Origin of the sequence: Bremerella alba, assembly GCF_013618625.1 — a bacterium.
Lineage (GTDB): Bacteria > Planctomycetota > Planctomycetia > Pirellulales > Pirellulaceae > Bremerella > Bremerella alba.
This window is the reverse complement of sequence record NZ_JABRWO010000011.1, coordinates 1-115343: the sequence shown is the minus strand read 5'-3', so window position 1 is coordinate 115343 and position 115343 is coordinate 1. Positions and strand designations below refer to the sequence as shown.

General features: G+C 53.4%; 88 protein-coding genes and 2 pseudogenes (1 of these 90 running past the window's edge). 36 read left to right on the top strand and 54 right to left on the bottom strand.

The window, feature by feature from the left end; translation table 11 throughout:
• The 5 genes in view from HOV93_RS18980 to HOV93_RS18960 are tightly spaced (at most 17 nt apart) and all read right to left on the bottom strand, a layout consistent with a single transcriptional unit that may run on beyond the window.
• Positions 1-1512, bottom strand: partial view of a DUF262 domain-containing protein gene (locus HOV93_RS18980; protein ID WP_207398111.1) — the 5' portion only. The gene continues 249 nt to the left of window position 1, outside the view; 1512 of the gene's 1761 nt are visible here — the first part of the coding sequence; it begins with the start codon at positions 1510-1512; the stop codon falls past the left edge of the window.
• A 15-nt stretch (positions 1513-1527) separates the two neighbouring features.
• A complete protein-coding gene (gene brxC, locus HOV93_RS18975; RefSeq protein ID WP_207398110.1) occupies positions 1528-5106 on the bottom strand; it encodes a BREX system P-loop protein BrxC in 3579 nt (1192 codons plus the stop codon).
• 11 nt (positions 5107-5117) lie between these two features.
• Positions 5118-5729 (bottom strand): DUF1788 domain-containing protein, encoded by a 612-nt coding sequence (locus HOV93_RS18970; protein WP_207398109.1) that lies wholly within the window; start codon positions 5727-5729, stop codon positions 5118-5120.
• Positions 5726-6316: a DUF1819 family protein gene (locus tag HOV93_RS18965; RefSeq protein ID WP_207398108.1), complete on the bottom strand. Its 591-nt coding sequence runs from the start codon at positions 6314-6316 to the stop codon at positions 5726-5728. The genes HOV93_RS18970 and HOV93_RS18965 overlap by 4 nt, the downstream gene beginning before the upstream one ends.
• Positions 6317-6333: 17 nt before the next feature.
• Positions 6334-6654, bottom strand: coding sequence for a MerR family transcriptional regulator (locus tag HOV93_RS18960; RefSeq protein ID WP_235990667.1), 321 nt, complete (start codon positions 6652-6654; stop codon positions 6334-6336).
• 39 nt (positions 6655-6693) lie between these two features.
• On the opposite strand from HOV93_RS18960, the gene HOV93_RS18955 reads away from it, so the two are divergent.
• The 7 genes from HOV93_RS18955 to HOV93_RS18925 all read left to right on the top strand — a co-directional run bounded on the left by HOV93_RS18955 (position 6694) and on the right by HOV93_RS18925 (position 13714).
• Positions 6694-8058 carry a DUF4365 domain-containing protein gene (locus tag HOV93_RS18955; protein WP_207398107.1) on the top strand — a complete coding sequence of 455 codons (1365 nt, stop codon included), beginning with the start codon at positions 6694-6696 and terminating at the stop codon, positions 8056-8058.
• Complete coding sequence (locus HOV93_RS18950) at positions 8048-9589, top strand: argonaute/piwi family protein (protein ID WP_207398106.1); 1542 nt, start codon at positions 8048-8050, stop codon at positions 9587-9589. The genes HOV93_RS18955 and HOV93_RS18950 overlap by 11 nt, the downstream gene beginning before the upstream one ends.
• A gap of 90 nt (positions 9590-9679) precedes the next feature.
• Entirely contained in the window at positions 9680-10078 is a 399-nt protein-coding gene (locus HOV93_RS18945) for a hypothetical protein (protein ID WP_207398105.1), read from the top strand.
• A 168-nt stretch (positions 10079-10246) separates the two neighbouring features.
• A complete protein-coding gene (locus HOV93_RS18940; protein ID WP_207398104.1) occupies positions 10247-11203 on the top strand; it encodes a Holliday junction DNA helicase RuvB C-terminal domain-containing protein in 957 nt (318 codons plus the stop codon).
• The gene (locus tag HOV93_RS18935; protein WP_207398103.1) at positions 11200-11673 is read left to right on the top strand and encodes a helix-turn-helix transcriptional regulator; all 474 of its coding nucleotides are present in this window, start codon (positions 11200-11202) and stop codon (positions 11671-11673) included. Before HOV93_RS18940 ends, HOV93_RS18935 begins: the two co-directional genes overlap by 4 nt.
• A gap of 54 nt (positions 11674-11727) precedes the next feature.
• A complete protein-coding gene (locus HOV93_RS18930; RefSeq protein ID WP_207398102.1) occupies positions 11728-12663 on the top strand; it encodes a tyrosine-type recombinase/integrase in 936 nt (311 codons plus the stop codon).
• Positions 12664-12694: 31 nt separating this feature from the next.
• Positions 12695-13714 carry a DUF429 domain-containing protein gene (locus tag HOV93_RS18925; protein ID WP_207398101.1) on the top strand — a complete coding sequence of 340 codons (1020 nt, stop codon included), beginning with the start codon at positions 12695-12697 and terminating at the stop codon, positions 13712-13714.
• Between the two features lie 45 nt (positions 13715-13759).
• Here the strand turns inward: HOV93_RS18925 and HOV93_RS18920 are convergent, their stop codons facing one another.
• A complete protein-coding gene (locus tag HOV93_RS18920; RefSeq protein ID WP_207398100.1) occupies positions 13760-14662 on the bottom strand; it encodes a hypothetical protein in 903 nt (300 codons plus the stop codon).
• A gap of 36 nt (positions 14663-14698) precedes the next feature.
• The gene (locus tag HOV93_RS18915; protein WP_207398099.1) at positions 14699-16510 is read right to left on the bottom strand and encodes a recombinase family protein; all 1812 of its coding nucleotides are present in this window, start codon (positions 16508-16510) and stop codon (positions 14699-14701) included.
• Positions 16511-16804: 294 nt separating this feature from the next.
• On the opposite strand from HOV93_RS18915, the gene HOV93_RS18910 reads away from it, so the two are divergent.
• Complete coding sequence (locus tag HOV93_RS18910; RefSeq protein ID WP_207398098.1) at positions 16805-17539, top strand: DNA-methyltransferase; 735 nt, start codon at positions 16805-16807, stop codon at positions 17537-17539.
• Between the two features lie 134 nt (positions 17540-17673).
• On the opposite strand, the gene HOV93_RS18905 is transcribed toward HOV93_RS18910, so the two are convergent.
• The 3 genes and pseudogenes from HOV93_RS18905 to HOV93_RS26650 all read right to left on the bottom strand — a co-directional run bounded on the left by HOV93_RS18905 (position 17674) and on the right by HOV93_RS26650 (position 19989).
• A complete protein-coding gene (locus HOV93_RS18905) occupies positions 17674-18327 on the bottom strand; it encodes a hypothetical protein (RefSeq protein WP_207398097.1) in 654 nt (217 codons plus the stop codon).
• 476 nt (positions 18328-18803) lie between these two features.
• Positions 18804-19703: pseudogene (locus HOV93_RS18900) on the bottom strand (IS3 family transposase); the annotation flags it as partial.
• Positions 19588-19989, bottom strand: coding sequence for a transposase (locus HOV93_RS26650; protein WP_207398095.1), 402 nt, complete (start codon positions 19987-19989; stop codon positions 19588-19590). The pseudogene HOV93_RS18900 and the gene HOV93_RS26650, both read right to left, overlap by 116 nt.
• Before the next feature lie 453 nt (positions 19990-20442).
• Between HOV93_RS26650 and HOV93_RS18890 the strand changes: the two genes are divergently transcribed.
• Complete coding sequence (locus tag HOV93_RS18890; RefSeq protein WP_207398094.1) at positions 20443-36363, top strand: choice-of-anchor D domain-containing protein; 15921 nt, start codon at positions 20443-20445, stop codon at positions 36361-36363.
• On the top strand, positions 36364-36738 hold the full coding sequence (locus HOV93_RS18885) for a hypothetical protein (RefSeq protein ID WP_207398093.1): 375 nt from the start codon (positions 36364-36366) through the stop codon (positions 36736-36738).
• A 358-nt stretch (positions 36739-37096) separates the two neighbouring features.
• Here HOV93_RS18885 and HOV93_RS26480 read toward each other — a convergent pair.
• The 12 genes and pseudogenes from HOV93_RS26480 to HOV93_RS18825 form a co-directional block, all read right to left on the bottom strand.
• Positions 37097-37377, bottom strand: a pseudogene (locus HOV93_RS26480) (transposase); the annotation flags it as partial.
• Between the two features lie 173 nt (positions 37378-37550).
• Positions 37551-38303: a polysaccharide pyruvyl transferase family protein gene (locus HOV93_RS18875; RefSeq protein WP_207398092.1), complete on the bottom strand. Its 753-nt coding sequence runs from the start codon at positions 38301-38303 to the stop codon at positions 37551-37553.
• Positions 38304-38324: 21 nt separating this feature from the next.
• Positions 38325-39527 carry a glycosyltransferase gene (locus HOV93_RS18870; RefSeq protein ID WP_207398091.1) on the bottom strand — a complete coding sequence of 401 codons (1203 nt, stop codon included), beginning with the start codon at positions 39525-39527 and terminating at the stop codon, positions 38325-38327.
• A 173-nt stretch (positions 39528-39700) separates the two neighbouring features.
• Complete coding sequence (gene drmC, locus HOV93_RS18865) at positions 39701-40492, bottom strand: DISARM system phospholipase D-like protein DrmC (protein WP_207398090.1); 792 nt, start codon at positions 40490-40492, stop codon at positions 39701-39703.
• On the bottom strand, positions 40489-42324 hold the full coding sequence (drmB, locus tag HOV93_RS18860; protein WP_207398089.1) for a DUF1998 domain-containing protein: 1836 nt from the start codon (positions 42322-42324) through the stop codon (positions 40489-40491). The genes drmC and drmB overlap by 4 nt, the downstream gene beginning before the upstream one ends.
• Positions 42321-45719, bottom strand: a complete 3399-nt coding sequence (gene drmA, locus HOV93_RS18855) for a DISARM system helicase DrmA (RefSeq protein WP_207398088.1) — start codon at positions 45717-45719, stop codon at positions 42321-42323. The genes drmB and drmA overlap by 4 nt, the downstream gene beginning before the upstream one ends.
• Before the next feature lie 122 nt (positions 45720-45841).
• A complete protein-coding gene (locus HOV93_RS18850; protein ID WP_207398087.1) occupies positions 45842-46495 on the bottom strand; it encodes a hypothetical protein in 654 nt (217 codons plus the stop codon).
• A gap of 327 nt (positions 46496-46822) precedes the next feature.
• Positions 46823-48763 carry a hypothetical protein gene (locus tag HOV93_RS18845; protein ID WP_207398086.1) on the bottom strand — a complete coding sequence of 647 codons (1941 nt, stop codon included), beginning with the start codon at positions 48761-48763 and terminating at the stop codon, positions 46823-46825.
• Entirely contained in the window at positions 48732-53285 is a 4554-nt protein-coding gene (locus HOV93_RS18840; protein WP_207398085.1) for a DNA methyltransferase, read from the bottom strand. Before HOV93_RS18840 ends, HOV93_RS18845 begins: the two co-directional genes overlap by 32 nt.
• Positions 53286-53291: 6 nt before the next feature.
• On the bottom strand, positions 53292-56555 hold the full coding sequence (gene drmD / locus HOV93_RS18835) for a DISARM system SNF2-like helicase DrmD (protein ID WP_207398084.1): 3264 nt from the start codon (positions 56553-56555) through the stop codon (positions 53292-53294).
• Positions 56556-57262: 707 nt separating this feature from the next.
• On the bottom strand, positions 57263-57466 hold the full coding sequence (locus HOV93_RS18830; RefSeq protein ID WP_207398083.1) for a hypothetical protein: 204 nt from the start codon (positions 57464-57466) through the stop codon (positions 57263-57265).
• Positions 57467-57583: 117 nt separating this feature from the next.
• Positions 57584-57745: a hypothetical protein gene (locus HOV93_RS18825; RefSeq protein ID WP_207398082.1), complete on the bottom strand. Its 162-nt coding sequence runs from the start codon at positions 57743-57745 to the stop codon at positions 57584-57586.
• Positions 57746-57997: 252 nt separating this feature from the next.
• Between HOV93_RS18825 and HOV93_RS18820 the strand changes: the two genes are divergently transcribed.
• The 3 genes from HOV93_RS18820 to HOV93_RS18810 all read left to right on the top strand — a co-directional run bounded on the left by HOV93_RS18820 (position 57998) and on the right by HOV93_RS18810 (position 60490).
• A complete protein-coding gene (locus tag HOV93_RS18820) occupies positions 57998-58969 on the top strand; it encodes a DUF932 domain-containing protein (RefSeq protein ID WP_207398081.1) in 972 nt (323 codons plus the stop codon).
• A gap of 945 nt (positions 58970-59914) precedes the next feature.
• Positions 59915-60124 (top strand): hypothetical protein, encoded by a 210-nt coding sequence (locus HOV93_RS18815; RefSeq protein ID WP_207398080.1) that lies wholly within the window; start codon positions 59915-59917, stop codon positions 60122-60124.
• A 72-nt stretch (positions 60125-60196) separates the two neighbouring features.
• A complete protein-coding gene (locus HOV93_RS18810; protein ID WP_207398079.1) occupies positions 60197-60490 on the top strand; it encodes a hypothetical protein in 294 nt (97 codons plus the stop codon).
• Positions 60491-60789: 299 nt separating this feature from the next.
• Here HOV93_RS18810 and HOV93_RS18805 read toward each other — a convergent pair whose 3' ends face one another.
• The 6 genes from HOV93_RS18805 to HOV93_RS18780 all read right to left on the bottom strand — a co-directional run bounded on the left by HOV93_RS18805 (position 60790) and on the right by HOV93_RS18780 (position 66185).
• Positions 60790-61152 carry a helix-turn-helix transcriptional regulator gene (locus HOV93_RS18805; protein ID WP_207398078.1) on the bottom strand — a complete coding sequence of 121 codons (363 nt, stop codon included), beginning with the start codon at positions 61150-61152 and terminating at the stop codon, positions 60790-60792.
• Between the two features lie 266 nt (positions 61153-61418).
• A complete protein-coding gene (locus HOV93_RS18800; protein ID WP_207398077.1) occupies positions 61419-62177 on the bottom strand; it encodes a hypothetical protein in 759 nt (252 codons plus the stop codon).
• Between the two features lie 817 nt (positions 62178-62994).
• Positions 62995-63696, bottom strand: coding sequence for a DUF4339 domain-containing protein (locus tag HOV93_RS18795; RefSeq protein WP_207398076.1), 702 nt, complete (start codon positions 63694-63696; stop codon positions 62995-62997).
• Complete coding sequence (locus tag HOV93_RS26220) at positions 63689-64636, bottom strand: ArdC-like ssDNA-binding domain-containing protein (RefSeq protein WP_207398075.1); 948 nt, start codon at positions 64634-64636, stop codon at positions 63689-63691. Before HOV93_RS26220 ends, HOV93_RS18795 begins: the two co-directional genes overlap by 8 nt.
• A 20-nt stretch (positions 64637-64656) precedes the next feature.
• The gene (locus HOV93_RS18785) at positions 64657-65226 is read right to left on the bottom strand and encodes a tetratricopeptide repeat protein (protein WP_207398074.1); all 570 of its coding nucleotides are present in this window, start codon (positions 65224-65226) and stop codon (positions 64657-64659) included.
• Positions 65223-66185 carry a hypothetical protein gene (locus HOV93_RS18780; protein WP_207398073.1) on the bottom strand — a complete coding sequence of 321 codons (963 nt, stop codon included), beginning with the start codon at positions 66183-66185 and terminating at the stop codon, positions 65223-65225. Before HOV93_RS18780 ends, HOV93_RS18785 begins: the two co-directional genes overlap by 4 nt.
• Positions 66186-66447: 262 nt before the next feature.
• Between HOV93_RS18780 and HOV93_RS26645 the strand changes: the two genes are divergently transcribed.
• Positions 66448-66840, top strand: coding sequence for a helix-turn-helix domain-containing protein (locus tag HOV93_RS26645; protein ID WP_390814348.1), 393 nt, complete (start codon positions 66448-66450; stop codon positions 66838-66840).
• Positions 66841-66887: 47 nt separating this feature from the next.
• Here HOV93_RS26645 and HOV93_RS18770 read toward each other — a convergent pair whose 3' ends face one another.
• Both HOV93_RS18770 and HOV93_RS18765 read right to left on the bottom strand, forming a co-directional pair.
• Positions 66888-67289: a DUF6508 domain-containing protein gene (locus HOV93_RS18770; protein ID WP_207398071.1), complete on the bottom strand. Its 402-nt coding sequence runs from the start codon at positions 67287-67289 to the stop codon at positions 66888-66890.
• Between the two features lie 602 nt (positions 67290-67891).
• Complete coding sequence (locus tag HOV93_RS18765) at positions 67892-68581, bottom strand: DUF4145 domain-containing protein (protein WP_207398070.1); 690 nt, start codon at positions 68579-68581, stop codon at positions 67892-67894.
• Positions 68582-68852: 271 nt separating this feature from the next.
• On the opposite strand from HOV93_RS18765, the gene HOV93_RS18760 reads away from it, so the two are divergent.
• Complete coding sequence (locus tag HOV93_RS18760) at positions 68853-69716, top strand: deoxyribonuclease IV (RefSeq protein ID WP_235990656.1); 864 nt, start codon at positions 68853-68855, stop codon at positions 69714-69716.
• A 298-nt stretch (positions 69717-70014) separates the two neighbouring features.
• Here the strand turns inward: HOV93_RS18760 and HOV93_RS18755 are convergent, their stop codons facing one another.
• On the bottom strand, positions 70015-70623 hold the full coding sequence (locus HOV93_RS18755) for a PH domain-containing protein (protein ID WP_207398069.1): 609 nt from the start codon (positions 70621-70623) through the stop codon (positions 70015-70017).
• A gap of 344 nt (positions 70624-70967) precedes the next feature.
• Here HOV93_RS18755 and nrdR point away from each other — a divergent pair, with 344 nt between their 5' ends.
• Both nrdR and HOV93_RS26640 read left to right on the top strand, forming a co-directional pair.
• On the top strand, positions 70968-71450 hold the full coding sequence (nrdR, locus tag HOV93_RS18750; protein ID WP_207398068.1) for a transcriptional regulator NrdR: 483 nt from the start codon (positions 70968-70970) through the stop codon (positions 71448-71450).
• A 157-nt stretch (positions 71451-71607) separates the two neighbouring features.
• A complete protein-coding gene (locus HOV93_RS26640) occupies positions 71608-71784 on the top strand; it encodes an addiction module protein (protein ID WP_390814347.1) in 177 nt (58 codons plus the stop codon).
• A 202-nt stretch (positions 71785-71986) separates the two neighbouring features.
• On the opposite strand, the gene HOV93_RS18740 is transcribed toward HOV93_RS26640, so the two are convergent.
• The 3 genes from HOV93_RS18740 to moaC all read right to left on the bottom strand — a co-directional run bounded on the left by HOV93_RS18740 (position 71987) and on the right by moaC (position 74648).
• Complete coding sequence (locus HOV93_RS18740) at positions 71987-73009, bottom strand: alpha/beta hydrolase (protein WP_207398067.1); 1023 nt, start codon at positions 73007-73009, stop codon at positions 71987-71989.
• Between the two features lie 109 nt (positions 73010-73118).
• Entirely contained in the window at positions 73119-74123 is a 1005-nt protein-coding gene (locus HOV93_RS18735) for a polyprenyl synthetase family protein (RefSeq protein ID WP_315853437.1), read from the bottom strand.
• Between the two features lie 33 nt (positions 74124-74156).
• Positions 74157-74648, bottom strand: a complete 492-nt coding sequence (gene moaC, locus HOV93_RS18730; protein WP_207398066.1) for a cyclic pyranopterin monophosphate synthase MoaC — start codon at positions 74646-74648, stop codon at positions 74157-74159.
• 507 nt (positions 74649-75155) lie between these two features.
• Here moaC and HOV93_RS18725 point away from each other — a divergent pair.
• Complete coding sequence (locus HOV93_RS18725) at positions 75156-75680, top strand: hypothetical protein (RefSeq protein WP_207398065.1); 525 nt, start codon at positions 75156-75158, stop codon at positions 75678-75680.
• A 78-nt stretch (positions 75681-75758) separates the two neighbouring features.
• Complete coding sequence (locus HOV93_RS18720) at positions 75759-76700, top strand: DUF1559 domain-containing protein (RefSeq protein ID WP_207398241.1); 942 nt, start codon at positions 75759-75761, stop codon at positions 76698-76700.
• Between the two features lie 261 nt (positions 76701-76961).
• Here HOV93_RS18720 and HOV93_RS18715 read toward each other — a convergent pair whose 3' ends face one another.
• Positions 76962-77534 carry a helix-turn-helix domain-containing protein gene (locus tag HOV93_RS18715; RefSeq protein ID WP_105353146.1) on the bottom strand — a complete coding sequence of 191 codons (573 nt, stop codon included), beginning with the start codon at positions 77532-77534 and terminating at the stop codon, positions 76962-76964.
• Positions 77535-78380: 846 nt separating this feature from the next.
• Here HOV93_RS18715 and HOV93_RS18710 point away from each other — a divergent pair.
• Positions 78381-79328: a hypothetical protein gene (locus HOV93_RS18710; RefSeq protein WP_207398064.1), complete on the top strand. Its 948-nt coding sequence runs from the start codon at positions 78381-78383 to the stop codon at positions 79326-79328.
• Positions 79329-79511: 183 nt separating this feature from the next.
• On the opposite strand, the gene HOV93_RS18705 is transcribed toward HOV93_RS18710, so the two are convergent.
• The 7 genes from HOV93_RS18705 to HOV93_RS18675 all read right to left on the bottom strand — a co-directional run bounded on the left by HOV93_RS18705 (position 79512) and on the right by HOV93_RS18675 (position 88433).
• The gene (locus HOV93_RS18705; protein WP_207398063.1) at positions 79512-80423 is read right to left on the bottom strand and encodes a DUF1559 domain-containing protein; all 912 of its coding nucleotides are present in this window, start codon (positions 80421-80423) and stop codon (positions 79512-79514) included.
• Positions 80424-80486: 63 nt separating this feature from the next.
• Positions 80487-80927, bottom strand: coding sequence for a hypothetical protein (locus tag HOV93_RS18700; RefSeq protein WP_207398062.1), 441 nt, complete (start codon positions 80925-80927; stop codon positions 80487-80489).
• 252 nt (positions 80928-81179) lie between these two features.
• On the bottom strand, positions 81180-84782 hold the full coding sequence (smc, locus tag HOV93_RS18695; protein ID WP_207398061.1) for a chromosome segregation protein SMC: 3603 nt from the start codon (positions 84780-84782) through the stop codon (positions 81180-81182).
• A 60-nt stretch (positions 84783-84842) separates the two neighbouring features.
• Positions 84843-86594: a flagellar basal body P-ring protein FlgI gene (locus HOV93_RS18690; protein WP_207398060.1), complete on the bottom strand. Its 1752-nt coding sequence runs from the start codon at positions 86592-86594 to the stop codon at positions 84843-84845.
• 192 nt (positions 86595-86786) lie between these two features.
• On the bottom strand, positions 86787-87035 hold the full coding sequence (gene yidD / locus HOV93_RS18685) for a membrane protein insertion efficiency factor YidD (RefSeq protein ID WP_207398059.1): 249 nt from the start codon (positions 87033-87035) through the stop codon (positions 86787-86789).
• Positions 87032-87439: a ribonuclease P protein component gene (gene rnpA, locus HOV93_RS18680; protein ID WP_207398058.1), complete on the bottom strand. Its 408-nt coding sequence runs from the start codon at positions 87437-87439 to the stop codon at positions 87032-87034. The genes yidD and rnpA overlap by 4 nt, the downstream gene beginning before the upstream one ends.
• 16 nt (positions 87440-87455) lie before the next feature.
• Positions 87456-88433, bottom strand: a complete 978-nt coding sequence (locus HOV93_RS18675; protein ID WP_207398057.1) for a DnaJ C-terminal domain-containing protein — start codon at positions 88431-88433, stop codon at positions 87456-87458.
• Between the two features lie 200 nt (positions 88434-88633).
• Here HOV93_RS18675 and HOV93_RS18670 point away from each other — a divergent pair, with 200 nt between their 5' ends.
• The 11 genes from HOV93_RS18670 (at position 88634) to tsaE (ending at position 100195) form a co-directional block, all read left to right on the top strand.
• Entirely contained in the window at positions 88634-90163 is a 1530-nt protein-coding gene (locus HOV93_RS18670) for a hypothetical protein (RefSeq protein ID WP_207398056.1), read from the top strand.
• Positions 90164-90237: 74 nt separating this feature from the next.
• Positions 90238-91143 (top strand): alpha/beta fold hydrolase, encoded by a 906-nt coding sequence (locus HOV93_RS18665; RefSeq protein WP_207398055.1) that lies wholly within the window; start codon positions 90238-90240, stop codon positions 91141-91143.
• Positions 91140-91997 (top strand): triphosphoribosyl-dephospho-CoA synthase, encoded by an 858-nt coding sequence (locus tag HOV93_RS18660; protein WP_207398054.1) that lies wholly within the window; start codon positions 91140-91142, stop codon positions 91995-91997. The genes HOV93_RS18665 and HOV93_RS18660 overlap by 4 nt, the downstream gene beginning before the upstream one ends.
• Before the next feature lie 24 nt (positions 91998-92021).
• Positions 92022-92507, top strand: a complete 486-nt coding sequence (locus HOV93_RS18655) for a 6-pyruvoyl trahydropterin synthase family protein (RefSeq protein ID WP_207398053.1) — start codon at positions 92022-92024, stop codon at positions 92505-92507.
• A gap of 268 nt (positions 92508-92775) precedes the next feature.
• Complete coding sequence (locus tag HOV93_RS18650; RefSeq protein WP_207398052.1) at positions 92776-93255, top strand: chemotaxis protein CheX; 480 nt, start codon at positions 92776-92778, stop codon at positions 93253-93255.
• A 387-nt stretch (positions 93256-93642) separates the two neighbouring features.
• The gene (gene fliG, locus HOV93_RS18645) at positions 93643-94668 is read left to right on the top strand and encodes a flagellar motor switch protein FliG (RefSeq protein WP_207398051.1); all 1026 of its coding nucleotides are present in this window, start codon (positions 93643-93645) and stop codon (positions 94666-94668) included.
• A 590-nt stretch (positions 94669-95258) separates the two neighbouring features.
• Positions 95259-96032 (top strand): 3-ketoacyl-ACP reductase, encoded by a 774-nt coding sequence (locus tag HOV93_RS18640; RefSeq protein WP_207398050.1) that lies wholly within the window; start codon positions 95259-95261, stop codon positions 96030-96032.
• A 187-nt stretch (positions 96033-96219) separates the two neighbouring features.
• Positions 96220-96786: a hypothetical protein gene (locus tag HOV93_RS18635; RefSeq protein WP_207398049.1), complete on the top strand. Its 567-nt coding sequence runs from the start codon at positions 96220-96222 to the stop codon at positions 96784-96786.
• 347 nt (positions 96787-97133) lie between these two features.
• Positions 97134-98501, top strand: coding sequence for a trypsin-like peptidase domain-containing protein (locus tag HOV93_RS18630; RefSeq protein WP_235990652.1), 1368 nt, complete (start codon positions 97134-97136; stop codon positions 98499-98501).
• Between the two features lie 283 nt (positions 98502-98784).
• Positions 98785-99702, top strand: coding sequence for a thiamine-phosphate kinase (locus HOV93_RS26475; protein ID WP_207398048.1), 918 nt, complete (start codon positions 98785-98787; stop codon positions 99700-99702).
• Between the two features lie 13 nt (positions 99703-99715).
• Positions 99716-100195: a tRNA (adenosine(37)-N6)-threonylcarbamoyltransferase complex ATPase subunit type 1 TsaE gene (gene tsaE, locus HOV93_RS18620; RefSeq protein ID WP_207398047.1), complete on the top strand. Its 480-nt coding sequence runs from the start codon at positions 99716-99718 to the stop codon at positions 100193-100195.
• A gap of 4 nt (positions 100196-100199) precedes the next feature.
• On the opposite strand, the gene HOV93_RS18615 is transcribed toward tsaE, so the two are convergent.
• The 7 genes from HOV93_RS18615 to hslV form a co-directional block, all read right to left on the bottom strand.
• Positions 100200-100514, bottom strand: coding sequence for a hypothetical protein (locus HOV93_RS18615; RefSeq protein WP_207398046.1), 315 nt, complete (start codon positions 100512-100514; stop codon positions 100200-100202).
• Between the two features lie 92 nt (positions 100515-100606).
• Positions 100607-101455: a DUF1559 domain-containing protein gene (locus HOV93_RS18610; RefSeq protein ID WP_207398045.1), complete on the bottom strand. Its 849-nt coding sequence runs from the start codon at positions 101453-101455 to the stop codon at positions 100607-100609.
• A 68-nt stretch (positions 101456-101523) separates the two neighbouring features.
• Entirely contained in the window at positions 101524-102717 is a 1194-nt protein-coding gene (locus HOV93_RS18605; protein WP_207398044.1) for a hypothetical protein, read from the bottom strand.
• A gap of 578 nt (positions 102718-103295) precedes the next feature.
• Positions 103296-104111, bottom strand: coding sequence for a S1 family peptidase (locus HOV93_RS18600; protein WP_207398043.1), 816 nt, complete (start codon positions 104109-104111; stop codon positions 103296-103298).
• A gap of 158 nt (positions 104112-104269) precedes the next feature.
• Positions 104270-104638, bottom strand: a complete 369-nt coding sequence (locus HOV93_RS18595) for a hypothetical protein (protein WP_207398042.1) — start codon at positions 104636-104638, stop codon at positions 104270-104272.
• A gap of 311 nt (positions 104639-104949) precedes the next feature.
• Complete coding sequence (gene hslU / locus HOV93_RS18590) at positions 104950-106293, bottom strand: ATP-dependent protease ATPase subunit HslU (protein ID WP_207398041.1); 1344 nt, start codon at positions 106291-106293, stop codon at positions 104950-104952.
• Entirely contained in the window at positions 106293-106832 is a 540-nt protein-coding gene (hslV, locus tag HOV93_RS18585; RefSeq protein WP_207398040.1) for an ATP-dependent protease subunit HslV, read from the bottom strand. Before hslV ends, hslU begins: the two co-directional genes overlap by 1 nt.
• A 157-nt stretch (positions 106833-106989) precedes the next feature.
• Here hslV and HOV93_RS18580 point away from each other — a divergent pair, with 157 nt between their 5' ends.
• Positions 106990-107556: a hydrolase gene (locus HOV93_RS18580; protein WP_207398039.1), complete on the top strand. Its 567-nt coding sequence runs from the start codon at positions 106990-106992 to the stop codon at positions 107554-107556.
• Here the strand turns inward: HOV93_RS18580 and HOV93_RS18575 are convergent.
• Both HOV93_RS18575 and HOV93_RS18570 read right to left on the bottom strand, forming a co-directional pair.
• Entirely contained in the window at positions 107553-108491 is a 939-nt protein-coding gene (locus HOV93_RS18575; RefSeq protein ID WP_207398038.1) for a CHAD domain-containing protein, read from the bottom strand. The genes HOV93_RS18580 and HOV93_RS18575 overlap by 4 nt on opposite strands.
• Before the next feature lie 14 nt (positions 108492-108505).
• Positions 108506-110146: a Ppx/GppA phosphatase family protein gene (locus tag HOV93_RS18570; RefSeq protein ID WP_207398037.1), complete on the bottom strand. Its 1641-nt coding sequence runs from the start codon at positions 110144-110146 to the stop codon at positions 108506-108508.
• Between the two features lie 161 nt (positions 110147-110307).
• Between HOV93_RS18570 and HOV93_RS18565 the strand changes: the two genes are divergently transcribed.
• The gene (locus HOV93_RS18565) at positions 110308-110802 is read left to right on the top strand and encodes a SixA phosphatase family protein (RefSeq protein ID WP_207398036.1); all 495 of its coding nucleotides are present in this window, start codon (positions 110308-110310) and stop codon (positions 110800-110802) included.
• Positions 110803-111099: 297 nt separating this feature from the next.
• The gene (locus HOV93_RS18560) at positions 111100-112113 is read left to right on the top strand and encodes an isocitrate/isopropylmalate dehydrogenase family protein (RefSeq protein ID WP_207398035.1); all 1014 of its coding nucleotides are present in this window, start codon (positions 111100-111102) and stop codon (positions 112111-112113) included.
• A gap of 36 nt (positions 112114-112149) precedes the next feature.
• Here HOV93_RS18560 and HOV93_RS18555 read toward each other — a convergent pair whose 3' ends face one another.
• Positions 112150-112479, bottom strand: a complete 330-nt coding sequence (locus tag HOV93_RS18555; protein WP_207398034.1) for a hypothetical protein — start codon at positions 112477-112479, stop codon at positions 112150-112152.
• A 592-nt stretch (positions 112480-113071) separates the two neighbouring features.
• On the opposite strand from HOV93_RS18555, the gene HOV93_RS18550 reads away from it, so the two are divergent.
• Entirely contained in the window at positions 113072-113473 is a 402-nt protein-coding gene (locus HOV93_RS18550; RefSeq protein ID WP_207398033.1) for a hypothetical protein, read from the top strand.
• Positions 113474-114042: 569 nt separating this feature from the next.
• On the opposite strand, the gene HOV93_RS18545 is transcribed toward HOV93_RS18550, so the two are convergent.
• A complete protein-coding gene (locus tag HOV93_RS18545; RefSeq protein WP_207398032.1) occupies positions 114043-114663 on the bottom strand; it encodes a hypothetical protein in 621 nt (206 codons plus the stop codon).
• A 95-nt stretch (positions 114664-114758) separates the two neighbouring features.
• Between HOV93_RS18545 and HOV93_RS26210 the strand changes: the two genes are divergently transcribed.
• Positions 114759-114881 (top strand): hypothetical protein, encoded by a 123-nt coding sequence (locus HOV93_RS26210; RefSeq protein ID WP_261358633.1) that lies wholly within the window; start codon positions 114759-114761, stop codon positions 114879-114881.
• A 29-nt stretch (positions 114882-114910) separates the two neighbouring features.
• Here the strand turns inward: HOV93_RS26210 and HOV93_RS18540 are convergent.
• Positions 114911-115343: transposase (locus tag HOV93_RS18540; protein ID WP_207398031.1), on the bottom strand; the 433-nt coding region annotated here is incomplete at its 5' end.

Below are 115343 nucleotides of genomic sequence, written 5' to 3'. Positions count from 1 at the left end.
CATCTCTTTCAATTCGTCCCATTCTTCTTTGGGAACTTCCGTCTTCTTTAATTTGGGTTTATTGAAGCGTGATTTAGGAAAGACATGATCAACGTGGAAATGATGATTCGTCACGTCCACAAATGGGAAGAGTAATGACAGCAGCGCAAACAATCGTTTGTCTCCATACTGCATCTCGACAAGTTCGTCGATTTCCTCGTCGGTGAACTGAAGCGACTTGCCCCGTTTGCCCATGACCTCTTGAAGCTTGCCGACAGGGAACTCCTCGTCACCATGAATCGAGATCGTTTCACGGAGGGCGGTGAGCAGCGTATCGAGGCCACTGCCCCAAATGCCGGAAGCCTTGAGCAGGCTACGGATTAGCCATTTGCGAATCGCCTGCCGATCTTCATTGTATTTACTTTTGGTAAGGTACTTGCTGTCGAGCTTACGGTGGCAGACGTAGTAAGCGATGGGGAGCAACGCACTGTCGGCACGGAGTGTCTTGTCATTGAAGCCAAAGCTCGCCAGCAGTTGGACGGCCACCTTGAGCGACTTCTTCACATCGGGCCATCGCTCTTCAAGAATCTCCATATTGTGACGGTTAAAATTCTCGACTTTGAAGCCAACACTTCCGATGTCGGCCAGCATCAATCCCGCTTTCAGCACAAGGTCTTTCGAGAAACCGAAGCCATCACCGGTGTCGTTCAACTCGTCGACAAGTGTGTGAATTTCTTTTCGGGCATCGTCTTTCCATTGGGCCACTGCAATCGACAACAATAAGTCCGAGTACGAAAGCACTGTGCCACCGCTATTCATCCGAATAAAGATATTGAGAACCTTCTCCAAGTCTTGGCTTGTTTCCTCGTAGTAGGAGAGAAGATTCTTGTTGTGAATAACTTGATAAAGTTGGTCGAGCGTGCCGAATGCCTGATTTGTCTTTTCCTGCGGCAGACGCTCGTTGAGCCAAGCGAGCATCGACGGCCCACTCTGCATCCCCAAGATTTCGCTTACTTTGAACCAGCATTCCTCGGGCTTTTCGGCATTCGCACGTTCCTCGGTGAGAAACTCGAAGCGATATTTCTCACCACCTTCATCACCGTCGCCATGCTCGGCGAGTAGATCGAGGTACAGATGACGAACGGGATAAGCATGGGGGTTGTTCTTCCACTTGCCGGGAAGCTTCCATGCCATCGATCCGCAGAGCCCAATGTTCAACGCCGTCAGCCGTTGCTGCCCATCGAGTACTGCCGTTAATTCGGTGTCGTGAAAGACAGAAAGCGGAGGACAGTGTGGAGCGTCTCTTTCATGGTAGTTACAGACAAAACTGTAGAACTTGTATTTACTGCTGTTGGACTTATCAACCTTCCAGTATAAGAAAGTGCCAAACGGATAGCCTTGCATCAGGCTGTCGAACAGGCGTGCAATCTGCTCGGGCTTCCACACAAATTCACGTTGAATCGCAGGCAGAACGAACTTGTTCTGCTGGATTGATTCCAGAGTCTCTCGTATTGTGCCACCGGGTTTGTACATGGTGTCAGTCGCTCGCTATCGTATTTCAATTCGTTCGTCGTTGTTGATTGCTGCTTCCAATTCCAGCCGCAGTGACTTCAAGAACTCCTCGATGTCATCCTGTGATTCCAAGTAGGTCTTGGTCGTCAATGCCTTCGGCTGGATCACCTTCGGCTTCTTGAACTTGGGCGTTGGCTCAGGATCGTCTTCATTCTTCTCCTCAGCCTTTTTGGCAAGGAAGTCGCCAATCTTGGTAATCGCCGAGTCCTTCATACTTACTGCATCAGTCTCGGCCTGAGTGATGTGTGCCAAGCTGGTTTGTCCGCTTACTTGGCTCTTGAGCGACTCCAGCGGCTTCAGGCAGAATGACGATAGTGTCGGATCGTCACCGACAGTCTTGAGTTCCTGCTTGACCGCATCGATCTGCAAATCAATTTGCTCCAGCGACGTGGCTCGCTGATCGCTGACCAGCTTTTCATTGACTTTCTGGATCGAGGTCACGAGCGGGTCAACTTCATGCACCATGCCGTAGGGTTCAGCCGCCGTGCGAATCACCTTAATACGATCCAGCGCCTTCTTAGCTTCTTCGTCCTGCTCCAATTGACGCTGATTGAGACTGAACTGTTGCTCGGCCTTGAGCATCTTGTCCCACGTCGGCTTTTGGCTTTCGTAGAAGTGTTCCAGATCGTGGAAGTCATCCGATAGCTGGAGCAGGTTGTCCTTGTTCTCGTTGAATCGCTCCAAAAACTTGTTGCTCTCGTCCACCATGAGAAGTGACTTTATGATCGAGAGCGAGTCGCCAATGGTCTCCTTGCCGGGGTATCGACCGTCTTGGGCAAGCTCGGCGTAGCGTCCCAGACACGACCGTTGATAATCCAGTTTCTTCCGCAGGAAGGCGTAGAGGCCATCTTCAGTTTCCGGCCCCATCTCGTGGAAGACATCCTTGCCGAGTTCCCGAGCCTTCTTCACATCTTCAACTTTAGCCGTAACTTTCTGAACAATGGTGATCTTTCGCCAGTTTTTGGTCTCCGACAGTGTAGAGGGCAGGTCGTCATGCTTGATGGCATCGCCGCCACGGACGAAGAGAATCTCGCCGGCTGCGTAGAGGCGTACAAGTAGGAGAGCCGTCTCTAATTCCGGCCAGCCATAGGGACGATCCGAGAATCGACCATAACACACGTCGTACATGACGATTTCTTTGTCACGACCCGAGGCCAGTTGGATATACCGCCGTACTTCCTCCAGAGCCTGTGGATTGTTTTCTGGCAAATCCATCTGAAGAGCCTGCTGAGCGGTGTCATCACTCTTCAGGATCGCCTGCATCTCCTTAACGGGGTTGTCGTTCAGATGCTTGAGGTAGCTGAGCTTGGTGAAGGTGTTCTCGATCAGGTATTCGAGGGCTTCCTCCATAGCGGTGAGCGGACCGTTGGCATTGATCTCTAGCTTCTCACCAGCAACGAAGTAGCTGGCATTGACGAGCATGTCACTCAGCATATTTGCCAACAGGTTGCGGCGTTGTTGGTTCTCCGCAGCCAAGTCCTTGTGAATGCGTCTGGTGGTCGGTGCGGATGTGCTATCGTCTTTAGTCTTTAAGTAGTTTCCCGTGCGGAGATAGGTCTTCAATTCCCGACCGAGAGCTTCTTTGTCGTCGAGTCGAACAATCGCTTTGCCACTGTCGCCGCTGCTAGAAAGGATGCACTTCTGATCGCTATACTGCCCATAGTCGTCATCCAGAGGACTGACGACCGCAAAGATCATCGCACCATCGGTGCTACGTCCGATGGGATGCTGATCACAGACTCGGTTGAACGGGATGTCTTTCTTCGTGGCCGAGTAGCGGTGTTTTTTTTGGTCCTTCAGGGCATCGAGGAAGATGATCTCGCCGAGAAGCTTCGCCTCGTCGGCGCTAGAGATAACTTCCTTCTTGATCTCTTGATTGATGTCCCGCTCTTCGTTGGTCAGAAAGTAGTACAGATCACCGCTACGGCTGACGAGTGAGTCTTTTTCCAACCGGGCAAGGCTCTCTTCGATCTTCTTCTTTAGAGCCAGTCTGTCAGCGTCAATTTCATCGAGGCACAGTGTAACGAGGTTATCGACGTTGCCCTTCATTTCATCGACGTAACGAATCAGGAATAGCACCTGCAACAAGCTGATGTCGAATGGCTCAAGGCTCTCGTTCTCCTTGGCATGATCGATGGTACGCTTCACCGTTGTGTCGAGGAAGCTCTCTATGGAAGGGTAGAACATGTATAGCGGCACAAGGACGCCCATGTCCTGATTGGCGACAGTCTTGGCAGCGTGTTGAAAGGCATCCAGCAGTGATCGTTCGCCCTGAGCCAAGTGCAAGCCGGTCGCACCAGCCTTGCGAATGGACTCGAAGATGCGTTGCAGTAATTTGAATTGGTAAGGGGCAAAAGGGTAGATGTTAATGAAGTCATCTGATTCCTTGAACTGCTTGTACGTCGTGCCGATTTCTCGGAACGAAAGCTGGTGCTTGAGGATGTCGCCCTTCTCGCTGTAGAGCTTCGCCAAGTCAGGGCGGACGGAATCATGCTTAAGAAGTAGACGCTCCTGAATCACCTCATCGACGTTCGCACTGGACAGGGAAAGTCGTGTCATGAACCGGCCCTGAATCTTGGAAAAGTCGTTCTCCCGGCTGGTTTTCATCTCACCGAGGACGGCGTCGATGTCTTCCTGAGAAGTGACAACAACCCACGCTCTACCATTGCACACCGTACCAAGCTGCTCCGTGATGGTTTGCAAATTGAGCATTAGGGCAGTTTCTGACCCGATGAACTGCCCTACTTCGTCCACAAGGAAGATGACCCGGTGGTTCGGGCCTTTTTTTTCGATGTATTCCTTGACCCATTTGGCGAGATTCTCGACGGTCAAGCTGAAGGTGCTATCTCCGGTATCCACCCATTTCTCGCATGATTCCCGACTTTGTCCCAGTGTCGTGGATAAAGCCTCGATCACCTCATCACGATTGAACTCATAGGCGTCTCGCTCATCCTTCCATTCGGTATTGGTGAGCATATTGTAGCTGTTCTGGAAATCATCGTATTTGCCTTTTTCATCGAGATAGCGCTCCATGTGGGCGATGTGAGCGTGATCCGGGCTATAGCCTAGCTTCTCGTTCAGCACCTTGAGGAACACAGCAAGGATAGCGTCTCGGCCAGAACTGCTATCGGCCTTACTATCGATGTTGAAAAGGATGACATCGGTGTCAGACGCAACCGCTCGCTTAATGTCGCCGAGAATCGTGGCGTCGGCAATCTTGTCGTCGAAGAAATCGACCGCCCTCTTAGTCTGGCCATTGTGGACATGCTCTTCGTTGTCAAGTAGGTGAGACAGAACTTTGATGAAGTGCGATTTACCAGAGCCAAAAAATCCCGAAACCCAAATACCGATCTTGCCCGAGATATTTGGATCATTCGGAGTATCGATGGCCTCGCAGTATCGCTCAAAGAACTTACGGAGATGACCGTCAAGTTCTTTGGTGACGACGAACTCGTCAAGTTCCTGCCAGACGGAGTCTTCGTCCATCTGGTCAGCTTTGACGACCCCGTTGATAGGGCGAGCGATATCTTTCTTGAAGAGGTCACTGATTTTCATGGTGGTATTTCTCAGTCAATCAATCGAAATGCTCGGTAGTATCGTGACTTCCGCTTTCGGTCGGCGGACGACGAATCGAAAGCCAAACTGGCCTTGCCGAACAGTTTGAGCGTAATCTTGTCGTACACACCGGGATAGAACATCACGAGAGGCGTCAGCCCCATGTGCTTATGCAGGTTGTTCAACAGTTCGTGTGTGCGGATGATCGGGTAGGATGAACCGACTCCCGACACAAGTACAAGGTCAGGCTTCTGATTCATGACCTCTTTGGCGAAGTGATCGGCGAGTTTCTCAGCGCTGGCTATGGACTTAATTGACTTCACTGCCTTGACGCTGCCGAGATTACGTTCCTTCTCCAAAGACTTCTCGAAGTAACCACGTCCCTTAATGTAGTCGATCAAAAAATCGAACAAATTGACGTGGACGAACGTGAGATTAGGGGCTTGCTTCGGCAGCTTGTCTTCCAAGAAAACGAGATGCTCTCGAACACGCAGTTCGTCCTCGGGGGAATAATCGAAGACGTAGAAAGGAATCTCGTTGCCGATCCCTTGGCCACTCAGAAAGTCTGGCGACGTGATTTTCGGCAAGATAGCGTTTAGTCGTTCTGTAAGTTGGTCACTCATGGTGCAATCTCGATGCAACGCAAGACGCTGTCTTCACTGTGCTTCTTTAGGTAATTCACGACCTCAGCGGAAATGTGAACAGTCTGAAGCCGCATCGACTTGGTGCTTTCGATGTATCCAGCCTGTTGCAAAATTTGGAATACCGAGGATCGCAATCTCTTGATCGTGGACTCACTCCACTCAGGTAACTCGGCATTTCTGCTCTGGCAGTCTGCCACGAAGTCGTCCCACATCTGGTGAGTGAGTCTTTCGGCAAAGATGCGGTACTGCTCTTTGACGACCTGTTCCAGAAAGTCGGCCAGAAGGCCGCTATGTTTGACGGCCCCGGCCAAACAAGCATGAGTTGCGACCGTAGCGTTTCCATCTCTAACCAACTTCCAAAGATCAGGAGTCATCATCTCTAGTCGATTGCGAATCAAACGACCCAAACGCCGTGCGGTGGCAGGGCTACGTGTCTGAAGCCGGTTCTCATGCCCGAGCGCAAGCTTCCACACGTTATCGTCGGTTTGCTGAAGCAATAAGTCGGCAATAACTCGACTCTCTGAAACTTTAAGTGAGCCAGCCGTTAAGTCTGCTTGGTATCGCAATCGGTTCTCGCAAATCACTACTTGCCTTGCTTTCTAGGTCGATTGTTCTCCTGTTTGTCAGGTTCTTGCACCTTACGCAAGATGGCATCAAGTTCGTTTTTCTTAAACAATCGGTATCGGTTCACCGGATGCCGATGTGCCTCGATTTTTCCCGCATTTTTCCAGTTACGAAGTGTGTTTGGAGACACGCCGAGATACTCCGCCGCTTCAGAAATTCGCAGGAAATCTCTTAGATTTTCCACTGCCGCTCTCCAAGGGAGGTTGCTGCCCCTCAAATTAACGCCACTACTTTGGTAAACCTTACCAAGGGGCGTTATGCTTGTCGATTGGTCAGGCATGGAGCATTCCCCTCAGTTGACTGCAAGGAGCGTTGGGCAATGGCAAAGAATGTCCCAAGGTCGAAGTTCACCGAGTTAAGGGGACTTGATCGAATTTCCCAAATCACACACGAGATGAATTGTCTATTTCGAGTTATCTCGCAAGATGATGTCGGTATAGATGGGGAAATTGAGGTCGTCACTCCTAAGCCCGAAGGGAGTGGGTTTCAAACGAGCGGCGGGATCATCAAGGTCCAAGCCAAATCAGGAGCCAGCTATGTAAAAAAGGATAATGAACATAGCTTTTCAACTGCTGTTCGTTTTGATGACTTGAAGTACTGGAACACCTGCACTTTTCCAGTTGTCTTCATTGTCTATCATCCCAAGGACGACGCTCTTTACTTCAAAGAGGTGAAGGCTTATATCCAAGCTACTGAGAATGTCTGGCAACCTCCCTTAGAAATTGTCTTCGACAAATCAAAGGATGAATTTACGGCTAACGCAAAGGACTCCATCTGCGACCACGCTGCGGTTAGCCCTCCTCGCCTATCGTTTGAAGAGAAGGAGCAGTTGTTTTCAAACTTGCTGGCGGTCAGCCAGCTACCCAAAACTCTTACATTTGCCAAGACTCGGCGCACATCTGATCGTCGCATCCGGGATGAAATCGAAGGTTACATTCCTCCGTTTTGCATTCATGAAAAGTTGCTATACACGCTTTCTGACCTTCGGAATGAACGTAATGTGCTGCGTAATTTTTGCGACGTGAAGAATATCTGGGACCTACCAACCTCAGATTGGTTTGAAGATACCGAGATGAGAGGGCACTTTGTTTTTTTGATAAATTCGCTTTTCGGCACTCACTGCCACAGACTTGGCTTGGCTTACAGTCGGGAATATCGTCGGACATACTTCCCACGGATGACCAAGTGCGATACCGACAAAAAGATAGAGCGGACTTGGACGAGTCCTCGAACAAGGCGATCAGATATCCGAACTGTTGTGCAGCGATATGAATACGGTAGCTATGTCTTTTGGAGACACCATGCGACCGAGTTTTCGTTCGTTCAGTTTGGAAACAAGTGGTTTCTTCAAGTCAGTCCGAAATACTTTTTTACTAAGGACGGTCGAACACCATGCGATCCTGCGATCGTCGGACCCTATACCACTCGGTTAAAGGCCTTGGAGCACAACCCTCAAGTGATGAACCATGTCCTTTTCTGGGCGGATACTCTTGCAGATGGACGACATAGGATAGAAATCAAGCTTTTTGGGGAGACACTTATCGTCATAGAGAAAGAACCCGCAAAGGCTATTTCACCATTTGCAATTCCGTTTGACCCGGCGACCTTCGAGGAAGCTCCATCGTCAGCGCAATTGATGTTGTTTGGATTAGACGAATCGGAGGAAGTTACCGATGAACTTTAAGATCGAGTATTTGAACGAACCAAAGCTACAATTTGGCAGCTACTTCGAGCATCAAGATACAAAGACGGGCCTGTCTGAATTTGGGCCATTTGGAAAGAATATTCCGGGCCTACATCCATCAGAAATTAAACTGGGATTCATTGGAACTCGGGAAACGATTGCAGGAGTTAAAGAGTGGATAGAACAATGTGGGAGTGAAATTGAAAGTGAGAATTCCAAAGTGGTTCGGCAACGAATTAAGGAAGTAGATGATCGTCCTAAGCTTTTTGGCGATGGAGTATTCGAGAACGAATACACCGACGAACCGCTAGTACGCCTTTATAAGATTCTGAATCGAGACTTCATCGGGTTTTCGAAGTCTTCCGAGTTCGATTCTTGCTTCCAAATGAACGACCGATGGGATCGAATAATTCGCCCAGACGAAATCTCAAAGACACTTGAGATAGAGGAGAAACAGAAGAGGATTTGGGAGCTTGTCCGTCTATTTAATGACCAAATCCGAAGTCTAGCGGAAACGAGTCCCGCTCCTGACATCATCATACTTGCATTAACGCCAGAGATGGTTGACGAGGCCTACACAGTTCAAGTAACCGGCAGTTTTTATCTCAACTTCAGGCGGGCCATCAAGGCCAAGTCCATGAAATGGGGAGTCCCCATACAACTTGTGCAGCGAAGTACTATCCTGGGAAAAAAGCCCAAAGGGCGTCGGTTGCCCTTGCAGGAGAAGGCTACTCGTGCATGGAACTTCTGTACGGCCTTGTACTACAAAGCTGAAGGAATTCCGTGGAGCCCCTTATCCGTCGAAAGGGACGCTTGCTTCATTGGAATAGATTTCTATATCGCCAGCGAGCGTGGCGATAAAGTGACGATGAGAACGAGTGTAGCCCAAGCATTCGATTATCTTGGTCAGGGTCTTATTTTGCGAGGTGATCCCTTCGAGTGGAATGCTGAACAACAAGGAAAGTCACCACATCTGACGAAAGTAGGCGCATTCCGACTCGTAGAAGCGACTCTCCGTGAATACATACGTGTCCGAGGCACTCCGCCTAAGAGGGTCGTTATCCATAAGCCTTCCCGTTTTTGGGGAAGTGATCATGGGGAGTACAACGAACGAGATGGATTCATTGAAGGCATTCAGTCGGTGTTTCCCGGTTGTGAGTATGACCTAGTTGCACTCTCAAGGTCACGGGTTCGTCTCTTTCGAGAAGGTCAATATCCTCCAGCCCGTGGCACGTACTTTTCTATTGAGGATGACGCACACTTTCTCTACACCATGGGATTCGTACCCTACCTAGAAACCTATCCGGGGAGTTACGTGCCAGAACCGTGGCAGATTGTTGAGCGTTTTGGAAGTAGCGCCCCTAAAGAACTCTTTCGTGACGTTCTCGAATTGACAAAGATGAACGTTAACAACTGTTCGTTCGCCGATGGCACTCCGATCACGCTCTCATTCTCTGGGAAAATTGGCGAGATTATGAAACATGTCACGGACGAGGATGTGGTTCAAGCGAGCTATCGATTCTACATGTGATTTTGCTTCGACCATTTTCAGAGATGCGGTAAGCTATGAGGCAGGTCTAAGTTCTCGTTAGGCAGGGAACGATTAGAGAATGTTCTGAACATGAATAACTCCGACCGTGAGCATATCGATCCAAATAATATTCAGGCAGGCCCGATTCGAAATGAATCGCTATCGCCTGAACTTCTCGAACGAATTCGAGCCGTTCATGACGTGATCGGGAGATACATCAGCAATTCGCTGGAACAGTTTGAAATCAGCTTTATGCGGGACGCCAATCCCGAAGATGAAGTTGTCGTTTGGTGCAGCATTACGGCAGCTTGGCTGGACTATCACAAAAAGCATCATGGAGACGAGCTTCTTTCCGATGAAGAGGAAAAGAAGCTGCTTGGTGCTTTGATTGCGATTTCTACGGGTGTTGAAGACGTGACCGTTCTTCCGGTTCATCCAGATGTGGGAAAGAAACTCCTCAATTGCTACGACGGGCTGTCTGGGCGGTAACATTTTCGTGCGTCTTGCCAAATGCTTAGATTTTGCCGCATCGTTCGGTAAGTCCAGCCGCATTTGTCTCGCTTTCTCCAAGCCCCACCGGGCGGCGGGGCAACGACGCACACAGAGCCGTCAGTGACTTTGTACCTTCCGTGGGAAACATTCCCATAGGAGATGCAAATGTCCGAAGGTAAAGAGTTTCGTCCCAATTCTCTCAGTCACCTGATCGGCCAAGATCATGTTCGAGAAGTCGTCTCGACTGCTCTCGACTACAGCTTTCAGGAAAGAGTACCGTTCCCGCATAGTTTAATGCTCGGACCACCGGGTGTCGGAAAGACGATCTTAGCGAGGGTAATCTCTGAAGAAACAGCATCAGGCTTTCACGAATTGCTTGGCTCTGCCGTGACATCTCCAGCAGAGTTCTTTGCTGTATTAATGCGTGCCACCGACCTCGACATTGTATTCATCGACGAAATACATCTCCTCGATCCAACGCATCAGCACACACTCCTTATCGCCATTGACGAACGGAAGATTTTTCTGCCGAACACTAACGGTGGCGTTCCTCAAGCGATAAATCTTTCAAATTTTACTTTGATAGGTGCGACCACCGACGAGCATCGATTGATTCGTCCTCTCGTGGATCGTTTTAAGCTGTTACTGCGATTTGACTATTACTCGATAGATCAACTTGCAGAGATTGTCCGCACGAGAGCCAAAGGATTGGGCTGGCAACTTCAAAGTGATGTGCCAGGGCCTATAGCCCAGCGAAGCAAAGGCGTGCCTCGCTTAGCTATCCGATTGCTTGAAAGTTGCTGGCGAGTCTGCCGTGCTTCGGGTGATCACGCCATCACCCAAAGGCATCTTGAGCGTGCTTGCATGCTCGGGCAAATCGATTGCCTCGGACTCGATGCCACGGAGCAATCGTATCTTCGGATTCTATCCGATGGTCCGTTACGACTGAACATGTTGGCATCCATGCTCGGCCTTCCAGCAAAAACGGTGTCGAGTGTGACGGAAACGTACTTGGTTCGGAGTGGCTTAATCACCAAAGACAAAAACGGTCTTCGTATGCTCACGGGCAAAGGGATGGAACATGTCGAGGTGTCAAAATCGAGGAAGGAAGGTGACCGATGACCGACGACAAGCCGTCGCAATCGTATCTCAGTTGTGCTGCTGTCGCTCGCCGTCTTGGACTCAGCCGTCAGCGATTCTGGCAACTACGCAAGGAAGGCGTGTTTCCAGGGCCACAGATTGATGAGGATACAGGCCGACCGTTCTATACAGAAGAACAACTTGAGCTTTGTATGGACCTGCGAAATCGAAACGTTGGAATCAATGGCAAGATCGTTTTGTTCTACTCGGCTCGAAGTACCGCCTCGCTGCCAGCGGCACCACGGAAGAAGAAGTCGAAAAGAAGAGAGGCGAAGAGTCGTCATCAAGAGTTAATCGACTCGCTCAAAGTCATCGGCATGACCGGTGTCACTGATGCCCAGATCGACTCGGCCATCTCGGAACTATTTCCAAATGGCAAAGATAGTGTGAACCCTGGAGAACTCGTTCGAGCGGTTTTCCTTTACATCCAGCGAAAGAATTCGTCCGCATAACTAGTGCGATAACAGACATTATCAGCCCAGTTCCACGTTAGGAGTGTAAACTTCATGTCAAATTCCCGTCCAGAAGACCGCAAGAATTGGGGCGATAATGTTTTTCCTGGTATCTCTATCGGTCGAGAAGTGGATTCTCTCTTCGACCAGTTTATGGACAACATTGACCTCGCCGACAACAGTCGGCGAGCGATCGAGAATGATCTACGAAAATTCGTCAAATGGTTCGTTGAGTCCAACAACGAACCTATGAATATTGATCGTGTAACTACACGGGACGTGGCCGATTTTCGTGATCATCTACGACGGGTTCAACATCAGTCCGTCGCCACTGTCAATCGAGCATTGGTGTCTGTTCGGCGGTTCTTCAGTTGGCTGTACCATAAACAGCACATCAAGAAAAACCCGGCCAATACCGTGAAAGAACTGCGAAGCGTTGAACTCGCTCCGAAGGGCTTAGATCGCACAGACGTGCGGAAGTTGCTCCGTGAGGTTGAACTTCGAGAGGATATTCGGGCGAATGCGATCTTTCATTTATTCTTGTACACAGGCTGCCGATGTGGCGACCTTGTGGCACTTGAACTCAGCGATGTGCTTATCGGTGAGCGAACCGGAAGCGTGACATTTCGGCAAGGTAAAGGGGGGAAACAGCGATCAGTGCCACTGCCAATACAGCTTCGACGAGCATTGTCGGATTATCTGTCATGTCGTCCGCCCGTGGAATTCTCGCACGTTGTTATCGGTGAGCGAGGACCTCTCGGCGAAAGGGGTATTCGAGCGATCTGTGACAAGTATTCCGCTTACATCGGTATTAAGATCCACCCTCACCTACTTAGGCATACGATGGCACATCAATACTTGGAGTCGAATCCAGGCGACTTGGTTGGCTTAGCCCAAATCTTGGGGCACTCAAACCTCAATACCACCGCACAATACACTAAGAAGACGGCAGAGGACTTGGGGAGGACTATTGGCAAGTTAGACTATTGATTTGACTTTCACATCAGAATTTAGGCACGCAATGGCTCGAAATCAAAGAACATATCCTGAGGCTTCCTCAGAGCTTGAGGAGACACTTATCGACCGAACGTTTGATCGAATCGATGAAGGCAATTACCAATATGCGGCGATCGGTATCGACATGGCAGCAAGTGAAAGCAGGTGGGGGTTTACCTTGATCACGCTAGATGAGAAGCTGACTTGCGGCACTGCCCAACTGCTGCTGCCTCATCGGTTCACAATTGATGGCTTTACGAAAACTCATCCGATCAAACCAAGTCGTCAGGTCCTAATTTCGGTATTAGCTGGGCTTCAAAAAAGGAAAATTACAACTGCTGTTGCAGTTGACGTGCCGTTCGGTTGGCCGGTCAAGCATGGCGACTTTGCTAAAGAGTGGAACGCCTCTGACGGGGTATCGCTCGAATTTTCTTTGCCCGAGCGAGATGACTTCGAGTATCGCAAAACCGATTTAATGTTTAAGGAACTACTAGGCTCTGAATTATTCTCGGTTGGAGCCGACAAGATTGCATCCGCCGCCTATGAATGGGCACAACTGCGCATAAAACTTGAGAGATATTTCAAGCATTGTGACGTTGGCTTTGCGAATGCGCCAGTGGACGGCATTGAAGTCTTTGAGACGTATCCGGCTGCATTCGTTCGGCTCAACTATCCAGGCTGTGAGAAATTCAAGAGCGGAGAGACTAAGCGGACCAAAACGCCAACCGATGCCAGAGATTCGGCACGCAACTCGGAAGAAGTACGCATTGCACTATTTGATCAAATACAGCAGCAATACCAATTTAACATTGGACACGACAAGTCCATTATTGATCTCGCTTGTTCGACGTCCGCATCGGATGCGTTTGATGGATTCCTATGTGCGGTCTGCGCCTGGGACTATTTAAAATATCGCCGATTTGGCACAGACTCACATCGAACTTCAACTCCAAACGAACTGATTGGGCAAAATCAGGCTCAGGCCCTTCGGAAGCTCATTGAAAAGGAAGGATGGATTCTCGTGCGAATCCCTAATTCGAAGTGATAAAGTTGCTTGAAGAATCAACCAGAACCATTTTCTACCGCATGGTCAAGTCTTTCCATCACAGTTAAATCGGCTCTGTAATTCCACCAGCAGAAGTTCTGCTTCTTCACGAGTTAGAAAAGGTGTCTTTTGTGTGCGTGCCCAAAAGAAATTCTTGCCCACAATCTTCTTTACATCTGCAAAGGTCAGCTTGCTTGGAAATGAGTCAAACTGCGTCAACAAAGGAGTTTCAAATCGCACGTCCCAGTACATCTCATCCTCGCCGGTATCTGGCACAGTATCGAACATGACTTGGCGGCCAGTGATCCGTGCTGCTGCGACTATGCCTTCCCACCGGTGTGAAAAAAACACCATGTCGCCTCGGTTAAAGCTTCGCACGGCTTCCTTTTTATCACCGAAAGCGGATATGCGCTTCTTCTGCATCATCCATTCAAGTGCTTTCGGGTAATACCTTCGACAAGTATCGAAGATTATTCCTTTAGTGTCGTTGGGATTCGAGTGAACATCGTATGGCTTTGAGAAGAACTCAAAATACATCTGGCCGCCAATTCGGAAGATCCTATAAGGAATGAAGTCAATCGCAAGTCCCTGACGTTTCCAGTAGTCTACCCCAGCGATCAGTTTCTGGTCGGCCGCACTTCCAACAACAAACATCCTCTGATTGCGATTAAAATCTTCTTCTCGCAATCGCTGGGGCAATCCCAGCGATTCCTGATGGGCTTCCGCAAGGTCAGTACCTCGAAGTTCGTTCTTCTCGTACTTCTGAAACATGTCATTGAGCTTCGAGTATGTCCACTGACCTGCCGTTTGTGTGTACCGCAGTAGTTGATCGAGGGCGTCTCCACCTGCTGTACTCCGTTTCAATTCAAATAACACTACATCTCCGCTTTCGTTCAAGGCATAGATGTCGCACTCTGGCTGCAATCGACGTTCTTGAAAGGCGATCAAGAGGCAGCAGAAAGAGAACAAGAGGATCTATCGAAGCTAAACGGCGATCCAACCCTTGTGGTGCCCGAGGTTGCGGACTTTGCCGCTGAGAACGGCCTGGGCGAGAGATCGAGAGACACAGGAACCTTTGAGCCCTAAGTGCTCACAGACTTCTTTGAAATAGACAACGTCACCACGCTCGCGAATGAAATTCGCGACTTCCCTCCAACGGCCGGGCGTGGGAATGTCATTGTCGGTGAGAGGAATGACTTCGTCGATCCCCAGACCGCCGCGCAATTCAATTACCCCATCCCACAATGTAATTCGATAATGAGATTGGACGCGTCGTTCCCGTCGCAGTGTAATCCGCTTGATGGTACTGCTTAGGGCCGTGCTAAGCTTTTCACGGTCCGCGTCGCCAATTCTGGTCAATAGCACATCCAAATGCTCAAGGACACGTAGGGCTTCGGGCGAAGGAGATTCAACAACATTGGCCTGTCGATGTTTCTCGTAGAGTGCCCGCTCTTCTTCTCGCCACTGAGAAAGCAATTTGGAGATGCCAGGGATATCCGCTGGATCTGCTAGGGCCAGATTCTCTGTCCCCCGCTCGATTTTGATCTTGATAGCATCGAGCCTCGCTTCGATCTGCGTGAGCGACTTCGCGGCGCGTTTCGATCGTCGCGAGATTTCATGTTTGATGGCCGCACGCGTTTTTCGGTCTGCGAGAAACTCCCTAAGCTTGGTCAACACGCCGGCTTCGATCGTGTCCGCATGAAAGGTCGGCCGATCACTTTCCTCTGGAAACTCCTCGAATGAATGGCTAGACAGGGAATAATATCTTCGACTGTCCAAGCGGTCAGCGTGGCTCATGGTACATCCCTGCAGCCGTCGACCGTCAGGCAAATACAACAGGCCGGTCAGAAGGTACTTCCCAGGCGTTGAGGATTTCGGGGAGGGCCTTTTCTGCGCGAGGATTCGTTGAGTTCGATCATAAACCTCTCGTGAAACCAGACCCTCATGGGCTCCAGTGCATCTAGCCTCTCCATCTTGGAAAAAACTGCGGAATCGACCTCGTCGACGTCGGCCTGAAACGATGTCTCCAGCATACACAGGATTCGAGATAATTCTCCGCACGCTTGAGCTATTGAACCGCTTACCGAATAGCGTACGAAAGCCTTCTCGATTGAGTTGGCGGGCTATCGCGCCACACCCTGAGCCATCGAGGGCTTCGTGGAACATCCTTTGAACAGCCTCGACCGCTTTCACGTCGCTGGAAGGGATCAGTTGCGATGTCCATTGAACGGGAAGGCGAAACTTCTCGAGCGTACCAACTCGGCGAACTTCCTTTCCCGTCTCATCCAGGATTCGGCGATCGTATCCAAACGGCGGGCCGCCTTGTTTCTGGCCTCGGCTGATTGCCAAACGCTTGCCACTGATCACCCGGTCCGCTAATCGCATCGATTCTTCGCGAGCCCCGTACTGATCGACAATCGCAGTAATAACGCCACCAAGATTGGAAAAGTCGAGTTCGCCACGTTGGCAGGTTAGAATTCGCACGCCCGCATCACGCAGTTGCTTCCAGTGCACCATCGCGTCGAAGACATCTTCCCGCGACATGCGGCTTTGCTCGGATAGCAGTACTGCGTCGAAGGAGCCGCTCTGGGCATCCGTCATCAACTTTTGAAAATCCTTGCGTTTGCTTGACTCGACGCCTGTGAGTCCATGGTCCTGGTACCAGCGAACGATTCGATACCCCAGACGTTCGGCGAGACCTTCGATATCCTTTCTCTGGCGAGTGGGACTGTCTTGCTGTTGGTCGGTACTCATTCGGACGTAACCGACCGCCGGTTTCGTCTGTTTTTTAATCATTTGACTTTCTCCTAAGTGCAGGTAGTTAACTCGGCTATAAGGCCCAAAGGCCAGAGAATAGCTCGGATGTGCGGCATGCATCCAGAGGTCTATCAAAATCATCCCCCAGTTCTATTTCGATAATGATGGAGTTCTTCCTTGATCCGCATTCGCCGTCGACTGCCAAGGAGTACCTTGGTTCCATATCTGGAACAAAACTACATCCTTTCTGGGATTCCTCTTGCGTACGTACGAGATATTGGATTTCTTCGTGCCTCCGAGCGAAAAGAAATCACGACACGAAAGGAATCGAAAGTGCGAACGATCTATAAGAGCAAAAACCAGAGTTTGATTCAGGGGGATGCGTTGGAGGTGTTGCCAAGGCTATGCCGCCGAGGTGAAAAGTTTCATGCCGTTATAACGGACCCTCCTTATTCGAGCGGAGGATTGCACATGTCGACTCGCGCGGCTGCGACAAGCAGTAAGTATCAATCCAGCGATGCGAAGAAGAAACACCCTGACTTCCTGGGCGATAATCGTGACCAAAGATCTTATCTTGCTTGGTCGACAATGTGGCTGTCGTATTGTCACGAACTTCTGGTTGATCGTGGCATAGTCTGCCTATTTAGCGACTGGCGGCAGTTACCAACGGTTAGCGACGCACTTCAGGGAGCCGGTTTCATCTGGCAGGGCATAGCAAGCTGGGACAAAGTGAATGCCCGTCCCAAACTTGGTGGATTCCGGCAGCAATGTGAATTCATCGTCTGGGGCTCGAAAGGAAAATCCCCCGGCGTCGGTACCAGCTTGCCCGGTTCCTTTCGCATCTCACTTGTGAGTGGAGCAAAGCGTGTCCATGCGGCGCAAAAGCCAGTTGAACTTATCAGCGAGGTCTGCCGCTGCACGATGCATCATGACGAACCGAAGATCCTTGATCCGTTCGCCGGAAGCGGCACAACATTATTGGCTGCTCGTTCCCATGGCATTCAGGCTGTGGGGGTCGAACAAAGTCCTGAAATTGCTGCTTTGGCGGTCAATCGTCTGAAAAACTAAACAGGAAGAAGTAAATTGGCAGTTCCCTTCACACGTCTGCAGATGTGTGAAGGGGACTTGAGTTCACACAGTTTTCGACTTGGGATTCAGTCTCTTCCCGCCAACGATTAATCGAATGGTCGCAGATTGATATTCTATCGAGTGTCTTCGTCAATCAACTCCCAAAGCTTGGGTCTCGACATGTAGTGGACGATACCGACGTGAGGATGGTCACGTCGGATATCTTGTAAGTAGCTCGCCCGCGAGTACCGCTTTCTTTCAGAGCGACGGCTGGCGTTAAATCCATGGGGAGGACAGTTCCAAGTTACATCCTGTCGAATCAAGTGGGTTCTCATCGTCTTATGCAAAGCCCAAAGCAGGGCACCTTGGTCGTGCCAGGAGATCAATTGACGAACTTCCAATCTTGTGGCGGCCTGTTCGATGCAATATTTCCACGAGGAGATCAAATCATCGTCCCGTCCGCATTGCAAGCCCAAGACCCCGGAGTTCACAAACTTGGCCGTAATCTTGGGAACCGGCAGGAGTTCATAGAGTTTCGGATGATTGGGTGATGAAGGAGGGTGATTGGCATCCGTATAGACAACTACGCCTTTTTCGATCTCTGGGAACAATTCGCTCAATGGCCGAATGACGATGGAATCGGCATCAATCCAAAGCGTCTTCTCAAACGGACTCGCGTCTACTAGCCATGGACGCGGCCAAAGTAGCTTGCTTTGCTGAAACGGTTGTAAGCAGTTTCTCTTCTCTGAGAACGTATTAAGGAGTTCGATCGGGACAACGTCCAGCATTTCAATGAGTTGAATGCCCCGGTAGCAGCACCAATCCCGTTGGAGCCTGCTTAGCCCAAGATCCACGCAGGCAAGTGAGTACGAATCGCCAAATTGCGAAATGGATTTTTAGAGGTGCTGAAGCCCTGGAAAATAACTCGCTCCAGAGGCAGTCATTACTCCACGCGAGACATTTTCGTTGACATTAAAGTTAGTCATTTGAAATCAGAAGAGCGAGCCCGGGCTTGAGTGGAGTTCGGGGGCGTCGACATAGATAAGGTTCGGGAGAGTTCCTTCGAATGGAACTTGATGCGCCGCCACATCGTAGCGCGTTGGGGATACAAGTACAACCTTAGGATCGCCATGTTCGCTTGGCAGGATATATCAGATATTTAGGTACGAAGGAGTTTACACACTGTCTTATGTCACGGATTTGAGAGACATCTTGCCGAGGTTGCGATAGCCCACGACTTTCGGACAGTGGCGGGCCAGTTTTTCTACGCCGCTAAGGCCGGGGCGTGTTCGGCTTCGTATTGATCAGGCGACTTGTAGCCCAGAGTCTGGTGGAGTCGCGTTCGATTGTAAAACGTTTCGATGTACGTGAATACGCTCAGCCGGGCATCTTCCAGCGTCTCGTACTCGTGGTGCTTCGTCCATTCGTGCTTGAGCGACCAGAAGAACCGCTCGGCGACCGCATTGTCGTAACAGTTGCCGCGGCGACTCATCGAACAGGTGATGCCCATCGTCCGTAGCGTACGCCGATAGGCGTCGCTCGTGTACTGGCAGCCGCGATCGCTGTGATGCAGAAGCTCTCCACACTTGGGCGAACGGCTCTCGATCGCGGACCGCAACGCATTGCTTACCAGGCGTGTTTCCAACGAATCACTCAGCGACCAGCCCACCACTTTACGGCTAAACAGGTCGATCACCACCGCCAAGTAAACCCAGCCGTTGGACGTGGGCACGTAGGTGATGTCGGTCACCCACTTCCGATTCGGAGCCTCGGCCGTGAAGTCGCGATCCAACACGTTCATCGCTGGCCGCTTCGACGGATCGACCTGAGTTGTCGTCGGCTTGAATCGCTTGCCAACCCTGCTATTCAGGCCCATATCACGCATCGCCTGGGCCACTGTGTTGCGACAGGCCGACTCCAGGTCGTCTCGCTTTGCAAGCTCTTGGGCGATCTTATACGAACCGTAATTCGCGTGACTTTCATCAAATGCCTGACGAACCGAAGCATGAATCTTCTGGCGACGAACGGCCCGCGGACTCAATGGCCGCTCAACCGACGCATAGAAGCCAGAGCGGCTCACCTTCAGCAGTCGACACATGGCAGCCACCGAAAAGGAGTCTCGGTGCCGAGCAATCCAGGCATACCTCATGTCGACTCCTTCGCGAAGTACGCCGTGGCTTTTTTAGGATTTCGCGTTCCATCTCGGTCTGCTTAAGCTGTCGGCGAAGTCGCTTCAATTCGGCCTGCATCTCTTCGACTGTTGCGTCCTCGCCACATGGCTCTGGCGGCGGAGCCAGTTTGGCATGCCAACTTCGTAGCGTGGCCTCACACACGCCAACTGCCTGGCAGGCTCTTTTAAACGAGTATCCTTCTTCAACCACCAACCGCACGGCGTCTTGCTTGAACTCATCGCTGTAGGTGGGGCGTTTTCTTTTCGCTTGTTCGTCCAATGTTCGGACCTCCTTCAGGAACCATTATTTCGGCTCCCGCCACTGTCCGAAAGTCGTGGGCTATCGCAGGTCAATCGCAATGCGCTAAGTATTCTCTGCTAACGTGACTAATCTCCGATAAGTCAAAGGAATCATGAACGCACCTAAAAGGTTTATGAAACATTGCATGGAAAAAAGAAAATTTCTGTTTTTCTCAATTAATCTAATTGCATTGATCACAGAGCCTCTTTAAATTTTAAGGCCATCAACGGAGTGGCTCGCCTGCCCCATTGGATGGCCCTTCTCTTGGGCTTAGCAAAGCCCCCTTACTTTTCATGCAACCTCGCACGAAGCGGTGAAAATATGTCTGCGCGCGGTCCACGAAAATCTTCTCTCAAGACCAGTGCTCAATCCAGTCGCAAGAAGGCTCAACGCCAAAATCGCCGGAAAAATCGGAACTGCTCGATCGAAACCTTGGAAGTACGAAAGCTGCTCGCCGCAGACATCCTCTCCCAAGAGAACAACGATACGATAAGTTCCGCACAGGCAGCGAACATTGCTACAAGCACGGAGTTTGTCATCGAAGGCTATATCGGTGACGGCGCCTACGGCACGGCCGATGTGGACATGTTCCAGATCACCTTGGCACCAGGCGAGACCTTGTCCGCCGATATCGACAGCTACGTCCTGGACGATGGTACGAACTGGAGTTACGGGGGCTACTCCCACCTGCGACTGTTCGATAGCTACGGCGGCGAAGTGGCCGACTCGTACTACTACGAGACGAACGATCCCGACTCCGGCTACGGTGGTGATCCCGTTCTGGAGTACACCTCGGCCTACGGTGGTACGTACTACCTGGGTGTCTCCTCCGATGGCAACGATGCGTACGATTCGTCCTACGGCGGGTCCGGCTATGGCGGATCCGCCTTCGACTACCAGCTGGAACTCAACGTTGACGATGGGTACGGCGGCGCTCCGGAGATCGACGTTTACAACGACCAGTATGGCGGCAGCATCATTCTCGATGACTATGGTAGCTACGCCTTTGGGACGACCGACCTGGGGACCGATCTTACCCGCACCTTCCGTGTTACCAACAGCGGAACTGACACACTGACCCTCGGTTCGATCAGTACGACCTCTTCGTTCAGCGTCGATTCGTCCTTCAGCTCTACTTCCCTGGGACCCGGTGACGAAGCAACTTTCACGATCCGCTTCGATGCTGACAGCGTGGGAACGTTCAACGGAACGATCAGCTTCAGCACCAACGACAGTGACGAGAACCCGTTCAACTTCGACCTGAGTGGTACGGTCACATCCTCGGATATCGGCGACACGCGTGGCACGGCCCAGTCGGTTGGCCTGACGCCTGGCACGCAGACTCAGATCGATTCGAAGATTGGCGACGGTGCCTATGGTACGGCCGATGTGGACATGTTCCAGGTCACGCTTAACGCTGGCGAGACCCTTTCGGCCGACATCGACAGCTACGTGCTGGACGACGGGACAAACTGGAGTTACGGGGGCTACTCCCATCTCCGACTGTTCGATAGCTACGGCGGAGAGGTGGCTGACTCGTACTACTACGAGACCAACGACCCCGACTCGGGCTACGGTGGTGATCCATTCATGGAGTACACCTCAGCCTACGGCGGGACGTATTACCTGGGCGTCTCCACCGATGGCAACGACTTCTATGACCCTGATTACGGTGGTTCCGGCTATAGCGGGTCGTCCTTCGACTACCAGTTGGAATTGAACATCGAAGATGCTTTCACCGGATCTCCCGAGATCGACGTCAATAACGACCAGTATGGTGGTAGTGTCATCTTAGATGACTACGGCAGCTATGCCTTTGGAACAACCGACCTGGGCACTGATCTAACTCGTACTTTCCGCGTGAAGAACAGTGGAACTGACACGCTAACGCTTGGTTCAATCACCACCACATCGTCGTTCAGCGTTGATTCGTCTTTCGGCTCCACGTCGTTGGCACCCGGTGCGTACACGACCTTTACGATCCGCTTCGATGCCGACAGCGCGGGTGCGTTCAATGGCAGTGTCGCCTTTAGCACCAATGACTCCGACGAGAACCCGTTCAATTTCGACTTGAGCGGGAGCGTGACATCGTCCTCCGATATCGGCGATACGCGCAGTACGGCCCAGTCGGTCAGCCTGACTCCAGGCGTTCAGACCCAGATCGATTCGAAGATTGGCGATGGCTCCTACGGCACGGCCGACGTGGACATGTTCCAGATCACACTGGCCGCCGGCGAGACCCTTTCGGCCGACATCGATAGCTACGTGTTGGACGATGGGACAAACTGGAGTTACGGCGGCTACTCTCATCTCCGACTATTCGACAGCTATGGCGGCGAAGTGGCGGATTCCTACTACTACGAGGCGAATGATCCCGACTCTGGTTATGGTGGCGACCCGGTTCTGGAGTACACGTCGGCCTACGGCGGTATCTACTATTTGGGTATCTCTTCGGACGGGAATGACTCGTACGATTCGGGCTACGGTGGTTCCGGCTACGGGGGATCTTCGTTCGATTACCAACTGGAACTCAACATCGACGATGGGTACGGAGGGTCACCGGAAATCACGGTGTACGATGATGAATACGGTGGCAACTCAATCGTCGATGGATCTGGAAGTTTCGCGTTTGGTACAACAGATGTAGGAAATCCCGTCACGCAGACCTTTCGTGTAACAAATGATGGAGACGCCCCGCTTACGTTGGGCAACATCATTCTTCCGATTGGCTTTGGTGTCTATTCCGGCTTCGGCACGACCACTTTGTCTCCCGGGCAAAGCACGACCTTTCAACTTCGGTTGGCGGCAGCCAATCCCGGTAACTACGGAGGATCTATAAGCTTTGAGACCAATGATAGTGACGAGGATCCATTTGATTTTATTGTCTCTGGTGTCGTTGATGAATATGGTGGTGAACCGGAAATTACGGTTCTGGATGAATTACAGGCGTCCGTTACCGACGATGTCTCAACGGTTGACTTTGGTTCGACCGATGTCGGTACGCCAATCGATCAAGTCTTCACCATTCACAACGATGGGGACGATGATTTAACACTGAACTCTTCGAGCATGGCGGTCCCATCAGGATGGCAGGTCACCCAGAACTTCTCAACCACTGTGACTCCTGGCAACTCGACGAGCTTTACACTTCGCTTCCTGGCTACCGCTGCCGGGACCAGTTCCGGGACTGTCTCGTTCCTCAACAACGATATCGATGAAGGAACGTTCTCGTTCGATGTCACTGCCGTTGCCAATGTGGTCAGCGCACCTGAACTTACCGTGCTAGAGAGTGGTTCTTCGCTCCAATCTGGAAATTCCAAGGTTGATTTCGGCAACGTCTCGGAACATGAATTCGCAACGCGAACCATCGAAATCCGTAACGACGGCACACAGACGCTTACGCTGGATACGGGATCGATTCAAGTTCCGAGTGGGTACCAGGTCGTAACCCTGCCAGCCAGTTCGGTTGCATCGGGCAGTTCAACCACCCTGGTCTTGAAGCTCGCCTCGACTACTCTTGGCGATTTCAGCGGTGCCATCCAGTTCACGTCCAATGATTCGGACGAATCTCCCTTTAGCTTTGACGTAACTGGCGATGTCGTTGCTCACGTACCAGATATGAGCATCAATGATCAGTACACCCAGGAAGGGAATACAGCCACCTTCACGGTCACCCTCTCCGATACTTCCAGCGCCACAATCAGCGTCGATTACGCGACGATCGCGAACACCGCAACCGCAGGTGTGGACTATACCCACGTATCAGGTACGCTCACGTTCCTGCCCGGTGAAACGACCAAGACGATAGAAGTACCCATTCTTTCCGATACAGACTCTGAATCGGAAGAGCTCTTCTCCGTACAACTGTCCAATGTCAGCGGTGCCAATCTGCTGGGCGCAGTCGGGGAAGGTCACATCCTAGACTATTTGCCCCCGAACGAGGCTCCGACCGTTGCCTCCCCACTGGCAGACCTAACTATCGATGAGGATTCGGCGACAACCGTTGTTGAATTAGGTAATGTCTTCGACGATGCCAACCTAATCTATGGTGATGTACTTACTTATTCCGTCGTGTCGTCCGATACGGATTTGGCAAGCATAACCATTGTCGGCAGTGAGCTACGTATCGCGCCCAATCCTGATCAAAACGGCACTGCTACGGTCACCGTTACGGCCACCGACTCCGAAGGACTGCAAGTCAGCGATTCCTTCTTACTGAACGTCACACCGGTCAATGACTCCCCCGAGCGAAGTGGTTTGGTTCCAGACTTGTTCGCGACGATGAACGACGATCCTGTCGTCGTCGATTTATCTGAATTTCTAACCGATGTTGACGATAGCCTGACTTATTCCGCCACAACGCCTGACGGCGACCTCGTCGCAACGTCGGTTACTGGCAGCGAATTGACCGTCACACTATTAGCTGACCAATTCGGCACGGCCGAAATCACAGTGACGGGAACCGATTCTCAAGGGTTGACGACCGAAGATACCTTCCGAGTTGTGATCACCCGTACCAATGCAGTGCCGACGGTTGTCTCTCCAATCGCCAACATGAATGTCGACGAAGACTTCTCGACGATTTCAGTTGACCTTTCGACCGTCTTCGGCGATTCGGATCTTATCAATCTTTCAGACTCTCTCACTTATCAGCTACGCCAAAACGACAACGACTTGGAGGCAGATAAGCTCAGCATCATTGATGCTTATATCTCACAAGGCAATCTAATCCTAACGCCTGCCCCTGGGGTTGCAGGCCAGGCCACCCTGACAGTCCGTGCGACCGATGAATTTACGGAGTTCGTGGATGAGACGTTCACGATCATTGTGAATGCCATTAACGACGCGCCTGAGGTCGTTTCGCCAATCAGCGATCAAGCGAGCGTCATGAATGGTGACCCGCTCACGTTTGATCTTGGTACCGTCTTCACGGACAAGGATTTGGACACGACCGGCGATAGTCTTACCTATTCTGTCGCCGACAATACGAACGCTACGGTTGTCAGTGCGTCAGTTAGCGAAGGCGTCTTGACTCTGACACCTCTGACCGATCAATACGGTGATTCTACGCTCACGATTCGAGCCACGGATGCAGCAGGTGCGTATGTCGACCACGTCTTCGATATGAGCGTCGCCTATCAAGAGCAGGCACCCACCGTCGGAAATGCCATAAGCGATATGGCCTTCACCGAGGATGGCGTGCCTGTGCTCCTCGATCTGAGCTCCGTTTTCTCGGACGCAGACATCGCCATTACCGGTGACTCGCTCACGTATTCGTTTTCGTTGGCGGGCGACGAGATCGTCTCGGTCGAATTAATCGATGATCAGCTGACTTTGACCCCCATTTCTGATGCCTCCGGAGTTTCCTCAATTACCGTCACGGCGACGGATACTGCAGGCAACTTGATATCCGATACTTTCGACTTCACATTGACTCCGGTTGACGACTTACCGCAAGTCCTGGTCGATCCGCTTACGTTGACCTATTCCGAAGGCGTTCTCTATTCGCTCGTCGACCTGACGAATATCTTGCAGGACCCCGATGTCCCCTGGTCACAAGACACGGTTGCATATTCCGTTGAGGCGAACGACAACTCCGCACTCGCTGCCACAACAATCACCGGGGGTGAGTTGCGTCTGGACTTTACTGCAGATACGACAGGAACTGTCAACCTGACACTGCGAGCGACCGACGGCAACAGTCAGTACGTGGAAACGACTTTGAGTATTGTGATCGAAGCGGAAGCCACGTCATTCGTTGGTCAAATCCGCGACGTGGAACTGGTGAATGACACTGGAAGCTCTTCCGACAAGATCACTTCAAATGCGGGTGTCGTGGGCGAAGTCTATGGCGTGAACCAGGATTACCAGGTCGTCGTCGAATTTGATCACAACAATGATGGCATCGCCGAAGGCACGGAGATTCTTGAGCGACCGGAAACGATTCCCGTCGACTACTTTGTCTACGATCCTCGCACGACAGATGAAACGCTTGAAGACTACTACGGAGCACTAACGCTACGATACCGATCGGCCTTGATCGACGATCTGGACATTGTGACGACCTATCTAGCATGGGATTCGTTTGCCTACGACATCGTCGCTCCGAATGCCAGTTTCGTCACCTCGTCAATCGGGCTAGTTAACGATACCGGTACCAACACCTCGGACAAGGTCACCACTGATGCTGAACTGGAAGGAACCGTCGCCAACCATCCTTACGCCCAGGTAGAACTCGACCTGAACGGCGACGACGTCGCCGACGAAACGGTGTTCGCCGATGAAGAAGGAAACTGGTCGACCGTTCCGCTTCTGACCGCCTACGGTGCGATTACGATTGGCCACCGAACACGACACTGGGACTCGGAATCCGCGACGTTTGTCGCAGGTCCCTGGAATGATTTTGCCTTTACACTCGAACCTGATGCTGCACCAGAGATCGAGAACTTCTGGCTGCTGGAAGAGGCCTTGGACGATGAGCCGGACGGAAGCCCGTATGTCACCTCAAGTCCCGTCCTAGTGGGCAACCTGTTGGAACCAGTCGTTGAAGAAACTATTGAAGAAGGAACGGAAGAATCCGATCTCCCGATTGATTCCTTGCAAATCATCAGCGATCTGGCCTATCTGGAGATTGAGGTGGATCTAGATGGCGATGGAAACGCCGATGTTTCTGTCTTTACTGATGAAAATGGTGCGTTCACCTATGCCCCGAAGGGCTTGTCCGACGGCAGCAATACGATTCAAGCACGAAGCGTACGAATCGACTGGCGTACTGGCCAAAACGTCTACGGAACTTGGAAATCTTACACTTTCGAGTTCGCATCCGCTCCGATTCCCGAAGTAGAACAGCTTCGCCTGGCAAACGACACAGGCTCAAGCAACACGGACCAAGTCACTGAGGACACAACGCTGACCGGAAGGCTGTCCTTCATCGCAGGGCTACCCGTCGGAGGCGAATTCGTTGAGTTCGATCACGACGGCGACGATATCATCGATGGATTAGCCGAAATCCAGACCGATGGGACCTTCACGTATCTTCCTCCTGGCCTTGCAGCAGGCAATCATACTATCCGTGCCCGAGTAACTGTCTGGAGTGATAACGATCAAGATTTTGTGGGAGGAACCTGGACTTCGATCTCTATCGAAAAATTCATCCCCGTGAACACGCCCGCAACTATCGCCGAGTTTAGGCTCTTTAATGACAACGGCGTCGATCCCGCTGACGGCATTTCGACCGATCCAGCTGTCGCTGGCCTCATCTCGAACGATGAGGGTGTCAGCTACATGAGTGTCGAATTCGACCACGACGGCGACGGAGTCGTTGACGGTCGCACAACAGCTGAAGAGAACGGCGAGTTCGTCTACGTTCCGCTCGGAGTGGGCCAGGGAACGCACACCATCAATGCTCGCGTGCGAGAGTGGGACTACTACGCACAAGCATTCATCTATGGCACTTGGGAACCCACCACATTCACGATCGCGCAGCCTGTCAACGACGTTGCAGCTATCACGTCTTTAGGACTGTTAAGCGATACTGGTACATCCAGCAGCGACAACACGACCGCCAATGCTTCCTTGGTGGGCACTGTCGCAAATGTCGAAGGTGTTTCCGGCCTGGAAATTGAATTTGACCAAGATAACGATGGAACGGCAGACGATCGTGTATTCACGGATTCAGTTGGGAATTTCTATGTAGATCCTTATTTGCTTGACTTCGGCACGCATACGTTCCAGGCTCGGGTCAAAGAGTGGGACCACTATGCCGGCACGTACCTGACCAGTGGTTGGACCAGCATAACGATTGTTTATGAAGATCAGGTCAACTCGGCAGCCGAAATCATTGCCCTAGGCGTATCTGGTGCCGAAGACATAAATGGCACACTTACTTCAGCGAGTACCCTGATTCAGGGGCAAATCCGTAATGAAAGTCAACTGGCCGGGATCACCATCGAGATTGACACCGATGGCGATGGGACCACCGATGCCTATGCTCAAACGGATCAACGCGGTCGCTTCGAGTATCAATTGCCCACCCCGGCCGCAGGCTCCGTATCGCTAGATATGCGAACGCGTGAATTCGATTGGGAGACTGGCAGTGAGCTGATAGGAAGCTGGCAGTCTCTGACCTTTGACTTCGCCCCTGATCTGAATGAGGCCGCGGAACTTGTTGATGTGTCTCTGGTAAACGATACCGGCGAACTTTCCGACGACTTGATCACTACCGATTCATCCATTCGCGGTCGGATCACCAATGACGGTGCTCTCGATGGTCTTCAGGTCCAGGTCGATATCAACGGTGATGGCATCTTCGACCAGACTGCGACGACGAACGTGGATGGTGAATTTCAATTAGACGTTGTCGGCCTGACGCCTGGCGAGCACACTCTGAAGCTTCGCGTCAAAGAGTACAATGAACAAAACGTCGCTCTCTATAGCGACTGGACCGCGTTCAATTTTGAGCTGGAAGCAATCTCCCTGACCAATCAAAGCGGCGTCGATGCCTTGGGGCTGTTAAACGATACAGGCTTGAGCGATGGGGACTTGTCCACGGCAGATGCTACATTGAGCGGAATGCTTTCTGGCGGCCTGGGGACAGGCAATATCACGATTGAATTCGATCACGATGGCGACGGTATCATCGACGGAACCACCACGTCCCAGTCCGGCGGAATGTTCCAGTACCTGCCCTCGAATCTCGAATCCGGCTACCAGAGTATTCAAGCCCGAATCGCTGGCGGCGGGGAATGGAGAACGATGGAGTTCGTTGTCTCCGACATGCCTGATAGCACGGAAGCCCAAGACCTGGCTAGTTCAATCTTTAACTACCAATCCGCATTCGACCAAATCCAGGTCGATTACCAATCTGCCTTAGACAACATCTCGATCGACTATTCGTCACGTATCGCCGGTGCGGTTGACAGCTACGATTCGGCCATCGCAACAGCGACAGGCTCCTACGATGACGCCATCCAATCAGCCGACAGCCAGTTTGATTCAGTCTTATCGCAGGCCAAGGCACAACTACTCGCGGCTCAAGCGGCAGCCAACGCCCAGTTCCAGATCGACATGGCGAATTTTACTGGGGATAAGACCCAGTTTGAGTTCAACGGCTTCTCGGTGCCTGATGCGATTCAATTCGCCAGTGCGAATGTCCCAGCCAATTCCGAGATGCCGACAGCACCAACTTATGGCTCGGAACCGAAGCCGTACTACTACGAAGTCGACCAAGATCCCTTGGTCAAAGAGGCACTCGCAAATCAGAACACAAATCGCATCCTTGAGACAAAAGAGAGCTTCCGTGTTCTAAAACAGGCAGAGACCACTATCCAACAGCAAGCTGCCAACGGATTAGCTACGGTAATTACTTCTTCACGTGTTGCTCTCAACGAAGCCTTGAGAGACGGCAAGATTCAGCAAAAGGCCAATGAAAGTGAATCCAATCCGGAAAAGGCCGATGCGATCTCCGAATTCCAACACGAAAGTGCGGCCACAAATGCAATTGACGAATACGGCTATTTTTCACCCGATGAAGATTCTGCCTGGAACTACCAAAATACCCTTACAGAGTTTCCTCATTTAGTGGAAGACGATTCACTTTACGACAAGTTGTACTTCGTCGCACTTTACAACTTTGTGGATCCGATCTTCCAAGACGAGTGGAATGAAGCCTTGGCATCGTACAATGCCGTCGCCGGCTCCGAGACAGATCCAGATATCCTTAGTTCAATGCGAGTCACATTTTGGAAAGACCTAGACTCGCGAGCAAATCAGTTGCGGCTGTCATTTATCGACGAGCTGGAGGAGTTTCAAAATGAAATCGCTCGCAAACGACATGAGCTGAAGAAGGACTTAATTCGCCACAAGGCCAAACTTGATCAGAAGTTGATCAAGTCACAGGCCGAAGAAGAGATTCGCAAAGTTGAATCGGAATTTTCTGCTACGTCAGCACAGACAGATATGGAGAATGCCGTCGCACGTACTCAGCTTCAAAACGAGATTACAACTTCATCGGAGAAAATAGATGCGACGATTCAATATCAGTCAGCATTAAATGACGCCCAGCACGACGCGCAATCATCCGCTTCCAGCGCTAGAGTTAACGCTATCTTGATTCAAACGACAGCCGATGGCTCACTTCAAGCAAGTTACCAAGCAGGACAAGCTCAGCAAGAAGCAAGTTATAACACGCAATTACGAGCCGAAGTACAGCAGTACCAAAATGCATCCTCACTCTCAAAGGCGACAACAAATGCGGAAATCACGAACTTGCGTCAAGCAGGCCTAGCAGAACAGTCCGCTTCAAGAGATACGACGTCCAACGAGTCGAACGACGACATGAAGGACGCGATCATTGACCTCATCAATGCGAATGAGGAATTTCGAACCTCAGAGATTAAGCTCTATCGGGACTATGAACTCGCATTAGAGGATGCCAATCTAGACCATGTCCTCGATCGCATTTCTCTATATGCTCAGGAGCAGCGAGATCGCTCTCAATTCGATTCTGACCAAGCGCAAAACAGCTACCTTTGCGAAAACACATATGCCCCCGAGATCCCTGAATCTCCCGGCGGCAATGGTTACATGGGTTGCTCAACTTGGGATGGAATGGGTGAGTTTTACGCAATCTCTGTGAGGTACTTGGGGGGAATCGAATCGGCAAAGACCGATGCCGACGTCGCGGAGCTAGACGCCATGTTGGACTATTACAACGGAAGCAGCTCTTCCGGTGAAGGCGATTCCACACAGGGCTACTACGCCTTGCTGGCAAACTATCAAAACAAAGTCATCGACATCACATCCGATTACCAGAAAAGTGTTTTGTCAGCTCAAAACAATGAAGCTGAGTCAAATGAGGAAGTAGATTCAGAAACAGAAAAGTCAGTCCAGCAGCTGCAACTAAACCACAGATTGGCGGAAGTGAACGTTAAACATACGCTCTCAATCAATCAAGCCGGCCTAGATGTGTCTCATCAATCGGAGTTGATATCACTGCAAGAGAGCTTCCGATCGAATCGAATGACCGCGCATCGGTCAGACTTGGAGGCATTTAACCAGCAGCACAATAGTGCCTGGTCTCAGATGCAGCTCGATAACTTAGACTCATACGAAACCAACATCGCTGATAGCGTCGATTCCGCTATTGACGGCTTGATGAACCAACTGGCAGGCTTTGCTGAAACACTCTCCAATGCGATCGCCGATGCTGAAAAGACTCGCGCGGAAAGCTCTGAATCTGATGTTTCCAACGCAAACTCAGAAGCAAGGGAGGCAAGCCGAGAAAGCAATTCGGCAGCACGCAGGTTGGCCGCCAGCTTTGCGACGAAAATGATCGATCATCAAGCAACTCACGACAAGGCATTAAACGACGCCCAGGCAGCCCTAGATTCAGCTCAACAAGCCGCAAGCATTGAGTACCACAAGAGCGTCCTACAAAATGCATTATCACCGAAACTTTTAAATCTTGAATGGGTGTATCAAGTCCCTGGCAATCCACCCTCGGAAACCGTCGCTGATGCGGTTGCCACCCAGTTCGAGAACGATCTCGACGCCAAAGAGGACTACTCCATCACCGCGTCTTCGGCCACCAAGGACCACGTTCACGCCGTCGAGGATGCCAACGTTGCCCTGGCCAATAGCTACAAGACCGAGGCCACGCAGTATGCCTCCGATGGCAAGAGCAACTCCGATTCGCTCCGCGAGTCTATGGCAGGCATCATCAAATCGCTTGGCGGTAAGCTAATCGGGCATTCCAAGACGGCCGCCAATGCCGCGGCCAATGCCGAAAAGAACTACACCGTCGACAGTCAACAGGCCGAGACCGACCTGTACGATGACATCACCCCCGCTCAGAACACCCATAACCAAGATGTACTCGTCAACCAGAACAACTTTTCCCTCGGCTTCTTTACGGATTTCGTCAATCAGTTGACCAACGCCGGAGCATCCGCCGGGGCGATCCTCAACGCCCAGGCCGAACAGAACCTCGTCCAGGCCAGTAACGCCAGCAGCGAGGGCTACAGCACCGCCATGAACGCGGCGATCACGGCCCTCGTCTCGGGCATGGGCTCCACCGCCAACACCTACGTCAGCGGCCTGGCCAGCGCCGCCCAGTCGATGGCCCAGGGCCAAATCGCCTCCTCATCCGCCTACGCCACGGCGGCATCCGCCGCCAGCATCGATGCCGAAAAAGGGGCCGGCGACGCCGAGTCCGAATTCGCCCACGCCGAATACCTGGCCTACCTGGACGCCATGGTAGCGCAGGTCCAAGCAGAGGCCACCGCTGCAAAGTCCAACGCCGATGCTGACCACATCTGGGTGACGACGGTTGCTCCTTTTAAGAAGGCTCGTGATCTGGCCGTCCACAACGGCACCTCAGAGACAGACGCCGATCAACAGTTCAACTCAAGCAAGGAATCCGCCGACACTGCCCACGAAAATGCCTACAAGACGAATGGCCAGACACAGATCGAAGCGGTCGGTAATGCAGTTGTCAGCTATGCAACGGCATACCAGGGAGCATTGACCACACGTGCATCGGCGGTGGGGCAGGTCGAAACGGGTTTGGTTTCTGCCATGAACCAAGCAGCTTCGACTGCTTTACAGCGCGTTAACTCTGCCTCTTCTGCAACTTTGGGCAAAGTTAAATCTGCTGAATCCCAGCAGGCTTCTGGACTACAGAACACTTTAGAGACCTATTCTCTGGCTAGCAACAACGCAGAGATAGGCCGGCTAACCGCAAGACAGCCAGCCATTCTCGCCTACGCCGCCAACACCACCACTGCTCAGTTTACGGAACATATTGCGACGTCAAATACCCAGTTAGCCAAGAGCGACGCCTACCTATCAGCCAATCCAGGTGCCCGTGCAAGTATTGAGAACGCTTTAGCTCAAGGTAATGCGGCGTTTATTGCTGCCAATGAGTCAATTGCGCTCCAGCGAGTACAGGGCATTGTTACCGCTCAAACGAACAACGAACTAGCAAACGTTAACCTCAGTGCTTCTCTACAAACATCGGTATCGAACTTATCGGATTCGTACGATGGATCTGTACGATCAGCAAGTAGCCAACTTGAGTCAGCGGTCCAGGCAAAAAGTTCCAGCTATGTCGAAAGCTTGCTTTCTGCGCGAGGAACCTTTGAGAACGGTCGTGCCGAGGCGAACAGCAGCATCGGTACGACGATGGCTGAAGACTATGGGCAATACCTTATTGACGTTGCTACAGCATGGAAAACGTTCCAAGCCGAAACATTCGATGAGAATCCATCCGCGGAATCCAACTTTGATTCGGCATTGTTGAACGCCGATTTAGCTCAAATAACGAATACTGCAGAGGCTAGCCTAACATGGTCGACTACCGTCAGTGGTAAACTTGGCGATTTCAATTCAACAAGTGTGTCGGCAAAAACAGGCCTACTCAAGAGCAACGCGACTGCCAGTAAGATGTTTGCAACGAATGTCGCTGGTAAAAGGAAGGATTTGGAGATCGGTCTGTACTCTAACCTCAATTCATCTAATCTCGCCGCTATGACCGAAGAGATGAACTATGCTAGTGCTGAAGTTGCTTCGTTCGGAATATTCATCTCGCAGCAGGCCAGCAGCCAGCAAACGGCAGTCGCGGGAATCCATTCCGAATTGTCGTTGCCGTACACTCAGACTTTGGTTGACAGAGCGAATGCCCAAGTCAATGCGACAAACGCGTTGACATCTCTACAAAACCAACTCTACGCAGACGCGACAATTGCGGCGACATCTACCGCACAAGCGAATCAGTCGGCAGCCGGAGCGGCTTCCCAAACGACTTCACAAGCTGAGTATTCTTTCTCCATCGCTTTGGCGAATAGCGAGCATGCAAAACAGTCTGCAATCGCCGATAGCCTTGGTACTTCGGGCTCTCAGTTGGCACAAGCGATTGGCTCGTTTCAACAGTCCGCTGCTGAGGCCGAGAAGGACTTTCAAATTGCTGTTCAGACGGCGCAACGACAATTTGAAAATGATAACGATGAAACCGCACGCGATTCAGCGATTTCTGCCGCGTCTTCAGACCGCGAGGCAACCCTTGCTCAACTAAGTCAATCCTATATTTCCAGCGTCTTTTCCCTCGAGGGTAATCAAGCGACACAATTAGCTCGGGAACTCACGACCCATCAAAACAATGTTGGCCAGGCTTCCCAGCAAGCTGTTCAGAGTGTCTTTGGTGCGGCCACGACCCATGCCAATGTTACGTCAGGCAACGAGTCTCAACTGACGCAAGACATTGCTTCCTTAAGAAAAAGCTTTGCCCAGCAGCAAGCTTCCGCCAGCGAATCTGCGTTAATCGCTGAGCTTTCAAACAATACCGATCCATGGTCGGTTCGGCTCCTCGCTCAGGAAGCAGCCCGTCACGCAGCAGCCGATGCCATTTGGGCGGGCTACGAAGACTGGGCCAGTGCTCAAGCCGACGCGGATACCGAAAGTACGATCGACATGGCAGCCGCCGAAGCTGCTCAATTGCTCGCCCAATCGGAGGCGCAGATAAATCGCAACTTGCAAGAGATGCAGGCAAGAGAATTGGCCGTTGAAAGTACAGGTCAGGCCCGTGAACAAGAACAGCCTAGCGAGGCTGTCGCCGCCTCGGAAGGGGTCAGTCCTCCAACACCTGTCCAAGGCCCAGCCAATGCACCACAGATTCTCAACAAGAGTTCGCGAGAAGAGATCAAGACCTCAGAAGGAGTGTCCTCAGAGGTAGCAAGAAATATCGAACTTACTGGATTTGCAATAGAACTTCTGGGCCCTGAGTTGGGACGGACATTCGCTCAAAACCATGGACTCAGAAGCCTTGAACGTCTTAAGGCAATCGTAGACCACGGATGGTCAATCGAGGTTGGCGGTCCTCGCCAGTCAGTTGATTTGCAGATCGATTCTCATCCTCAAATAAAGACGATTCTTCTCGATACCTACATTGAGACAACGCATACTTCGCCTCAATTCCATAACACGACTAAAACCGCTACAGATATAAAGGAGCAAGCGAAACGGCTAAATCAACTGATCCGCGAAGACAAAGTTACCTACAATGGAAATGGGATTGGCAATGCTTTTGATGATCCAATAAAAGGGGCGGTTCATAGTTTCGGACAAAGTCCATTTGCGATCGCTGCTGTCGGCGTCGTGCCTGTCGTAGGCGAAGTCTCCGATATTTACGTAATGGCACACCCCGACTCCACCACATTTGAGCGTACGGTTGCTGCAGGAAGCCTTGGCGTAAACATCTTGACAGCAGGATTTCTGCCCAACTTTGGTGGTGTTGTCGGGAGAGTTGCAAGGTCTTCGGACGAGATCGCCGGTGCAGCGTCAGGTAGTACCCGTGCTGCTAATGAACTAGTGACAGACAGTATCGACACAGTGGGGGAGGTCGTAGAAACCCAGGCAAAACAAGTCCCCAATGCTGTAACGTCCACGGCAAAGTCTACGGAAAATGCCCTCGACGTCGTCGCTGGACAACTCCCAACTTGCTTTGTAGCTGGCACGCCAGTCTGTACTCCAAACGGTTCCAAGAACATCGAGAATCTGAAAGTTGGTGATGTAATTTGGACAAGACCTGAGGATGATCCATCTGCAAATATACGAGAAAGCTATATCGAAAGAGTATTTGAGCTCGCTGGCACAATCCTGGAACTAAGAGTAAACGGTCATTTGATCGAGACGACTTCTGAACACCCGTTTTATGTCGTCGGAGATGGCTGGAAACCCGGACATCAGTTGGAACCTGGCGATCGACTTGCTGGGTTAAGTGAGGATTCATCGCTTGTCGAATCAGTTACAGTTACGGAGCATCAGAAAAAGGTTTACAATTTACGAGTGGCAGAAGATCACACCTATTTCATTGGTGGCGACGACTGGGGCTTCGCCGTTTGGGTCCATAACAGTTATTCCGTAAAGCCGAATGCGAATGGAACGTTCGATATACTGGACGACGCCGGGAATGTTGTCAAAGACGGAATCTCTGACCTCCCTACGGCCAACAAATATATTCAAGCGTTTAACAATGGTGGAGTCAATTTTGCCGATGACTTCCATAGGAAGATTCACTCCGGGGATTATTACAGTGAGTTAGCCGGCAGGAAGATAACCAAAATTACCGCACTAAAAAACCAGTACCCAGACCTGGCGGAAATCCCTAATCAAATTGGCAGAAAGACGGACCCAAGCGTCCTTGCTCGAATCCAACAAAATGCAGAAGTTGCCTATGCAAATAAAGGGTTTGACATTATTCCAGACAACCGGTTTGGTGATGTAATACGCGTTCGAGATGGTTGGGTGACGTGGCTATATAGCCTGGATGGTACATTCAAGTCAGTAGTGGTGAATTAAGTGAATGTTTTTGACTCTTCTACCTGGAATACCCTTGATGACCATCCCGTTTTTCAGGCACTCAATGATCCCGATTGGCGGGAAAACTATCAAGAGGTAGGCGACTCACCGGATCTTGCACTTCGCGTTGTTCGAAATGCTACTGAACGAATTCGGACCTTATTTCCATTGGTTACCACCGAGTTAGTCGTCTTGGACAGCTTGGATTGGTTTGTAGAAATTGAGTCCCAAGAAATAGATGGTCAAATTGGACATTGCGATGATCAAACAGTTTACTTGCGACTACACATGAATGACAAAGATCCTCTCTACGAGGATAAAGTGCCATTAGAGTTGGTAACCAGCAGGATCATGGAGCATTTTGATCTAAAGTGATTTTCTGGCAAAGAAAAGTCGACGGGGCGGTTCTGTCGAATACTCAAGTCTACCAGTGAACCATAACATTTCGCGTCAGCACCACCAGGTGTATTTCTTTGTTGCGGATTTGTTCTGTTTTGACTCGGACGCAGATGCCTAGCCTACGTTTGATCATGCTCATGACGGTTTCAACTTGGCTTCGTTGGCGATCGATGTCGGCATCGAAGGTAGTGTCCGTCAGATGTGCACATTTGATTTAGCCTCCTGACGCTGGAATCTTTTTTGTCGCTCGCGACAAAAAAGATTTTCACGTTAAAGCTTCTCCCGCCTCCTGCGGTTCGTCGAGCCGGTCCATGTCCAGGTAACGTCGCGTGCCTCACTTGGTGCATGCGATGTGACGCAGCCGGGCCCAACATCGGGGAACGCTCCCACGACGCGTGTACGCCTGCGAATCTCTTTCATTATCCGCTCCAGCATGTTGTTGCTGCGTAGACGCGTCCAGTGCTCGCGGGGGAAGGCCATGTAGGCCAACGTTTCACTCACGTCTTCCCGGAAGCATTTGGCGGCCGCTCCGCGCCTCAGCGTGGTTAGCTTCTCGGTGACCAGTTCCGCCTTCTCTTTCGCCCCGGCCAGGTCTTCCTGGGCATGCACCGCTGGAATTGACCTGCAAACCGAACGCTCACAACGGTGGGCTAGGTTTTTGGGGCATTCCAGCGCAGCATCGAGCGAAACGCTTAGCTCATGCGTTCGACGGCTGAAGACGGCCTCTTCGAACGTGAGAGGGATACGAATCACAGCCCGCAACTTATTGTACAAAAAAGCACCTGGCTCTAAAACAACAATTCATCACCATCTGGAGCATCTGTCCAGCCGCATCCCAAATCCCTCAGCCAACACTCCCACATCCCACGATTCTTAGGCGTCTGATTCTCAAGCAAGACGGTCGGTACCTGATTCATCATGGCGGCGATCGCGAAATGCAGACGGTCGGTGACTACATGCTCAAATTGACCTGCAAATCGCACGTACTCGTTAGAAGACTTGGCGAATTGAATTGGATCGCCCAGGCTTCGGCTTTGATACTTTGAGCCGAGAAATCGCCCTTCGCCGTCCTTGCGCAGGAATAGCCCGCCTAGCTTGGTGGGCTTGTGTGGGATGTGCTGATAGCCGAGGGCCAAGTCAGGGGCGATACGAGCTTGGGGATAGAACTTCAGGCCGGATCGTTCCCGCAGGTAGACGGTGGCGCTACCAACCGGTTCGTGGGAGTACGCCGACTGAGGAAGAATGATCGCAGGCAACCCGGTGGCCAGTGCCGTCTGGCGTCGTCGCACTTCTCCATGATAATTGCTCCCCAGGTTACCTCCGCCGAATAGAAGCAGGGTATCGATTTCCGCGGATTCACCTGGTTCGACTGCTCGCCAGTTGATTTGGAAGTAGTCGAGCAACTGCCGCGTCGCTGCGTAGATCAGGCAGTCCCCCACATTCTGAGCGACGCCATCGACCAGCCCAACCCGCTTACCGGTCAGGGGGCCAAAGATCGGCTCAAAGCACATTGCTGGAATCAATCGCCGAGGAGAGCTCACGAGTCTATTACCACCAAAACGTTAGAGGAACTGCTTGATAATGCCTGTACATCGCTCCATTGCCTGTTCAGGCTCAAACTCCGCGTACTGCGCCGCGAATGTCTCGGCCTGATCACGAAACGAGCAGGACTTCATCATCGCCGATAACTGTTGAATGACTTGCTGAGTTTGATTGGGCACAGCATCGAGTGAAACGCCTAGTTCATGCGTTCGACGGCTGAAGACGGCCTGTTCAAATGTGAGAGGGATATGAAACACCGGCCGCCCGGCCAGGAGGAACTCACAGCAGGTTCCGTGATTTCCGTTCATGATCGCGAGGTCGCACGACTTGACTACGGTGGCCAGATCGAAATGGCGATCCGCCAGACGAACATTGGGTGGCAGCGACTGGCCTAGTTCCGCCGTATTCAGACCATCGCCAACAACAAGCGTCGAGCATCCCTGGCCCCCCAACCACCGCAGCAAATCCTTGATCGCCCGAAACGGTTTCAGATAGGCATAAACCTTCAGCCCTTCGCCGTCTGGCCAAAGAGTTTCAGCTGAGTCCCCCCCGCGAATCTGCTTCTTCGCTGACCAAGCCCCCAGGTACTCGCCGCCCTGGCGGTGCGGATAGTGATCGAGTTCCTGGAACGTAGTTAATAAGTTGGCCGTGACGTCGGAATAGATCTGGCCGATCCGGTCGATTTTGGGCTGTTGATTGCTTTGCAGAATGCCATTGATCCGGTTGACAAACTTTAGTTCGTTACTCGCTCGGTCTTCCTTCGGCAACGGCCGCCAGGGAGCCATTTCTCGCAGGGGGAATTCATCGACGGGACAGAAGAATCCGGTGCCGATGGTAAAGGAGGGAATCGAGAGCCCGCGTGAGGCGAGAATGCCCGTCGGAGCGTGATCGAGGACGAGGCAGTCGGGGCGAATCAAGTGATAAAGATTCCGCCAGGCCTGGACCATCGCTCTCAGTTCCTCTGGATCACCAAACCCCACATTCTGCAACAAATGCCCGAACGTGGCCGGGGAAGGGGTGTGGGGAATCGCTTTGCCAATCTTCACTGGTGCCTGATAAAGCTGAACGTCCAGATCGCCGAACGCCGCGCCCGCCCGAGCAAGGTCCTTCACGATCAACGTGATGCGATGCCCGGACGCCATCAAACGCTCGGCCACTGGACGAAACGGCCCCAAGTGCCCATAGCCTCCGCCCAACTCCCACCCAAAAACGATGTGCGCCACAACCTTGCTGCCTGATTATCGATTGTCAGTTTGCCTGCCAGTTGTTGATCAGACAGGGCGTTGAATTGATTACATTGAAGTTATCGAAAGGTATTAGCATACGAAACATGACCTGCCATCTCCAGGCAAAGGTTTGCGGTGTCGCCGTAGGCATGAAACCGAAGCCAGCACGTTTAGAACGCGCGTTTCGCGAATCCGTGGTTAAACAATTGCCGAAAGTGATTCGTAATTTGACCAGCAAGCCACTTACTATCAATCCGAAGTCCGACTTCAATATTTCGCTCTTGACCGGCCTCTGTGAAGTTTGCAGACGAGACAAATACTTTCCTTGAATCGACCACGATACATTTGGCGTGTAGCGAGGAGCGAACGGGGACATCGTCCGCAACTGATCTCGGGTCATAGTAGACTTCAGGAAGCCGGCAACCTGTAGGCCAGTGTTTATCCTTGAATCGCTGCTTAAACCTTGCAATTAGGATCTCTGAGGAAGTTGTATCTGCGTCAGTTCGCGGAACGTTTAGGAAGAATTGGACATGAAGTGAAGGAATCTGTTCCATACGACGAGCAAGTGCCTCGAAGACTTGCTGTCCCTGATAAACGGCATATCCAATGACGATTACAGAATCATTGGCATGGGAGAATAACTCGCGGACGACTACCGACGTATCGCGGTTCGTTATTCCGGGAGCCTCTGGGCCGGACGTTACCAGGTCGATCGGAGGTTTTGAACCTTGGCGTCCCAAGCGATCTTCCACGATCAATTCGATTGCCGTTGCGATTTGCTTTTCTGAGAAACCCTGTTCTACCAATTCCGCCAACGATGAGCGCGTCGAATCGACTACGGACGCCGGCACGAATCGGGCGACCTGTAGTGCCGTATACGGCGGAGCAAGTCGCTCCGATCGCAGTGCCGACACTAGGGTTTGCAGATCGCTATTGCTGAGTTTCTCCAGACAGCCGTTCATAGCCCTGCCGAACCAAAGAATTCGACTCCGAGATGATCTACGGTTGGAACAACCAGAGCCCGGTCGAGGAACTCATTGTGTTGTTCGCAAGAGGTCTCTGATATCAGTAGGCACCCGTGGCAAGCCGCGCCGTGCAAAAAACGGCGTTCATGTTGATTCGCAGGCTCGTGCTGCGCACAAACCGGGTCATTCGAGCAAAGCTCACCCATCTTCAACGCGTTGCGGATGTGTTCATGGATTCGCCGTCCAACTTGCACGAGACCGCCCAACGTCCCCTCTGCATCCGATGTACCAGTATATAGGAGGACGCCATATCCAACTTCAGGAATCGTATAGATGCGTTCGCGGATCGAACTAGCCGGGTATCCACATTCCAGCGAGACGGCGGTAACAAGCAGGTGCGAGAACGAGTGAAACAATATGTACGGAAGCATGCCACCTGCTTCCACGAATTTCTTGCTTGCTCCAGAGTGCTCTCCCTTCCATGCTTCGTATCCCGCCAGGAGTCGCTTCCCTCGGGCAATCACATCTTTGCGAGCCACCCATTGCTCAACCGCGTCCTTACGAAATTGAATAAAAACGCCTTCACCTCGGTTCTCAATGGCAGGTAGCCAGGAAATCTCCCTGGCCAGTGATGCACGGCGAACGCCCATCTCCAGTTCTCCGTCGATATCCGGTGACACAGCTTCAAATCGCGTGAAGCCAACCTGAGCCATGACCTCGCGTAGGCGGTGGACGAGTACGACGCGTTCCACTTGGTTCATCCAGGGCATATCCCACTCGTTTTGTGGGAGGTTGCGAGCAAAGAAATTGCCGTCCGGTTTATCATCACCGATCGCGTCCTTGCTCGCCATCAGTGTTTCCATCTCGGCTTGCTTAATGGACTTGCCGGCTCCCGCGGATTGACCTCTACGGACCTTTATCTCGGCAAACACTTCTTCATCCTTAAAGCCATCGAGCGCAGCACTGACCTTCGCCTTTTTGCGTTCGTATTTAACTTCGCCGGCATCCTCCACTTCACCGATGAAATCCCATACAGCCTCGACGGCTTCGCGCAACGTTTCATTGCGGTCGGGTAAGGAAATTACACTCATGAGTTGAGGGAAATACGCGTTACTGGCGGTGCGAATCAGTAACCGATTCGGTTCTCCGCACTGTTCGTTGTCGAAGGGACCGAGCCATGGTCTGTAGCCATCGCATCGTCCCAAGGTTTGCGGCGACTCAGCGGCCTGTGCCATGCTGCGTTCACCTCGCCCGCACTCGCATCGTACCCAGACTTCAGCCAGATCACCGCTAGTGCCCCGCTCCTCGATCCACATTTGGCGTCGACACTCCGTATGGCCACCATGTACAAAGCTGAACCAATCGATGTCGCCTATGTGCCCATTTCGGCACGCTCGTACGAAGCGAACCGGAACGACGCTACGTTTCTTTCGATTGTCGTCGATGAACTTGCCATTGGATAATCTTCGGCGATTTACCAGCATCCGCGAACGTACGACGCCACTGCGCGGTTCGCTATCAACATCCTGAGTTATGAACCACTCTGGGAACTGCCACGCCGTTATTCCAGTTTGAGGACCGGTCGGATCATCATTGTCAGGGGGAGGAGCGAAAAGCTTTAGATCCTGAAGCGGAGGATCGAAAAGGTCCTTTAGCTTATCCACGAGGCGTGGCTCGATAATCTCATCGCCACCGGACGTCCAAGAATCTAGGCCGCCAATCAGAACAGAATGGTTGGGCAGGTCCATCATGGAGCCTGGTCCGAATGATGTGATCAGCTGGCTTCGTCTGACTTGGCCATGCGGCCGGCTTCCTGGTCGACGACTCATGTGTCTTCCTCCTCACTGTCAATTTCTACGCCGTCGATCGTCTTGAGCCACAGATTGACGCTTGGTTCAACGTCCCGCATCGAACGATTGGCTCGAAACTTTTTGTGCCTAGGCGGAAGCGTCTTCAATTCAGGATTTAGAAACTCGTACAACAAACGTTGGGCATTTCCCGCTTCTGTTTGGTATTGCAAGGCACCTCCTGCGTCGTGTTGTTCCTTCGCAATCTTTTCCCATTCGTCGAGGAGGTCCTTGCAGCGTGCCTCGACTTTCATACGCAGTTCCCTGGCATCCGTTATTTGTTGGCTCGTGTCGCGCGACTGTGTCTCGAATGCACGTTCTGCGAGTAGCCTCACGGCAAATGCAAGTCGAGGAAGTTCGCTCAGTATCTCCGTGGCTCCCCGAGGTGGCGTCATCGGCAAGTGCCCTTGCCGAATCAGCGAGATCAACGTGCCTGCAAGGCCACGATCGAGCGCTCGTGGTGAGAATGGTGTCACGCTGGTCGCCTCTACGCTCCGATAGAAAGATTCGTGGAAGGCAGCATAACGCTCGTAGTGTGAACGATCCCGCGGCCGATGGATGTTTAGAATCGTAACGACGAGACCAGGTCGCTGGTCATCGCGTCCCACGCGGCTAGTTGCTTGGATGTACTCGGAACTGGTTTTAGGCTGGCCGAAGCAAACCATAAGGCCCAGCCGTGTAATATCGAGACCGACCGAAATCATGTTCGTGGCGATCGCCACGTCGACGTGTTCCTTTTCTTTGAATTGCTGTTCAAGGCGACGTTTGGCCTCGGAAACCTTGTCGGTCGTAACTCGGCTGGTAAGTTCAACCGGCTCGTAGGCGATTGTGCGGTCCTTGAACAGTCCGTCTACCTCACCGATACGCCTGCGAGAACCACGAGCTATCAGCTGGGTGCGGACTTCGTCCTCAATTAACCGACGTGCGCCACCTAGTTCTCGCAAGCTATTAAAGTAGCCAAGTAGGGTCATGTAGGGATCAGCCGGATTGCTTTCGACTTTGCGTCCACCGGCTTCGTCGTAAGCTTTCTGGGCGGTACCCAGCAGGGCCAGGTACACACGCAACATAATCACCTTGGGGCTTCGGCCTTGCGCCGCAATTCCCACGTACTGACGGGCATTGCTTTCCTGCGTGGTGTGCGTACGTGCAAAGAAGGAATCTCGAATGTCTGGTCCTGGCGGCGGGAACACATCGACGTCTCGCCGATTGAACAACGCACGGATCTGACTCTGGGCTCGTCGTACCGTGGCAGTCGAAGCAATTATCTTTGGACGAACGCTCTTACCATCTACATCCTTCGACGATAATTCATCCAATGCCGATTCATAAAGCCCAACCATCGTTCCCAGCGGTCCTGAAATCAAGTGCAACTCGTCTTGAATCACCAGGTCCATCGGTGGCAGTCGATCGACTGGCAAAGGGCGTCCGGCAGAAGGATTGCATGGTCCATAAAACCCTTCTGAGTCGACGCGATCGACGCGTCCAAAGAACCCGCCGACCTCGCCCGTCCAGGGCATGGCGGCAAACTTGTCGACCGTCGCAATTAGAAAGCAAGGTAGGCGGCGATAGATTGGCTCATCGACAGAGAGAATCGGCAGGCTATTGCCCCGTGAGAAGTCACAGTGTCGATTTGCGCACGTGACGCGAAGATCGGTCGGGTCATCGGTACTGGGTAACAGCTGAAATGAGTTGGCCTTGAATTTCTCGCCGCACCACGGGCATTCTTCCAGCGGAATTGGGGATGGCTTGCGATCATCGTTCTTGAAAGCGATCGTCTTGCGTCGAGCGGAATGGGAATCCGTGTCTCCCTTCCTGCCCATACGATTTGGAGTCGCTGCCATTCCAACCCACAACCCGATCTCGAATGGCCACTCACCAAGCTTTTGGACGTCTTGCTGACGCTCAAGCTCCAGGGCACATACTAGGGCTGCGGCTCTTCCCAGCTGATCCAGTGTCAAAAGACGCAGCGTATATCGCATCAACACGCTTAGGCCGGCCGACGTCAGGCCTGGATTCCGCAGCCTTCTCAAGACCAACGTAAACGCAGCCAGTCCGAGATACGCTTCCGTCTTACCACCACCGGTTGGAAAGAACAGCAGGTCGACCAGTTCTCGATCATTGCTCTTGGGATCAGCAATCCCCTTCAGGTTCATCAGAATGAATGCCAGCTGAAATGGCCGCCATGCTGGAACGATCTCTTCAGGCTTTTTGCCAAGTTGCAAGGCCAGGCGACGACGTCCCTGGGCGGCCATTGCCTTGTTGGCGAGCCGAAACGCATCCAGGCACTGGGGATCAGCCAGCAGGTCGATTCCAGACTGGATTCGATTGGCAGCGATATTCGCCCGATGCAAGAGTTCCTCAGCAGTATCTCGGCGGTGTTGCGATAAACCCGACAGTGATCCTCTTTGCTGGTCAATCCAAGTCTTGTAATTGCTGACGAACGTCCCGAGTTGATTCTGAGCGTCAGTTCCATCTTGCAGGGCGGCAAGTGACTCCATTTCTAGCGTCACCCCGGTAATCTTCGAGGGAGCGACTTTTTCTACTTCTGCCGTAGGGAGCCAACTCGTCCTGACAGTCCGACAGTGGCCCTCTTCGACAACGCTGTCAGTAGCTACGCTGTGCCCTACAGCAAATTCGTATGATTCTCGGTATTGCAGATCCGCAACCCGTTCGTCCCAGTCATCACTTTCCAGGCTGCGGAGGTTCGGTCGGGCGACAAACGATTCCGTGCTACCAAGTACGAGTTCGACCTGGAAGATAAATCCTTCATCACGAGTTTCATCGGGAGCCGCTTTTCGGCGATTGACGACAAATATCGACAGGCTCCTCGTCCCATTGGGGAGTCCACCATCAAGGTTGGAATCAGGGACTCCCCGAACTGACCAAACCAACTCGACCCCGCGGCTATTTGGAACAGGGATCACCCCATGGTCTGGCACCTTCGTGCCGATTTTGACAGGTACGATTTCTTCTTTGGGCACGCGTTGCCATTGCTGTGGCCCTGAGTAGCCTTCGTCATGCTCGACGCGTAAGTATTCCCCGTACCGTACGACAGCTCCCAGCTCAGTGACTGATTTGGAGACAAGAACGCTGATGCCCATGCTGCTTGGCAAATAGGATCGCCGCGCCGCAGGTTTTTCCGGCGAGTCACTGTCGTCTATCCCTGCTGGTTCAGCAGCCTGATCCAACTCATCATTGCTGGTTGGATCGCATCGCTGCTCTTCGTCCGCATCGGTCGGTACCAGAAAGCCGGTCAAATACCAACGGGAAGGTGACTGTGGGAGCAGTTCTTTATGATCGCCGAGCGGCCCGGTCGGCCCAATTAGGTCAAGCTGCAAGGAGTCGACCAGAGTGCGGCGAACTTCTAGAGGAGCCATGGTGTTACTTCCCTGAATCTTTTGGTCGAACGAGTTAATCGAGAATCTGAAGTCGTCAATCTCGCCAGTCCCAGTCGTGCAGCAAACATTCAGTTACACTTCAGTGGAACGCACTTATCCGACTATGAGTCGAATTGTAGCTTTCTTTTTCTTAGACAATCGAGGACACAAAATGCGGCATCTTGAATAGGATACAACAACGCACTGGCAGTCTCGATCATTTCGATGGTGATCGGTTCATTCCCGTGGGAAATGTTATTTCGTAGAGTGGTTGCCTCCTTGATGCGTGATTCATTGGCAAGCAGTTCCGGAATTCCATTGGTGCCGAAAAGGTCATCGGTAAGCTGAGCGATGGCGCGACGGACACCTCCTTCCTCTTTTTTCCACTGACTCTTGTTCGCGTATGAAGCTGCCAGCCGTTCGATTACCCTGAAGAAGCAACAGAACTGATCAAGGCAATCGTCACCCGTCAGCCCCTTGCGAAACCAGCTTGCCGCAGCGAGGTAGCGAGGGTGGTCGCGGCGAAGAGCGACCAGTGATCCTGTAATCCAGGACCATTCTTCCAGGTGAACCGTTCTGGCATTTCGCATTGGCTGGCGATGTTGGCGACCTCCTTCACCTCGTGCTTGTTCCTCGGTCTGAAAAAACTGTACCGGGCAATCGGTGACGGCACTCAGCAGGTCGCACAATTGAGACAGATAGACATACCCTACCTGCTCAGCTGATCGGCGCGAACGAGCTTTGACATAGTAATCTACAACGATTCCACCTTGCATTCTATTTTCACTAATGGTGATTTCCGTAAAGTGATCCCTGTCCTGGCTGTGTGATTTAATGACTCGATCCGTGCGTCGATTTAACTCGGGCGACAATTGAATTGGGCCGAAAAGTCGAACTGAAAGCTGATATTGATTAATCGACCGTTGATAGTCATGGGGGTGGTTGGCGTCAGGCAACTTGGTTTTCTCCTTTGTGGCACTATGCGAGGTTCGAGTAGATCTGACTGAGTTCCTATTGAAACAAGAGGAACAAGTCAGAAGTACCGTATCCCATGACCTTCTGGCTAGGTATCCAGCCTATCGGTCGACAACGATATTGCTTCGCTAAAACCGTTTCCGCATCAGCAGTCCATCGTCGGTCGTGGCATCCAGCGTCTCAATTACATAAGGCCCCTTCGGGCTGGCCAAGTGTTTAGGAGGTTCGGATGTAGTTGTCACGATATATTGGAAGGACACATTATGACTACTATCAAACTTGGATTCCAACTCCTCGACGATTTCAAAGAGTCGGCCGAATAGTGGACCTTCCATGTCTCCTTCTCGGGGGCTGTCGTGGAGCAGGAACCGAGGATGGTGGCCGATACCGTAGACGCTGGCGGCCAGGCAGCTCACGTCGAAAGCCAAGACAGTCGTCATCACGGACATGGCAGCGCCGGCTGGGGCGAGTCGCTTGTCTGGGGCTGGGTGCAGGCCATTTCCGTCGACCTGGATGTCCCCCGTCGCGGTCGGTCCGAAGATCTCCTTCAGCACCTGGTCATAGACGCTAGAGAACTTTCGGAGCTTTCGGTGATACTTCTTTCTCAACTCGTCCAGCGTCTTGAGCGAGTTCTCAACGTCGCTGTCTGCCTTCTTCAGCTTCTTGGCCGCTTGGCTGACTGACTTGGCCAGAGCATCGAGACGCAGAGCCTCTTTGGCCACGCCTTTCCACTGCCCGATTTTTTGGTTGATGCCCGAAAGTTCTTTCGCCAGACGTTTCTCTTCATCTGTCAGGGCGTCCCTGGCGGCGGCAGCGGACCTTTCCAGGGCCTTCTTCGACTGCCGTTCTACTTTGATTTGCTTCTCGACGGCTTCAAGCTTCTCTCGAAAATCATCTAGGTGGCTATCCCTGGCAGGGTCCTTGGCGGTCCGCTTGGCACGTTCCTTGATCCAACATGGATCGGCTTGGCAGCGAGCGAAGGGCTTGGTGGGGTCTGATTCGTACTCGGCAATCTGTTGGGTGATGAGCTTAATGCGGCCTTGGCAATCACCGACCGCAGCTGCCGCGTCCATTACGGCTTGTTGGGCGATCGCGTACTCCTCTTGGAGTTTAGCGATCTTAGACTCAGCGACTCGCTCCGATCGCAGGCCTGTGAGCGATCTCACTTTTTTGTTGGCGACGGTCACCGGGTTGACGCTGTCGAAGGAAGGCTGGTCGCCGTCCATTTCGGCTTCATCCCCCAATTCAAGCGTTTCCCGAAGCGGCTCCCAGAGCGTTTCCAGTCTTCGCTGAATCTGTTCTGCCGAAGTCTTCAAGTACCCTCGGTCCTTTAGAAGCTTGCCATGCTTCAGACGCAGTTCGACTTCGTCCGCGTTCATGAGCCCCATCACCCACTGCATGATCAGGCTGTTCTCGTCGCGATCGAGGGGGGACCCGGGGTTGGCGTCGTCGTGTCGCCATTCGTTGGCCTTGCGGTAGCCGCATTGGTAATCGCGAGAGAGCCAGGCCAGGATATCCAGCCAACGGGCTTCTCGGCCGCGGGGGAGTGAGAACTGGGGAAGCTCCGAAAGCATCGCATCCTGGACACGAAGAACAAAGTCTTTGTGAGGAATCTTCCCGTCATGGGTCGTGATGGCTGCCTGCCAGTCATCGCTGGGAACTGCGTAGGAATCGGCTGCATGGTCCGCACTCAGTGGCCTGATGACGGTCCAGTCTTCGCCTTGGACGTTCCACTGGGCGACGACGTGGGCATTCTCCAGCCCAAGCGTAGACGCCAAGTTATCCTGGGTATCCTGCGTCCCGAAGTGTTGCTCGCCAAGCGTGTAGCGGATCATCCGCATCAACAGCGTTTTACCGAGGCTGTGGCCGGCGACCGGGCCTCCGCGGGCCTTCATCTGTTTCGTCTTAATGATGTTCAGACCAAGACGAAATGAGATGTCGCGAATCACGGCCGTGGGATCGAGCTGTGAAAGGATGACCACACGTTGGAGCCACAGGACAGGTCCATGCCGGCCGGCTGCTGGAGCTAATGGTTCCTCACGAAGTGGGAATAAGGTCGACGTCGGCATCGACAACCTCCTCAGTCACGGTAACCTTACCGGCTTCCTGCTCCCTCCGTAAGAATTCCAGTACCTCGTCCAGTCGTTTCTGGTCATCCGCAGACATCTCGATGTTCTTAGGAGCGGACGAGGTGATACGCCATGCCTGCTGGTGGTCGGTTCCCGCTTGCTCGATAAATCCATCGATATCCAGATCGTTGAGAATCTGATTGACGCCGACCTCGTTCTGGCTTGAAGCGGAAATAATCTTCTTTCTAAGCAATGCCGTGCGAAGTGCGTCATCGAGCATCAGGATCATGCATTCGTTGAGAACACGTCGCGTAACGGTACGGCCCTCCCAGTGACGGAGTATTATCAGCAGATAGCGATGCTCTCGTTCCAGGGTGGAGGCGAATAGTTCTGCCGTTGGTGTCTGCTCCTTGCGTTTTGCTTTCTTTCTCTTCGCAGGTTTGGGCTTATCCTCGGCCTTGGATGGCTTTGTGGCCGGATTGCCCGTCAGCAATTCCTCTTTGTGCCGCTGTTCATTGAGTTCGAGAAGACGGGCGAGAACTTCATCACGGAACTCATCAGGCCAGCGAAGACGCCAGGGCTTTTTCTTTTTGGACTTCTTACCGCTGTCGTCTTCGTCTCCTTCCTCGTAGTCTAGTAGGAACTCGCAATGAACAGATTCTGCTAGATCTTGCCAGCCATAGGCTTCTAAAACTGTATTGTCCATTTTCGCATGCAGTTCGCGTAGTTTTTCGATTTCAGGCGACTTCTCTTGTGGATCGTGGAATCGATTGTAGGTCGCAGTCAAACCTTCTGTAGACTTCAACATTAATGAAGCTCGGTATGTTTCGTATAATTCTCCAGACGAACGGCACAGCGACGGATTGTTTGGGAATGGAAATGTTTCAAAACTGTCAGATGATGTATATCGAAGATCATCTTTCATTGAAGATGAAAAGAACCTTGCCCAGATCTCGTGCACGCGACTCTGCATAATGCAGAATTCAGAAAAGTCAGAGAATCGAAATACAACGAGAGAGTCTGCGAAGACGTAGCTAGATGGAGTAAATGCGAACGAAACATGATTGCCAACCCGAGATAAAACAAGAACTCTACTCTCCGAACTGAGGGCACTAAAAAATTCGGAACGCGGTCGCTCATATTGCCACCAGAGAGATCGGCAGCGACGATCCTTAACCTTGTCTCTCTGCGGCTTGACGTTTTGACGGACAATGGCGAGGACGTCTGGCCACTCCTCGGCTTTCTCAATCTCCATTTCACCGAAGTTGATTACAAAGCGATTGGGAAATTGTCGTGGGCTAGAGTTGAGCTCCTCGCCTCCAAGGTAAGGGAATATGCGGTCCCGATTTCGTGGCGACTTTGCGAATAATTCTTCCATTTTCAATATCGGTGATGCAAGACCGCTATTGTCCGAGTCGTCGAATGTGAAGCCTGTGCCATATATTTTGACTCCATTCGAGCAGAGCCCGGCATTCGCAATCAATACATGCGGATTGTCGTCCATGCCGAGTGGAAAAAGATAAGCGGATATCTCGTCCACTGGCTTTCCATTCAATGAATATGGTGGACGGATCATTCCTTTCGTCACTGCAACTACACTTACGACGACAGCGGCTTGTCCTGGCCAACGGAGGCGACGATTTGCGTAATAAATTGTCGCGCCATTCTTTCTAATCCAACTAAGTCCGGTTGTACGTGTGTCACCCTGGGAAATAGTATTGGTGGCAATAAGTCCAAATGACCCGTTTATGCGGAGATTTTGGTAAGTCCGACGAAAAAAGTGGGCGACTAGGTCAGAGTTGCCATGCGACTCTTTGTGTATAATCTTCAACCAGTCTAGGAAACCATCACGATTCCCATTTACAAGCGTGTTTTTGCCGGCAAATGGCGGATTACCGACAAACGAATCGAACCCGCCGTTCACTCGTGAAAACACCTCAGGGAATTCAATTTCCCAATGAAATGGGACAAGCGGGTGCTCACCAGTGCTAAGGCTTTTTGTGGCATGAATAAGTCGCTTATGGACGGTCATGTTTAGCTTGCCATGGTTGATATCGTTGAACAACCGTTCGACATCTGTGAAGTACTCTTGGCAAAGCCTTTCTCGCTCTCTCGTCTTGGATTCCGCAAAAAATGCACTCACACATGCATGTCCGGCCAAGCGAATTACGGATAACGCTTCCTCAGCATTTGCTAATCGTTGTTCCTGATCACGGTATCTGGTGTCTTCGGGTGCGTTGAGAATCCTCGCACGAGCCTCGGTCGCCTTGTCGAGTCGCTTTTGAATTAATTCCTCGCCAAACTGTTTTTGTTTTAGGGGTTCCCAGTGAAACCCAATGATCTGTTTACGCGTAAGACCGACCAACGAATCACCGTGCCGCAATGAATGGTCGAGGAACGTGAACGGGTGGTCTTTAGCCAGCGTAACCAACCAGAGCGACAACTTAGCAAGATCAACCGCCATGACGTTCTTGTCGACGCCGTACAGGCAACGTTGTGCAACCGTACGTCGGGCATAAAGAACCTCGTCTTCGTCCGGGGGAATATCGGCCGGTGTAAGGCCATGAGATGCCCAGGCATCGATTAAGTGATCACCAAGCTGTCGGCATGTCTCGACCAGAAACGCTCCAGAGCCCATCGCTGGATCGCAGATTTTCAAATCGAGAATCTGCGCCGGATGGGGCGTGCCAACTTCCCGTGCTAGTTTTGCATATTCGATCGCCTGTTTGGACTGCAACACCCGAGCTTGAATCTCGCCAGCCGTGTAACGTTTCTTATCCTCTTTTGAAGGCTGATAAATCTCGGGCAGTTCCACTTCCGGATCGCACAGCTGGTTCAGAATCGGTTCCAGTGTCGTACGAACGATTGGTTCGGTGAGCGACCTAGGCGTGTAGTGCGAGCCACTCCGCCGACGTTCATCCGAGGGTTGCAGAACGATCGCTCCCTCAGGTACGATCCGCGGAGTCACTTTCTTCTGAATCTTCTTGTCGAGGGCCTTTAGTAGATCCTCAACAGTTTCTGCATCTTTAAGGAGCTTGGTTGCATCCTTGCCAAGTGCCTGGTCGCTCTGCTCTTTGAGCCACTTAGCTCGGTCCTTTCCCTTCGTGGCGAGCAACTCTTCCAGGTTGATCGTCGCCGGCGCACCATGCGTCTTCACCGGCTTGATGGCGATCGATTTCCCTCGAGCCACCTCCAAGTTGAATCCCATCACCGTTTCGTAGACCGAACCAATCTGCTCGACATCCAGGCTACGGTAGCTAAGACGCTCGCCATCGAGGATGAGCAGGTTCTGCAGGACGTTATAGACGATCCCGTCACTCACGCGCGGAATCGGAGGCGCTTCGTCCGATGGATTCGACTTTCGTTGCCGACCCTCCAGGAAAGGATAACGCTCGGGATCGAACAGGTAGCCTTTGCGGCCGGGAAGTTTGAAGTCGCCGTGTTGCCCCCCTTCGTAGATGAGACGGAACAGCGTGATGAGCTGCGACCAGGCCCCGAACCTCTGATTCATCGTGTCGGGATGCCGCCCGGCATCTTCCCGCAGCCGATTAAACAGACCGGTCACGGAGTAGTAATTCGAGTAAACCGGATCACTGGAGAGCAGGTCGCGATCCTCGGCATACATCACAAACACCAATCGCATCAGGACGGTCAACAGGCCTGAATAGACGTGGTTGGGGGCGCTTCCGAGTACTTCGCGCAGGAGATCCCCCTGGCGAACATCGTCGGCAGCCTGGAAGCCTCGCATCATCTCGTACAGGGCAGCGAGAACCTGTTCGGCCAGTTTCGTGGATACCGTGTTCTGGTATTTACGGCTGTTCTCGAGGATGGCCGGCAGACGCTGCTTTTCCCCCAGCGTGAACATGCGGTCGGCACACAGCAACATGTGCAGGGCGGCGAACATCGGTCGGCCGGCAACCTGGGTCATTTCATCGACAATGAACGTCGCGTGACCGCTTGATTCCCCCTTCGGCGCGTAGACGAGGCGAAGCTGGCGGCGATTGGAGATCAGGCCGATCGGGACGCCTGATTCGCGGAGGAGACGCTCGAACTTGGCCTGGGGAGCCGCATTCCAGTGCCCGGCTGTGTCGTCATCGGAGGAATCATCGAAATCGGTGCCTGCGGGTAGTTCCTGGATCAGCATCATCCAAGGACTTTGCCCTTCTTCCGGCTTGAAGGCCGGAACGGCCTGGGTAGGACGCAGGGTTTCGTTGTACTGGGGTAGAATGACTTCGAGGGAGGCCATATTGCCTGGTAGCGGCCCGCGAGCGGGGATGTCGACAAGGTCTGCCGCTTCCCAGTCGAGTACTTTCTGGGTGAACTCGGCCAGATCGCGGATTTCCGGGATGGGCTGATCGTTATCACGTGGCAGGCAGCTCAGGAACTGGGCATGCTCGGCCATGATGTTTTTGTTGACGTAGCACTGAGCCTCCAGCATGGCTGGGACCGATACGACGAGACCGACCGGCTGAACGTAGCCGATCCACTCCTGATGAGCGAGTTCTTCTGGTGATTTTGCCATGGCTGCTTACCCCGTCACCGGCCAGAGATACACGAGTCCAACCGGTTCCACACGCGTCGCTTTGACCGTGTACAGATCTTCGATGCGGGCAGGTTCCGTTTTCAATTCTTCTCGTAGTTCCTCAAGACGCTTGGTCCAGTACCGCTTGTTGGCATTAAGTTGCTCCAGTTCGTTCTGCTCATCCCCAAAGTCGATGAGCAACTGAGCAGGACTGAACTTTGAAATACTCTTGATCGTTTCTGAAATGTGCTTGCGCTGGGTTTCCAGGATCTCTTTCATGGCCTTGGCTTCGGCGGCACCCCGGGCAGCGAGCTTCTTGATGGCATCTGCCGCATATTCTTCACCGCGCGTGGTGAGCTGAGGGAGGAGTTCATGGATGTCATTTGGAGCGGCGGCTTGCAGTTGGCTGACGACTTCCGGCGTGAGCTTGATACCACCAGCGGTGAGCAGCGAGTCTTCCAGCAAGGCAAGCGTCTTCGCCTCGGTGTCTTTCGCATAGGGAGCGAGAGGGCCTTTGCGAATCTCCGGATCGGTCCAGCGTGCCGTCACGGGAATCAGCTCCTCGTGAAGTCGGGCAGCGCCTTCGCCGTAAAGTGCCAGGCGGCCCAGCAGGATGACACGAGGGATGGAATCGGAGGCCTGGGCGAAGCAGGCACGTGAGAGGTCGTGATGGACGAACCCTTGGGCAGTGAACCTTCCCAACAGCCGCTGAACGGCCCGCTGTTCGAGATGGAGGTGGACGACGTCGTCGCCAACGACACCTGGGTCTTCAAATACGACTGGGCGAATCGGTGATGATCTGCGCCACTCCCAAAGCTTCTGGTCTCGTTTACGAGGGGCACGGAGGGTATCCATTGTTTCCGCCCACGTGGGGTCGGCACCGGATCTTTCGTCGAGGGCAGGGAACTCGAAGCAGTCGATGCCATTTTCGTCTTTGGCCGGCGATAGCTGTTTTGCACCCATGATTTGCAATGAACAGGAAATGGCCGACCGAAAATGGGTGTCGTCCAGTCCGATGCTTTTGCGAGAGTTTTCCAGCAGCGACCGCAGGCGGTCGATCTGTTGGCGGAGATCGTGCTGGCGTTCTCGTGCCGCTTCCAGTTCGTCCTCAATCGCGGCGCGCCGATAATCGTCCAGGTCAGCCGTTTCCAATTCGCTTTCAAGCGTATCGATGGAGCGGTGACGAATGCCTTGGCTCATGGACTTCGCTAGACGAGCATCAATGACCTGCGAAAGACTGCCGAGTTCGTCTTTGATGGTCTTGGTTTTGCGAACGAGGACCTGAAGAATTCGGTCTTCAGGGCGTTGGGTGTAAACAAAGTAGTGACAAAACACCTCGTCCTTGGGTTGGAGCTTCCGGTCAATTCGGCCGTTTCGCTGCTCCATACGGCTGGGGTTCCACGGCACATCGAAGTGAAACAGATTGTGGCAATGGGCTTGAAGGTTTAAACCTTCTCGGGCGGCATCGGTGGCAATCAGAATGCGGACAGGATGTCGGCGGGGGTCGGTGTTGAACGCCTGTTTGATTTCTTCGCGTTTGGGGGGCGGCGTCGGACCATGGAAAATTTGAATCCGCTGTTCAGCCCGATCGCTACCTTGGATCGCCGCTTCCAGACGTCCGACGAGATACCGTTTGGTGTCGTCGTACTCAGTGAAAATCAGGACTCGAGTGTCGTTCCACTGGGCACCTCGCTTCCCGAGGTTTGGGCACATTTTTTCGCGAATCCACTCAATGAGCTTTTCGGTCCGGGCATCGGAATGGCCGCGAGCCTGCTCGGCGACGTCAGTCATGTCATCGAGCAGTTTCTGTTCGTGTGCGAACAGCTGCTGGGCGTTCAGATCTTCGAGTGAACCGAGAGATGCCGCCGATGCGGCTTCAAACTGAGCGTCTTCTTCGGCACGCAGTTGATCTTCTTCGAGTGTGGCTCGGTCATCGTCGTAGTCGACGCTGCCGGTAAGCAGGTCCTGAGCTGACGACGATTCTTCCTCTTGGAGGGTTTCAGCCTGCATCTTCTCCCATTGCCGCTTGACTGTGTTGCGATGGACCTTCAGCGTACGGGCGAAGGCCTCAATCGACGATAAGAGTCGTTGCTGAAGACCCACGATCAGCAAGCTTGAAGCGGCCTGTTTGCGCTTGGTTTCGTTCTTAAGGCGTTCTTCCCGGGTTTGGCGGTACTCGTCCAGTAGTCGCGAAAGCTTTAGCTCGGGAGCGTCCTCAGGAAGGCCGTCGATTGTTACCTGGACGACTTCCCGCTTAGGGAAACCGCCTTGGATTTCTCGGATGTCTTCTTTGATTCGGCGGACAATCACCTCATCGCGATGCTTTGCGGTCACGGAAACCCCGCGACAAAATCGCTGGGGATCGAGAATCTCTAGCAGAGCTGAGAAACTGTTGGAGTGACCGTTGTGGGGTGTCGCTGACAGAAATAGACGGTGCTCGAACCGGGGAGCCAAGTCTCGGACGGCCCGGGTGATCTGCGAGTCGATCGCGTACTTCTGCCCGCTTGCGGGTGCAGCATGGTGGGCTTCATCGAGGATAAAGAGTGAACCACTGCTGAAGGTGCCCAGGTGATCGCGTAAGGGGCCGGCGTAGGCTTCGTCGATCAAAAGCCGATGCGAAATCAGGAACCGAGTGTGGGTACTCCAAGGATTGACGCTGAAACCACGCTCGCGTCGTACTCGCTTCATGTATTCCTTGTCGAGGATCTCAAACGTCAGGCCGAAACGAGCCTCCAACTCTTCCTTCCATTGCAAAAGCATCGAAGGCGGGCAAGAGACAATGATCTCCCGTACCTTTTTCCGGAGCAGGAGTTCACGAGCGATCAGGCCTGCCTCGATCGTTTTCCCTAAACCGACGTCGTCGGCAATAAAAAGGTTGACTCGGGGAAGACGCAAAGCTTTGCGAAGCGGCTCCAGCTGATAGGCATCGAGCCGAATGCCGGCGCGGAATGGTGACTGAAAGAGCTTTGGATCGGTCGAGGTGACGCAGTTCCACTTGAGCGTGTTGAGGTAGGCAGCAAAGAGTCGCGAGTCGTCGAAGCCCTTGGAGGCAATCGATTTCCACGCCTCTTCGGTGAGGACTTGAGGGTCGAGCTCTTTTTCCCAAAGAACTTCCAGAGGCTGACCTTGATTGTCGTCATCAACACACGACAGCTTCACGAGCGTACTGTCAGACTTCCGCTGCGGCTTGATGATTTGTTCGATCAGATAAGTGCGTTGCCGGATACGAGCGATCTGGCCCGGCTTCAATTCTTCAATAGCCTGATTCATTGGCCTGCGACTTTCATTTCTTTCAAGGGCTGAGAGGCTATTACGGAGTTTCTGACATCACTTACTACAACAGGACCGACCGTGCGGCATATCAGAGTTTATCAGAGCCAAATGGACTTCGGAACAAATCGGGGGGCGTGATCCCCCTGCATTTCCAGGTTCGAGGGCATGATTGAACGGTAGCGATCCGGATAACCGATAGATTCCACGCGAATCGCCAGTTGTTCCATCTTCATCGAAGCGCGGAGATAAGGCATTCTAAGGAGAAGATGTCAACCAATCTCGCCTCAGAGTCTACGATGGATAGTTGTCAAGGCGCGAATGGCAGTATCATGCGATAAGAAGTACAGGAGCAAAAACTTCTGCTGTTTGGATATGATCTAGTCCAAGGTCGAAACGCGGCAAAGCTTAGCTTTACGACGCGGCCAAGGGTATTGCAATAGAGTGACTCAACCAATCTATTTCGACTTTGGCGAACTTTGCGTAGTAGGGCACAGCCCTCCTGATCGTAACGTACATCCTTCGTTTCATGCTATCAAAGGTGACGATGCTATAGGGGCGAGGTAAGTAGAGCTACGCCCCCGGGGTTAGGTTCTTCCGGGGTCACGAATGAGTTGACCCCAACGGGAACAGTCGAAAAAGGGCACTTAGTTTCTTTCCGTGTCCGTCCGTTTTAACGCGATGATCTGACGACGATGATCGCCGTATTATCCAGCGTTTCTTCGGTTTTGAGTCGATGATCGCTTGGTGGCTTCGCCGTTGGAATTTCGGACACCGCGGTCGAACAAGTCCAGAATTACGTTCGCCCAGGCGGCCGCCACATCTTGCGGAAAATCGGAAACATCTGTTTCGTTGTTGCCATCATCGGAAGAAATGGCGCTCGACGGACGTATTCCTGAATTGTGGGTCATTGCACGATCTCCTTTTCATGCCTCACTTTGAATTGATTCGTTCGTCGCACCTAAGTAGGTGACCATCCTGTCTCGGCGGAATTGCGTTGTTCCACAAAAAATGCCTCTTGATCGCCATTATTGAAAGAAAGGCAGCAGTGGAGCATCCCAAAACAACTTCTCGCACAGACTGTCTGCGAGGAGGTCTTCAAGCTGCTTCTCCAGTTGAGAGGAGGCCCCAAAATCCTCAAATCCGACCGGCTCCAGTTTGGTAAAATTCTCGTCAAGGGTGAACAGCATCGGAGGTCTCTTTCGGTAATAACGTTGTTGGGAACTACGGCGATATTGTACTTGGTTTAGTACACAGTTGCTTTAAGTCACTGCTCAATCCTGCCATAAGCTGATCTAACTTGAACTCCTGAACGTACAGAGCAACTGTTTACATCAAAATGCGTCCGGTAAACTCGATATCCTTTTCAGTCACACCGTACCTTCCAGTTGCGAGGTCGCTCAACTCAGCGACAGACTGAACTCGCATCAGGGAGATACACGATGCCCGCAGAAATTTCTTTTATCAATGGTAAAGCGGAAGCCGCTTTCGCCCTCAAACCCGCATGGTGGGATGTCGGAGGTGAATATGTTCTCGATCACGTTCCCGACAGTGAGGCGATGATCGAAGCGGCGCACCTCGACTGGGAAGTCGAAACGCAGCCGATCTATGACAATGACGGCCGACACATCCCCGGCCACTCGACGACGGTTCGTGCCGACACGGGGCTCCACCTGGGCGTCATGAGCGATAGTTATCGTGTCGTTCAGAATCGGGATGCCTTCCAGTTTCTGGATAGCCTCTTGAAAGACGGCGTCATGAAGTACGAATCAGCCGGAGCCCTGCGGGGTGGTCGTACCGTGTGGGCATTGGCTCGAATGCCAAGCGTTGACGTTATCGCCGATGGCGATGAAGTAAATCGTTATATCCTTTGGCTGAATAGTCACGATGGAAAAGGGGCTTTGTATGCGATCCCAACGTCGGTGAGAGTTGTCTGTGCAAATACGGCCGCTCTGGCGATCCGTGGCCAGCAGGGTATTAAGCATATCGGCGACATGTCCGCCAAGCTTGATCAGGCTCATAAACTGCTCTCACAAGCTGATCGGCAGTTCAGCGATTACAGCGAAAAGGCGAAATTGCTTGCCAAGACCCGATTCGATCGAGAGCAGGCAAATCAGTATGTCGAAATTCTGGTTCCTAGGCCGGAACAAGAGGGACGATCGTCAACGATTCACGATCGCAAAGTTGAATCAATCCGGGAAGCGTTTCGCAGTGAGCGGAATCAACTTCCAGCCATTCGTGGTACTTACTGGAGTCTTTACAACTCGGTAACCGAGGCAATCGATCACGGACGATTCTTTACCTACAAAGGCAATCGTGCTGAAAGCCGGATGTCTTCCGTATTGATGGGGCCGGGAGCCAATCTCAAGCAGAAGGCGTTCGACTTGGCCGTTGAGATGGCAGTGGCCAACTAGTCTCCCTGGCTCGCCCCTCCGGCCCGCTTCGGCGGCGGGAGGGGCCTTCTTAAACCAAGTCAGTGGAATTGTACCTTCCTCAAAATGGATGGGGCGTACTTACTACCGCCGAGGAAACCTCGACTTTGAATTGCTTCCAGGGTGAACAAGTTTCCGGGCACCGTACTTGCTAACGCTGATGCAATTCAATTCGAGAAACAAATCCGTTTGTTCATATTCACTGCGTTGAATGGCTTGCGATAGGTCAATGTATGGGCCATAGCCATCTCGGCATTCATTCGGGAAACCTAGGCTTCTTAAATATCGAATGGCTTCTTCTCGTAGGAGGCAACCGGTATCAGCACAACAACCTACGTAGAACTTGTAGTATTGTTTCGTGACCTTGAGCGGCTCATTACCTCGAAAGCACTGAGGACATTGGTCGTTGAATGCACTCGACCAATTGCCACAATTGTCGCATCGGTATCGAAACGAGAGATTGGGATACAGGCTGCTAATCGCAATGTCGGGATTTTCCGCTGTGATGATGAATCCGTTTTGCTTTAGTTGGGCTGTTGTCATTGTTTTCAAATAGCTCATTTGTACACTCGTAGGCTTTGAGTTATGGAAAACGGTCTCACTAGGTAGTTCGCATCCCTTCGACAGTAATTAAAGACAATTGTCAGGGTGTGGTCTAGATTCGCTTCGACGATACCGTCAATCTGTTGACTTTTGTGTTGCGATCTTCTTTGCTTGTCAGCTTCCTGTGCAATAGGAATGTCGAGTGAATTCGCTACTCTGCTCTATTTGATTTCTTTCAGGCGACAACATCACCAATCGCTTAAAGTGTCTTGATCTTTGACAACACTTAGCAAGCCCTCCCCGCAAGGCGGGGAGGGCACGTCTAACCGATCAGTGACTTTGTACCTTCATCGGCGAACATCAATTTTCCAATTGGATTGTCCTATGAACGACAACTTGGCCAGAGCCCAAATGTTCGAGCTACTCGAACGATACACCGCAGGAAGCATTCTCCATCTCCTGTCTGAGATTTATGAGCAGGCAGCCAAGGAGGCGGAATCGGCTGGCGATGTCGCTGCTTACGAACGTTACAAGATGTTGGGACATGCTCTGTTCGTCGTGGGTCAGGGCATTGACTCGACTAACCCCTCGTAGTTGCTCGCCATCAATCAGTGGCACTGTACCTTGCTTTGTAGACTCGCAATTTCCGTCGAAGGGAGAAACAAATTGAGATCTGCAAAGTTTAGTCTTGGGCAGACTGTGGCCACCCCTGGGGCTTTGAAAGCATTGGAGAACGCTGGGCAAGAACCCGCCTACTTCCTCGCTCGCCACGCAGCATGCGACTGGGGTGAAGTCCCTGATGAAGACAAGCAGTCGAATGGCGAAGCACTGGCCATTGGAGCCAGACTGTTATCGGCTTACACATTGGCAAGCGGTATTCGGATCTGGGTCATCACCGAAGCTGCCGACGATGACGGTCAGCGTGAGGCAACGACGATCCTGCTTCCCGATGAGTATTGAATGGGTTCAGCAGGCCCACTCTCGCCGCAGGCGGGAGTGGGCGGGGTAGGGCGGTGGAAGTGTACCTTGGAGTGGACGGTCTAATCCAAATGGCAAAAACGCAAAGCTTGTTACAGAATTGATTATTCAGAAATTGCGTTCAAAAAAGTGAGAGTGCCGAGAATCCAATGACCCGTCTGGAGTGATATAGGTGAATTTACTCTTGGGACTCCAGAACCTATCGTTTTCGATTTGTGGCGTCTTCAAAAGCTTCGATCGGCTTGTCTGATACCATGAGGACTATAAACCCTGCCGAGAACTCATTGCGGGGGACAGCCTGCTAAAATCCATTCGATTAATGCTTGCCTACTCCAGCGAACGACTCTTCCAATCTTCGTTGGCTTAGGCATTAAACCACTATTCCACATCTGCCAAAGCTTTCGCTCGGAAATCTTGAGCAGCTTACACGCCTGCTTGCTGTCAACTAATAGCGATTCGTCTTCTGGAGGTGTCCCGCCGTAGTTAGCATGTCGAGAAGCCTCCTTCGAAGGCGTTCTTTCCGACGTCCCTATGCCGATTGTTGCCAGTTTCCTATGTAAAGATTTGACAATTTGTTCGGCAATTGCATCAATCGAGTCCTCCTCAATCGTGACTAAAAGCTTGACCTCGATTTTCGACATCATTGATTCCTACGGTCCATCGTTTTCAAAATAGGTGTAAATTGTGGCTACTTTTCCATGCCCATTATTTCTGGGGCCAAGAGGATAGGAGCGAATCACGCTAAAGGAAATAGGAGTCAACGAGTTAACTCGCCATCTATGCATTTGCCGGACGGAGTCGAAGATGCTCAGAAACTATGCCAGAAGGATATTTGAAAAGGCCAATTCAGTTATCTTGAGGTCGCCTCTACCTTGGAGTCGGTTGAAGACATGGCGTTTTTCGATTTCGGTTAATTCAAGAATGGGCTTCTCATTTCTGCGACAATGGTCAAGTTGCCAGATTGCTGATCCTGAAGGAAGTGTTCTACCTTGTTCCTAATATCGGAAACGTGTGCTGCTTCGTAGTCAATATTCAACACAAGAAAAATTACGAGTAGTTCTAATTCTCCCTGAACCGCAGCAAGCTGAGACTTAGCTTTTCGAACATGATCCGAAATCTTATTGTAGAAACCGTGTGATAGGATCGGCATTAGTCTTCTTACATTCGGCAGTTCCCCGGCCTCGATTTTCTTGGTGTTCGAATCGACAAATTCGTCTTCGTAATCCGAATTGAAAACCGTTTTGACTTCCATCGCAGCCACCACATTTCCGCCTCGAATTGCAAACCATTCAGGTTCTTTTTCTGTGCGGCGTTTCGTTGGGGGCTGTGGAGGTGGAACAATCTGGTCAAATCCGATGTGCTTTTCATCGAGAATCTCCAGAAATCGTTTGTATCCAGCAGCTTCATTTAGCAAGCTTAGTAGCTCTCGACGACTGCTGTTAGATTGCTTCCCTAGCTTAGATTTGAGAGAAAGCCATGCCACGTCTGAAAGTGAGCCAAGAGTATGTTCTAATTGTTCGAAGTAGCTCAAGCTAAGTTTTGTTGCAAAAATCTTGTGCGGCAAGATATTAAACCAGCCGTCAAATGCATCATTTCCCAAATCCTGATACAACTCACAAAGATGAGGGAAATTAAGCTCAAAGCTAGACTTCTTTTCATTGCTTGACATCGGGTAGCTCACTTTACGTCAAAAACGAGGGAAAATGGACTTGTGCCTTGGTGAGCGTGGTCTATTCCAACTCGAAAAGTCACTGACTCTGTTGCAAAATTATTAATCGAGATATTGCCGTTAAAAAAAGCCTGAGAACCGGGACTCCGGTACCCCATTTAGAGCGATATAGGCGATTACATTCTTGGGACTCCGGTCTACCTATCCATTCATCTGCTGCCATGCTAGTCTTTCGTCTCCACGGCAGGCTATTTCTTCGAGCAGTCCATCGATCTTACAAAAAGCTTCCCATTCTTCTAGATTAGTCTTCTTAGCGATCTTATGGATCACCTTCTTCTCAAGCGGTTCAAGTCTCTGCCCTTTCCAAATGGCATCAGCCAGTGCGACCAGGAGGTCTTCCTATGGCAGTTCTTCCCGATTCCACGATCCATGGGTCCGTGCGAACCTAGCAAGCTGTGGTTGAACTCCGATGCCTTCAAGGATCGTCGGCCCGTCGATCTCGTGTTGACGGCCTGGACCAGTTAGCTCATTGGTGTGCCTCGCTTTTCCTAAATCGTGGGTAGCCGCCCCAAAAGTGATTTCTTCAGATGAGAACTCTCGACCTGGAAATAGGTCGTGAAGCCCGTCCGTTAGGTCAATTGCCGCAGCGTGAACTACTCTCAAACGAGAGATCAATCGAGGCGGAGCTTCTAAACGGACACAAAGACGGAGTATGTCAGGAGGAAGCTGTCGGGGCGTATTTTGCATTTTTGATTTGTCTGGTAGTGGATTAGGCAGATCGTAAGATTCTGTTCATCCTCTAGCGCTGACTGCTTCATCAATCCTTAATCTCATCATACGCTTCCCACATCCTTTTGACGTTTTCGCCCGCATGCGAGTTGTAGTTACCGCTATCTTTCATCCTTTGGATATTTTCTTGAACCCCTGACCCATTGTTTTTGCTCGGAGGAGCAAAGAAGCCATCACCGGAGTTGGCGTGCTCAAAGCCCGAGGTAGGAATTCCTCGTGAATCTGCGTTACTCCTCGTTTGGTTTGTGGGATCGGTGTCCGGCAGCATCGCACCTAGAACCATCAATCCTAAGAGACCCCCAGTCCAAATTAGCTTTTGATTTCGAGACCATTCTGGGTGTCGCCAAACCAAAACAAGCCCGACTGGAAAACAGAACAGAAGGGAAAGTCCAACAACGACAGGATTGGTGATCAACTGGGAAATCCCCTCATCGCCTTGAGGGGACTTAATTGCTTTCGATCTCTTCGAAGTATGTGCCCCAGAACTCTTCTTCGATACTTCAAGGTTTGAAGGCGTAATCACTTCTGGATCAGGAAACACTTCCTCGGCAACCGGTACTGCGAAAGTGAGCCCTTTGAGACGAGAGGCCGGCTGCCATTGCTCCATGCCTTCCTTCCACACTTGGTCGATTGGCGACAATTGTCCAGAATTGGCAAGTTCTTTTAACTCGCCGCTAGAAACGGGGCCATGTTGTTCACCATTTCTGTGATAAAACCATGCATCAGGCATCAGTGTCTCCAATTCCAAGTGGGGCGAGTAAGAAGTCACAGGCACGATCGACCTGAGCCATCATCGAGAAGAAAAACTTTTCGTCTTCGTGACAAAGGATGGTCCAGTAGGGAAGCCATTTACGATGGTTGAATTCGCAAAAGGTGTGAGGAACGCCAAGTTCAAGTCCCAGAATGCACATACCAGCTTCCGCCACGAATTCCCTAGCAGGCATGCGGTCGATCCATCCCGTCCGAACTTCGGCCCAATGCATAATTTCATGAAGCAAGATTGAGTAATGATCGGCCCTGCTGTGAAAATACTGCTCGGACTGCATTAGGATGTAGTCACCTGACGTATGGTTCGGATGATCGAGCCAGGGATCTGGTGGAACATAGCCATTAAAATCGGGAGATTGATTTTCGTCCCCGACATCAAAGCGAATGTCAGGTGCATGGTATTCCAGAAGTCTTCCAATCGAACCAAAGTCGGCTTCGTCATTGACGACGAGAGCGTCTAGTTTGTCCAAGGACGCTCGGAAATATTCTGCTCCTTCAACTTGAGCAGCGTTGTAAACCAAAGCAGGGGCAAATTGGGAACCGACATCGTCATGACACATGGCAATAACAATTGGTTCCTGATCGTCGTTCACACAGCATCCAACCGAATGCCAGTCATCTTTAGTCCCCCACCATTTACTTCGAAAATTCTTTGTTCGAAACGTATCGCAAAGGAGAAGCGTGTTCACGCCACGGTATCGTGACTTAGTCCGCAAGTTGCAAGGCAATCCACAATTCGGATCGTAAGAAACTGGGATCTTCCAGGGGATTCGGGCCGATTGAAGTGCGATCTTAATTCGTTGATGAGCGAATCGAATGATGCAGGGAGGTTCCTCTCGCTCCCACGTTTCATCATAGAATTCCTCAGGAAATATCAGGCGAGGAGGTTTTCGGGGGTACATGCTCGACCTTGCTCCTCGTCCTAAGAATCGGCAAATTGGCGAAGCAGCATCTGGGCGTTTTCATTTCCGAGCGATGCCGCCTCGGTTAGCAACTGCCTTGCCTTTTCGGTATCTTCGGGGCTAGGTTTTTCACCTTGGGCGAGAACCGTCATTAGAAGTAAGGCAGCCTGAACCATTGCGACATCGTGACCATCTTCTGCTGCGATCAGACTTCGTTCGTAAATATCTCGGTAGAATGCATCGATTCGGTCTCGGCATATTCCTCTCGCCCAGACCTTTCTCAGGAGTTCTTCCGCTGGGTACATACCTTGGCCGTTCAAGTGTTGCTGTGCCAAGTGAATTAGCATTTCGACTGCGAGTTCATTGTTTTGCTCGACGCCATCGCCGTTGAGATGCATCTGTGCCAGATAATAAATTGCATCGGGATGCTCGAAGTTCGCTGCCGCTTGCAAATAGCATGCAGCCTGATCAAATTCCTGCTCGTTTAGGTAGTGCAGGCCAAGGTTGACCATTGCCGTGACACCTTCTGCTACCTTCTGGCGTAGCTCAGGAAGGTTGAGTTGTTCTTCTTCATTACTGCCAAAGCTCATAACTTTCCTCGCATGTCTTCTTCAGAAGCTGGAAATGGTTTTTCACGCTCGAAGATCACACTCGACCAAAGCACATGACCGGGATGGCCAGGAGGAGCATCACCACGATGCTCCTCAATTCGATAGTGGTAGAGGTCGTCTGCCTCATCGGCCAAGCTCAGAGGCATGCCAACATTGATCCGCCTGTCGAGAATTCTTTCCCAACGTTCTCGGAATTCATACACCGGTCCAAAAGAGTACCACTTCCAATCGGCAGCATAGAACAACGGCATTCTCGGTCGCCGATCAGGCCACCATTTCAGACGACACACTGGTTTGTCTGTGATCGGAGTTAGGCCAAGTATGTAGATCATAATGGCCATTTGTAATGCTCCCGCCTCACGTCCCTCTTGAGTTGGTCGATGTTTTAGGAGGTTATGCCAAACACTTTGAAAGAATTGATCGCCAAACCATTCTTGCAATTCTGGCGATGCAACACGCCGACCAAGGAGTCGATCGAAAAGTGCTTTTGGGGATTCGTTGGCCGACTCAATTCGGCCATTACGCCAATAGCCTTTCGCCTTCAAAGAATTCAGCAAGGACATCAGCGTCTCGAAGGCATCTGAGATCGTGTAGCCCTCGCTTGCCATTCGCCGAAAACAATAAACAGCATTTTGGCCGAAGTTCTGAGCCAGCCGGGATTCCATCTCTCGGATAGCTGCGTAGATCTCTGGCGTCCAGGTTGGATAAGAGAGAGGTTCTGGAGGTCTGTTTCCGTCCCCAGTGAATTGCATGTGAGGGTCGTTATGATTGGGTCCGCAATTATTAGCAATCGCTCCAGCGCCAAAGAGCCCTAAAGCGAGAGCAGCAGGACCAGCGGCGACCCCTCCCGCCAACCATGCAAGGCCAGTTCCAATGCTTGCCAAAGCATAAGCGTCGTTCGCTTGTCCCTGACTCATGAATGGTGGCCGAATCGCCATGTATCCCCTTCGAATTAGTAGAAAATGAACTGCTACTCAGCCAATTGGACAGATTTGCCCAAGACCTTGAGGGGATCATGCGACTTCGAACGACATCCGTCATAGAGATCGAAGAAAGGCATTTTTCCCCCGAAAGAATGCCAAGTGATACGAAGACAGTGCTCACGTCGTGATAAACACAAAAAGCATGATACGCATAATAGTGGTGTCCGACAACTATTATTAGACGTGCTTAGGGCATCTTCCGTTCGCCGATCGAACAATGGAGGTGCGCATGTCAAAGAAGAAGTCTCAGATCCAACACGATGCAATTGTCGGGCGTTTTGCCGCTCGTCTACGTGAATTGCGCCACACGAGAGGTCTGACTCAATCGCAATTGGGACAGCGTGCCAAGATCACGGCGAGTTATGTTGGACGACTTGAATCTGGAGGAGCCGCACCTGGAATCGACTTGGTTCGAAGGCTTGCGGAAGCTCTCGGGACGTCAGTTCATGACTTGCTTCCAGTCGATTCGGCTCCCGATACTGAGGCAGTTCTTCGAGATCGAGCCAAGAGACTCTTCGATGATCTTGTTAGTAGAGCCGATCGAGAAACGCTGTTGATGCTCGTGCCGCTTTTGGCACGACTGGGCGAATCGCCGACTAGACGGCGGTGAGGCAGGGCACTTTAGGGGAATTCGCAACAAGAATTGTGCTCTCACCTTCATTCATCCATCTCCTCACGAATTACACGAAGCCGGCGCAAGATCGCTAGGATGTGACCGCTCTCGAACATTGCGGCGAGGTGTCCGTCGCAGAAACGGTCTCCTCGGACGTGTGTTGTGAACAGCTTTAAGATTGTGATTGTATCGGCAGTTTGGATACTCTCCGGGTTGCTAATGTACATCTCGGATTCTCTCCAACCCGGCCAATCGAATTCTGGAGTCACCCACTCATTGTCATAGAGAGCTTGGACGAACTCTGCTACAGATTCGCTCTTCCTGAAATATGGATAGCCTGACCCAGCATCCGTTTCATGGGTTCCAGCTACAAAGTCGGGGTGCTCGAACAATTTCAGGAACGGCAAGATTGCGTCGATTTGCTCTAAAGTTGGTTCATCCAACATGGAACTCGAACCCCGAAGGCGAAGCACTCTATTGAGTGTGGCGGAAATGGTCTTCCAATATACATGGTAGATGAATCGACCAGCTACTCTTCGCACCAATCCAAACTGCTCCCCCACTGACTCTCAGGAATGTGCTGCTTGCAAGGAATCCTGTCCTTTCGCTTTGTGACCTCTGGGTGAATTGAAAATCTTTTTGACAAAGGGATAGTACCCATCGCTATGTAGTCGTTGAGCCACTCTTGAAGAAAGAGGTAGTCGCCAGCACGTCCACGTCCTCGTGTGCCTTCTCGGCGATGTTTGATCATGCGTTGGCTACAGCGATGCCTGAGTTGTCTCTCGGAAATTCCGAGATATGAAGCGGCCTCTTTCAGTGTGTACCATTTCATGGCTCTTCCCATTTTGGCGTTGATGGACTCCCAACTCGATCCAAGTTTGATCTTCTCATTTTTTCAGACCGACCGAGAGAGTTGAGGTTACCCTTGTCGGGAAAAGTGAAAGAAAAACCCCCTCGCCGTGAGGCGAGGGGGTTATGTGTGACTCAGGCCAGGGCAAGGCTTTGCGATAAGAGCCACACTATCGACGTCTAGTTTACCTCAGGCGGTCTACTTCATCTGGTCCGCAACGAAATTACGAATCCCCTGGATCATCACCTCGACTTGAGAGTCAGTAAATTCATCTGGCTTGCCGTGAGCAGCATTGTTTCGGATCTTGTACCACGCCTGAACTTGGTCCTTCATGGCGTCGTTGTAGACACCTTCCTTGGCAAGATCTGAGTTCATCTTGTTGACGCTGCCAAGATCCACGCCATGCTGTTGAGCTAATTCCCTGATAGTCGTTTCGAGAACAGTGCCAGCGATGACGGCTGCCGCTGTTGTATGCTTCTTCTTGATTAACTCTTCAGCCTGTTCGAGTTCATCAGAGAATACCTTGGCACTGACTAGGGAGCGGACATCAAAGATGTAGCCGTTTTCATAGTCGTCTTTAGCAGCGAGAAAAACGGGATAACGAACCTCAAAGTCTTGATACTCGTGATTGAGATTTGTCTTGTTGAAGTTAATTACATGTGGGGAGTTTTCACCAAACACCTGATTCAAGAGTAGTTCAACTGAAGCTGACCACTGACGATAACCTTTCCAATCCATGTTGTAGGAGGTACTTGTATAAGTACGAGGCTGCTGTCCCCTAATCCACGATTCACCACCCGTTCGTTGTTCGGTCTTTATTCTTCGAGAACTTTCTATCTGCTTAGCCATAGCGGCCAAGTTGTTGAACCGATTCTGAATCCGTTTCATTGCATGGTCTCTAATCAATAAACACTACGAGACGGATCAGCAAACATCCCTCTGCAACCACCACCAAGCTGAGCGTTCTTCCACGACATGCTCAAAGTCCTCCCTCTCAACTAAAATGCCGCCATCTCTGTCTGGTAGCGAGTGAAGACAGGTTTTGCTAGGCTACCTCGCCAAAGCGACCACGCCTCGCATTCAATCGCAGATTCCATTAAACCATTCTCGAAATCCGTCGCCAACAGATTAAGAAAGCGACAACAACAGGGACTGAACGATGACTCAATTGCCAGTTATTGGTGCCCACATGTCGATAGCAGGGGGCTATTACAAGGCCGTTGAAAGTGCCGCCGATCTTGCAATGTCTTCTGTGCAGCTTTTCTGCAAGAACAACAACCAGTGGCGGGCAAAAGAGATTACGGACAAGGACGTTTCGCTGTTTCAGGAAGCATTGGCGAAGCATAACGTGGGGTCGCCCCTTTGCCATGCTTCGTACTTGATTAACCTGGCGTCGCCTAAGCCAGAACTGTGGGAGAAGTCCGTCGAGGGGCTGAGAATCGAAATGCTGCGGTGCGAGCAACTGGGTATCCCGAACCTGGTGTTTCATCCGGGTGCTCATATGGAAGCGACGTTGGAGGAAGGGATTGCCCGGATCGTGAAGGCGATCGACGAGCTTCACCAGCAGCTGCCCGACTGCCCGGTGACGTTGCTGCTGGAAACGACCGCAGGGCAGGGGAGTTCGATCGGACACAAGTTCGAGCATCTACAGGCGATTCTGGAAGGGGTGCAAGAAGGGGAACGCGTGGCTGTCTGTTTAGATACGTGTCACATCTTCGCCGCCGGCTATCCGATTTCCGACGAGAAGGACTTCAAAGCGACGTTCAAAGACTTTCATAAGCTGATTGGTTTCGACAAACTGCGGGCCATTCACCTGAACGATAGCAAGAAGGATCTGGGTTCGCGGGTAGACCGCCACGATCATATTGGCGAGGGGAAAATCGGCCCCGAGGCCTTCGGGCACATGCTGAACGATCGCCGGTTCAAGAAGATCCCCATGTATTTGGAGACGCCCAAAGGGGAAGAGGATGGCGTGCTGAACGACGCTAAGAACCTGGCGAAGCTGCACTCGCTGATCAAGTAGCCGGTGAGTCGATGCCGTAGGGTGCTGAGCATCGCAGCGAATCGCACCATGAACAACGTTGTCGCGTTGCTATTTGATAGAGGCCGCATTTGGTGCGATACGTTCCGCTTCGCGTCACTCTTCGCACCCTACGAGGTTTCTGGTAGTTGGCGCGATTGCGATTGAACGAGAGGATCACTCCCATCAAGCCGCCGACCGCAATCAATTGGTCAGGCGACTGCCAAATTCCTTCCTTCGCGAGGACGAAGGATAACCGTTGCCAAAACAGGGACTGCTTTCGACGGTTCATCGTAAGAGCTTACACCGATTCGATATAAACGCCGCGACGATCGCGTTGCACCTGACGGGCGTCGTCAATCATCAGGGCAACCTTCTTGACGTCCTTGATGCCAGGAATGCGAAGTTCTGGGTGCGTGCGGTCACTGGAGGTGATCTTGATCGTACCGACATTGAACATCCGATCGAGAATGCCTTGCTCGACGGTGACGTCGTCGATATCAATCACTTCGATTCGGTCGGTCGTACGCTTGATGACGCCGTGCTCGTGCATGAAGCGGCGGGTGGTCAGTTCGTACGAAACACCGATCTTAACCCACCAAACACGAATCAATTGAGCTACCCACAAGACGGGGATGGCAATCAGGATGGGCCAGAAAAAGACCCCACCGACAATCAACCCGATTGTGATCAGGCTGAGAACCATGAAGCTTCCGCTTTGGTCAACGGCCGAGTACCCGCCGCTCCAGATTTGCTCGTCCGGCCCACCGCCAGAGTTGCGTTTGCCTGCGGTGAACTTGTCTTTCGGATCTTGTTCGTTGGCAGCGTCGACGGCGGCATTGTTCGGATTGTCGTGAGGCGGAACGCCGAAATTCGGGTTGCCAGCATCGTTGGGGTTGCTCGCGTCCATCGTTAAGTTCCTTCCAAAAATGGAAAAAGCAGGGGGGCCTGCGTGGTTGTTAAAAAGGGCGGTTCCCTCTGAGCGAATATTTATTCGCAAAAACGAGGCCAATCTTGATCCTTTTCACGGTCATTATAGAGTTTCTGAAGGCTCAAAAAAGCGTCCTTGTCCATGGTTTTTTCAGAACAGGGTCGCATAATTAGTTGGCGGAATTGCGAGTTATCTTGTTTGCTGAAGAAGACTTAGCTTGCTGAATTCGGAAGTTCAGGCCAAACTATGAAGATTGAAGCAGTTTCCCTGGCGGTGACGACGCACATTTTATGTCCGCGTCATCGTGATATCGAGTATGCCCTATGCGATGCCCGTTTTGTCGAGCCGACAACGACCGTGTGATTGACTCGCGCGCAAGTCAGGACAGTTTCTCGATTCGACGCCGACGCGAGTGCCTCGGCTGCAAGCGGCGGTACACCACGTACGAACGCGTGGAAGAACTCGACATCAAGATTGTCAAAAAAGACAACGTCCGCGAACCCTTCCACCCCGAAAAAATCAAACGGGGTTTATCGCTGGCCTGTTGGAAACGCCCCATCAGCGAGGCCCAGATCGAAGCGATTGTGGCAGCCGTCGAAAGCGAGATCTATTCCCAGTACGAAGGGGAAGTCGAAAGCCGCTTGATCGGCGAGATGGTCATGCAGCATCTGCACGCGATCGATCAGGTCGCTTACGTCCGCTTCGCCAGCGTCTACCGCGAGTTCAAAGACGTCCGGGACTTTGTCGACGAACTACAGCCAATGCTCCAGAAATATGCCCCGAGCGTGCCAAAGCCGTCTTCGTAAACGTTTGCTGGTACGGCTGAAGAAGTGAAGAATAGAAATAGGGCCCGCGTGTCGCGGGTCAGATACCGGGTACTAGCTACTTGACCCGCGACACGCGGGCCCTACCCAAGGCTGAACTATCAGGCCGATTCGCCCTGAGTCAATGGAAGGTTGAGCTGTGATTAGCATTTCGCAATTGACCAAAGAAGCATTGTCGCTGCCGCCCGAAGAGCGAGCCCGCCTGGCGCAAACGCTTTTGGAGAGTATTCAAGCCAGTTCTAAACGTCTACTTGGAAGTAATCGTCGACTATTACGAAAGTCAGAAGCCAGGGCTTGGCTCATAGTTTCTCGATGAATTCCAAGCAACACTGCTGAAAATCTGCGAGTCACCAACGCGATTCGAGTTCTTACTGGACCGCGTTCGTCATGTTTCTCTTAAGCGATTTCCCTACTTAGTTCTCTTTCGGGAATCAGGAGATCACGTTCGTATTTTAGTGGTTCGACATCATAGTCGAGATCCGAATTACGGACGGGATCGCACTTAGCGACTAGAAGCATTATTCCCCCTCGTACCCGTCCCACATCCATACCAGCGTGTCGGCCAAGGTCTGCTCGAAGACCTTCTTATCGCAGTGCCGTGTAGCTTTGCTGTAGATGAAGCGATAGTCGTATCCCTTCGCTTTCAGCGCGGCGGCCGTGCGGCGGTTGGCCATCACCCAGTTGTGGTAGGTCTGTTCGGGGTCATTGGCTCGATTGTCGTTCTCGGCGACGTGTGTGAAGATTCGCAGCGGCTTCTTTTCGCTGGTTTCGATCAGCTTCATGCTCGAATGGTATTCCCATGCGCCCAGTGGGTAGTCTTTCTCTTGCGGTGCGTCGTCGTCTTGTTGATCGACAAACGTGCCAGAATACGTGATCAGGCGGCGAAACAGATCGGGGCGAAACCAGCCCATCGTCAGCGCGGCGGCGCCACCAGAGCTGCACCCCATGACCCCTTTGCCCCATGGATCGCTGGTGAACGCGAGGTTGGGATAGGCCGCTTTGATCTGAGCATTACTTAAGACGGCTGGCAGGACTTCGTCGTTGATGAAGCGGGCATGGCGGTCGGACATCGTGTCGTATTCCAAGCCACGCTGGCTGCCTTTGCCGTCGTTGCCTCCGTTTTGCACGGCGATCGTGATGAAGGCCGGTAGCGTGCGTTTTGGATCTTTCGAGATCGTCAGGTTGTCCAGCGCGTTGCGAACCAGGTTCATCCGACTGGGGCCATCGAGCGTGACCAGAACTGGGGCCTTGGTTCCATCTTTATATTTGGCCGGAATATAGACGAGGACCTTCCGCTCGGCACGCACGTCCTTCTTCGGGTTCAGCGTGGTATCTTTGCCGTCGAATATCTTGCTATTGGCCAGCGGCATCGAGAACTCGAAGTACTTCCCCTGGGGATTGCCTTGGTCGGTCAGGTCGGGATCGATTTGGTAATCGGGGCCGATGACGAAATCGCCGCCGCCGGAAATCTCTTCGGCTTGGCCGAAACAGGAAAGGACCGTGATGAGGAAGGTCAGTGCCAAGAAAGGGAGTAATCGCATGATGAGCTATCGCAGGGAAGGGGAAGGGGCGTTCGATTAGATCCCCCTAGCATATTCGACAGAATAACGCCTCGATAGCTTTCCCACGCCCCGCTTTGTACGGTCGCTACTAATAGCAGCGTTTGAGTACGAACTCGGCAAGCTGACGTAGGGCCGTCGTCGCGTCGTTTTCGGGCCACTGAGCAATGCTAGCCAGGGCGGTCTCGACGTGACGAATGGCCGTTTCTCGAGCGTAGGCGGCGCTGTCAAACTCTTCTAACCAGGCGTTTATCTGGGCCGGATCAGGCGACTCGGCCTGCAGTGCGGATAGCATCTGGGCCTTTGTTTCGGGCGGAGCCACTTTCAATGCGTGGATGATCGGCAGCGTTGGTTTTCGTTGTGCCAGGTCGGTGCCCAAGGTCTTACCGGTGCGGTCGGTGTCTCCCTCGATATCGAGAAGATCATCTACAATCTGGAAAGCAACGCCCAAGCATCGTCCGTATTCGGCGGCTTGTTTGCTGGCTTCCGGTGGTGCGTCGGCATAAATCGCGCCCAGTTCACAGGCACACTGGCAAAGAACGGCGGTCTTGGCTTCGATGATCGACAGGTATTCTTCTTCGCTGAGGTCGAACCGCCCCTTTGTGGTGATCTGTCGGAGTTCTCCTTCACACACAACATTGGTTGCCTGACCGATCTTTTGCGCGGCCAAGGTGGTCGGCAGCGTACTGGCCAGATAGAACGCGTGGGTGAAGAGGAAATCGCCCACCAACACGCTCGATTCGGTTCCCCAGCGGTGATGGATCGTTTCGAGATGACGCCGTGTTTCGGCTCCGTCGAGCACATCGTCGTGGATCAACGTCGCCGTGTGAACCATTTCTAGAACGGCTCCCAACTTATGATGGGCAGGCGTAATGCCACTAAAGGCCTGGCCGCAAAGCAGAACCAACGCAGGCCGCAGCCGCTTTCCCCCTAGCAGATAGCCATACGAGACAATGTCGCTAACTTTGGGAAACTTCGACGACATTTCCCGCTTTAAGACCGCCTCGACTTCCGCCAGGTCATCACCGATTCCACCGTAACAACGCATCAATGCTTCGGCACTGGGAGCGGCAGGAGTCTGATTCGCAGGATTCACGATGGTCTCGATTCGCTTTCTACTAGGCTTTTTCTATTGGGCTTTAGGCTCGGAAGCTCGTTGGAAGGTTCCCGACTTGCCACCCGACTTCTTCATCAGGCGGACATGCTCGATTTCCATTGCTCGATCAATGGCTTTGCACATGTCGTAAATGGTTAATGCGGCGACCGAAGCGGCCGTCATCGCTTCCATCTCGACGCCTGTTTTCGCCGTGACCCGCGCGGTGGCAGTCACCATCAAGTGGGTCGCATCGGCAAACTCAAATGCCACTTCCACACTTTCCAGCGGCAGGCCGTGGCACAGGGGAATCAGCTCGTCGGTTCGCTTGGCGGCCATAATGCCGGCCAGACGCGCCACTTGCAGCACTTCCCCCTTCTTATTTCGGCTATCGCGGATTGCATCTGCGGTTGCGGCTTCCATTTTTACACAAGCCTCGGCTACTGCCTCACGAAGGGTGGTTTGTTTTTGCCCTACGTCGACCATTCTAGCCGCCCCAGACTGATCTAGGTGCGTGAAATCCGCCATTCAGCCCTCACACGTAAAATCACGAATGCCTCCATGTTAAGACGATTCGCCATTCTCCAGTAGGGGCGTTCCCCACGTTTTCTGCCAACGATCTTTTTCCCGGTCATCGACAAATTTTTGCAGCACGTAAATCACTTGATGCCGCTGTTAAAACCGCAGCTTTGGAAAGAGGATTAACCCGAACGACGAGGGAAATCCCCTTCAACAAAAGCCCTAGATCTGGCATCTCACCTATACCATCGGCCGACTGGAACGTATCTACCCGCCGATTATGCGCAATCTGAGATACCTATTGACTCATTTTTTTGATTTGAAGCCCAGCCAAAGATACCGAAAACATCAATGAACACCCATGCTATCGCGGGGAATCCAGCGTGCCATCTTGGGTGACACAATAACTTTACATTTTCCCTGCCATTTATGCCTTGAATGCATTTACGATACTAATTTAAACTTAAACAACGCAACCACTTTACTACGAGCAGTTAATTTCCCTTCGAAGGTGCCATGCTCCATTTGAAGTTCGCTGTTGGGTTTGAATTACTTGGCTACACCCACTCGATGTGGATTCATTATCCTTCCTTATTACTAGACTTTTGGAAGTTTGCATTCATGAAAGCTTATGCGTTTTCGTTGTCCTTCTTTTTGTTTTGTCTGCTGCTTGCCGGCTGCGGCGGCGACGGTATCCCACGAGCTGCCGTCCAGGGAGCCGTCACCTACGACGGTGAGCCCGTCGAGTCAGGCGTAATCATGTTTATTCCAGAGACCGTCGCTCCGGTGGCCTTAAAAATTACCGACGGCCAGTACGACTCTGACTCCGACGTCAATGATCGCCGTGGGGCGGTCATCGGTCATTGCTCGGTACAAATCTTTGCCAATCGTCCAACCGGCAAAATCTACACCGATGTCATGACGGGCGAAAAGATGGAAGAGACCAAGCAGTTTGTGCCAACGAAGTACAACGAACGAACCGATCTGACCGCGGAAGTCGAAGCCGGGCAGCAGACGATCGACTTTCATCTCGAGAAGTGATTCGAATTCATACGATCCCGTCTGATACTCACTAGTTACGAGACTTTTCTCATATCCATACTTCTAAGGACGTTACCGATGCTATCCCCCTCATCACGCAAGACAGGCTTTACGCTTGTCGAACTGTTAGTGGTTATTGCTATTATTGGCGTACTAGTCGCCTTGCTGTTGCCGGCCGTGCAACAAGCCCGCGAGGCCGCCCGGCGGATGTCTTGCAGCAACAACATGAAGCAGTTGGGCCTAGCCACGCATGTCTATCACGATTCGTTCGGTCAATTCCCGATTGGTTGCCTGTACTTCGATAAGGCAAGCCCCTGGACCAACAACCTGACAACCTGGATGGCTCGCATTCTGCCTCAGATCGAACAAACGGCTCTGCACGAGCAGATCAACTACGTGAGCGATAATTACACAACCAACAACACCGCCGCCGAAGTCGAGCTTGCGGCCTATCGATGCCCCAGCAATGCGGAAGACCCACGTTCGACCGCCTCGGTAACGACGGCGCCCACCGACTACGCCGCATGTGTCGGTAAATCATGGAACCTGGGTGGTAACGATACCAACAGCACCGGTTGGACCGCCGTGATTATCCACGGTAAAAGCAAGGGAATCTTCGCGGCCAACGGAACGGTCCGTTTCGCAGATGTTACCGACGGCCTCTCGAACACGATGGCCATTTCCGAGATCACCCACGGCGACTTTTATGCCAGCAGCAGCACCCGACCGACGTGCATTTCAGACCTTGGAACACAAAGCACCGAACCCAATGGCGACTCGTGGCTGATTGGACGTTATCAAGACTGGTGTTTCAACACGCAGTACACGCCCAACCCGCCGAGCCCTGATTGCCAACACAACGGGGTTTGGTTCAACGTCGCGGCTCGCAGCTTTCATCCCGGCGGCGTCCAAGTAACCATGGGTGACGGATCGGTCCGTTTCATCCCCGAAACGATCGCCCTCGCCACATGGCAAAACCTGAGCAATCGTGACGATGGCAACGTGCTCGGCCAGTACTAACGGTAGCCATTCTGTTTCATCTAGCTCTCTTCGCCCCAAGTAGAGGAGATGGGCCCGTAGGGTGCCGAGCAGCGCAGCGAATCGCACCGAATACGTCAACCACACCAAGCGACGGTGCGATACGTTCGGCTTCGCCTTACTTCTCGCAGCCTACGACTGCGAGGTTTGCTGAGGTGACAAGAACGAAAAAAAAGACGCCGCGATTTTCATCGTGGCGTCTTTTTTAAGCTCGGATAGTGGTATCCCCGAAGGTTCTGGTTGTTACACCAATTCCTTCTTAGCACCGATCAAAGTTCGTAGACGTTCGGCCAGCAAAGCCGCATCAAACGGCTTCTTGAACGTCTCATTGATCGTGGATCGATCGAAGCTCATAGAGCTTCCATCATCGGGCAGCAAGGCGATCAGAATCGTTTCCGCGAAGTCCGGATTCCGACGCAGATTCTGGCAAATCTGCAATGCCTCGATACGACCGATCGAGAAATCCACGATAATGCAGTCCGGGTGAAAACCCTCCGCTTGAATTCCCGCCTCAAAACCACTCGCGGCCACGCAGACCTTGAATGCTTTTTCGAGCGGAAGTTCGCGACGCAGATTTTCCACCAACACCTGGTCCTGAGCAACGATCAGCACCTTGGCCATGGCTTCATCTTCCAAGTCGCCAAGGGGCATCCCGTGTTCCTTCAGGAACTTGATCAAATATTCCCGCGGGATTCGCCGGTCCTGGGAACCAGGAATGCGATACCCTTTGAGGCGGCCCGAATCAAACCACTTGCTCACAGTGCGGGGGGCCACTTTGCAGATCTTAGCGACCTGTCCTGTTGTGAAGACCTTCATCACAGGCTCTCCATTACTCTTTCGTTGAGTTGACCTCCACTGTGTTTCCGGTTCTGGCGGAAACACGAAAATCGCCCCTCATCTTCTACTTAGACTCTTCTGGCGATCCCTCGCACTTGGCTTTGGGTAGAGTCTTCGTTTTCAATGTCTGGGTCAGGGCGCAACAAACGCTGCTTCTCTAGTGGCTCGTACTCAGATCCTTCTGAACCGCGCCGTTCAAGGCGGAAACCGGATCCACTACTAACGATTTGGTTTGAAAGAAATGTTCCGAAGAACAAACCTTACTCACCATCCTCGCAGCGGCTCGGCGATTCGGTGACCAACGGGAGAACCCCAAACAGAACAACTCACGCACCGACGAGGTCACGCCGGTAACGAAAGCTTCAGCTTGTTAAAGATTCCCCCCTTGGCCGGCTTCCTACTCACGCCGACTGCAACAAGTGCTGCAATCGGGAAGCGTGTAACAAACCTTCCGAAGGTTAATTTCGATGTTTTGGGGGGTGTTTCTTTAGCATCTTTCCGATCTGTTTGCTGCGATCTTCAAAATCGACACCAGCCGCACCGACAGATTATGCATCTTGTTCCGATTTTAACGGTGCGATGAGTGGCTAGCGGCTCTTCCCGGTGGTAAGCAATTATTCGCATGCGCTGATGAAAAGGCCACCGCCGATCGTCGGAATTGTAAGGCGGATGTCCGCAGACCAGAGGTCCTATGAGGTACGCTTAGGTGATTGTTATGGTCGTGCTTGCCCTGCATCAGTGCATACGGCCGCGCCAACATCGCAGTTCAAAAGTTCATCCCAGCAAACCATGGCAATTGCTAGCAGCCAGGGCTATCTTGGCAGGATGGATTTAGAACACCAAAATACGCAGTCACCCTCAGAACCAGATCGTCCTAGTCCATCGGTGCTGCTGATCGTTGTCTCAGTGGTTGTCGTGCTCGTCAGTGCGACGACCGTCAGCGTGGCGATGGTGGGAATCGAACTGCTGTGGCCAGATACTCTCATCTTTCCCATGCTACTAACACTGGGAATCGGCTTGGCCACCATGGTAGGGCAATACCTGGGAACCGTTCGCGGCCGTGCCGGGGGAGCACGCTACGCTACCATTGGTAGTCTTGGGTGCTTTGCAGTCCTGTATGTTTCTCTTTTGGTCATGCGAATTTACTCGGTCGATTGGACCCAGCCAAACGCATCGGTGACTTCGCCTGAGGAAAACTGGCTTGCGTGGCCGATTATTGCGATCGCTTCACTCACATGCGGTTGGTGCAACGGTCGCTGGACGTGGCAGCTTATGAAGTACGCCCAGGAGCATCCTCCGCGTCCGTTATCCATCACTCTGCGAGAGTTGATAACCTTCTGCGCGGTACTGGGGTTGCTGATGATTCCGGCCAGCTATCGCGCGAGCGTCAATCCATCTCTCTATCGTGCGAACGTCGCTGTAGAGGATGCCCCGATACCGGTCCCTGAAAGTGCCGAGGCAATTCAGTACGAGCGCGAGCGAGACGGACGGACCCTTGTTAGCTACGAGATCGACGAACCGTCCTTCCGAAAATGGCTTGCCCAGAGTGACTCGGTCGTTCTGCAGCACGGTGGCTTTTGGGAGGAGATTACCAGCCCTCTCAATGTTCACCGCCCTGATCCCAGTCTCATTCCCTTGCCCATCTCGGATGGTAACCACCACGTAACCAAAGGCCTGGCCGTGTACTGGAAAACCGACACGCTGCATCATGTCATTACATACGACCGCGCAACCGGCACGGCGTTCTACCAAGAGCGGGCGATCTCGGATTAAAGAATGAACGCTCCGACACGCCCCAAGCCATGGTGAGGGCTGCCATGAATCAACCGCATCCAACCCGATGGCATCATGCCTGGTCGATCAATCGCGTGAATTGGCTCGTTCTATAAAAGAAAAGAGCGGAACGCCGCTAGTTGCAGCGTTCCGCCGTAGAGGCTGGATTCAGATACCGAGAGACTAGAATTCCTTGAGCACTTCACCGCCCTGAGCCGTTGAAAGCCCGCGCCAGGTCGCCAAGTCGACTGTTTCAGGAACGAATCGGACCGAGCCGTCGCAGAGGAGCGACTGGACGCCGCCGGGGTGGCGGCTTCTCGAAGCGTGTCGATATGGGTTTGAAGTCGTCGCACTAGTACACGGAAGGCCTCGTTCTGGCGTATTCTTGCACACGCTCGAGCTTTCCATCACGTCTGGATCGCGTGCGTTGGGCGGAAGATATCCGCTAAAGCCGGACGCGGCACCCCACCACGTGAACCCACGCAGGTCACCGTCGACACCCTGCAGCACCTCGGAAACGAGCAGCGTATTGGTGGTGCCATCGGTGATGTCACGAAAACCAAACGCCTTCTCGAACGAAAATGGAGCCCCCATAAATTCGATGCCATTCAGGTCCGGCGGCATTTGGCCAGGTGCGGATCGATAGTGCCCCACGTTGCCATAGTTGGCCGCGTAATTGTGGGCTGTGTACTCGATGCCACCGCTGACGTACGGAGCATTTGGGGTATCGCTGGGACATGTCAGCGTGTCGATACGAAGCGTCGTCACATCCTGATTCGATGCATGCGAATAGCGTTCTGCCATGTTGTAGTTTTCCCACAGATTGCCTTGCTCGATTTGAGGCAAGATTGCGACCTGCCACGTTCCGTAGCAGCACGCGTAGGTTCCCCGTGGAAACTTCTGAAACGTATCGTGGTAGGTATGCAGTGCCAACCCAACTTGCTTCATATTATTGGAACACTGCATCCGGCGAGCGGCTTCGCGGGCTTGTTGCACGGCCGGCAACAACAGAGCGATCAGAACCCCAATGATGGCAATCACCACCAACAATTCCACCAGGGTGAAGCCGTGTTTTTTGTTTCTAATGTAGGACATCAAAAGAATTCCTTTGTCGATTTCGACATGAGTGCAGATGGAGAATAAAAAGAATGAAGTCGCTCAGGGGATGTTCAATTCAAACGTGTTGACGTCATCGTTCACAACGGTGATGGTTTCCCGGCTCTCGGTATTCCACTGACGAGGAATTCGTTCCCGTGGAGCCAACACCCCGTTTTGTTCCGCAACATTCACGGGGGCGGGTGCAGACGAGAGATCGGCACTATAGATTCGGACGATGTATTCACCCGGAGGAAGGCCTGCCGATCGATCCATTGCGAATTGGCCATCATGAATCTCAGTCCCCGCGCTCGTTCCCGCAGACAAATCCATAGGCTCGAAGCTGATCGCACCAGAATCTAACGCTTCGCCATGCAGCGTTACCATGCCGTCGACTGCCTGACGGTTCCAGCCGTCGTCGGCAGCGATACACCCGGTGGCCGTCGATAGACACCCAACCAAGAGTAATACCAGCCAGCCGTCAAATTCCTTCGTCGATCTCATAAAAACTCGGCCTTGTACATTGCCTGAATTGAAGGGGATGCCACGGTTTAAAGCTATCCGCCCTTGGACATGCTGGGTTCTTGAGCAGAACCGGGGCTAAAATAGCCAAAAACACCCTGGGTATCACGTGACATCATTATGCAACTGCAATGCCAACCTAGTCAATCAATAATTCCAAAAGAGAAGCAAAAGAACTAACTACCTGCCGACACAGGTCCGTGGCATCGAATGCGAGCCCAACCGCACTAAGACTTAAGCCACCGAGATATCGCCGTCACCCGTTTCGTTCACATCGTCGAAACGCACGCTCACGCGTTTCGAGATGCCGGACTCTTGCATGGTCACGCCGTGCAGGGTCGTGGCGGCGGCCATGGTGGCTTTCGAGTGGCTCACGATGACGAAGCGGGTCCAATCTAAGAATCCGTTCAGCACGTCGACGAAGCGGCCAATGTTGGCTTCGTCTAAAGGGCCGTCCACTTCGTCCAGAATACAGAACGGGCTAGGGCGGAACTGGAAGATGGCCAGCAGCAAGGTAACAGCCGTCAAAGCACGTTCGCCACCGGAAAGCAGCGAGATGTTGAGCGAGCTTTTGCCGGGGGGGGTGGCGATGACATCGATGCCGGCTTCCAGGATGTCGACTCCTTCTTCGATGATAATATCGGCCGAACCGCCACCGAACACGCGGCGGAACATCACCTGGAAGTTGCTACGAACCGTTTCCAGCGTCTCCTCGAATAGGCGGCGGCTGTCGATGTTGATCTTGCTGATGATCTTCTCGAGCGACTCCTTCGCCTCGGTCAGGTCTTTCAGTTGGCCATCGAGCTGTTCGAAGCGGGCCTGGAATTCGTCCAGCTCTTTCAAGGCCTCCATGTTGACCGAACCGATGTTGCTAATCTTGCGGCGCAGGTCGGCAATCTCTTCGTCGATTGCAGCCCGATCACCAGGCAGTTCGATTTCTTCAGTATCGAGATCGACCTCGGATATCTCGATTTGGTAGTCGTCTCGCAAACGCCGCTCGAGCGTGCTCCGTTCGTGCCGCAGATCGGTAAAGGACAGCTCCTTGCGGTGTAGCTGATCGTCGGCAGTACGCTGCTTTTGCCGGGCTTCGACCAGCTTGGCCGTATGTCCGGACTTCTCTTTTTCCAGGTCCTTACGAGCCGCACGCTCGGTTGTCAGCAGCTCTTGCGACTCGGTCAGCTGCAGCATCGCCGAAGCGTACTCGCTGGTGGCCCGGAGGATTTCCAGCTGCTGACCTTCAAGCTTCTTACGATTCAGGCCGATGGCCGTTTGAATCTCTTCGACCGCAGTCTTCCGTTCATCGAGGTTGGCTTGCAGCCGCTCGCTGCTGGCCTGATGGGCTTCGACCTGCTGCTCGGACCGGGCCAATTCCACCTTCAGGCCGGTAATCTGACTGCGGCTATCGCTCAGGCTCGCTTCTAGTTCCCCGAGGGCCTGGGTCAGCTCTTCGCTGTCGTGTTCTAACTGGGTGATTGTTTCCCGTGTCGAAGCAAGCTCTTGCTCTTGATCGTTCAGTTGCTTCTGATCGTTCTCGATACGAGCCGAAATCGTTTCCCGCTGCTCGATTCGCTTGGACAGCTCGGAGTCCGCATCGGCGATTCGCGACTCAAGCCGCTGCTTCACCAGACGATGTTCGGTGAGTACCGACGAGGCCTCTTGCTGCTGTCCGACCAGATCTTCCAAGGCCTGTTTTTGCTGGGCGACGGCGGACTGAATTTCTTCGAGACTCGCTTGCTTCTTCTCTAACGCTTGCTGGAGCTTCTCGACTTCATTGCGAAGAGCCCGCAATTCACTACGCCGCGAGATGATTCCACCCACGTTGGTCGTCGGTCCGGCATACACACGACCGTCGGCCTCGAGCATTTCACCGTCGCGTGTGACGAAGCGTAGCGGCTGCGAGTAACGTTTTTTGAGTTCCAACGCGCTGCGAGCATTGTCGACAAACCAAATGCCACCTAGCAGGAAGGACGCCACCGGCTGGAATTCGTCTTCCACTTCGGCAAAGTCGAGGGCATTCCCCATCACGCCTGGTTCGTGCCGCAGTCCCGAGGGTTCGTCGTGTTGGGGATCGGGCAGCGACTGCATGTCGAGCAAACCGACGCGGCCTGGGAAGATCACTTCTCGCTCCAGCACTTGCTGCAGCAGCTCGCCATTTTCCAAGATCACCAGTTGAGCCGAATCCCCGAGGGCAATTTCGATCAGCCGAGCATATTCGACATCAACCCGCACCACGTCGGCGACCAGGCCAATCACCGATTGAAACAAAGGAAGTCGCTCGACACGTGCCCGGGACAGGATTTCCTTGACGCCGGAGTTGACCCCTTCGCTGGTACGCTCCAGTTCATCGAGCACAGAGGCCCGTTCCGCGGCAACTGCCCGGCGGCGAGACAATGCGTCTAAGTCAGCCTGAATGTCAGCCGCTTCCTGCTCTTGCTTCCCGAGCGATCCTTTCGCGTCGGTCACTTCCGCCTTGGCAGTCGAAAGGTGCTCGATCAGGCCCCCTTCGTCTTGGGTCAACTGCTCGAGCTCGCTCCGGTGCTCACCCAGGCGGGTCTCGTCGCGTTCGATGTTCTTCTCGATCGCTTCCAGTTGGTTCTGGTCGCTCTCGATACGGGCCTTCACGGCGCCCAAGGCATTGTCAAGCGTCGAGACGTTCCGCAGCAGTTCTAGATGTTGCTGACGGTTGGTTTCGCCTTGCTCGCGTTTGGCTTCGATTTCAGCTTGCACTTCCTGGGTGGCAGCTTCGACGCTTTCCAGGTCAGCCGAGACCACATCACGCTGCGTTTTCGCCTTCGAGAGCAGTTGCTGCGATGCGGCCAGGTCGGCGGTGAGCGTTCGCAGCGAACCGAAATTGCGGACCAGACTCACCGAAAGGGAGGTCGACTCCTGCTCCAGGTCATTCAGCAAGCGGTACTGCATGCCGGATGAAGAATGCAAGGTCGCCAGACGCTGGGCCAGCTTCGCGTGCTGCTCTTCTTTTTGCGTGAGGATCGATTGCAGCTCGAACAGCTTTGCTTCCGCACCTTCCAGGCCGGCCTCCGCCGTGCTGATCACCTGCTGAGCGTTGGCCTGATCTAAGCGGAGTGCTTCCAGTTCGCTGGAATACTTCTCGACACGGACCGATAGGCTGTTCCAGTCTTCCATCCCCACGACGGTTCGTAGCAATTGAAGACGCTCGGTATATTCGCGGTACTTCTGGGCTTTGCCAGCCTGGGCTTTGATGCTGCGATAGCGCGAGCCAACTTCTTCGACAATGTCGGACAGCCGCACCAGGTTCAGATCGACACGGTCGAGACGTCGCTGCGTTTCCAGTTTCTTAGCCTTAAAGCGGCTAATCCCGGCGGCCTCTTCAAACACAGCGCGGCGATCGCGGGGCGATGCCTGAAGCAGCGTATCGACTTTGCCCTGCTCGATAATACTGTACGCGTCGGTTCCGATGCCGGTGCCGCGGCAGAGGTCTTTCACATCACGCAGGCGACAGGGATGCCGGTTGATGAGATATTCGCCTTCGCCGCTGCGAAAGACGCGTCGGGTGACGTGCACTTCCGGGGCGTCGATGGGCAGAGTGCCTTCGGCGTTATCGAACACGATGGTCGCCTCGGCGGCGTTCATCGGCTTGCGGCCATGGGCGCTGGAGCCTTTGAAGATGACGTCGGCCATCTCCTTGCCACGCAGGCTTTTGGCGCTCTGCTCCCCTAAGACCCACTTGATCGCGTCGACGATATTCGATTTGCCGGAACCGTTAGGGCCGACAACGACCGTTATTCCCTCAGGGAATTCCAGGCGAGTCTTGTCGGCAAAACTCTTAAAGCCGTGAAGCTCTAAGGCCTTCAGCATATTCGGCTCCGACGGAGTGACGGATTAAAGGAACACAGTGGATAAACACTTTAGAGTCCTCTAATCGAACGACGGGATCAAGGTGTCATCCCCTTCCGCGTAGGTGGTTACCTCGGAAGACTCTTCGGTTTTGGCAGGTTCTGACGACTGGGAGAAGTTATCCGTGAAATTTTCTTCCGATACCGACTCTTTGGCCATCAACTCTTCCGAGCGTACATAATTGCGATCGGGACGCGGCATTGCGTTCACTTCGACGCGAGCGGTCAGGAAACCCTCGTTTCGCAAGGCGAAGACATTCCGGATGATTTCGCCGTAGCCACATTCCACCTCGGTAAGCGATTTAATGACTTCTTTCAGCTCGCTAGAGCATTCTTTCTCCACTTCGCCGCCGCCAGGCTGGAATCGCGTGATCTTGACTTGGCGATGTCCTGACGAGCGGATCGTAAGACCATTCTGCCCCACGAAGGCCACTTCGCCGGTGAGACGTACGTCCGATCCGAAAATAACAATCTCGGGCCGATCCTTCTGTCGAAAGTGGATCATCGGCGACGAAGCCGAGCGAACCAGATGCAAGTGAACATGATTTTCCATCAGTTCGCCAGCAATGGACGGCAGTTGGCTCGATCGCTTCTTCAACTGATCGAACGCACCATAGCGGGTCTCAGCACTTTCCTCGTGCAGCAGACCTTCCATGCTATCGATCACGTCCAGGTCGTCAAAGGAACCGAGCGCCTGAAACGCCCGATAACGGAAACCGTTGTTCGTGCGGGCTGCTTCGGTCAGTGGCTCGACGCATGAAGAGTCGTTCAGGTAAGCCAGCGTTTCGGCAGAACAAAAGCGAACCAGTTCGTTCTGCGAATCTAGGCCTTTTTTCAGCGATGGGATCGCTTCCTTGCCAATCGCTTCTAACTTAAGCGCCCCTGCTTGAGCGGTTGGCTCGTCCAGCAATTCGGTTTCACACTCAGCAATGTATCGACGGCGAAATTCGGTCGATCGAGAGAGGGGAATAAAGCGAACAACGCGCATGTAACGCGAGATGCTCTCTTTGTAGCGTGGGTGGACATCCAACGTGATGAACTTATCGGTCATCGGCGTGGCAACCCCTTGCTTGGTTCCCTCGCGGTACATGTGGAAGCGGTTATTGATTGCGGCACCGACAGCGGCACTTGCGGCGATCGAAACCTCTCCTTCGAGCATTCCCAAGCCGAGCGGACGCTCTTCTTTCATCACGGCCCCACCCAGGATGCGACCACGTCGCATGTTGGACTTGCTGTTGTTCCCCTCGATCACACTGTCGAGAACAATCGGCCCCGAGGCCATGGCAATATCGTTCCCCTTACGAGCTCGCCCGCCGAGGAAGGCCATTTCTGACAGGCGAGTCGACGGCGAATACCCATTCTCTAGGCTGACGGTATCGGTTTCGGGTGGTGCAAAAACGGTGACGTCGATCGTATCCCCTTCGCGTGCCCCCGGAGGAATGATGGCTTCCATCATCACCAGCGCCGTATGAGGCGAAGCCAGCCACTGCTGGGGGTGATCGACCTGCAGAACACGCATCTCGTTGAGAAGTAAGTCGCGAGCAGGCGAGGGAGGAGGGTCGCTACCGGTGCCATGAAGCCCTGTGATAAGCGTGACCCCTTTGATTTTGGCACTGTTCATCCCGCCAGGCACGGTCAAGTCGCCCACCGTACGAACTTTCTCCCAGTCGTGCGAAGGCTCTTCTTCCTTTTCGTCACTGGACCATGGCGTGAGATAGCTCAGCGACGATCCATTGCCACTAGTCCACGGAGCAGTACACCCCGAAGTGATCACATGCCCGCCTACGAAAAGGCCAAGCATTACAAAATAAGCCGTATAAGAGCGTCCGTGCCGTGGCATTGGGTTGCTGGTCCGTCATAAACCTACGGTTTAGCCCGAAGAATTCCCTTTCCCCGGATCTAGTTGCGGCCAAGAGTAGGAGAACTTGATAGCACGATCAATAGCAATTTCTTACTTGGCTTAGGCTTACGGCGGATCAAAGCCGCTCTTACAAAACGGGTTACAGCGCAAGATCCGCCACCCGCCACGCAGGGCCCCCGAAACAGGGCCATGCTTTCGCACCGCTCCAATAAAGTAATTGCTGCATGTCGGCTGAAAGCGGCAAGCTTGCCCAACCCAAGGGCTCAGCGTGTATTGATAGCATCGCACGGCGAAGATCATCAGTTCAGCCAGCAGTGCCTGCGATGCATCGTAGAGAAACCGAAGAAAGATCATCCGCGCGGCTTTCCTTCCGGCGGCGGGGACTTTTCGCCGTGATTTCGTTTCCACTTCCTGGCAGCACGATGGGCTAGTTGTACCAGCCCGTTTTCAAGTTCTTCGAAGCTCGGGTGCCGCTTCGACTGCGGCAGCACCACAAAATCGAATCCGCTGGGCAGTTTCTCGCGGCTAAGTCGAAACGCCTCGCGGAGACGCCGCTTCCACCGATTGCGCTGCACGGCGTTGCCGATCTTCTTTTTCGAGACGACCAGCCCGACCCGGCAAACGCCCAACGAATTTCTAGCGGCATACACGACCAGCCAGCCGTTGCCGGCGGATGCTCGGCGTGTGAAGACGGCGTCGAAATCCGCAGGCGTCTTGAGACGTAGCTGCGGCGGAAACCGATGAGACTTCTCCGTCACGCGATTCCCCTTCCCGCTACCAGCGAAGGTCTTTACGGGGATCTTCCGCGTGGTCTTCGGCAAACTGCTCGACGGCCTGCTTTAGCTCTTCGGTCGGTTCTTCTGGCAGAGCGATCTGCAGAACAACGTACAAATCGCCCGCCTCGCCGGTGGTTGCCGGCACGCCTTGGCCGCGAACGCGAAGCCGTTTTCCGCTGGAACTACCGGCCGGGATCTTCATGGTGACGGTGCCCCCAGGCGTCGGAACATCGACCGAACCACCCAACAGGGCCTCGGCCAGCGACACGGGAACAGTCACTTCCAGATCTTTTCCATTGCGTTTGAAATACTTGTGAGACTCGACACGGATACGAATCAGCAAGTCGCCAGAAGGACCGCCGTTGGGGCTCGGATCGCCTTGGCCGCGGAGCCGGATCTTCTTGCCGTCTTCGATTCCCGGGGGAATTTTGGCGGTCAATCGTTCCATCTCGCCATTGGGTCGGCGGACATTCAGGTTGATCTCGCCCCCTTCCATGGCTTGCTTGAAAGGGACCGTCACGTCGTGCTGCAAATCGTTGCCGCGGACCGGCTGGACATGCCGCCGACGCCCACCGCCGCCCCCTAAACCGCCGAAAATGTCGGACAGATCAGGGCCAGCACCACCCGCACCGCCGCCAAAGATATCGCCCAGGTCGAACTCGTACTGAGCGCCGCCACCGGGGGCACCGCCGGCCGATCGCCATTGGTTAAACCCACCAGGACCACCCCCACCAGGACCGGGGCCGGCTCCCATGTTTTCGTAGTTGCTGCCGAACTGGTCGTATTTCTTACGTTTTTCGGCGTCGCCAATCACGTCGTACGCGTTTTGAATCTCGGTAAACTTACTGCGCGCCGCTTTGTCGTCGGGATTGAGGTCCGGGTGGTACTTCTGGGCCAACTTCTTGTAGGCCTTGCGGATCTCTTCTTGCGTCGCGGATCTCGAAATTCCCAGAATTTGATAGTAATCGTCAGCCATGAACTTCTTGGTTTTCGCCTAACTGGTTCTCTGTAAACAACTTCCAACATCATCCAGAAGCATATCCGCCGCGTTTTCTGTGCGGTAGCGGTGGCTTCTGCAAGCTATTCTATACTTGGAAGCCGCTCTGGGGAGAGCGGCCGATTATCCCAGATTTGCCCGGCAAACACACGCACCGGTTTCCGGAAACTTTCTTCGCTATGCATTTATCCCATATATTCGCCGTCGTTCGCACCAGCTTGCTAATCTTAATTGTGCTGGCTGCACCGGTCACCTTGCTGGGTGCCTATGCCGAATACGAGCTGCGCGTGATCGACGCTCAGACGCAGTTGCCGTGCTCGGCCAAGATTCGCATTACCAACTCGCGCGATCGTGCCCAACGCATCGATGGGGCGCTGATGATCGACGGTACGGCTTATTTCACCGGCGGCTTAAAAATGAAGCTGCGGCCCGGACAGTACGAATTTCGGATCGACGCCGGCCCCGAGTATCCCTTCATGGAAGGACACTTCATCCTCAATTCGGGCGATTCCGATAACCGCACCATCGAGCTGAAGCGGTTTATCGACATGAAAAGGGAAGGGTGGTACCCCGGCAATCTGGCACTATCAGGCCGAACCGTCGACCTGGAAACGATCATGCTCGCCGACGACCTGGTGCTGGGCAATCACATTACCTGGAACAACCAAATCAATCCCTGGGCTGGCAAGCCGATCCCCTCGCCCCGTGACGAATTCGGGGCCTTTCGCTCGTTGTGGGAACTAGGGGGCGAAGACAACCGGGCCGGAGGCAAAGTCTGGTTCGCCCGCATGAACGAGCCACTTCCCGTGCAGCGTCTTCAACCCGAGTACCCCGCGGCCACGTTCTTTCAGTCCGACCTCGGCTCGGCGCATGTAACGGCCGCTAGTCCTCTTGAGCCTGACCTGCCGATGTGGGTCGCACGAGATTTCCTCGACTCGATCAGCATTCTAGGCCCGGAAATCGAAGCCTATCAGTTCAGCGAAAAACACCCGCTGGCTACCCAAGCCGCCGAAATACGCAAAGGAGACGTCACCGGCAAGGCTCGCCTGGCGCTCGATACGTACTACAAACTGCTGGAAACAGGCGTTCGCTTGACTCCGGTTGCGGCGAATGGAACCAATGAAGAAGACGAATCGTCGCGACTCGACCGCGTTTACGCCCACGTCGATGGCAATTTCACACCAGATGCGTGGTGGAATGCGGTCGACGCCGGGAACGTTTTCGTGACGAATGGACCGCTGCTACGAGCCACCGTCGAAGGCTACCCGCCGGGACACGTTTTCCCGATCAATATTGGCGAAAAGCAAGAATTTCAGATTGCCCTGAGCCTGGCCACACGGCAGACGATCGCCTATTTAGAAGTGATCAAGAATGGCGAAAAGGATCTAGAGATTTCGCTCGATGAATATAAGGACCGGCGAGGAATCTTACCGCCGGTCAGCTTCACCGACTCTGGCTGGTTCCTCGTGCGCGTCGTCACGCAGGAATCTGGCTACTATCAATACGCCACGACCGCTCCGTTCTATGTCGAGGCCAACGGCCAGCCACGGATCAGCAAATCGGCCGCCGAATTCTTCCGCGATTGGGTCTTTCGTCGGGCCATGAACATCGACCTACCCGATGGTGCCCAGCGTAACGAAATCATCGATTTGCAGCGAGAAGCCCGTGATTTCTGGCAAAAACGAGCCAAGATGGCCAGCGCGCCGTAGGTCGCCGCTCTAGTTATGTAGCTCTGAACCGGTAAACTAGGAGTTTCGATCCTCGAGCGAGACTTCCTGAGACTATGTCATCGTCGGCTGACTGGCGCAAGTTGTACCCGTTTTCGTCGCATTTCCTGACGCTTCCCGAAGCGCGGCTGCATTATGTCGACGAAGGTTCTGGCGAGCCGGTTCTAATGGTCCACGGCAACCCGACCTGGTCGTTCTATTGGCGAAACATCATCACGCAGTTTCGCGATACGCATCGCATGGTGGCTGCCGACCATATCGGCTGCGGGCTGAGCGACAAACCGCAGCAATATAACTATTGCCTGCAGCAGCACATCGATAACATCGTCCAACTGATCGATGAACTGGACCTGCAAGACATCAATCTTTTGGTCCACGATTGGGGCGGAGCCGTTGGTTTGGGTGCGGCTCTTGCTCGGCCAGAGCGGTTTGCCCGGCTGGTGCTGTTCAACACGGCCGCCTTTCCGCCTCCTTATTGTCCCCTGCGAATCCGAGCTTGCCGCATTCCTATGCTTGGCCCTTGGATGGTCCGCTCGTTCAACGCGTTTGCCCGCCCGGCGCTGACCATGGCGACCGAAAAGCCAGAGCGTTTCACCCCAGACGTATGTGCCGGCTACCTGGCCCCGTACGACAACTACGCCAACCGCATCGCGACGGCTCGCTTCGTACAGGATATTCCCCTTTCCCAAAGCCACCCGACTTACGCGGTGCTCAAGCAAATCGAACAGCAACTGCCGACCCTATCGCATCTGCCCATCCAATTGATCTGGGGCGGAAAAGACTGGTGTTTTCGGCTGGAATGCTTAGAGCGTTTTCAAACGATTTGGCCTGCTGCCCGGGCCACCATCTTCAACGACGCCGGGCACTACGTCGTCGAAGACGCCAGCGAGCGGATCGAGCCGATCTTGCGAGACTTTCTGCAACCAGAGCCCCTTTCCCGGAAAACCGAGGCCCTGCCATGAGCGGGACGGCAGCCCTTTCCCTCGGTCAAATGGCATCGCTGGCCTGCACGCTGGAAGTATGTGCCCCCAAGCCTGGCAACGTACATCGCGGCGCCGACTTTGAAGACGTCACGCTGCAAGACTTTTTGGCCAGCGCCATCTCCATCAGTACAGTCTTCGATCAGGCCCACACGCTTCCACTCGGGCAGATCATCCTGAAAAGTGTCGAAGCGACCTCGCGTGTCACGCAGACCAACACCAACCTGGGGATGATCCTGCTGCTTGCTCCGCTGGCGATGGGCAACGATGCGGAAGCCCTGCAGCAGGAAGCGGTCGACGCGATCGTGAACTCTACGGCGCAAGATGCCGCCGACATTTACCAAGCCATTGCGATGGCCAAGCCAGGCGGCATGCAAGCTTCTACCGAGCACGACATCGCTGGCAGCGCTCCGCCGCACATCCTGGAAGCAATGAAACTGGCAGCCGATCGCGACACAATTGCCCGGCAATATACGACCGGCTTTGAGGACTTGTTTGCCAAGGTCGTGCCGCTGCTGACTGATGAGAGTCGGCTGGCAATGCCGCTGAGCCATCGGATTGTCCATGCTCATATCTCGCTGATGGCCCAGATGCCTGATACACTGATTGCCCGGAAAAATGGGGACGAAATGGCCCAACAAAGTGCCGTGATGGCACAGCGGGTCATCGACGCAGGCCCACCTATGCAAGAAGATTACATGCAGCAGTTGGCCAATCTAGATTTCTGGTTGCGCTGCGACGGCCACAAGCGAAACCCAGGCACAACGGCCGATATGATTGCCGCCGGACTGCTAGTTTGCTTGCGACAGAAAAAGCTGGTCGCCCCGTTTGTTTAATCGATATCCCCAGGAGCGCCGCTCATGCCCGTTCGTCATTGGGTCAAGCTAACCAAAGATCACCTGGTGTTCAGTGCCGGGCACTTCATCACCTTCGGCGGAAACATCTGCGAGCGAGTTCACGGGCACAATTACCGCGTCGAGGTCGAACTGCACGGCCCCCTCGACGAGAATCACTACGTCGTCGACTTCATCGCTTTACGCGACTCCCTGCAAGAGATCGTTACCGGTCTCGATCACCGAATGCTCCTTCCGACCAAGCATCCTGCAATCCACGTCGTTCGTGATGCGAAGGAAGTCACGGCCACGTTCGAGGACCGTCGGTGGGTCTTCCCCCAAGAGGAATGTATTCTGCTGGACATTCCCAACACGACGACCGAACTGTTAGCCCAGTGGATTGGCCAACAACTGCTCAACGCCCTCGAAGCAAAACTTCAGTGGAAACCTGAAGTCCTGCGTGTCGGTGTTGACGAAAATTACGGTCAGTGGGGTTACTGCGAATTCTCGTAAGCCCAGGTGCCGGCATAACCGCTCTACCCGTTACCATCCAGCCACCCCTAACGTGCTAGGCGGTTGTGCGTGCTGCGGGAATCGGACTGGAAACGCAACAAACGGCTAAAACCGTGCGTCAGGCAAGACTTTTGGTTTGACCGATCAAGTCCGTGTTCTATTTTTGGAAGTCTTCCGAGTCAGGAGGGCTTCACGCTTGGCGTCGAAGTCTTATCCACTTAAGACATCCCTGTCGCTCTAACGTCGTCACCTAGCAATCGGTGCTCAAATGCAGGTCGAATACATCAACCCGTTCATCCGCTCTACGATTGTCACCTTCGACACCATGTTGGGCTGTACCATCAAGCGTGACAAATTGTGCATGGCCGACCAGGTCGGCGACAAGTATGAAATCAGCGGCGTGATTGGGCTTTCGGGGCGTACCCAGGGCTCGGTTGTGGTAAGCCTTTCGCGAGAAGTCGCGATCCAAGGTGCCGCCGCCATGCTGATGATGGACCCCAAAGAGTTCGACGATCTGAACGAAGACGTTATTGATGCCGTCGGCGAAATTGCGAACATGGTCGCTGGCTCGGCCAAAGCTGAACTTGAAGAACTAAACCTCTCGATCAGCCTACCCAACGTAGTCTTGGGTCACCCTCCGGACATTCGCTTTCCTTCGCAAGTGAAGCCAATTGCCGTGACGTTTGCCTGCCCTTGGGGACCGATGGCCCTAAAAGTTGGCTTCACTCCCGTGCACGCAATGGTCTAAGCGATCGACAACCAAGTAGGTATTGCTTGGCCACGGCCTAAAATTGATCCAGGTTTTTAGCCTGGGGATGGGCGAAGCTGACAAGTTGCTCGCGGGCCGACACGTCTGAAGATTCAAACCGGCCATTCTTGATGAGGCCGTACGCATTCGCCGCATGTGGCCTGTGCCAATGCATTGGCTGGGTACTATCCCGGAATGCTTCGCTTGCATTTATTGACGACCCAAAACGCTAGCACGCAATGGACATGCAGATTTAGCTAATCGTCAAAGTCCAACATGTCGATGAAAGAGGATGACCGGTCGTTTTTCCTGGGCAATTGGATCCGCAGTGAATCACTGCGGCCCAGCCTACGTCGCCAAGTCTAGCCGTTAACGCTTTCCGCAGCCATGAGCAAACACGTCCCCAACCAGCACATCTCGAATCCTTCGCTCCGCAAGGCGGCGATTATTTTGATGTCGTTGCCTGAGGATGAAGCGGCTAGTTTGATGGGCAAGCTGGCACCTAAGCAGGTGGAAGCCGTCTGCATCGAGATCGCCCAGCTCGAAAATCTCGACGGAAAAGAACAAGAAACGGCCATTCTCGCTTTCGCCGAACAGAACCCCAATCAACTGGGCGGGGGCGGTGGTGGGATCAGCCTGGCCAAATCTCTGGTCACCAAGGCCCTGGGTAAAAACGCCTCGGAAACGCTCGACAACGTGCGTCAGTCGGTCGAGTCGGTTCCTTTCGGCTTCCTCCGCAAGGTCGATAGTCAAAACCTGCTGACATTTATAGTCGACGAGCACCCGCAGACAATCGCCCTGATCCTGTCGCACCTGCCGGCATCGTACGGGGCCGAGTTAATCTCAGGCCTGCCGGCGGAACGCCAACTGTCGGTCATCCGCCGTATCGCCAACATGGGGCAGACCAATCCCGAGGTGATCCGCGAAGTGGAACGAGGCCTGGAAGACCGGATGGCCAGCGTGATGAGCCAATCGTTTGAAAACGCCGGCGGCGTGCCAAGCGTGGCCGAGATTCTTAACGTAACCGATCGCAGCACCGGCAAGGCCTTGCTCGAGAATCTCTCGCAAGAAGATCCCGACCTGGTCGAAGAAATCCGCCGCTTGATGTTCGTCTTCGACGACATCCAAAAGCTGATGGACAAAGACATTCAAGCGGTGCTCAAGAACGTCGAAACCTCGCAGTGGGCCATGGCCCTCAAGGGTGCCAGCCAAGACCTACGCGACAAGGTCGTCGGCAATATGTCGAAACGAGCCGGCGAAATGCTGCTCGAAGAAATGGACTTCCTCGGTTCGGTCAAGCTCTCCGAAGTCGAAGGCGTGCAGCAGCAGATTGTCGACATTGTACGTCGCCTGGAAGACGCCGGCGAAATCCAACTAGCAGCCAGCGACGAAGAAGAAATGATGATCCAATAGTCGCTTGGAATTCTAGCGTTCTACTAATTCTTACGGGGCAACCGGTCTCTTCGTTTCCCACTTCAGGCTCCGTCCGACCAATCTGCCAAAGCTTAGCTACCAAAAAAATTTTCTAAATCGGTCGTGACACGGATCTTGGGATATCGTATTTACTCCCCCGTCGCTGGTAACAACCGGCGGCGAGATAACAGTTAAACGGACATCGGAAGTCTTTTGTTGAACGGTAGTTTGCGGGAACTGCCTGCCCCCCCTCCTGGGCTGAAGCTCATACTTGTCAAGGTACACGGCTACTGGGTCGGCCGTCTTGGCAAGTGCTTCACAGAGGGCTTCCGGTTAGACCTCTGGAGCTTGGGTCATTTGCTCCAGAGGTCGCCTCCACTGACGCGGCAAGCGATTCAATCATGGATCGCTCGCCGCGTTTTTTTATGCGCTGAACGCGCCTGCAGTGGCCCCATTTCTTGACTCACTTCTTCGTGTTCATCCGTGGAATCGCTGGTTAAATCTCTTTCCCCTCGCGTTGACAGCACTTGGCCGTCTACCTAGTTTGAGGTCTACTTCCACTGTTTCTTTCTTCCCTTTGAGTTAGCCCCATGTCGAAACGTGTTGCGATAGTGACTGGCAGTTCCCGAGGTATTGGCCGGGCCATTGCCGAGCAGCTGGCCGCCGATGGTTATTGTGTCACGGTGAATTACAACTCGAGCCCCGCTGCCGCCAATGAAGTCGTCGCTGGCATCGAAAAGGCCGGGGGCGAAGCGATCGCTGTTCAAGCCAACGTGGCATCAGAGCAAGGACGAACGCAACTCATTCGCGAAACACTGGCCCGTTGGAACCGCCTGGACGTGCTGGTTAACAATGCTGGCATTACGTCGCCAGGCCGGCTCGATATCTTGGAAGCCACCTCCGAAAACTGGGATTTGGTCCTGGGCACCAACTTGAAGGGCCCTTTTTTCCTGACGCAAGACACCGCCAAAGAGATGCTCACGCAAATCGAAAGCGGCCAAATCCCCTGCGGCAAGATCATTAACCTGTCGTCTCTTTCCTCGTATGCCAGTTCCCCCAATCGAGCCGACTACTGCGTTGCCAAAGCAGGGCTAGCGATGATGACGCAGCTTTTCGCCGATCGCCTGGGTAACGAAAACATCCAGGTCTTCGAGGTCTGTCCCGGCGTTATCGCCACGGATATGACAGGCCCAGTGAAAGAAAAATACGATAAGCAGATCGCCGAAGGCCTGACCCCAATTAAGCGTTGGGGTCAATCAGAAGACGTCGCCAAGGCCGTCTCGGCCATCTGCGCCGACTACTTCCCCTTCAGTACCGGCCAACGCATCAATGTCGATGGCGGCTTCCACCTACGACGGCTGTAAACCCAAGAAATCGCTCGCCCCTGCAACCACCCAGCCCCCAAGAGGGGCCAGCCGAGCCAAGAACGCTGCCTGGTAAACTTTGCCGATTACGCAAAAGATTCCACTCGTAAGCACCGATACATGAAAAGGGCTCCTCGCTGGCAGGAGCACCTTCGTCATCACTGTCTGCCACCAGGGTGCTTCGGCAATGCGGTTGGACTGGAAACTTGCTGTCGTTATGACCTTCGCGCTGCTGCTAAAAAGCGGCTGCGTCTCGGTACGCTACGACGATGGACAGTTCCCTGTCGAAACCACCCCCATTGCTTGCGATACCACATTCCCTGAAGCCCCCTTAACGCTTGCAGCTCCGACAACACAGCCGATGCCGATCGAAGCCGAAGCGTGTCCGCCAGACCCGCTCGCAGGCTTCAACTTTCACCATCACTGGAAAGGCTGGTGGCACGGCCAAGAGCGTACGCCATCGGTAGCGCCGGTGATTCCGCCCCATTCCAAGTTTCATCCGGTTCCCACTCGCCCCGTCTTCGCTCAGCCGGTCATCTACTACGACAACATCCCTCGTCCTTTGCCTACCAAGGTTGGCCGGCCGATGCCGATGCCAGTCCCGCCACCGGCGAATGTCGAGCCCAAGGCAATGGACCAGGAAGTCCGCGCCCCAAAGCAACTCGACGATGAGCTTCGCATCGCGCGGCCCCTCTCGCTTGAAGGGCCTGTTCGCCCGATCGCCGATGGCTGGAAAGCTGCTCGCAGCGACTAACGCTCGCGCCGACAGCATTGCCACTGCAATTGCCCAGGCCGAGTTTTCTTCTGAATCGCTCGATCTCACAGCGTACTCATAGACATCCGCCGATCTTACTTACGACATGCTTGCAATGCATCTTCGCCTAACCCGCATAGTTAGCGCTCGAAAGACTATCTCGCTGGCAATCTAGGTTGACTCTACGGCCAAACTCGGGAGGGATGAAGGGACCGAGCCGTGTGTTCCGATGACACCTTTCGGCCCGCTAATCCATCTCTCCGCCTGTCATAAGCAACGATCGGAGCTGCGGTGCTATCAATGTTAGGTATCGATGACGCTCCGGGTTGCCGAAAGACGAGAGATCTATGCGTTCACCCTCCTTGAATATGCTCGCCGTTCGTCTCTGCTCGCTTCTGTTTGCGACGATGGTTTGCTATTCACCGGTCTTCTCCGGCTCATCAGCACACGCCACCGAACTCCGCAAGTCACCGATCGTCAAAGCGGTTCAGTCGGCGAAAGACTCCATCGTCAACATCCATGGTCACAAGACTGTCTCGACAGTCAGTGCGGTGGGCGGCGACACACCACGTCAGGTTAACGGCATGGGCACCGGCGTGATCATTGATCGCCGAGGCTTCATCGTCACCAACCACCACGTGGTCGACGGTGTCCGACGCATTCAAGTCACGTTCAACAGTGGCGAAACGCTCATTGCCCGCTTGATCGCCCACGACCTGACGACCGACCTGGCCGTCATCAAGGTCGATGCCTCGGATGAACTACCTTGCATCAACATTGGCAAGTCGACCGACCTGATGCCCGGCGAAACGGTCATTGCAGTCGGCAACGCCTACGGATACGAAAACTCGGTCACTCGCGGCATCATCAGTGCACTGCACCGTAGCGTTCAAGTGACCGAGAACCAAAAGTACGACGATCTGATTCAAACCGATGCCAGCATCAACCCCGGCAATTCCGGTGGCCCGCTGCTGAACATCGACGGTCAGATGATCGGCATCAATGTGGCCGTTCGTGTGGGTGCCCAAGGCATTGGCTTTGCGATTCCGGTCGACAACGTTATGGAAATCTCTTCCCGCATGATGTCGACCGAACGCATGAGCGATCAATCGCACGGCATCCGCGGCAAGACCCTGTGGGAAGACGACACGCCCATCTTCAAGGTCACCGGCGTCGAGAAAGACAGCCCTGCCGATGCGGCTGGCCTGCGAATCGGCGACACGCTGACTAAGATTGGCGAACAACCCATCCAGCGTCAGCTCGACATCGAACTGGCTCTGCTCAACCGCACGCTCAACGAAGAAGTGACCCTAGAGGTCAACCGAGCTGGTGAAACGGGCAAACAGTTGGCCATCGTCACCAAGAGCGTTAGTGGTGCCACCAACGTCTCGGACCTGGCTTGGCGAACGATGGGCGTCCGGGTGAAGGCCATGCCTGAACCGGATTTCTCGCAACTGGCCAGCCGTTACCGAGGCGGACTGCAAGTGACCGCCGTGCGAGCTGGCAGCCCAGCCGAAGTCGAAGGCATCCAGACCGGCGACATCCTGGTCGGAATGCACGACTGGGAAACGATCTCGTACGAGAACCTCGACTACATCCTGAAGAACAAGTCGGTCACCACACGCGGTGCGATTCGCTTCTACATTCTGCGAGAACGCGACACCCTGTACGGCGACATCAGCCTGGCCGCCACTCAACAAGTCACGCAGCGATAGCACTTAATCGCTGCCACAACCGGGGCGTGGGGCGCACTTAGTCCCTCGCCCCCGGTGACCTTTGACCAATCGCTCCAGCGACGACTTAAGTCTCTAGTCCCCTCGCCCCTCCGGGGAGAAGGTTAGGGTGAGAGGCCAACCAGGGTCCCGCCTTCCACCCCAGCAAGCAGCAAAGCGTCTCCGTTCGTCTGACGTGGCCCAAATCAGCCCAACCTTCGAACCGAGCCGCGTCTCTTCTATAATTCACAGGCAACCCAAACGCACCCTGTGAAAGTCTCTCGCCGTGGAACAAGCGTTCCTCAAGTATCTTGCCGCTCAAAAGCAAACGATTTCGCCCGATAGCATTGGCATCGGTGACGACGCCGCCGTGCTATCGTGGCAGGCCGATCAGAAGCTGGTCGTCTGTACCGACCTGATCTCGGACGAGACCGACTTTCACCTGGCTGAGGTCACACCGCAGCAGATCGGCCGCAAGGCCTTGGCCATCAATCTCAGCGACATCGCCGCCATGGCCTGCGAGCCCGTAGGAGCGTTCCTGACGCTGCTTCTGCCCCAGGGAGCCCCGTCGCTCGAGCTGGCTAAACAGATCTACGAGGGAGCCGCTCAGCTAGGAGCAACGTTCAACTGTCCGATCTTGGGTGGCGACACGAACAGCTGGCCCGGTAAGCTGGCCGTCAGTGTTACGGTGCTGGGACGTTGTCCGCGGGATAAGCCGCTACTGCGTGAAGGAGCCCAACCTGGCGACGCGATCTATGTGACCGGGTCCCTTGGTGGTAGCATCCTCGGCGGGCACATCGACTTTCAACCGCGCATTAGCGAGGCGATCCGTCTTCGCGAGATTTGCGGTTTGACCGCAGGCATGGATATCAGCGACGGCATCTCGATCGACCTGCCGCGGCTGTGCGAGCAAAGCAGGGTCGGGGCCGAGATCGACGCTCGTCTGCTTCCCATTTCTGACGCGGCAAAACAAATGAGCCAATCCACCGGCAGGCCCCCATGGTGGCATGCCCTGAATGATGGCGAGGATTTCGAGCTTCTCTTCACCGTGCCGGGGGCCGAGGCCGCTCACCTGGAAGCCCAATGGACTGATTCAACCCCAGTGACAAAAATAGGAACCATTCAATCAGGCACTAAGCTGTTCTTGCTGGACGAAACCGGCCAGCGCCAGCCCTTGAAGCCAGAAGGTTTTTCGCACCAATAGCCAACAAGCCACCATGAGCAACATCACCTGGGAAGCGACCAGCGAAGACGATACCAACAAACTCGGGAGCATTCTCGCCGAGGCCATCCCGCCGGGCACCGTCGTCGCCCTGAACGGCACACTCGGAGCCGGCAAAACGCGGCTAGTCAAAGCGATGGCCAACCAACTGGGCATCCCGGCCGAAGACGTCGTCAGCCCGACGTTCGTCATCATGCAGCGTTACTACGGCAACAAAACGCTTTATCACTTCGACGTCTACCGCATTAAAGACGATGACGAATTCCTGGAACTCGGCCCCGAGGAGTATTTCGACTCCGACGGCATCACACTATTGGAATGGGCCGACCGAGTCGTCAACTGCCTGCCTCACGATTACCTGCGGATCGATATCGAAGTCCTAGGAGAGACGTCGCGGCAGTTCACAATCTCGTCAGTCGGAACCGATCTCGATAACGTGCCGCTGCAGGTAAAAGACGCATTGGAAGCGTCGTAAGCCGCTAGGGGGCACCACCCGCTGCGAGGCCCTTCTTAACGCTTGCCGACAGTCGTTTGGCATGTTGCTTAATCTGGCGATCATTGCCCAGCGAAGCAATCTGCTGGACCGAAGCCGCTTCTCCCATCAGGCCGGCTTCTTCGAGGCCAATAGTCAACTGCAACAACGTTTGTTCTTCAAACTGACCCGTTTTGGCCACTTCATCGAGCGTGGCAACAAACTGATCTCGCGAAAGTGCTTCCGGCGGCGGCGGCACTTCGCTCGACGAGCAACCGACGACCGCAACGACCAGGACAAACAATAGGAATCGAATGAGCATCTTGGGATTTTCCCGAGCAATGGTTGTGATGAAGAAAAAAGGCCCCACGCCAGCGCGTACGTTGCGCGACGTGGGGCTGTGGATCTCGCCGATTAATACTGGCCCAAAACGTTGCCGTCTCGAACGCGACCTAGATTCTTGTAGGTGTCGGTATCGATGGTCTCGCTAAGAAAGTGGACCGAGCCATCGCCGAACAAAAACAGTGCTCCGCCAGGATGGGCACTGGTAAAGTTATAGGAACCCGCCGCGCCGTTGATCCCGTAATAGCCGGTCGTCATGATGGCGTTGTTATGGTAGTACGTTCCACTGCTGGTTCCTCCAATCCAAAGGGTCGCCTTCTTTTGGGTCCAGTTCGTTTTCTTCAACGTGCTGCGTTCACCGACCGAAGCCACATTGCTTAACCCGTCGGTCATATCTCGGAACTTGACGAACGAGTTGTCGTAGAATGTGCCGTCGGCACCACTTCCCCCGAGATAGTGCGAAGCACCGACGCCGGTGTAGTTCGACTTGCCATAGCCACTCAAGTGAATGTTGAGCCCGCTAGAAGGATCGGAAGGACAAATGAACGCGTCCAAGGGCAATTTCGCCAGGTCTTCCATGTCGGTTATGTTGAACCAGGCCTCATCGTAGGCGCCAACCGCTTTCATCTCGTCGAGCAGTGCCGACTGTTCCACGTACGGCAAAAGGTAGGTTCCCCAGCCCATGAAATTATTGCTGCTGCCCACATCGATCCAGCCGGGAGGAAGCGAAGAGAACGTGTCGTGGTAGTTGTGCATCGCCAAACCCAATTGCTTCAGGTTGTTGTTGCACTGAATACGGCGGGCCGCCTCGCGAGCTTGTTGCACGGCCGGCAGAAGCAACGCAATCAGAACGCCGATGATCGCAATGACCACCAACAGTTCGACCAAGGTGAACGCAGATTTTTTGTGGGCAATTTTCATGGATCTCTTCTAAGCCGTAAAAGTGATAAACAGAAGTCAAAGTTCAAAACAAATCCGCCGAACGATCGTTACGCCAAAGGCAATGCCTGAGTGAACACTTGATCCTCGCCGTCGATTTCCGCTGCCTCGACGCGAAGGTAAACATGGTTTTGCAGCGCCGCCGAACCTTGCGGTAAACTCCAGCGGCAGGTTTCGCCTGTCTCTTCGTGAAGCGTTCCCTGGGCAGAAACAACACGAATCGTGCAGGGGGCAGAGAGCTCGACGTGAAGCTGGCCATCGGTCTGCTCCAGACGTTTCAACTTGATGCGTCCTTCCAAGCAAGCGTAGAAGTCGCCGTTGCGGTACGCTCTCAGACAGGCCGCCGATAAGTCTTCGGCCGGCGTATTGGCGTCAACCAACAGGACGTTTTGCCCCTGGAAAGCCGGGTCCGAGTTGTGAGCATGGTCGGAAACTGCAAACGCGTAACAGCGGCGACCCGTCGCCAAAACGGCGTCCCACTCGTTGAGCGACCATCCTTTGCCGTTAAGCATGTGGGCCGTGTTGTTCCAGATTTCCATTCCCAGAACACGCGGGTCGAAGTCGAGAAATTCAAGCAACTGCTTGTGCGACGCGCCGCTCCATACCGGGTGATTGATCGTTACGCCGCCCCCATCAGCCACCTGAAGCTCAGCGAACATCCGCGAAAAGGCATCCTTCCACGGCAAGCCGGTCCCCATCGTATAGCCATGCTTGTTGAGCATGTACTTGCTCCGGGCATCGAACGTGCCGCTCCGAAACTCGGAACCGACCGCGTTGAAATGCCCGTTGTGATCGGTCATCGAGTGATGCTCGGCATTCGGACAAATGATGACGTCCGACGGAATTTGCGTGAAGCAAGGTCCACCGACCTCGAAGGGCATCCTTTCCTGCAATCCGGCCGGCAGTTTGTCGTACCAGCCTGACTTCGGATCTTGAATGATTTCGTTCCAGCGGAACTGGCGATGAACATAGCCTTCGCCGGGGACCGTGCCGAAATCTTGGCCCACGTTGTATTGCCCAATCCGCTCGTCCGGTTTGCACGGAGCCGAGGGATAGTAATTCGAGATCGCCAAGTGCCGCAGCCCTCGTCGGCACAGCAAATCTAGTGAACGTTGCGACCGGCAATGGGCGTGCGTTACCGAGCCGATGGCTTGAACGCTATCCCAATTCAAATTGGCATACGGCGGACGAGTTTGCGTCGCCGAGTCACTCCCCCAAGCATATCCACCCGATAGAAGAGCCATACCCGAAAGGGGAGCTGCCGAGAGAAAAGTCCGACGCGATACCGCGTTAAAAGGTGAACGATTCGTCATTACCTTGCTTGCCATTAAGGGGATGCGATGTGAATGAATTTCGCATGTTTTTGCCAGAGAACTCAGGCCCTAAATACGCTGCCAACGAACGCCGTACACCGCTGTCGACGCAACAGAGCCCAGCTTGCCACGACCATTTTTCCTGTCGGGCTGCCCGCATGCCTGGATACTTTATCCATCTCAATCCAGAACGTCTACCTGCTTGGCTCGCATTCACTAAACCTTAACCACACGACAACCAAAGGGTCGACTTTAGCACCAAAATGCGGGTATCAGCCGAGTGAATGAAAAGTCCAACACCTCTTAATGGATATTAAATCCCACGATGATACGCACCTTCGAGTTTACGAGAACCTTCGCCGAATCCGGGCGATAAAACGCTAAGAATCGCGACCTTCGATCAATCGCAGAGTGGCCTACTGGTACCTAACTCGCACTGGGTGAACACCTCAAAGAGAAGGTGCGAGTTGAAGAGATGATCTATGCCCCAGTCGGCGCAAGAACGAAGCTCACTTCATCAGGCGGATCGTCTCGATGATAAGCGAGGAGTGAATGACGTTTGCGAGCCCGAACTGGTGTCGTGTCTTCACGGTAATGTAGCTTCCTTCCAGTGTATCGTTCAGTAAGCGTTGCCCTTGCATGAGTCCCAGAATTCGTGGCACACGCTCTGTAGGACCGTCGGCTTCGCCTGATCGCGTCACAAAGACTGGGCCGCCGCTGTCACCACTAAACGAATTGGTGCTTAAGTAGAATGTCTTCGTCTTCTTCGTAGGAAGCAGCGGGAAGGATGCCAGCGGCCCATCACGAAGAATCGGAAAACCAGCTTCACTTGATTCTTCTCGGTGGGGGTACCCGAGCAACGTCAGGCGTTCGCCGGGATGAACTTGAAGTGCTCTTAGGTCGTCGTCCGTCATAAGGCTATCCGTCGAGAGGACTGCCAAGTCAGCTTCCACCGGAGGCTTGACCGAAATAGCAGCCACATCCTCCGTCGGATGCTTTACCCACAGCGGCGTATCACCTTTTCGGATGACCAGTTGAGTCGGGAGTTTGGTGTATTCTCCCTCTCCGGTCTGACAGCGAAACACGACCGTCGTCTGTTCGCCTGGGGTTTGATCCAACACGTGCGCAGCGGTGATCAAGATGAAGCTTTTGCCACCGTCCGGCGAAAGCACGAAGCCGGTCGCCGTAGATTTTTTGTGAACGATTTTAAACGTCGCTCTGAATACTTGCGTATTCGCATCTTGAGTCGCGGCACCTACCGACGAACCGAAAAGAAGCAACAACACAGGAGCCAATACGAGCAGACGCAAAAAACCAATCAACATTCTATCTTCATCCCATACGTAACGGCCCGAAGCGGCACGGCGAAGGAACATTGTATCACGCAAAGGAGGCAAAACGACGACCATGCGCCGAAATGGCCCGACTGGGCAGAACAGAACATCTGCCAGCGGTGGCCGGGCTCATGCCTCAACTCAAGAAGCTATTCAATCACAGTTATAGATAACGTTGGGCATAAGAACTCAAAAGTTTGCCAATGTCCTGTGCTCACGTTGAATCCTGAAATAACAGCACTTTCTTCGGATAATCTCGATTCACAAATTTCGCGAATTTGGCCTGCTTCGGCAACTGTGACGGTGCGGGGATTCTCGCCGCTTTCGTCATACCGCGTTATTTGTAAAGACGTCCAATCGTCAATTCGCAAGGTCACGTCGGAATCGACACTTCCTTCGCCTTTTATATAACAGCCACCAAGCGTACAAGAAAAACTATCCTCTTTAAGGAGCAAATTAATTATTTCGTAGTCGGCAAACGAAACCATCGAAATCTTGCTTGCTGGTATCTCTGTCATTTACTGATTACCAATACAAATATATGCCAGCAAGAATTACACACAACGCAGTTATTGATTTCTGCGCGGACGCGCCGCTGCCACCCTCGGCGGTGTGAATGCCAGATAGATTCGATTCAACTCAATCCAAGATCACTACGATGATCCAGGAAGTGCCCTCCGCCTTTTTGAAACTAGGGACATGAATGGAGCCAAAAGACCAGATATCCGACTTGCCACTTCACACTGCCGAGAGCGGCAGTGGCACACTCCTAAGAGGCTACACATGGTGGAAATCTCAGTAGTAGTAGCCAGCAGGGTCCTAAGCTGACCTACAAAATAAATCGGCTCAGATCCTCGTCCTTGCTCACGTCATCCAGCCGCTGCTTCACGTAGGCGGCGTTGATTTCTACCGTGCCGTACTTCATGTCTGGGGCTTCGAAGCTCAGTTCTTCCAGCAGGCGCTCCATAATAGTGTACAGCCGTCGGGCACCGATGTTTTGTGTGGTTTGATTGACCTGAAACGCGTACGAGGCAATCTCTTCCAAGGCATCTGCGGTGAAGCGAACGGCTACTTCTTCAGTTTTCATCAGCTCGACGTATTGCCGCGTGAGCGAAGACTTCGGCTCAGTTAAGATGCGGACGAAGTCTTCCTTGGTCAGGTCGGAAAGTTCGACGCGGATGGGGAAGCGGCCTTGTAGCTCTGGCATCAGGTCGCTCGGGCTCACCTTATGAAACGCCCCGGCGGCGACGAACATGACGTGATCGGTGTTCACGTAGCCATATTTGGTTTGCACGGTTGTGCCTTCGACGATTGGCAGCAGGTCACGCTGTACTCCTTGGCGAGAAACGTCGGTGCCTCCTTTACCTTCGCCTGCGACAATCTTGTCGATCTCGTCCAGGAAGATCATCCCCAGGTTTTCGGCCAGGTCGATTGCCGCTTCGTAGATGCGTTCTTTGTCCAACAGTGCTTCGGTTTCCTGTTCGATCAGTACCTTGCGTGCTTGGGCGACGGTCAGTTCGCGGCGGGTACTGTTTTTGGGCATGATCTTTTCCAGCATGCCTTGCAGATCCATATCCATCTGCTCCATGCCCATCCCGCCGATCATCACCGGCGCGCCTTTTTGCTCGACGGTCAGCTCGACGGTGCGGTCTTCCAGTTGGCCAGCTTCCAGCATCTCTTTCATGCGCTGTCGCGAGCGTTCGTGTTTCTCTTGCTCTTCCGGCTCGCCGGTCGAGAGGGCAGGGCGGGGCGAAATCAATTGGTCGAGCAATCGCCGTTCGGCCCGCTGCTTGGCTTCCTCTTGAACGGCCTCACGCTCGCTTTCTCGCACGATGCCGATCGCGTTGTCGACCAGCTCGCGGACCATGCTTTCGACGTCGCGGCCGTAGTAGCCCACTTCGGTAAACTTGGTCGCTTCGACCTTCAGAAACGGGGCCCCGGTGAGCTTTGCCAAACGACGGGCAATTTCGGTCTTACCCACGCCGGTCGGGCCGATCATGAGGATGTTCTTGGGCGACACTTCCTGCCGAAGTTCTTCCGGCAGATTGCGGCGACGCCAGCGATTGCGAACCGCAATGGCCACGGCCCGCTTGGCATCGTTTTGCCCGACGATATCGGCGTCGAGCATTTTCACGATTTCGCGCGGCGTTAGATCTTGATTGGCTTTCGACATTAGACCATCTCCACGCGATGAATTTTGATGTTATGGTTGGTATAGATATCGATATCGGCGGCGATCTTCAAACTCTCGCGAACGATTTCTTCTGCCGAAAGATCGCTGTGCTGGACCAGAGCCTTGGCGGCCGCCGTGGCATAGTTGCCGCCGGAGCCAATCCCCAAAATGCCGTCGGTCGGCTGAATGACGTCCCCGGTGCCAGAGAGCAGCAGCGTTTGCTCGGCATCGACCACTACCATCAACGCTTCGAGGCGACGCATGGCCCGGTCGGTTCGCCACTGTTTGGCTAGTTCGGTCGCGGCCTTGGGGACGTTGCCGGGGAAATCTTTCAGGAACGATTCGAAGCGTTCTAACAAGGCGAACGCATCGGCGGTCGAGCCGGCGAAGCCACACCAGACTTTGCCACCCAACAGGGGACGGATCTTCGAGGCGTCCGATTTCATCACGCTGGTGTTCATGGTAACTTGGCCGTCGCCGCCAATGGCGACTTGGTCCTTGTGGCGAACGGCCAGGATGGTCGTCGAGCGAATTCGCATGCAAGAGTCCTCGCGAGCTTACGTATCGATTGCTAGGCTTAAGGCTGTGGCCCTGTATTGTGGCGCAATTTGGTCGCAACGACTAGCACTAGCCACCGATCGCCCCGCGACACGCAGGCCCTACGTTTTACTGTTTCTTATTTTGATCGTTGCCCCCATGTCTGAACCACTTCCCAATCCGCTGCTGATGAATCCGTCGAACACCGTGCTGCTGGTGATCGATATGCAAGAGAAACTGCTTCCCTCGATTGCTGATCGCGAGCGTATTGTCTGGAACACACGGCGACTGTTGGACGGTGCAGAGATCTTAGGCATACCGGCTCTGGGTACCGAGCAGTATCGCAAGGGGTTAGGAGCAACCGTCGAGCCGCTAGCCGCCAAGCTGGGCGAGATGCCTGATAAACTGCAGTTCAGCAGCTGCCAGGCGATTGCCGCCAAGCTCGAAGAACTAAACCGTCCGAAGATTATCCTCGCCGGTATCGAGGCCCACGTGTGTGTGCAGCAAACGGCGCTCGACCTGCTGTCGCTGGGTTACGACGTGTACCTGGCAGCCGATGCCGTGGGGGCGCGTTTCTCGCACGATCTAGAGTTCGCCCTGCGGAGAATGGAGTCGACCGGCGTCACGCTCACCACCACCGAGGCTGCCTTGTTTGAATGGTGCCGTGTGGCCGGCACACCGCAGTTCAAGCAGATCAGCCAGTTGGTTCGCGAAGCAAGTCCTTAAACCGTCGGTGACAAGCCGAGACCGCCCAGGTATTGATCGAAGTGCTCTTTCAGCTGCTGAGCGCGAGACTCGGTCCACCAGATGCGGAAGGCCTCGGCCTTCTCATCGAATTGGACACGTTCGTGCTCGACCAACTGCGTGAGAAACGCAGGGAACTTTTTGGTCGATGTCTCGTTTTGCCAACGCAGAATCTTTTCGACGGCCGTGTGATGATCGTTGATGACGCCTAGCTTGGACTGAACTTCTTCAAACGCCGGATACAGTTCTTCGCGGAAACTCGCGGGAAAACCACTTTCGACCAACTCCATCGCGTAGCGGGCCTTCTTTCCTTCGATCCGCATTTGATGCAACGACTCTGGCGATTCGCCCAGCATCTGTGAAAAGTGAAAGAAGCGCACCACCAGCGGTTCGAGCAGGGTGGGGGCCATCTGCTCGACGGACTCTTCTTCAGCGACTTCTCGCCAACGCGTGCGGAGAACAACGCCTTCGAATTTTCGGGCCAGGTTTTCCGATTTGGCCCACTCCCATGTCTTGACCAAGTTGGGCTGAGCAGCCTTGCGGAGACCTTTGAGAAACGCCAGCACTTCACGCTTGTCGTCATCACCAATGACAAACTTGGCCTTGCGAATCCGCTTCATGAAAACATCCAAGTCGCGGGCCTCACCCCCGGCCTTGCGAAGCTTCTGGGTCGCTTTACGCACGACGGTCGTACGTTTCAGCGGAAGCAGAGAAGCAAAAAGCTGCAGGGCAGCCTGGGTCCGACGAGACCACGTACGCAAATGATGAACGTACTCGACATCTTCCTTCCAGCGATTGGCGGCCAGCGGTAGGTACTCGAGCATGCGGCTCGAGCGCGTACGAAGCGCCTCCTTGGCGACCTCTGAAATGGAATGCCCTGGCTCGATTTTTCCCAGCCAGTTGGTGTTCTTTCCCATGAAACTAAACTTTACTAGTTCGACACGCCACTCGCCGCCGGTCGATGAAGCCCGAAGCGAATGTCGGTATTGAACGCTTTGCAAAACAACTCGGTGCGTGATCGGGCCGCCCACAAATCGACTTCCGGGTCGCCGGTGGCTTCGATCGAAACAAAGATGTGATCGGGATGTTGCGTGATTTCTGCCTGAGAAACCTGCTGGCGGTGGCTTCGGTCGAGGGCGCCGGCCACACGTAATATGGCGGCCAGCTGCCTTACCCGCGTCTGATCATTGTCGCTCAAACGGGTGAAGTTTGCATGCTTTTTCTTCGGATTGGCTCCCCGATGGTACCGGGCCACGTTGGCCACAATTTCCAACGCATGTCGCGAAAAACCAGGCAACTGACTGTTGAGAATCAAGCTGTAGCTGTGCTTGTGATGCTGTTCGTAGTTAATCAGGTAACCAACGTCTTGCAGCATGGCGGAAGCATAGATGGTTTCGTCGTCCGTTTCCTTCAGGTTGAACAGCGGCGTTAGTTGTCGAAACAAACTGACGGCCAGGTTCGCCACGTGCTGCGTGTGAATCATGTCGACACCGCAGCTTCGCGAGAAGGTGTCCATCGCTTCCTGGCGACGTTGGTCATCGGCCGCTTTGTCGTCGGGCGAGCCAGGCTCGAGATCTTCCATCATGCTCAGCATTAGCCCGTCGCGAATACCCCGGTCGTGGATCCGCAGTGTATTGACATCCATGCGGTGCATCAGGCGGTCGATGATGGCGATGCCAGCGACGATAATGTCGGCGCGATCGGTACTGAGCCCCGGCAGCGACTTGCGTTCTTTGAGCGTCATCTTACTGAGCAGGTCCAGCATGTGGCTGACGTCGGCCCGGTGTATGCGATAACCCCATTCCATCTGCCCCACTTCGCCGCGCTGCATCATGAGGATGCTCGCCAGGGTGGTAAACGTGCCGCCGGTACCAAAGAGAACTTGCGGCACGAAAGGGCGTTTTTTGAGCAGTGTTTTCAGCTCTTTGTCGATGCCGGCAATCATGTTCTTCAAACTATCCGGCGTCGTGAAAAGCTCTTCGTTGATGCCGAATTGTTCGGTGGCCCGCACACAGCCGAGCTTAGTCGGGACGATCTCTTCGATATGCCCCCCACAGGCAAACACGACCTCGGTGCTGCCGCCGCCAATGTCGGCGATGGCTACGTTCATGTCGCGAACATCGAAAGCCTGGGCCACGCTACGAAAAGCCAACTGGCCTTCCATATCAGCCGAGATCACTTCGATATCAATCCCGACTTCGTCCTTGGCTCGCTGACAGAACTCGCCCCCGTTGCCGGCCTCACGCACGGCGCACGTGGCGATGGTGCGAATATCGTAGACGCCGAATCCTTCGGCAATCTTCTTGAAGCGACGCAGGGCGTTGATCGAATTATCGATCGTTGCCGGGTCGAGGTTGCCGTTGATCGATAAGCTATGTGCCAAACGCGTTGACTCACGTTCTTCGTCGAGCACGCGGTAGTCGTAACCTGCCAGCTTTTGCGCCACGACCAGACGCATGCTGTTCGAGCCGATATCGATTGCGGCGCAGCGGATCGGTGCGTCTTCTGGTGGGGATGCTGCGTTTTCCGTCTCGACATTGGCCAGGCGAATATCGGTCGGTTGTTGGCTCATAGGGTCGCCATCCTTACGTCAAAAGTTCGACTAGATGCATATTCAAAGAAAGATCCAAACGACACAATAGGGGACACCTGCAGTTGCCGGCCCGAGATATGCCCGGCGACCATTGCCAGAAGAATCCCAGCCTGCCACGCGATGGCCGAAAGAAACCACCGATGATACGAATGATTTTGATGCGGCACGCCAAGAGTTCTTGGGAAGATGATGTCGCCGATTTTGATCGCCCTTTGAATGGTCGCGGCTTACGAGATGCTCCTCGCATCGCCGCTGAACTATCGAATCGAGGTTGGAGCCCCGACGTAGTGGTTCATTCTGCCGCCCTGCGAACCACCCAGACCTGGGAATTGATGGCAAGCCATTTCCCCGAAGCCACGCAGGTCATCTCCTCGAAATCGCTGTACCACGGCTCTCCGGCGGACATCCGCGCGGTCGCGGAAAAACTTCCCGCAAGCTGCGGCACCTCTTTAATTATCGGGCACAACCCTGGGTGGGAATTAGCGGTTAATCAATTGTCGAGCCAAAACGTCCGCATGACAACCGCTAACGCAGCGTTATTTGAGAATGTTGCTGGCGGCTGGGAAAATGCGTTCGCCCAGCCCAATCCCTGGCAAATGATCGAAATTTTGCGGCCCAAAGAACTCGCCTCGTAACCCTTGCGATCACCTCAAAGGGGTTAGATCGCGTGTCCGACACGATAATTTTCAACCTCGTGCGGATTTCCCCAGCAACTACCAAGGGCATTCGCATTGCCGCAAGCCGTGTCCTTGAGGGCGGTGCTGCACCGCTGACATTCTTCGCGGCAGAGACACAAACGACACGTGCCGCGGGCTAGGCTCGACATCCCTAAAAGGATGCCCAAAATAGGTCCTAACCAACCTTTACGTCCGCCACCCGGTGCTTCCGAACGCGATCTCGCGCTCTCAGAAGACACTTTTAGGAGCAATCGCATGTCGTACCAAGTCTGCCTACTTTCCGGCGATGGCATCGGGCCCGAAATCACCAGCGTTGTCCAGGACATCATCGCGGCGGCTGGCGTGACAATCGAATGGATCCCCTGCGAAGCAGGGCTCTCCGCGTTTGAAAAACATGGCGATCCGCTCCCGCAGGAAACGCTCGACAACATTCGCCGGACCAAGATCGCGCTGAAAGGCCCCCTGGCCACTGCCAGCGGTACGGGCTTCCGCAGTGTGAATGTGTCGCTCCGAAAAGAGCTTCAGCTGTATGCCAACTATCGGCCAGCCAAATCGCTCAAAGGAGTTCCCGCGCCTTTCAAAGATGTCGACTTGATTGTCGTTCGCGAGAACACCGAAGGACTTTACAGCGGACTCGAACACACCGTCATTCCAGGCGTGGTGGAAAGCCTGCGCGTGATCACCGAAACGGGCTCGCGTCGGATCGCCAAGTTCGCCTTCGATACGGCCCGCAGCTTAGGCCGTAAGCGCGTGACGTGCATTCACAAGGCCAACATTTTGAAGCTCAGTGACGGGCTGTTCTTAGACACATGCAATAAAGTCGCCAAAGATTACCCCGACATCGAGTACGACGACTGCATCGTCGACGCGGCCGCAATGAAGATGGTCCTTAACCCGCATCAGTTCGACGTGCTGGTCATGGAAAACCTCTTCGGCGACATTCTCTCTGACCTCGCCAGTGGCCTGGTCGGCGGCTTGGGCGTGACCCCCAGCGGTAACCTGGGAACCGACGCCGCCGTCTTCGAAGCCGTGCACGGTACGGCCCCTGACATCGCCGGCAAAAACCTGGCCAACCCCACCGCGCTGCTGCTAAGCGCCACCATGATGCTCAAACACATGGGCGAAACGGAAGCCGGCAAGAAAATCGAAGCCTCGCTCTTCGCTGTCCTGGAAGAAGGCAAAACGCTAACTGGCGACCTGCAAGGCTCGGCCTCGACAACCGAATTCGGAGAAGCGATCATCGCGAAGCTGGATACGGTGAGCGTCTAAAACGGGCCTCCGATACAGCCTTTGACTACGCAGTCACTAGCTGCCATAGGGGCTAGGCTGCGCAACAAACCGGATAGCCATCTCGATATCGCGGCCATCTGGGGTGGTGAAGTTGAGTTGTTTCGGGGGTGCCTCTTCGTTCACTTCGAATTGGCATTGCACCTCGATCGCAACGTCGCTTGGACAACCCAACTCTTCCCACTGATCTTGATCGCACAAAGCCCCGGCACAACATTGGACCTTATGGTTCAAAAGCTCTAGCCGCTTATCCGGGTCGGTCGTCACTCCGCCATCGATGATGACAAAGACCACCTCGCCGTTGTTGCCTTTGAGAACCATGTCGATTTGGTTTGAATCTTCCAACATAAAATGATCTCTCGCTTTTCCTAATACAACAAACGGGGAACCGAGGTCTCTTGCGACGACCGATCCTTTCAAGGCCAGGCGAAACGGTTAGCGCGCCTCCTGCGCACGCTTGGCCGGGCCCCAAAAGCCCTCGTCCGGCATAGTTTAACTCGCTAGTGGGCTTTCTAACGTAGCAGCTCTTCGCGAGCGTTACGAGTAAATCTCCGTTGGATGTTTTAATCACTCCTTCGGCCGCCATCCAGCGCGCGTTTCCGGCGTATCGACATGCGATCAGCCCAGGAGGAAAAAGAACGTCAGGGCTTTGATTATGGCGGGGTCTTGATGAAGTCGAACGACATTCAAGTGTGTTCGCTGGCAGTTTAGCATTCTCCAAACCCCGGTGTACGAATGTCGGTGAACTCGTCCCAGGCTTGTTGGCGATATGCTATCGTATCGGGGCTAGTGCGAAGGCGGGCCACTTTCGTCAACGATAAGTTTTGTTCCAGGGATTGGATTCCAGGGCAGGTCTTAAGTTACCATAGCAAATGCCAAAATCGAATGTTCATCGAGAGAATGTTTGAGTTGACCCAAGATTGATTGACATGAGATTTCAATGAACCATCCATGGACCTTCTCAGAAAGTGTGCTGGCGATCCTGCTCCAGACAACCTGGGACCCTAATGCGATCTGCATCTTTGACGGCGTCTCTGGCGGGCTGTTATGGAGTGATGAGTATCCGCGCGAGGCATTCGCGGCGTGTTTTTCCGATAACAACTGGGCATTCCGATATGTTCTCGCTTACCGCGTTTCTTTGATCCTGGAAGAGCCCCGTGACGAATTCAGGGCTCCCTGGTTTCAGCTCGTGCGAGAGTGCCCCGACTGGCCCGGGTTACGGCAAGAACGGCGTTCCCCGTCGCTGCGGGACCAACTAAAAAGGGCACAGGACCGCTTCAGGAAAGAATTTCAAGAAGTGGATACGAAATACGGGGATACCCACCGCGAGGCTTCGTTGTAGTAGACCAGGGAAGCTAAAAAAGGGGGGGGGCTTAAAGGGGACGGGGGTTTTCTGAAACTCGCTTCGCGTCGAGATTTTCTTTCCTTCAATGGTCACGTCGATCACCTGCAACCGTCGATCCAGGCTTCCAACTTGTTGTCGAGAGAAGAAACGAACCCCGTCCGACCTGTAGAAAACGACAGGAATAGTTTGACCCGCTAGCGGACTTTCTAACGTAGCAGCTCTTAATGAGCGTTACGAGCAAATCTCCGTTAGATATTTTGGTCACGGCATGGGCGGTCGCGAAGCGACGTCGATCAATCAGAACCGATGGGGATTGTCACCTGGCAAAGTGCAGGGGAAATCCGGAAGATCGAGCTGCGTGTTTTGGGGGAGTCGTTTCTTTATCGCCTTGAAGCTTTTGCCTCGCATCCATAGTTCCAGAAAAGACCCCCGTCCCCTTATCCCTTATCCGATCACACCATTGGGGAGATGGGTTTCGTCGAGATTGCCGCGAAGATCGTATTGGTAGGCGGTTGCCAAAGGATCGTCGAGGATTGAGGCAGGGTCTTGATCTTCGATAACCGAAGCTAAAGCTGCGAAAGTTCCTCGTTCCACATTCTATGAGCCAAGTCCTCTGCCTCTGCTGGGATTGGCCAATCAGTGAAATTGGCTTTCCACTGAAAGACCTTCGAATCCCCCGAGAACTCTATTTCAATTAACTCATATGCTTCTTTGTTGTTTACCAGTACCAAGCAGTAGTCTGTTGCAGCCTCTTCCATAAAAGGAGATACAGCTAAAGGAAATGCTATCCATTCAGTACTCAATAGGGTGTGCCATAATTGCTTCGCGATACCCTTTCTCGGGATACAGCCATGCGACAAGGCTTGGCAGTACTTGGTGAGTGCAGAAAAGAGCTCGATGTGTGAGTTAATCGGGACGTAAGCCAATTCGGGAAATAGAAATCCAAATGCCTCTTCTCGCCATTGACGATTGAAGAAACCACTTGTCTCTGAATCAGTTCTCAGAGTAGCTGTTGGTAGGGTTACGGAGCTCGACGGGTCTTCCCAGTAACGCCATGTCTGGAACGATTTACAATCTAGTACATGTAGCATTTTGACCATTTGCAATCCAGTTCTGGGTATCAACCAGTGAGGATGCTGAGGCAGGAAGAAGTCGAGTTGCGATTGAATTGTCGTTATGGCGTCCATATTGTCCTATTGTGCGGACCCCCGGTGGGGTGGGCGGTTTTGTCTGCAAAGGGTATGTGGTAATGAACATGCAGGCCTAAGGGAGGTGTAAGTTTATGAAAGTTCCAATAATCGATACGAAAGAGTTGCTTGATATTGTTGTTGTCGACCGCCTTGTTATTGGTTCTTTTTGCAACCTGAAGGCCAATGCCAAAGAGCGTTCCACCACCAGGCCTTAGAGAGAGCAAAGGGGACGGGGGTCTTTTCTCTAACTACTCTTACGCGGCCGCCCGCGGGGGCGGAGGGTGTAACTCAAGCCGGAACGCTGGGCCTCGGCTTGTGTCCATTCTTGATTGCCATAGGGTCGGCCGCGGCTGACGCATTGGCGGAGGGCGCCGAGTTCTTTCTCGCTAAGTGATTCGTTCACACGTTGGAGCCAGTTGGGCGTTCGAGCAATTGGCCAGGGAGAAAGCAGACGGGGCTCCCGATCGGCTTTGTTCGTCCAACGCCAATGAGCGTGGTAACGCTGCGTGTGCGTGGCCGTGACCCAGCGGAGCATCCGCCCCATCATGCTGTCTTGCTCGGGACGAAGAATCAAATGCCAATGATTGGGCATCAACGTCAGTGCGAAGAGCTCGACCGGGTAACGCCGCAGCCCTTCGCCCAGCACGCGAAGAAATGCTTCATAGTCTTCCTCTTTG

Bases quoted from the DNA above. Each gene is read 5' to 3' on its own strand.
- brxC (WP_207398110.1), bottom strand. From the start codon at position 5,106: ATGAAAATCAGTGACCTCTTCAAGAAAGATATCGCTCGCCCTATCAAC.
- HOV93_RS18970 (WP_207398109.1), bottom strand. From the start codon at position 5,729: ATGAGTGACCAACTTACAGAACGACTAAACGCTATCTTGCCGAAAATC.
- HOV93_RS18960 (WP_235990667.1), bottom strand. From the start codon at position 6,654: ATGCCTGACCAATCGACAAGCATAACGCCCCTTGGTAAGGTTTACCAA.
- HOV93_RS18955 (WP_207398107.1), top strand. From the start codon at position 6,694: ATGGCAAAGAATGTCCCAAGGTCGAAGTTCACCGAGTTAAGGGGACTT.
- HOV93_RS18950 (WP_207398106.1), top strand. From the start codon at position 8,048: ATGAACTTTAAGATCGAGTATTTGAACGAACCAAAGCTACAATTTGGC.
- HOV93_RS18945 (WP_207398105.1), top strand. From the start codon at position 9,680: ATGAATAACTCCGACCGTGAGCATATCGATCCAAATAATATTCAGGCA.
- HOV93_RS18940 (WP_207398104.1), top strand. From the start codon at position 10,247: ATGTCCGAAGGTAAAGAGTTTCGTCCCAATTCTCTCAGTCACCTGATC.
- HOV93_RS18935 (WP_207398103.1), top strand. From the start codon at position 11,200: ATGACCGACGACAAGCCGTCGCAATCGTATCTCAGTTGTGCTGCTGTC.
- HOV93_RS18930 (WP_207398102.1), top strand. From the start codon at position 11,728: ATGTCAAATTCCCGTCCAGAAGACCGCAAGAATTGGGGCGATAATGTT.
- HOV93_RS18925 (WP_207398101.1), top strand. From the start codon at position 12,695: ATGGCTCGAAATCAAAGAACATATCCTGAGGCTTCCTCAGAGCTTGAG.
- HOV93_RS18915 (WP_207398099.1), bottom strand. From the start codon at position 16,510: ATGATTAAAAAACAGACGAAACCGGCGGTCGGTTACGTCCGAATGAGT.
- HOV93_RS18905 (WP_207398097.1), bottom strand. From the start codon at position 18,327: ATGCTGGACGTTGTCCCGATCGAACTCCTTAATACGTTCTCAGAGAAG.
- drmC (WP_207398090.1), bottom strand. From the start codon at position 40,492: ATGAACGGCTGTCTGGAGAAACTCAGCAATAGCGATCTGCAAACCCTA.
- drmB (WP_207398089.1), bottom strand. From the start codon at position 42,324: ATGAGTCGTCGACCAGGAAGCCGGCCGCATGGCCAAGTCAGACGAAGC.
- drmA (WP_207398088.1), bottom strand. From the start codon at position 45,719: ATGGCTCCTCTAGAAGTTCGCCGCACTCTGGTCGACTCCTTGCAGCTT.
- HOV93_RS18850 (WP_207398087.1), bottom strand. From the start codon at position 46,495: ATGCAAGGTGGAATCGTTGTAGATTACTATGTCAAAGCTCGTTCGCGC.
- HOV93_RS18845 (WP_207398086.1), bottom strand. From the start codon at position 48,763: ATGCCGACGTCGACCTTATTCCCACTTCGTGAGGAACCATTAGCTCCA.
- HOV93_RS18840 (WP_207398085.1), bottom strand. From the start codon at position 53,285: ATGGCAAAATCACCAGAAGAACTCGCTCATCAGGAGTGGATCGGCTAC.
- drmD (WP_207398084.1), bottom strand. From the start codon at position 56,555: ATGAATCAGGCTATTGAAGAATTGAAGCCGGGCCAGATCGCTCGTATC.
- HOV93_RS18830 (WP_207398083.1), bottom strand. From the start codon at position 57,466: ATGACCCACAATTCAGGAATACGTCCGTCGAGCGCCATTTCTTCCGAT.
- HOV93_RS18825 (WP_207398082.1), bottom strand. From the start codon at position 57,745: ATGCTGTTCACCCTTGACGAGAATTTTACCAAACTGGAGCCGGTCGGA.
- HOV93_RS18820 (WP_207398081.1), top strand. From the start codon at position 57,998: ATGCCCGCAGAAATTTCTTTTATCAATGGTAAAGCGGAAGCCGCTTTC.
- HOV93_RS18815 (WP_207398080.1), top strand. From the start codon at position 59,915: ATGAACGACAACTTGGCCAGAGCCCAAATGTTCGAGCTACTCGAACGA.
- HOV93_RS18805 (WP_207398078.1), bottom strand. From the start codon at position 61,152: ATGATGTCGAAAATCGAGGTCAAGCTTTTAGTCACGATTGAGGAGGAC.
- HOV93_RS18800 (WP_207398077.1), bottom strand. From the start codon at position 62,177: ATGTCAAGCAATGAAAAGAAGTCTAGCTTTGAGCTTAATTTCCCTCAT.
- HOV93_RS18795 (WP_207398076.1), bottom strand. From the start codon at position 63,696: ATGCCTGATGCATGGTTTTATCACAGAAATGGTGAACAACATGGCCCC.
- HOV93_RS26220 (WP_207398075.1), bottom strand. From the start codon at position 64,636: ATGTACCCCCGAAAACCTCCTCGCCTGATATTTCCTGAGGAATTCTAT.
- HOV93_RS18785 (WP_207398074.1), bottom strand. From the start codon at position 65,226: ATGAGCTTTGGCAGTAATGAAGAAGAACAACTCAACCTTCCTGAGCTA.
- HOV93_RS18780 (WP_207398073.1), bottom strand. From the start codon at position 66,185: ATGGCGATTCGGCCACCATTCATGAGTCAGGGACAAGCGAACGACGCT.
- HOV93_RS26645 (WP_390814348.1), top strand. From the start codon at position 66,448: ATGGAGGTGCGCATGTCAAAGAAGAAGTCTCAGATCCAACACGATGCA.
- HOV93_RS18770 (WP_207398071.1), bottom strand. From the start codon at position 67,289: ATGTTGGATGAACCAACTTTAGAGCAAATCGACGCAATCTTGCCGTTC.
- HOV93_RS18765 (WP_207398070.1), bottom strand. From the start codon at position 68,581: ATGAAACGGATTCAGAATCGGTTCAACAACTTGGCCGCTATGGCTAAG.
- HOV93_RS18760 (WP_235990656.1), top strand. From the start codon at position 68,853: ATGACTCAATTGCCAGTTATTGGTGCCCACATGTCGATAGCAGGGGGC.
- HOV93_RS18755 (WP_207398069.1), bottom strand. From the start codon at position 70,623: ATGGACGCGAGCAACCCCAACGATGCTGGCAACCCGAATTTCGGCGTT.
- nrdR (WP_207398068.1), top strand. From the start codon at position 70,968: ATGCGATGCCCGTTTTGTCGAGCCGACAACGACCGTGTGATTGACTCG.
- HOV93_RS18740 (WP_207398067.1), bottom strand. From the start codon at position 73,009: ATGCGATTACTCCCTTTCTTGGCACTGACCTTCCTCATCACGGTCCTT.
- moaC (WP_207398066.1), bottom strand. From the start codon at position 74,648: ATGGCGGATTTCACGCACCTAGATCAGTCTGGGGCGGCTAGAATGGTC.
- HOV93_RS18725 (WP_207398065.1), top strand. From the start codon at position 75,156: ATGCTCCATTTGAAGTTCGCTGTTGGGTTTGAATTACTTGGCTACACC.
- HOV93_RS18720 (WP_207398241.1), top strand. From the start codon at position 75,759: ATGCTATCCCCCTCATCACGCAAGACAGGCTTTACGCTTGTCGAACTG.
- HOV93_RS18715 (WP_105353146.1), bottom strand. From the start codon at position 77,534: ATGAAGGTCTTCACAACAGGACAGGTCGCTAAGATCTGCAAAGTGGCC.
- HOV93_RS18710 (WP_207398064.1), top strand. From the start codon at position 78,381: ATGGATTTAGAACACCAAAATACGCAGTCACCCTCAGAACCAGATCGT.
- HOV93_RS18705 (WP_207398063.1), bottom strand. From the start codon at position 80,423: ATGTCCTACATTAGAAACAAAAAACACGGCTTCACCCTGGTGGAATTG.
- HOV93_RS18700 (WP_207398062.1), bottom strand. From the start codon at position 80,927: ATGAGATCGACGAAGGAATTTGACGGCTGGCTGGTATTACTCTTGGTT.
- smc (WP_207398061.1), bottom strand. From the start codon at position 84,782: ATGCTGAAGGCCTTAGAGCTTCACGGCTTTAAGAGTTTTGCCGACAAG.
- yidD (WP_207398059.1), bottom strand. From the start codon at position 87,035: ATGATCTTTCTTCGGTTTCTCTACGATGCATCGCAGGCACTGCTGGCT.
- HOV93_RS18675 (WP_207398057.1), bottom strand. From the start codon at position 88,433: ATGGCTGACGATTACTATCAAATTCTGGGAATTTCGAGATCCGCGACG.
- HOV93_RS18670 (WP_207398056.1), top strand. From the start codon at position 88,634: ATGCATTTATCCCATATATTCGCCGTCGTTCGCACCAGCTTGCTAATC.
- HOV93_RS18665 (WP_207398055.1), top strand. From the start codon at position 90,238: ATGTCATCGTCGGCTGACTGGCGCAAGTTGTACCCGTTTTCGTCGCAT.
- HOV93_RS18660 (WP_207398054.1), top strand. From the start codon at position 91,140: ATGAGCGGGACGGCAGCCCTTTCCCTCGGTCAAATGGCATCGCTGGCC.
- HOV93_RS18655 (WP_207398053.1), top strand. From the start codon at position 92,022: ATGCCCGTTCGTCATTGGGTCAAGCTAACCAAAGATCACCTGGTGTTC.
- HOV93_RS18650 (WP_207398052.1), top strand. From the start codon at position 92,776: ATGCAGGTCGAATACATCAACCCGTTCATCCGCTCTACGATTGTCACC.
- fliG (WP_207398051.1), top strand. From the start codon at position 93,643: ATGAGCAAACACGTCCCCAACCAGCACATCTCGAATCCTTCGCTCCGC.
- HOV93_RS18640 (WP_207398050.1), top strand. From the start codon at position 95,259: ATGTCGAAACGTGTTGCGATAGTGACTGGCAGTTCCCGAGGTATTGGC.
- HOV93_RS18635 (WP_207398049.1), top strand. From the start codon at position 96,220: ATGCGGTTGGACTGGAAACTTGCTGTCGTTATGACCTTCGCGCTGCTG.
- HOV93_RS18630 (WP_235990652.1), top strand. From the start codon at position 97,134: ATGCGTTCACCCTCCTTGAATATGCTCGCCGTTCGTCTCTGCTCGCTT.
- tsaE (WP_207398047.1), top strand. From the start codon at position 99,716: ATGAGCAACATCACCTGGGAAGCGACCAGCGAAGACGATACCAACAAA.
- HOV93_RS18615 (WP_207398046.1), bottom strand. From the start codon at position 100,514: ATGCTCATTCGATTCCTATTGTTTGTCCTGGTCGTTGCGGTCGTCGGT.
- HOV93_RS18610 (WP_207398045.1), bottom strand. From the start codon at position 101,455: ATGAAAATTGCCCACAAAAAATCTGCGTTCACCTTGGTCGAACTGTTG.
- HOV93_RS18605 (WP_207398044.1), bottom strand. From the start codon at position 102,717: ATGGCTCTTCTATCGGGTGGATATGCTTGGGGGAGTGACTCGGCGACG.
- HOV93_RS18600 (WP_207398043.1), bottom strand. From the start codon at position 104,111: ATGTTGATTGGTTTTTTGCGTCTGCTCGTATTGGCTCCTGTGTTGTTG.
- HOV93_RS18595 (WP_207398042.1), bottom strand. From the start codon at position 104,638: ATGACAGAGATACCAGCAAGCAAGATTTCGATGGTTTCGTTTGCCGAC.
- hslU (WP_207398041.1), bottom strand. From the start codon at position 106,293: ATGTCGAAAGCCAATCAAGATCTAACGCCGCGCGAAATCGTGAAAATG.
- hslV (WP_207398040.1), bottom strand. From the start codon at position 106,832: ATGCGAATTCGCTCGACGACCATCCTGGCCGTTCGCCACAAGGACCAA.
- HOV93_RS18580 (WP_207398039.1), top strand. From the start codon at position 106,990: ATGTCTGAACCACTTCCCAATCCGCTGCTGATGAATCCGTCGAACACC.
- HOV93_RS18575 (WP_207398038.1), bottom strand. From the start codon at position 108,491: ATGGGAAAGAACACCAACTGGCTGGGAAAAATCGAGCCAGGGCATTCC.
- HOV93_RS18570 (WP_207398037.1), bottom strand. From the start codon at position 110,146: ATGAGCCAACAACCGACCGATATTCGCCTGGCCAATGTCGAGACGGAA.
- HOV93_RS18565 (WP_207398036.1), top strand. From the start codon at position 110,308: ATGATACGAATGATTTTGATGCGGCACGCCAAGAGTTCTTGGGAAGAT.
- HOV93_RS18560 (WP_207398035.1), top strand. From the start codon at position 111,100: ATGTCGTACCAAGTCTGCCTACTTTCCGGCGATGGCATCGGGCCCGAA.
- HOV93_RS18555 (WP_207398034.1), bottom strand. From the start codon at position 112,479: ATGTTGGAAGATTCAAACCAAATCGACATGGTTCTCAAAGGCAACAAC.
- HOV93_RS18550 (WP_207398033.1), top strand. From the start codon at position 113,072: ATGAACCATCCATGGACCTTCTCAGAAAGTGTGCTGGCGATCCTGCTC.
- HOV93_RS18545 (WP_207398032.1), bottom strand. From the start codon at position 114,663: ATGGACGCCATAACGACAATTCAATCGCAACTCGACTTCTTCCTGCCT.
- HOV93_RS26210 (WP_261358633.1), top strand. From the start codon at position 114,759: ATGAAAGTTCCAATAATCGATACGAAAGAGTTGCTTGATATTGTTGTT.